80 protein-coding genes and 3 pseudogenes are annotated in these 90,686 nt (G+C 62.0%); 43 read left to right on the forward strand and 40 right to left on the reverse strand.

Annotated elements, in window-relative coordinates; genetic code table 11:
* The 6 genes and pseudogenes from adh to mqo all read left to right on the forward strand — a co-directional run.
* Positions 1–450: pseudogene (gene adh / locus BLT00_RS21240) on the forward strand (aldehyde dehydrogenase); the annotation flags it as partial.
* A 275-nt stretch (positions 451–725) separates the two neighbouring features.
* A complete protein-coding gene (gene pqqA, locus BLT00_RS21245) occupies positions 726–797 on the forward strand; it encodes a pyrroloquinoline quinone precursor peptide PqqA (protein WP_003253598.1) in 72 nt (23 codons plus the stop codon).
* Between the two features lie 132 nt (positions 798–929).
* Entirely contained in the window at positions 930–2,087 is a 1,158-nt protein-coding gene (gene ercA / locus BLT00_RS21250; protein ID WP_092142700.1) for an alcohol dehydrogenase-like regulatory protein ErcA, read from the forward strand.
* Complete coding sequence (locus BLT00_RS21255; protein ID WP_092141394.1) at positions 2,071–3,441, forward strand: hybrid sensor histidine kinase/response regulator; 1,371 nt, start codon at positions 2,071–2,073, stop codon at positions 3,439–3,441. The genes ercA and BLT00_RS21255 overlap by 17 nt, the downstream gene beginning before the upstream one ends.
* Before the next feature lie 174 nt (positions 3,442–3,615).
* On the forward strand, positions 3,616–4,821 hold the full coding sequence (locus BLT00_RS21260; RefSeq protein WP_092141391.1) for an acetyltransferase domain-containing protein: 1,206 nt from the start codon (positions 3,616–3,618) through the stop codon (positions 4,819–4,821).
* Positions 4,822–5,206: 385 nt separating this feature from the next.
* Positions 5,207–6,850, forward strand: coding sequence for a malate dehydrogenase (quinone) (mqo, locus tag BLT00_RS21265; RefSeq protein ID WP_092141388.1), 1,644 nt, complete (start codon positions 5,207–5,209; stop codon positions 6,848–6,850).
* 116 nt (positions 6,851–6,966) lie between these two features.
* Here the strand turns inward: mqo and BLT00_RS21270 are convergent, their stop codons facing one another.
* From BLT00_RS21270 to BLT00_RS21280, 3 genes and pseudogenes are all read right to left on the reverse strand, one after another.
* On the reverse strand, positions 6,967–7,818 hold the full coding sequence (locus tag BLT00_RS21270; protein WP_092141385.1) for a CAP domain-containing protein: 852 nt from the start codon (positions 7,816–7,818) through the stop codon (positions 6,967–6,969).
* Between the two features lie 194 nt (positions 7,819–8,012).
* Positions 8,013–8,786 (reverse strand): L-iditol 2-dehydrogenase, encoded by a 774-nt coding sequence (locus tag BLT00_RS21275; RefSeq protein WP_092141382.1) that lies wholly within the window; start codon positions 8,784–8,786, stop codon positions 8,013–8,015.
* Between the two features lie 157 nt (positions 8,787–8,943).
* Positions 8,944–9,126, reverse strand: a pseudogene (locus BLT00_RS21280) (sugar ABC transporter substrate-binding protein); the annotation flags it as partial.
* Positions 9,127–9,325: 199 nt separating this feature from the next.
* Here BLT00_RS21280 and BLT00_RS21285 point away from each other — a divergent pair.
* Positions 9,326–10,228, forward strand: coding sequence for an AraC family transcriptional regulator (locus BLT00_RS21285; protein WP_063321436.1), 903 nt, complete (start codon positions 9,326–9,328; stop codon positions 10,226–10,228).
* Between the two features lie 174 nt (positions 10,229–10,402).
* Here the strand turns inward: BLT00_RS21285 and BLT00_RS21290 are convergent, their stop codons facing one another.
* On the reverse strand, positions 10,403–12,178 hold the full coding sequence (locus tag BLT00_RS21290; protein ID WP_092141379.1) for a sigma-54-dependent Fis family transcriptional regulator: 1,776 nt from the start codon (positions 12,176–12,178) through the stop codon (positions 10,403–10,405).
* 282 nt (positions 12,179–12,460) lie between these two features.
* Between BLT00_RS21290 and BLT00_RS21295 the strand changes: the two genes are divergently transcribed.
* The 6 genes from BLT00_RS21295 to BLT00_RS21320 all read left to right on the forward strand — a co-directional run bounded on the left by BLT00_RS21295 (position 12,461) and on the right by BLT00_RS21320 (position 21,529).
* Positions 12,461–13,933 carry a benzaldehyde dehydrogenase gene (locus tag BLT00_RS21295; protein WP_092141376.1) on the forward strand — a complete coding sequence of 491 codons (1,473 nt, stop codon included), beginning with the start codon at positions 12,461–12,463 and terminating at the stop codon, positions 13,931–13,933.
* Between the two features lie 69 nt (positions 13,934–14,002).
* Positions 14,003–14,770 (forward strand): coniferyl-alcohol dehydrogenase, encoded by a 768-nt coding sequence (locus BLT00_RS21300; RefSeq protein WP_069970856.1) that lies wholly within the window; start codon positions 14,003–14,005, stop codon positions 14,768–14,770.
* 87 nt (positions 14,771–14,857) lie between these two features.
* Positions 14,858–16,507: a DUF1302 domain-containing protein gene (locus BLT00_RS21305; protein ID WP_092141373.1), complete on the forward strand. Its 1,650-nt coding sequence runs from the start codon at positions 14,858–14,860 to the stop codon at positions 16,505–16,507.
* Positions 16,508–16,522: 15 nt separating this feature from the next.
* Positions 16,523–17,884: a DUF1329 domain-containing protein gene (locus BLT00_RS21310; RefSeq protein WP_092141370.1), complete on the forward strand. Its 1,362-nt coding sequence runs from the start codon at positions 16,523–16,525 to the stop codon at positions 17,882–17,884.
* A gap of 68 nt (positions 17,885–17,952) precedes the next feature.
* Positions 17,953–19,056 carry a WD40/YVTN/BNR-like repeat-containing protein gene (locus BLT00_RS21315; protein ID WP_092141367.1) on the forward strand — a complete coding sequence of 368 codons (1,104 nt, stop codon included), beginning with the start codon at positions 17,953–17,955 and terminating at the stop codon, positions 19,054–19,056.
* Between the two features lie 52 nt (positions 19,057–19,108).
* Positions 19,109–21,529 carry an efflux RND transporter permease subunit gene (locus BLT00_RS21320; protein WP_092141364.1) on the forward strand — a complete coding sequence of 807 codons (2,421 nt, stop codon included), beginning with the start codon at positions 19,109–19,111 and terminating at the stop codon, positions 21,527–21,529.
* 246 nt (positions 21,530–21,775) lie between these two features.
* Here the strand turns inward: BLT00_RS21320 and BLT00_RS21325 are convergent, their stop codons facing one another.
* From BLT00_RS21325 to BLT00_RS21340, 4 genes are read right to left on the reverse strand one after another with little or no spacing between them, the layout of a single operon-like run.
* On the reverse strand, positions 21,776–23,143 hold the full coding sequence (locus tag BLT00_RS21325; RefSeq protein WP_092141361.1) for a 4Fe-4S binding protein: 1,368 nt from the start codon (positions 23,141–23,143) through the stop codon (positions 21,776–21,778).
* Positions 23,131–23,985, reverse strand: coding sequence for an FTR1 family iron permease (locus BLT00_RS21330; RefSeq protein WP_092141358.1), 855 nt, complete (start codon positions 23,983–23,985; stop codon positions 23,131–23,133). The genes BLT00_RS21325 and BLT00_RS21330 overlap by 13 nt, the downstream gene beginning before the upstream one ends.
* 22 nt (positions 23,986–24,007) lie before the next feature.
* On the reverse strand, positions 24,008–24,370 hold the full coding sequence (locus BLT00_RS21335; protein ID WP_063321428.1) for a cupredoxin domain-containing protein: 363 nt from the start codon (positions 24,368–24,370) through the stop codon (positions 24,008–24,010).
* Positions 24,371–24,372: 2 nt separating this feature from the next.
* Complete coding sequence (locus BLT00_RS21340; protein ID WP_063321427.1) at positions 24,373–24,903, reverse strand: iron transporter; 531 nt, start codon at positions 24,901–24,903, stop codon at positions 24,373–24,375.
* 205 nt (positions 24,904–25,108) lie between these two features.
* Between BLT00_RS21340 and BLT00_RS21345 the strand changes: the two genes are divergently transcribed.
* Complete coding sequence (locus BLT00_RS21345) at positions 25,109–25,336, forward strand: DUF3079 domain-containing protein (RefSeq protein ID WP_027911723.1); 228 nt, start codon at positions 25,109–25,111, stop codon at positions 25,334–25,336.
* Between the two features lie 172 nt (positions 25,337–25,508).
* Here the strand turns inward: BLT00_RS21345 and BLT00_RS21355 are convergent, their stop codons facing one another.
* The 3 genes from BLT00_RS21355 to BLT00_RS21370 all read right to left on the reverse strand — a co-directional run bounded on the left by BLT00_RS21355 (position 25,509) and on the right by BLT00_RS21370 (position 31,218).
* On the reverse strand, positions 25,509–27,248 hold the full coding sequence (locus BLT00_RS21355; protein WP_092141352.1) for a dipeptidase: 1,740 nt from the start codon (positions 27,246–27,248) through the stop codon (positions 25,509–25,511).
* A gap of 282 nt (positions 27,249–27,530) precedes the next feature.
* Complete coding sequence (locus BLT00_RS21365; protein WP_092141346.1) at positions 27,531–29,531, reverse strand: peptidase U32 family protein; 2,001 nt, start codon at positions 29,529–29,531, stop codon at positions 27,531–27,533.
* Between the two features lie 118 nt (positions 29,532–29,649).
* Positions 29,650–31,218, reverse strand: a complete 1,569-nt coding sequence (locus tag BLT00_RS21370) for a sensor domain-containing diguanylate cyclase (RefSeq protein ID WP_092141343.1) — start codon at positions 31,216–31,218, stop codon at positions 29,650–29,652.
* Between the two features lie 127 nt (positions 31,219–31,345).
* Here BLT00_RS21370 and BLT00_RS21375 point away from each other — a divergent pair, with 127 nt between their 5' ends.
* Positions 31,346–31,804 (forward strand): metallophosphoesterase family protein, encoded by a 459-nt coding sequence (locus BLT00_RS21375; RefSeq protein WP_092141340.1) that lies wholly within the window; start codon positions 31,346–31,348, stop codon positions 31,802–31,804.
* Positions 31,805–31,813: 9 nt separating this feature from the next.
* Here the strand turns inward: BLT00_RS21375 and BLT00_RS21380 are convergent, their stop codons facing one another.
* From BLT00_RS21380 to BLT00_RS21390, 3 genes are all read right to left on the reverse strand, one after another.
* Complete coding sequence (locus BLT00_RS21380) at positions 31,814–32,716, reverse strand: sugar phosphate isomerase/epimerase family protein (RefSeq protein WP_092141337.1); 903 nt, start codon at positions 32,714–32,716, stop codon at positions 31,814–31,816.
* Between the two features lie 147 nt (positions 32,717–32,863).
* On the reverse strand, positions 32,864–34,033 hold the full coding sequence (locus tag BLT00_RS21385; protein WP_092141334.1) for a Gfo/Idh/MocA family protein: 1,170 nt from the start codon (positions 34,031–34,033) through the stop codon (positions 32,864–32,866).
* An 18-nt stretch (positions 34,034–34,051) separates the two neighbouring features.
* Positions 34,052–34,975 (reverse strand): TIM barrel protein, encoded by a 924-nt coding sequence (locus tag BLT00_RS21390; RefSeq protein WP_092141331.1) that lies wholly within the window; start codon positions 34,973–34,975, stop codon positions 34,052–34,054.
* Between the two features lie 128 nt (positions 34,976–35,103).
* On the opposite strand from BLT00_RS21390, the gene BLT00_RS21395 reads away from it, so the two are divergent.
* Positions 35,104–36,159: a LacI family DNA-binding transcriptional regulator gene (locus BLT00_RS21395; protein WP_092141328.1), complete on the forward strand. Its 1,056-nt coding sequence runs from the start codon at positions 35,104–35,106 to the stop codon at positions 36,157–36,159.
* A gap of 62 nt (positions 36,160–36,221) precedes the next feature.
* On the opposite strand, the gene BLT00_RS21400 is transcribed toward BLT00_RS21395, so the two are convergent.
* Both BLT00_RS21400 and BLT00_RS21405 read right to left on the reverse strand, forming a co-directional pair.
* The gene (locus BLT00_RS21400) at positions 36,222–37,316 is read right to left on the reverse strand and encodes an alkene reductase (protein ID WP_092141325.1); all 1,095 of its coding nucleotides are present in this window, start codon (positions 37,314–37,316) and stop codon (positions 36,222–36,224) included.
* Positions 37,317–37,370: 54 nt separating this feature from the next.
* Complete coding sequence (locus BLT00_RS21405) at positions 37,371–38,210, reverse strand: pirin family protein (protein WP_092141322.1); 840 nt, start codon at positions 38,208–38,210, stop codon at positions 37,371–37,373.
* A 121-nt stretch (positions 38,211–38,331) separates the two neighbouring features.
* Here BLT00_RS21405 and BLT00_RS21410 point away from each other — a divergent pair, with 121 nt between their 5' ends.
* The 6 genes from BLT00_RS21410 to BLT00_RS21435 all read left to right on the forward strand — a co-directional run bounded on the left by BLT00_RS21410 (position 38,332) and on the right by BLT00_RS21435 (position 44,692).
* The gene (locus tag BLT00_RS21410) at positions 38,332–39,246 is read left to right on the forward strand and encodes a LysR family transcriptional regulator (protein WP_092141319.1); all 915 of its coding nucleotides are present in this window, start codon (positions 38,332–38,334) and stop codon (positions 39,244–39,246) included.
* A 641-nt stretch (positions 39,247–39,887) separates the two neighbouring features.
* The gene (locus BLT00_RS21415) at positions 39,888–41,213 is read left to right on the forward strand and encodes a flavin-containing monooxygenase (RefSeq protein WP_092141316.1); all 1,326 of its coding nucleotides are present in this window, start codon (positions 39,888–39,890) and stop codon (positions 41,211–41,213) included.
* Positions 41,213–41,623, forward strand: a complete 411-nt coding sequence (locus tag BLT00_RS21420; RefSeq protein ID WP_003201555.1) for a RidA family protein — start codon at positions 41,213–41,215, stop codon at positions 41,621–41,623. Before BLT00_RS21415 ends, BLT00_RS21420 begins: the two co-directional genes overlap by 1 nt.
* 10 nt (positions 41,624–41,633) lie before the next feature.
* The gene (locus BLT00_RS21425) at positions 41,634–42,308 is read left to right on the forward strand and encodes a DUF1028 domain-containing protein (protein WP_092141313.1); all 675 of its coding nucleotides are present in this window, start codon (positions 41,634–41,636) and stop codon (positions 42,306–42,308) included.
* A complete protein-coding gene (argE, locus tag BLT00_RS21430) occupies positions 42,301–43,470 on the forward strand; it encodes an acetylornithine deacetylase (protein ID WP_092141310.1) in 1,170 nt (389 codons plus the stop codon). The genes BLT00_RS21425 and argE overlap by 8 nt, the downstream gene beginning before the upstream one ends.
* 241 nt (positions 43,471–43,711) lie before the next feature.
* Complete coding sequence (locus BLT00_RS21435) at positions 43,712–44,692, forward strand: ABC transporter substrate-binding protein (protein WP_371856933.1); 981 nt, start codon at positions 43,712–43,714, stop codon at positions 44,690–44,692.
* Positions 44,693–44,891: 199 nt separating this feature from the next.
* Here BLT00_RS21435 and BLT00_RS21440 read toward each other — a convergent pair whose 3' ends face one another.
* The 3 genes from BLT00_RS21440 to BLT00_RS21450 form a co-directional block, all read right to left on the reverse strand.
* Positions 44,892–45,803 (reverse strand): LysR family transcriptional regulator, encoded by a 912-nt coding sequence (locus tag BLT00_RS21440; RefSeq protein ID WP_092141305.1) that lies wholly within the window; start codon positions 45,801–45,803, stop codon positions 44,892–44,894.
* A gap of 236 nt (positions 45,804–46,039) precedes the next feature.
* Positions 46,040–46,858 (reverse strand): helix-turn-helix transcriptional regulator, encoded by an 819-nt coding sequence (locus tag BLT00_RS21445; RefSeq protein ID WP_092141303.1) that lies wholly within the window; start codon positions 46,856–46,858, stop codon positions 46,040–46,042.
* Between the two features lie 5 nt (positions 46,859–46,863).
* A complete protein-coding gene (locus BLT00_RS21450) occupies positions 46,864–47,403 on the reverse strand; it encodes a kinase inhibitor (protein ID WP_092141300.1) in 540 nt (179 codons plus the stop codon).
* 395 nt (positions 47,404–47,798) lie between these two features.
* Here BLT00_RS21450 and BLT00_RS21455 point away from each other — a divergent pair, with 395 nt between their 5' ends.
* The 5 genes from BLT00_RS21455 (at position 47,799) to BLT00_RS21475 (ending at position 53,656) form a co-directional block, all read left to right on the forward strand.
* The gene (locus tag BLT00_RS21455) at positions 47,799–48,806 is read left to right on the forward strand and encodes an ABC transporter substrate-binding protein (RefSeq protein ID WP_092141298.1); all 1,008 of its coding nucleotides are present in this window, start codon (positions 47,799–47,801) and stop codon (positions 48,804–48,806) included.
* A gap of 111 nt (positions 48,807–48,917) precedes the next feature.
* Positions 48,918–49,910 (forward strand): helix-turn-helix domain-containing protein, encoded by a 993-nt coding sequence (locus BLT00_RS21460; protein WP_092141292.1) that lies wholly within the window; start codon positions 48,918–48,920, stop codon positions 49,908–49,910.
* 69 nt (positions 49,911–49,979) lie between these two features.
* Positions 49,980–50,912, forward strand: a complete 933-nt coding sequence (locus tag BLT00_RS21465; RefSeq protein WP_092141289.1) for a SphA family protein — start codon at positions 49,980–49,982, stop codon at positions 50,910–50,912.
* A gap of 12 nt (positions 50,913–50,924) precedes the next feature.
* Complete coding sequence (locus tag BLT00_RS21470) at positions 50,925–52,181, forward strand: MFS transporter (protein WP_092141286.1); 1,257 nt, start codon at positions 50,925–50,927, stop codon at positions 52,179–52,181.
* Between the two features lie 17 nt (positions 52,182–52,198).
* Positions 52,199–53,656: an amidase gene (locus tag BLT00_RS21475; RefSeq protein ID WP_092141283.1), complete on the forward strand. Its 1,458-nt coding sequence runs from the start codon at positions 52,199–52,201 to the stop codon at positions 53,654–53,656.
* Positions 53,657–53,801: 145 nt separating this feature from the next.
* Here the strand turns inward: BLT00_RS21475 and BLT00_RS21480 are convergent, their stop codons facing one another.
* On the reverse strand, positions 53,802–55,289 hold the full coding sequence (locus tag BLT00_RS21480) for an aldehyde dehydrogenase family protein (protein WP_092141280.1): 1,488 nt from the start codon (positions 55,287–55,289) through the stop codon (positions 53,802–53,804).
* Positions 55,290–55,497: 208 nt separating this feature from the next.
* Here BLT00_RS21480 and BLT00_RS32350 point away from each other — a divergent pair, with 208 nt between their 5' ends.
* A complete protein-coding gene (locus tag BLT00_RS32350) occupies positions 55,498–56,469 on the forward strand; it encodes a methyl-accepting chemotaxis protein (RefSeq protein WP_092141278.1) in 972 nt (323 codons plus the stop codon).
* Positions 56,470–56,521: 52 nt separating this feature from the next.
* Here BLT00_RS32350 and BLT00_RS21490 read toward each other — a convergent pair.
* Positions 56,522–57,123 (reverse strand): annotated as a pseudogene (locus tag BLT00_RS21490) (hypothetical protein); the annotation flags it as partial.
* A 293-nt stretch (positions 57,124–57,416) separates the two neighbouring features.
* Between BLT00_RS21490 and BLT00_RS21495 the strand changes: the two are divergent.
* From BLT00_RS21495 to feaR, 3 genes are all read left to right on the forward strand, one after another.
* Positions 57,417–58,916, forward strand: a complete 1,500-nt coding sequence (locus BLT00_RS21495) for an APC family permease (RefSeq protein ID WP_092141271.1) — start codon at positions 57,417–57,419, stop codon at positions 58,914–58,916.
* Positions 58,861–59,481: a DUF3156 family protein gene (locus BLT00_RS21500; protein ID WP_170867281.1), complete on the forward strand. Its 621-nt coding sequence runs from the start codon at positions 58,861–58,863 to the stop codon at positions 59,479–59,481. The genes BLT00_RS21495 and BLT00_RS21500 overlap by 56 nt, the downstream gene beginning before the upstream one ends.
* Before the next feature lie 123 nt (positions 59,482–59,604).
* Positions 59,605–60,567, forward strand: coding sequence for a transcriptional regulator FeaR (feaR, locus tag BLT00_RS21505; RefSeq protein ID WP_092141268.1), 963 nt, complete (start codon positions 59,605–59,607; stop codon positions 60,565–60,567).
* A gap of 98 nt (positions 60,568–60,665) precedes the next feature.
* Here the strand turns inward: feaR and BLT00_RS21510 are convergent, their stop codons facing one another.
* The 6 genes from BLT00_RS21510 to BLT00_RS21535 all read right to left on the reverse strand — a co-directional run bounded on the left by BLT00_RS21510 (position 60,666) and on the right by BLT00_RS21535 (position 65,675).
* Complete coding sequence (locus BLT00_RS21510; protein ID WP_092141266.1) at positions 60,666–61,433, reverse strand: SDR family oxidoreductase; 768 nt, start codon at positions 61,431–61,433, stop codon at positions 60,666–60,668.
* The gene (locus BLT00_RS21515) at positions 61,426–62,226 is read right to left on the reverse strand and encodes an SDR family NAD(P)-dependent oxidoreductase (RefSeq protein ID WP_092141263.1); all 801 of its coding nucleotides are present in this window, start codon (positions 62,224–62,226) and stop codon (positions 61,426–61,428) included. The genes BLT00_RS21510 and BLT00_RS21515 overlap by 8 nt, the downstream gene beginning before the upstream one ends.
* On the reverse strand, positions 62,219–63,040 hold the full coding sequence (locus tag BLT00_RS21520) for a molybdenum cofactor biosynthesis F family protein (protein ID WP_092141259.1): 822 nt from the start codon (positions 63,038–63,040) through the stop codon (positions 62,219–62,221). Before BLT00_RS21520 ends, BLT00_RS21515 begins: the two co-directional genes overlap by 8 nt.
* A gap of 78 nt (positions 63,041–63,118) precedes the next feature.
* Positions 63,119–63,778, reverse strand: coding sequence for a helix-turn-helix transcriptional regulator (locus tag BLT00_RS21525; protein ID WP_092141256.1), 660 nt, complete (start codon positions 63,776–63,778; stop codon positions 63,119–63,121).
* A gap of 51 nt (positions 63,779–63,829) precedes the next feature.
* Positions 63,830–64,195, reverse strand: a complete 366-nt coding sequence (locus BLT00_RS21530; protein ID WP_092141253.1) for a cupin domain-containing protein — start codon at positions 64,193–64,195, stop codon at positions 63,830–63,832.
* Positions 64,196–64,376: 181 nt separating this feature from the next.
* Entirely contained in the window at positions 64,377–65,675 is a 1,299-nt protein-coding gene (locus BLT00_RS21535) for an NAD(P)/FAD-dependent oxidoreductase (RefSeq protein WP_092141250.1), read from the reverse strand.
* 311 nt (positions 65,676–65,986) lie between these two features.
* Between BLT00_RS21535 and BLT00_RS21540 the strand changes: the two genes are divergently transcribed.
* The 3 genes from BLT00_RS21540 to hpaR (BLT00_RS21550) all read left to right on the forward strand — a co-directional run bounded on the left by BLT00_RS21540 (position 65,987) and on the right by hpaR (BLT00_RS21550) (position 68,857).
* The gene (locus tag BLT00_RS21540; RefSeq protein WP_092141247.1) at positions 65,987–67,156 is read left to right on the forward strand and encodes a p-hydroxyphenylacetate 3-hydroxylase oxygenase component; all 1,170 of its coding nucleotides are present in this window, start codon (positions 65,987–65,989) and stop codon (positions 67,154–67,156) included.
* 65 nt (positions 67,157–67,221) lie between these two features.
* Positions 67,222–68,163 carry a p-hydroxyphenylacetate 3-hydroxylase reductase component gene (locus tag BLT00_RS21545; RefSeq protein WP_092141244.1) on the forward strand — a complete coding sequence of 314 codons (942 nt, stop codon included), beginning with the start codon at positions 67,222–67,224 and terminating at the stop codon, positions 68,161–68,163.
* Positions 68,164–68,434: 271 nt separating this feature from the next.
* Positions 68,435–68,857 carry a homoprotocatechuate degradation operon regulator HpaR gene (gene hpaR / locus BLT00_RS21550; protein WP_092141241.1) on the forward strand — a complete coding sequence of 141 codons (423 nt, stop codon included), beginning with the start codon at positions 68,435–68,437 and terminating at the stop codon, positions 68,855–68,857.
* 145 nt (positions 68,858–69,002) lie between these two features.
* Here hpaR (BLT00_RS21550) and hpaI read toward each other — a convergent pair whose 3' ends face one another.
* The 8 genes from hpaI to BLT00_RS21590 form a co-directional block, all read right to left on the reverse strand.
* Positions 69,003–69,800 carry a 4-hydroxy-2-oxoheptanedioate aldolase gene (hpaI, locus tag BLT00_RS21555; RefSeq protein WP_063321382.1) on the reverse strand — a complete coding sequence of 266 codons (798 nt, stop codon included), beginning with the start codon at positions 69,798–69,800 and terminating at the stop codon, positions 69,003–69,005.
* 14 nt (positions 69,801–69,814) lie between these two features.
* Positions 69,815–70,618 (reverse strand): 2-oxo-hept-4-ene-1,7-dioate hydratase, encoded by an 804-nt coding sequence (gene hpaH, locus BLT00_RS21560; RefSeq protein ID WP_003201609.1) that lies wholly within the window; start codon positions 70,616–70,618, stop codon positions 69,815–69,817.
* Positions 70,619–70,630: 12 nt separating this feature from the next.
* Entirely contained in the window at positions 70,631–71,935 is a 1,305-nt protein-coding gene (locus BLT00_RS21565) for an MFS transporter (RefSeq protein ID WP_092141238.1), read from the reverse strand.
* A gap of 52 nt (positions 71,936–71,987) precedes the next feature.
* Positions 71,988–72,380: a tautomerase family protein gene (locus BLT00_RS21570; protein ID WP_092141235.1), complete on the reverse strand. Its 393-nt coding sequence runs from the start codon at positions 72,378–72,380 to the stop codon at positions 71,988–71,990.
* 91 nt (positions 72,381–72,471) lie between these two features.
* Positions 72,472–73,329 carry a 3,4-dihydroxyphenylacetate 2,3-dioxygenase gene (gene hpaD / locus BLT00_RS21575; RefSeq protein ID WP_092141232.1) on the reverse strand — a complete coding sequence of 286 codons (858 nt, stop codon included), beginning with the start codon at positions 73,327–73,329 and terminating at the stop codon, positions 72,472–72,474.
* Between the two features lie 187 nt (positions 73,330–73,516).
* Positions 73,517–74,977: a 5-carboxymethyl-2-hydroxymuconate semialdehyde dehydrogenase gene (gene hpaE, locus BLT00_RS21580; protein ID WP_092141229.1), complete on the reverse strand. Its 1,461-nt coding sequence runs from the start codon at positions 74,975–74,977 to the stop codon at positions 73,517–73,519.
* 5 nt (positions 74,978–74,982) lie between these two features.
* Complete coding sequence (locus BLT00_RS21585) at positions 74,983–75,753, reverse strand: fumarylacetoacetate hydrolase family protein (RefSeq protein WP_063321376.1); 771 nt, start codon at positions 75,751–75,753, stop codon at positions 74,983–74,985.
* Positions 75,750–76,427 (reverse strand): fumarylacetoacetate hydrolase family protein, encoded by a 678-nt coding sequence (locus BLT00_RS21590; RefSeq protein WP_092141226.1) that lies wholly within the window; start codon positions 76,425–76,427, stop codon positions 75,750–75,752. Before BLT00_RS21590 ends, BLT00_RS21585 begins: the two co-directional genes overlap by 4 nt.
* Positions 76,428–76,613: 186 nt before the next feature.
* On the opposite strand from BLT00_RS21590, the gene hpaA reads away from it, so the two are divergent.
* Both hpaA and hpaR (BLT00_RS21600) read left to right on the forward strand, forming a co-directional pair.
* A complete protein-coding gene (gene hpaA, locus BLT00_RS21595; RefSeq protein ID WP_018613304.1) occupies positions 76,614–77,519 on the forward strand; it encodes a 4-hydroxyphenylacetate catabolism regulatory protein HpaA in 906 nt (301 codons plus the stop codon).
* Positions 77,520–77,581: 62 nt separating this feature from the next.
* Entirely contained in the window at positions 77,582–78,004 is a 423-nt protein-coding gene (gene hpaR / locus BLT00_RS21600; protein ID WP_063321373.1) for a homoprotocatechuate degradation operon regulator HpaR, read from the forward strand.
* A gap of 171 nt (positions 78,005–78,175) precedes the next feature.
* Here the strand turns inward: hpaR (BLT00_RS21600) and BLT00_RS21605 are convergent, their stop codons facing one another.
* The gene (locus tag BLT00_RS21605; RefSeq protein WP_092141223.1) at positions 78,176–78,424 is read right to left on the reverse strand and encodes a phage infection protein; all 249 of its coding nucleotides are present in this window, start codon (positions 78,422–78,424) and stop codon (positions 78,176–78,178) included.
* 489 nt (positions 78,425–78,913) lie between these two features.
* Between BLT00_RS21605 and BLT00_RS21610 the strand changes: the two genes are divergently transcribed.
* Genes BLT00_RS21610 through BLT00_RS21620 form a run of 3 tightly spaced genes read left to right on the forward strand, consistent with a single transcriptional unit; the run spans position 78,914 to position 81,821 of the window.
* Complete coding sequence (locus tag BLT00_RS21610; protein ID WP_092141220.1) at positions 78,914–79,474, forward strand: TRAP transporter small permease; 561 nt, start codon at positions 78,914–78,916, stop codon at positions 79,472–79,474.
* Positions 79,471–80,751, forward strand: a complete 1,281-nt coding sequence (locus BLT00_RS21615; RefSeq protein ID WP_092141217.1) for a TRAP transporter large permease subunit — start codon at positions 79,471–79,473, stop codon at positions 80,749–80,751. The genes BLT00_RS21610 and BLT00_RS21615 overlap by 4 nt, the downstream gene beginning before the upstream one ends.
* Positions 80,752–80,801: 50 nt before the next feature.
* Positions 80,802–81,821, forward strand: coding sequence for a TRAP transporter substrate-binding protein (locus BLT00_RS21620; protein WP_092141214.1), 1,020 nt, complete (start codon positions 80,802–80,804; stop codon positions 81,819–81,821).
* A 150-nt stretch (positions 81,822–81,971) separates the two neighbouring features.
* Here the strand turns inward: BLT00_RS21620 and BLT00_RS21625 are convergent, their stop codons facing one another.
* Both BLT00_RS21625 and BLT00_RS21630 read right to left on the reverse strand, forming a co-directional pair.
* Positions 81,972–82,763 (reverse strand): transporter substrate-binding domain-containing protein, encoded by a 792-nt coding sequence (locus BLT00_RS21625; RefSeq protein ID WP_063321368.1) that lies wholly within the window; start codon positions 82,761–82,763, stop codon positions 81,972–81,974.
* Between the two features lie 108 nt (positions 82,764–82,871).
* A complete protein-coding gene (locus BLT00_RS21630; protein WP_092142694.1) occupies positions 82,872–83,507 on the reverse strand; it encodes a TetR/AcrR family transcriptional regulator in 636 nt (211 codons plus the stop codon).
* A gap of 141 nt (positions 83,508–83,648) precedes the next feature.
* Between BLT00_RS21630 and BLT00_RS21635 the strand changes: the two genes are divergently transcribed.
* Positions 83,649–84,878 carry an arabinose transporter gene (locus tag BLT00_RS21635; RefSeq protein ID WP_092141210.1) on the forward strand — a complete coding sequence of 410 codons (1,230 nt, stop codon included), beginning with the start codon at positions 83,649–83,651 and terminating at the stop codon, positions 84,876–84,878.
* A gap of 59 nt (positions 84,879–84,937) precedes the next feature.
* Entirely contained in the window at positions 84,938–85,807 is an 870-nt protein-coding gene (locus tag BLT00_RS21640; RefSeq protein ID WP_092141207.1) for an SDR family oxidoreductase, read from the forward strand.
* A gap of 46 nt (positions 85,808–85,853) precedes the next feature.
* Here the strand turns inward: BLT00_RS21640 and BLT00_RS21645 are convergent, their stop codons facing one another.
* Together BLT00_RS21645 and BLT00_RS21650 are read right to left on the reverse strand one after the other, a co-directional pair.
* Positions 85,854–86,486, reverse strand: coding sequence for a response regulator (locus tag BLT00_RS21645; RefSeq protein WP_063321366.1), 633 nt, complete (start codon positions 86,484–86,486; stop codon positions 85,854–85,856).
* A gap of 31 nt (positions 86,487–86,517) precedes the next feature.
* On the reverse strand, positions 86,518–87,879 hold the full coding sequence (locus tag BLT00_RS21650) for a cache domain-containing protein (RefSeq protein WP_013693309.1): 1,362 nt from the start codon (positions 87,877–87,879) through the stop codon (positions 86,518–86,520).
* Positions 87,880–88,193: 314 nt separating this feature from the next.
* Between BLT00_RS21650 and BLT00_RS21655 the strand changes: the two genes are divergently transcribed.
* Entirely contained in the window at positions 88,194–90,254 is a 2,061-nt protein-coding gene (locus tag BLT00_RS21655; protein ID WP_092152558.1) for a carbon starvation CstA family protein, read from the forward strand.
* Positions 90,255–90,269: 15 nt separating this feature from the next.
* Complete coding sequence (locus tag BLT00_RS21660; RefSeq protein WP_003201656.1) at positions 90,270–90,467, forward strand: YbdD/YjiX family protein; 198 nt, start codon at positions 90,270–90,272, stop codon at positions 90,465–90,467.
* Positions 90,468–90,686: the final 219 nt, after the last annotated feature.

Below are 90,686 nucleotides of genomic sequence, written 5' to 3' on the forward strand. Positions count from 1 at the left end.
ATTGCCCAGCAAGAGGGCGCCGAGCTGCTTACTGGCGGTGCTGCCGAGCGACTCGAGGGGGATTTGTCGAGCGGCTATTACATCCAGCCGACCCTGCTCAAGGGCCACAACAAAATGCGTGTGTTCCAGGAAGAGATCTTCGGCCCGGTAGTGGGCGTGACCACCTTCAAGGACGAAGCCGAAGCCCTGGCGATCGCCAACGACACCGAGTTCGGCCTCGGTGCCGGCCTGTGGACCCGCGACATCAACCGCGCCTACCGCATGGGCCGGGCGATCAAGGCCGGTCGCGTGTGGACCAACTGCTACCACCTGTACCCGGCGCACGCCGCGTTCGGTGGCTACAAGAAGTCCGGTGTCGGCCGTGAAACCCACAAGATGATGCTCGATCACTATCAGCAGACCAAGAACCTGCTGGTGAGCTACGACATCAATCCGTTGGGGTTCTTCTAACCCCCGACATCGAGTGAGTGAACACTGTGGCGAGGGAGCTTGCTCCCGCTGGGCCGCGCAGCGGCCCCAAAAGTAATCATCAAGCACTCAAATGCAGTGCCTTGAAGAAGGGGCGCTTCGCGCCCCAGCGGGAGCAAGCTCCCTCGCCACAGGTGCCCGCTCTGCAGTAGTACCAACGCACTCCCTCCACCGCTTCGAAAGTAGCATTCGAGCCTTGGGCGGGGTATGCATTAATGAATTGCCGGAATCGCCCGGTACAAGAAGAGGAAAGACCCATGTGGACTAAACCCGCGTTTACCGACCTGCGTATTGGCTTTGAAGTGACGATGTACTTCGCCAACCGATGAGTGCCGGCCCGGCCTGACGCGTTCAGGCCGGGCTACCCATTGGTCTGATTGCAATCGCGGTGGGATGCTTTAGGCTCAAGGTATCCCAAGACAATAACAACAGGCTTACCGATGAGCCACGTACCTGAAAAGATGAGCCTCAGCCCGCTGCGCAAGTTCGTTTCCCCTGAAATCATGTTCGGTGCCGGTTGTCGGCACAATGTCGGCAATTACGCCAAGACGTTCGGTGCACGCAAGGTGCTGATCGTCACCGATCCCGGGGTCATCGCCGCCGGTTGGGTGGCTGACGTCGAAGCCAGTCTCCAGGCCCAAGGCATCGACTACTGCATCTACAGCGCGGTTTCGCCCAATCCGCGGGTCGAGGAAGTGATGCTCGGTGCCGACCTTTACCGGGAAAACCATTGCGATGTCATCGTCGCGGTGGGCGGTGGCAGCCCGATGGATTGCGGCAAAGGCATCGGCATTGTCGTTGCCCACGGCCGCAACATCCTCGAGTTCGAAGGCGTCGATACCCTGCACGTGCCCAGCCCGCCACTGATCCTGATCCCCACTACGGCGGGGACGTCGGCGGACGTGTCGCAGTTCGTGATCATCTCCAACCAGCAAGAACGCATGAAATTCTCCATCGTCAGCAAGGCGGCGGTGCCGGACGTATCGTTGATCGACCCGGAAACCACCCTGAGCATGGACCCATTCCTGTCCGCCTGTACCGGCATCGACGCCCTGGTGCATGCCATCGAGGCCTTCGTATCCACCGGTCACGGGCCGTTGACCGACCCCCATGCCCTGGAAGCCATGCGCCTGATCAATGGCAACCTGGTGCAGATGATCGCCAACCCGGCGGACATCGCCCTGCGGGAAAAAATCATGCTGGGCAGCATGCAGGCCGGGCTGGCGTTTTCCAACGCAATCCTCGGCGCGGTGCACGCGATGTCCCACAGCCTGGGCGGTTTCCTCGATTTGCCCCATGGTTTGTGCAACGCGGTACTGGTGGAGCACGTGGTGGCGTTCAACTACAACTCGGCGCCGGAGCGTTTCAAGGTGATTGCCGAGACGCTGGGCATCGACTGCCGGGGGCTCAACCACCGGCAGATCCGCACTCGGCTGGTGGAACACCTGATTGCCCTCAAGCACACCATCGGTTTCCACGAGACGCTGGGCCTGCATGGCGTGAGCACCTCGGACATTCCGTTCTTGTCGCAGCATGCGATGCACGACCCGTGCATCCTCACCAACCCTCGGGAGTCGAGCCAGCGGGATGTCGAGGTCGTCTATGGCGAAGCCCTCTGACGAGCAGCAAAAAGCCCTGGCCGGGCTGTTGGGGCTGGGCAATCACTCAACGCGCAAGAGTCACTACCCGGAACTGGCGGCGCGCCTCGATGAACTGGAGCAGGCCCGGCAACACCTGCAACAGCTCAATGATCAACTGGAACAGCGGGTGGCCGAGCGCACCGACGCGTTGTTGGAGGCCAACCACAACCTGCAGCAGCAGATTGTCCAGCGCGAACTGATCGAGCAACAGTTGCGCGATGCCCGGGACGCCGCCCAGGCCGCCAACCGCAGCAAGGACAAATACCTGGCCGCTGCCAGCCATGACCTGTTGCAGCCACTCAACGCGGCCCGCCTGCTGATCGCCACGTTGCGTGAGCGCCAGTTGCCTACCGCCGAGCATGTGCTGGTGGAACGGACTCATCAGGCGCTCGAAGGGGCCGAAGACCTGCTCACCGACCTGCTGGACATTTCCCGGCTGGACCAGGCCGCCGTCAAGCCCGACCTGGCGCCGTATCGGCTGGATGAGTTGTTGGGGCCGCTGGTTTCCGAATTTCAATCGGTGGCCGGCGCCGCGGGGTTGGAATTGCGGGTGCGGTTTGGCGATGAAGCCGTGCTGACCGACCTGCGATTGATCAGCCGTATCCTGCGCAACCTGCTGAGCAATGCCTGCCGCTACACCACTCAGGGCGGTATTCTCCTGGCGGCCCGGCGCCGGGGAGGGCGCTTGAGCATCGAGGTCTGGGACACGGGGCGGGGCATCGCTGCCGATTGCCTGGAGTCGATTTTCCTCGAATTCAACCAACTCGATGTCGGCCGGGCGGCGGATCGCAAAGGCGTGGGCCTGGGATTGGCGATTGTCGAACGTATCGCCCACATCCTCGGTTACCGGGTCAAGGTGCGTTCTCGGCCGGGACGGGGCTCGGTGTTCAGTATCGAGGTGCCGCTGTCCAGCGAAAAACCCCTGCCAGTTTCCCAGGTTCCGGTACAGGCGGTCGCGGGCAACCCGCTACCGGGGCGGCGTTTGTTGGTGATCGACAATGAGTTGAGCATCTTGCAAAGCATGGCGGCGTTGTTGGGGCAGTGGGGCTGCGAAGTCTTGACCGCCACCGACGAAGCGGGCGCCCTGGATGTGCTGCAAGGCCGTGTGCCGGAGCTGATCCTGGCGGATTTTCACTTGGATCACGGGGTCGTGGGCTGTGAAGTGGTCAAGCACCTGCGCGAGCATTTCCACCAGGCGATCCCTGCGGTGATCATCACCGCCGACCGCAGCGACCAGTGCCGCCGCGCCTTGCGCAAACTGGGCGCGCCGCTGCTCAACAAACCGCTCAAGCCTGGCAAGTTGCGGGCGGTGTTGAGTCAGATGCTCGGGTAGGGGACCCGAGGCAGGCCTCACCTGGTGAGGTCCCCGAAACCGTCTCCACCACAATCCCCAGTGGCAGCGAGCCTGCGCGCGATAACAATTCAGTGTTATGTTATCCGTTTCCGTTTGGCAGGAATTCTCATTCCCTGCCTTGCACGGATCAACGACCTCCATCCGAGTAAAGCCATGAGCCTACCTTCAAGCATGACGAGCCCGTCCGGCGTCATCGCGCCTTTATTTGCAATAAGCGCCACCAAAACCCATGTGCGCATGCTCGCCATCGATGCCTTGCGAGGTTTCGTCATGCTGCTGATGCTGGTGGATCATGTTCGCGAGACATTCCTGCTGCACCGTCAGGTCACCGACCCCATCGATGCGCTGAGCGTGACCCCGGACCTGTATTTCACCCGCCTGCTCAGTACGCTCTGTGCCCCGGTCTTCATCTTCCTCACCGGTTTGTCGGCCTGGCTCTACAGCCAGAAACACACCGCCGGCCAGACCTCGTTGTTCCTGCTCAAGCGTGGCCTGTTCCTGGTTTTCCTGGAACTGACTTTCGTGTGTTTCGCCTGGAACGCCGAGTTCCCGCCCAAGACACTGTGGTTGCAAGTGATCTGGTGCATTGGCATTTGCATGATTGTCCTGGCTGCGTTGTTGCACCTCAAGCGCAGTTGGCTGATCCTCCTCGGCGTTGCCATCGTTGCTGGACACAATCTGTTGGACGGTGTGGTGCCAGGGCCTGACTCGCCGTTTTTCGTGCCGTGGTCGATTCTTCATCAACGGGCATTCATCGATATCACCGAGTTCACCCGGGCCCGTACCACGTATCCGGTGCTGCCGTGGATCGGCGTGATCCTGCTGGGCTGGGTCATCGGGCCGTGGTTTGGCAAGGATGTTGAACCCGCCGTGCGCCTGCGACGGTTGTTCAAGATGGGGCTGGGTCTGCTGCTGGCTTTTGTGCTTATCCGTTACCTGAACGTGTACGGCGACAAACCTTGGCTCCAGACCGGCGACGCGCTACGCACCTTCATGAGCTTCATGAGCGCGACGAAGTATCCGCCGTCGCTGATGTTCCTGATGCCGACCCTGGGAATAGGGCTGATGTTGCTGGCACTCTTTGAAAAAGCCCAGGATCGGGGAGCCATCGCGCTGTTGGCGATCTATGGCGGCGCACCGATGTTTTTCTACCTGCTGCACCTTTACGTGCTCAAGGCCCTGTACCTGACCGCCGTTGCCATCTGGGGCACCAACCAGGGTACCTATTTCGGATTCGATGATTTACCCATGGTGTGGTTGTGGAGTGTGTTGCTGGGTGTCGTGCTGTTTTTTCCGACACGTTGGTTTGCCGGGCTCAAGCAACGGCGGCGTGATATCGCGATCCTCAAGTATCTCTGACCCGCGGGGGCTCTGGTCGCGCGAACGGTGGCGATCAGGGCCATTAAAATGCCGTCATTTGGTCGGCGTTTTTGTCAGGAATGTAAAAAGACGTTTCGGTCTGTTTATTTCCTTATGTAAACTCCCCCCCGCTGCGACAATCGGACACGGCCGCGCCATGCCCGATGAACACCGTTCGCAGCGTCCCTCACCCCAGCTGAAGCCAAGACCTACAAGAAGTCAGCGCCGGAGAGATATAAACGAGAGGCCGACGTATTGCTCGGCCCTGTAGGTCCATCCTCCGGTCCTTCTCGATAGCCGCCCTGCTGGCGTTACCGGCCATGGACGTGGGCTATCCGTGATCAGGACAGGTGGACGGAATGGCGTTCATCCTAGGGATACACACATGTTGAAGAAAACACACACGGCGCTACTGGGCCTGGCGATGGCGATGGGTCTTGCGACCACGCATGCCGCCGAGCCAAAAAAAGTGGATGTCTTGCTCATTGGTGGGGGCATCATGAGCTCGACACTCGGCGTCTGGCTCAATGAGCTGGAGCCGGGCTGGACCATGGAAATGGTCGAGCGCCTGGACGGTGTTGCCGAAGAGAGCTCCAACGGCTGGAACAATGCCGGTACCGGTCACTCTGCGCTGGCCGAGCTGAACTACACGCCGGAAGACAAGAACGGCAAGGTCGATATCTCCAAGGCCATCGAAATCAACGAAGCCTTCCAGATCTCCCGTCAGTTCTGGTCCTGGCAGGTCAAGAACGGCGTGTTGAAGAACCCGCGTTCGTTCATTAACTCCACGCCGCACATGAGCTTTTTGTGGGGCGACGAGAACATCGCGTTCCTGAAGAAGCGCTACGAAGCCCTCCAGGCCAGCCCGTTGTTCGCCGGCATGCAGTATTCCGAAGATCGCGAGCAGATCAGCAAGTGGGTGCCGCTGATGATGCAAGGGCGTGACCCGAGCCAGAAAGTCGCGGCCACTTGGAGTCCACTGGGCACCGACGTGAACTTCGGCGAAATCACGCGTCAATTCGCGGCTTACCTGCAAACCAAGCCGAACTTCTCCCTCAAGCTGTCCAGCGAAGTGGAAGAGATCACCCGCAACGAAGACGGTACCTGGCGCGTTTCGTACAAGAACCTGAAAGACGGTACCGAAACCGAGACCGACGCCAAGTTCGTGTTCATCGGCGCCGGCGGTGGTGCCTTGCACCTGCTGCAGAAGTCCGACATCCCGGAAGCGCGTGAATACGCGGGTTTCCCGGTGGGTGGTTCGTTCCTGGTCACCGAAAACCCGACCGTCGCCCAGCTGCACCTGGCCAAGGCCTACGGCAAGGCTTCGGTGGGCGCACCGCCGATGTCGGTTCCGCACCTGGATACCCGTGTGCTCGATGGCAAGCGCGTGATCCTGTTTGGCCCGTTCGCAACCTTCTCCACCAAGTTCCTGAAGAACGGTTCGTACTTCGACCTGCTGACCAGCACCACCACCCACAACGTGTGGCCGATGACCAAGGTCGGTATCGAACAGTACCCACTGGTCGAGTACCTGGCCGGTCAACTGATGCTGTCGGATGAAGATCGCTTCAACGCCCTGAAAGAGTACTTCCCGGAGGCCAAGCAGGAAGACTGGCGCCTGTGGCAGGCTGGTCAGCGCGTGCAGATCATCAAGCGTGACGAAGAGAAGGGCGGTGTACTGAAACTCGGTACCGAAGTGGTCGCGTCCCAGGACGGCAGCATCGCCGGCCTGCTGGGTGCCTCGCCAGGCGCCTCGACCGCCGCACCGATCATGCTGACCGTGCTTGAGAAGGTCTTCAAGGACAAGGTCGCCAGCCCGGCCTGGCAGGAAAAACTGCACCAGATCGTGCCAAGCTACGGCACCAAGCTCAACGATAACCCTGAGCGTGTCGCCCAGGAATGGGCCTACACCAGCGAGGTCCTGCAACTGGATCCTCCGCCGGCGATCGGCAAGCCAGGCGCCACCGCGGCACCGGCCAAGCCGGCCGCTGCCCGTGAAGCCAACCCAGCGGCTGACATGGCGCTGTAAACCGGACGCCGTCTGGTGAGGTACAAAAACGCCGCTCATTGAGCGGCGTTTTTTTTGGGCTCGGTTAACCCTGTGGGAGCGAGCCTGCTCGCGATGGCGATGGCCCGGCCACCGCGCTATTGAGTGCCAAACATCGCCGTCCAATAGATCCCGGCATCGCTTTTCGGGTCGCTCGCGTACCCGGCGCCCAATTCGCGGAACTGCGGGTTCATCAGGTTGGCGCAGTGCCCCGGGCTGGCCAGCCAGCCGTCCACCACCTTGAGCGCGGTGTCCTGTCCGGCGGCGATGTTCTCGCCGATCAACTGGCCCAGATAGCCGGCCAGTTCGGCGCGGTCGCCCGGCATGCGGTTGTCGCGGTCCTTGTGGTCGAAGAAATTGTTGTTGGCCATGGCCCGGGTGTGGGTCACGGCGGCCAGGGCCAAGGTGGCGTTCCAGGCCAGCGGCGTGGTGGCGGCGAAGGTTTCGGTGCCACAGCGACGCGGCTGGGTGCGGGCACTGTTGATCAGTTTCAGCAGCTTCTGGCCCTCGGCTTGCCAATCACCCAGGCGCGCCGACAACAGTGGGCGCGCCAGCACGATGCGCCATTCGCGGTCCAGGCGGCTGACGCCGATGTCGATGAACTGCGGGTCGAGTACTACCTGGCAGAAGCTTTCCTGGACGGCTTTCATGGCTGATTGCGCGTCGCGCGGCCCGGACAGGCTGATGGCCTGCACGTTGACCATGGGATAGGCCGCCCGCGCCAGCGCCTGCTGCAGGTCGCCGATGCCATTGGCCGACAGGATCAGCCGGGAATCCATCGCCAGCGGTGGCAACTCCAGCGAGGCCTGGCCGGCACAGCTTTGGGACTGGCTGCGGTAAAGGTTGATGGATTCGACCAGTTGCGTCTCTTCGGTGGCCGTGGCACCGGTGGCGAACACCAGGCCCAGCGATAGCACGACAAGACCCATGACGGATGAAATGGCACGCATGTAAATCTCCCTTGAGCGGACGGCGCCTATGATGCGCAATTTTTGCCCCGCTGGGGCAACGGTATTCACGCTCTTTTGAAATCCCTTGGAACGGCACCGTTGGGTAGCGTTCGGGATGATCCTCAAAGAGTGGGATCAACTTTCAGGCGAATAAGTCCATTTCCGTCGTTTCAAGGCCATAAAATCGCAGATTATCAGCTCATCCAGTTCCCGCCATCGACGTTATAGGTCTGCGCGACCACGTATTCGCTCTCCGCCGAGGCGAGGAAAATCGCCATCCCGGTGAGGTCCTCGGCCGTGCCCATCCGGCCATAGGGCACCTGTTGCCCTACCTGGCGCTTCTTTTCCCCCAACGGCAGGTTTTCGTGGCGGGCGAACAGCGCATCCACGCCATCCCAATGCTCGCCATCCACTACGCCGGGGGCGATGGCGTTGACGTTGATCCGATGCTTGATCAGATCCAGCCCGGCGGACTGGGTCAGGCTGATCACCGCTGCCTTGGTGGCGCAATAGACACCGACCAGCGCTTCGCCACGCCGACCGGCCTGGCTGGCCATGTTGATGATCCGGCCGCCATGGCCCTGGCGGATCATCTGCCGCGCCGCCGCTTGCAGGGTGAACAGCGTGCCGGCGACATTGATGGAAAACAGCCGCTCGTAGCTCTGGCGGGTGATTTCCACGATGGGCGCCAGGTCGAACAGCGCGGCGTTGTTGATCAGGATATCCAGCTTGCCCACCCGGGCCACCACGGCGTCGATGGCCTGGTCGATCGACGCCTGGTCCGTCACATCCATTTTGACCGCGTAGGCGCTATCGCCCAGTTCGGCGGCGGTGGCCTGGGCTCGCTCCAGGTCGATATCGGCGATCGCCACTGTGGCGCCTTCGTTGATGTAGGCCTGGGCGAATGTCCTGCCGATACCGCGGGCGGCGCCGGTCACCAGGGCACTTTTTCCTTCCAGTCGTTTCATGGGTTGTCCTGTCTTCAGTCTAGGTGGTAGGCGGCGCACACAGCCGTGTGGCGAGGGAGCTTGCTCCCGCTCGAGTGCGTAGCACTCGCCGATGTGGGGCCGCTGCGCGACCCAGCGGGAGCAAGCTCCCTCGCCACAAAAAGGCCGGGGCCAATCGTTATAGCTTTGGATACCCAGCCCGCTTCATTTCCCGCTCGGTGCTCGATTGTGCCGAGGCCAGCGCCTGTTCCACCGTGACCTGTCCGGTGAGGGCGACGGTAAACAGCTGGCCGACGGAGGTGCCGATGGCTTGGAGCTCTGGAATCGTCACGTACTGGATGCCCACGTACGGCACCGGTTCGGCGCCAATGGCAAGCCGATTACAGCAGCGCCCGTGGAGGCCGACAAACGCAGGGAGGATCGTGCGTTGATACTTTTTTAACGCCCTTGAGTGCGACAGGTGCGGGTTAAAAAAGTATCAGTGACCGGTCAGGCCGAGGCTGGCGAAGCGCTGCGCACTCGGCGTAAGGTGCCCGCTATAACGATAAAAGAGGCGCGACATGCCTGATCCCCGAACGCCCCTGTTCGAGCAGCGACCAGCCGAACTGGAAGTCATCCTGCCTGAGCCCGAACACAGTTTTCGCTGGTACGAGCATGATTACCCGTACCCGATGGCGCGCTGGAACCATCACCCCGAATTTGAAATCCACCTGATCCGCCAGGGCAGCGGCAAGCTGTTGGCGGGCGACTACATCGGTCCGTTTGGCCCTGGCCACGTGGCGATGATTGGCCCGGACTTGCCCCACGATTGGATGGGCGACCTGGCGTCGGGCGAGCACCTGCCCGGGCGCGACGTGGTCTTGCAGTTCGACGGTGCCACGCTGCTGACCTTGCGCCGAACCCTGCCCGAACTGGGCGATCTGCAGGGCCTGTTCGAACGCGCCCGCCGCGGCCTGGCCTTCGGCGGCAACACCGCGCGGCAGGCTGCGCACCTGCTGGAAGCCATCGGGCCGGCCCAGGGACTGGCGCGGTTGGCGCTGTTCCTGGAACTGCTTCACACCCTCAACCAAGCCCCTGGCGACGAAGCCTTGAGCCTGGCGAGCCCTTGCTATGCGCCGACCCTCGATGCGCGCAGCTCCGAGCGCATCCACAAAGCCTTCGAATACTTGCAGGCCGAACTCACCGGCGACCTGCGCCTGTCGGTGATCGCCCGCCAATTGGACATGAGCGAGCCAGGCTTCTCGAGGTTCTTCAAGCGCATCACCGGGCACGGTTTCATTGACTTGATGCGCAAGCTGCGGGTCCAGCGTGCCTGTCGCTTGCTGTTGCAGAGTGAAATGCCCGTGACCGATATCTGTTTTGAAGTGGGCTACAACAACTTGTCCAACTTCAACCGGCATTTTCGGATAGAAATGAACCAGACCCCCAGCGAGTACCGGCGGGGCGCTTTTGCCCCTGCTTGACGGAGCCTGCCATGTTGACCGTCGTTGAGCAGCCAGTGTGGGAGCCGAGCTTGCTCCCGCAGGTAATGTTGTTCACTCAAGGCCGGCGATATACCCGTGGCGAGGGAGCTTGCTCCCGCTGGGGCGCGAAGCGGCCCCAAGACCTGCCTTCGCAGCATCTCCCAGGTTCGGTGTTCAGTCCGGTACACCTTTTTGATGCTTCTTCAACCGATACGCGAACTGTGCCCGGCTCAGCCCCAATGAGCGTGCGGCCGCTGCCAGGTTGCCGCTGCTCAGTTGCAGGGCTTCGTTGATCAGCCGTGACTCCAGCCCGTCAATGGAGAAGTCCGAGTCCAGTTGGCTGAGGGACTGGAGCAACGCCGGTTTTTCCGCGGGGTCGTTGGCGGCCATGCCCATTGGCGAGAGACCGCCGTGCAGGTCCACGGAATACGCATCCACCGGCAGTTGCTCATTGCGAAACAGATGGACCAGGTCAATCGCCTGGCCTTCTTCGCTGGCGATCAGGCCGCGCTCGATGAGGTTCTGCAATTCGCGCACGTTGCCCGGGAAGTCATAGCGCAGCAGGACCTTCAAGGCGCGCATGGTCAGGCCCATCGGGGTGCGGCCGTATTCCTGGCAAAAGCGCTTGAGGAAGGCATTGATCAGCAGCGGTATGTCATCGCGACGCTCGCGCAAGGGCGGCAAGGCGATGGGGTAGACGTTGAGCCGATAGAACAGGTCTTCACGGAACGCGCCGTCCGCCACGGCCTTGCGCAGGTCGATGTTGGTGGCCGCCACGACCCGTACATCGACCTTGATGCCGTGGCCACCACCGATCCGTTCGATTTCCCGCTCCTGCAAGGCGCGCAGCAACTTGCTTTGCCCGGCCAGGCTCAGGCAGGTGATCTCATCCAGGAACAACGTGCCGCCATGGGCTCGCTCGAAACGACCGGGACGTGAATGGGTGGCCCCGGTATAGGCACCGCGTTCGACGCCAAACAGTTCGGCTTCGATCAGGTTGTCGGGGATAGCCGCGCAGTTGAGGGCGATGAACGGACCATCGCGTCGGCGACTCAGTTGGTGCAGTTGGCGGGCGAACATCTCCTTGCCGACGCCGGATTCTCCGCTGACCAGCACGGTGGCGGGGGTCAAGGCCACCCGCTGCAAGGCTTGGGTCGCGGCGTTGAAGGCGGCGCTGGCACCGATCAGCGGCTGTTCGCTGTCCGGCAGCGGGGCGGTGCCGGCAACGCTGTCGGACTGGCTGTCGGTGCGCGCGACGACCGCTGGCGGTGAGGCGTTGAGGTAATTGAGGTCCTGCTCGACATCGCCCCATTGCTCGGCGGTCTTGCCGACGACTCGGCAGCGTTCGTGTCCCATGCCTCGGCATTCCACTTCGCGGAAGATCACCAGTTGCCCGAACAACCCGCTGACGAAACCGATGGCATAGCCCAGTTCGGTCCAGCACACCGGATCCTGCCCGGTGCCATAGGCGGCGACATGCTCGTCGGCCTCACAGGAGTGGTGCCAGAGAAATTCCCCTTCATAGAACCCGGAGTCGGCATCGAACTTGAAATGCAGCGGCTCGACCTTGGTCATGCCTTCAAGGGTGTGCAGATGCGTGCCGGCGCGAAATACCGCCGCGGCATCGGCGTGGGGCCAGCGTTCGCGAATCAGCCGGGCGTCCCGGGCGCCGGAGGAATAGCCGGTGCGGGTGAGCATCCCACGGGCCTGTTCCAGCCCCTGGCGTTCGATGATTTCCCGGCGCAACGCACCGAAGGATGAACTGTGCAGCAGCAACATGCGTTGGTCGTTGAGCCAGATACGGCCATCGTCGGGGGAGAAAAACAGACATGCGGTGAGTTCTGCCGTCGTGGGCGAGCTGTTGTCGGTCAGCTCGTTGCTGTCACCCCGTGGACGGAAGTGCTCGGTGGCGATCCGGTGATCCGGCAATTGGCAGTGGGGATTATTCATTGTTATGCCCCTGATGGCGGGTGATCGAAATGATCATCTGGCGAGATAGTTATTAAGCATAACTTTATCAAATGAACAAGTGGCAGCTGGCCAACGGCCACGTCGGCAGATGCGTCATCAGGCTTTCACTCGATGCAGAGCATTGATCCAGAGCCCTGCGCCAGGTTTATCAACGTCCGCAGGCGAAACCGGCACAGCGCTTGCTCAAGCACTTGCACGGCGTGCGTCGATACCTTCCAGGTGCGGCAAACGATGACAACAACAAAGAGCCGGGAGTGTTAAATGTCTGCATCCAAAAGCCACCTGTTGTCCCAGGTGATCGAGTCGGAATGTGTCTTCAACGGTGACTGGGTGCCTGCGTCGGGGCCGCTGCAATCGATCATTGAACCGGCCACCGGTGAGCGCTTGATGCGCTGTGCCACGGCCGACTCCGCCGACATTGCCAAGGCCAGCCGCGACGCAGCCCTGGCGCAGCCGGGTTGGGCGGCGCTGGGCCCGCGGCAGCGCGCGGCGATCTTTCGCAAGGCCGCCGAGGTGGCCGAGCATTCCTTCAACGAACTGGCACTGTACGTGGCTCGGGAGTCCGGCGCCGCGCTGTTCAAGGGTCAACACGAAGTGCGCGAAGCCATCGTGCTGTTGCATCAGGCCGCCGGCCTGCTATCCCAGGCCCATGGGGTGGTCCTGCCCAGCGAGGCGGGGCGCCTGTCCTATGCGCGGCGTCAGCCCCATGGTGTGGTCGGCGTGATTTCGCCCTTCAACTTTCCCCTGGTGCTGTCCATGCGCTCCGTTGCGCCAGCCCTGGCGGCGGGCAATGCGGTGGTGCTCAAGCCGGATCCGCAGACCCCGGTGAGCGGCGGTTTTCTCATCGCTCGTTTGTTCGAGGTGGCAGGGCTGCCCAAGGGCCTGTTGCAAGTGTTGCCCGGCGCGGCGGATGCCGGTGAGGCACTGTGCCGTGACCCTAACGTGCGCATGATCGCCTTTACCGGTTCCACGGGTGCCGGTCGCAAAGTCGCTGAAGTCGCCGGGCGCAACCTGAAAAAGGTCGCGCTGGAGTTGGGTGGCAAGAACCCGCTGATCATTCTTGAAGACGCCGACCTCGACCTCGCCGCCCGCAATGCGGCCTGGGGCGCCTGGCTGCATCAAGGGCAGATTTGCATGGCCACCGGGTTGATCCTCGCCCATGAATCCATCGCCGAAGAACTGACCCGCAAACTGGTGGAAAAGGCCCGGGCCTTGACGGTAGGCAACGCCGCCCAGGGCGAAGCCGCGTTGGGGCCGCTGATCAATCAGCGCCAACTGAAACGGGTGCACGACATCGTCAGCGACTCCGTGCGCGCCGGCGCCCGGCTGGAGGCAGGCGGCGAGCACGATCGACTGTTCTACCAGGCCACCGTGCTCAGCGGCGTGAAACCGGGCATGCGTGCCTTCGACGAGGAGATCTTCGGCCCCGTGGCAACGGTGGTCAGCTTCGCCACCGATGATGAAGCCGTCGAGTTGGCCAATCGCACCGAGTACGGTTTGGCGGCGGCGATTATTTCGTCGTCGGTGGGCCGGGCCATGGCCATCGGTGAGCGGTTGCAGTGCGGCATGTTGCACATCAATGACCAGACCGTCGCCGACGAGTGCATCAACCCGTTCGGCGGGCGCGGCGCCTCGGGCAATGGCGGCAGCGTCGGCGGCCCGGCGGACTGGGACGAATACACCCAATGGCAGTGGGTGACGGTCAAGGACAAGGCGCCGGTCTACCCCTTCTGATAGACAGGTTTACAGGGCCCGATGAGCTGAGGGCCCTGCGAGTACACAAAAATAATAAGAGGACTCAACATGAAACTCGACAACAAGATTGTGCTGGTCACCGGTGTCTCGTCAGGCATTGGTGCTGCCACGGCAAGCCTGCTGCGCACTCATGGCGCCCACGTGATTGGCGTCGACCTCAAGGCGCCGCACATGACCCTGGACGGTTTTGTGCAAGGCGATTTGAGTAGCGCCGAAAACATCGAACGGTTGCTGCCGCAGCTACCCGCACGGCTCGACAGCCTGTGCAACATCGCCGGGGTGCCGGGCACCGCAAACCCGCAACTGCTGGCGCGGGTCAACTACCTTGGGTTGCGCCACTTGAGCCGTGCGCTGCTGCCGCGCATCAACGCTGGCGGCAGCATCGTCAATATCGCCTCGATCCTCGGCGCCGAATGGCCGTTGCGCCTGGAACAGCACAAGGCGCTGGCGCGCATCGAGGATTTTACCGCCGCGCAAGCCTGGCTGGCCGACCACCGGGTGCCGGACCAGACCTGCTACCAGTACTTCAAGGAAGCCTTGATCGTCTGGACCTACCTGCAGGCCCAACCCTGGTTTCTTGAGCATTCGGTGCGCATGAACAGTGTTGCGCCAGGCCCAGTGTTCACGCCGATCCTCGACGACTTCGTGAGCATGCTCGGCGAGGCCCGGACCCAGGCCGATGCCCATCGCATGAAACGTCCTGCTTACGCCGATGAGGTGGCGGCGGTGATCGCTTTCCTGTGTGCCGACGAGTCGCGCTGGATCAACGGCGTCAACCTGCCGGTCGATGGTGGATTGGCCTCCACCTACATCTGAATGCGCATCCGTAGAACGGTGCAAGCCGCTACCCGAGCGTGTTGGCTGCAAAGCCATGCCCAAAAATAACAATAATGAGAAGCGTCCATGGATAACCTCAAAGATTGCTTTGGTTTCAAGCATTGCGCCCTGTTCCTGGCGTTATGCAGCACCGGTGTGATGGTCGAAAGGGTCCAGGCCATGCAAATGGACCTGGGTGACTCCGACTGGAAACTGCGCTGGGACAACACCATCAAGTACAGCCAGGCCTGGCGCCTGCGGGGGCAGGACAGCCGCCTGACCAACGCCTCGACCGCCAACGGTCTGTACCCTTCGATCCAGAGCCAGGGCGACAAGAATTTCAGTCGCGGCCTTGTCTCCAATCGCCTGGACCTGTTTTCCGAAATGGACCTGAGCCGGCAAAACTATGGTCTGCGCGTGAGCGGCGCAGCCTGGTACGACGATATCTACAACAAGGACACCGACAGCAGCGAGCAGCCCCACTTCCTCAGCGAAACCCGCAAGCTCCACGGCCGTGATGCGGAAATTCTCGACGCCTTCGTGTTCCTGCGCGGTGACCTTGGCGAAGACTCCCAGGGCGTGGTGCGCGTGGGCCGGCACAGTCTCATCTACGGTGAAAGCCTGTTCTACGGCGGCAACGGCATCGCCAATGCCCAGGGGCCGAGCGATGTGGTCAAGTTGCTCAGCGTGCCGGGGACCCAGTTCAAGGAGATCCTGCGGCCGGTCAATCAGATTTCCGGGCAGTTGCAGATCAACCCGCAGTTGTCGGTGGGGGCTTACTATCAGTTCGAGTGGGAGCGCTCCAACGTTCCCGGTGCCGGCAGCTACCTGAGCGATGTCGATGCCATTGGCTACGGTAGTGGTCCGTTGCGCGAAGTGTTTGGCAACGACACCGTCAATGCCGGTGACTTGAAGCCGCGCAATTCGGGGCAGGGCGGTATGCAGATCCGCTACAAGCCTGATGGGACCGAACTGGAGCTGGGTTTCTACGCCGCGCAGTACCACGACAAAGCCCCGAGTGGCCTGTACGCCTACCTCGACGGGCCCGCCTCGGCGGCCACTGGCTTGCCGATCCTGGGTTCCTATCGCCAGGTCTACGCCGAAGACATCAAGACCGCCGGCGTCAGTTTCTCCACCGCCCACGGGCCGTTCAACTTCGCCGGTGAAACCTCCGTGCGCTGGAACGCGCCGCTGGTCAGCAATCTGCAAGTGGTCGCGCCAGGCCTGGACGTCGATGGCGGTAACGATGAGCTGTTTGCCCGAGGCAAGACCGCCCACGCCAACCTGTCGGCGATTTACCTGTTGTCGCCCACCTCGTTCTGGGACGGCGGTTCCGCGCTGGCCGAACTGGCCTGGAACCGTACCTTGAGCGTCACCAAGAACGCGGCGGCCCTGGACTCCAATACCACCCGCGATGCCACGGCGTTGCGGGTACTGCTGGAGCCGGCGTACTTCCAGGTGATCGACGGCATCGACCTGACCGTGCCGATTGGCATGGGCGTGGTACTCGATGGGCGTTCGTCGGCCGTCAGCAAGGCAGGCTTCGGCAACACCCACTCCGGTGACTGGAGCGTCGGGGTCAAGGCAACCTACCTGCAGCGTTGGGACGTTGGCCTGAACTACGTGAACTTCTTCGGCGCACCGAAAGCCGGGCTGCGCGAGGACGGCAATTTCAGTTACGGACAGTCGTTGGCCGACCGCGACTTCGTCTCGCTCTACGTGAAAACCTCATTCTAATAAGGTGGATTCGCCATGCAGAACAACACATTGCTCAACACCTGCCTCCTGACGCTGGCCCTGGCCGGCGTGAGCCTGGCCCAGGCGGCGGTGTCGCCTGAACAGGTGGCACGCTTGAAGTCTGAACTCACGCCCCTCGGCGCCGAGCGCGCCGGTAACGCCGATGGCAGTATCCCGGCCTGGGATGGTGGCTACACCAAGGTCGTGGCCGGCTACAAACCGGGCGATAAGCGTCCCGATCCGTTTGCCGGCGACAAGCCGCTGTACTCGATCAAGGCTTCGAACATGGAGCAGTACGCCGGCCAACTGGCGGAAGGTACCAAGCTTCTGCTGAAGAAATACCCGGACTACCGACTGGACGTGTACCCCACTCATCGCTCGGCGGCGGCACCACAATGGGTGTATGACAACACCGCCAAGAATGCCGGCCGCGCCACGTTGGATGTCGAGACTGAGAAAGTCAGCGGTGCCTTCGGCGGCATTCCGTTCCCGATCCCGGACAACGGCACGCAGGTGTTGTGGAATTACCGCTTGTCCTGGCAGGGGGCCGAGACCATCAGTGCGCCGTTCGATACGTGGCTGATGACCGCTGGCGGCAAGAAAGTCCAGGCCACCCGTGCCCTGTTCAGCTACCAGTTTCCCTACTATTCCGAGAACGGTAGCCCGGAACAATTCGCTGGCAAGTACCAGGTCGGCAAGTTATTGACTGAGCTGCCGTCCTCCAAGGCCGGAGAAGGCCTGATGACTCATTGGGACCTGGACCCGGGCAACCGTGCGGCCTGGCAATACCTGGTCGGCCAGCGCCGAGTGCGGCGGGCGCCGAACATCGCCTATGACACGCCGGACTTCGTCACCTCTGGCGTTGGTCTGTTCGACGAAGCGTTCATGCTGTTCGGCCCCACCGACCGCTACGACCTGAAGCTGGCGGGCAAGAAAGAACTGATCGTTCCCTACAACAATAATCGCGCCGGCCTGGTCAAGAGCGACGAGCTGGTCAAGCCGAACTTCCTCAACCCTGACCTGGTGCGTTGGGAGAAGCATCGGGTCTGGGTGGTCGAGGCCACGCTCAAATCCGGCAAGCGCCATGTGGTGCCGCGTCGGACCTATTACATCGATGAGGATTCCTGGCAGATCCTGTTGGTCGACGGCTATGACGCCCAGGGCAAGCTGGGACGGCAGATGTATTCGCTGACGCTGTTGGCACCGGACATGCCGGTGCTCACTTCACAGGTCATGTGGGGCAGCTACAACCTCGATACCGGCGCCTATTTCCTCAACTCGTCGAGCAACGACCTGACGGTCCAGTACCAGAAGATCGCCACGCCTTCGGCGTCCTTCTACACCCCGGATGCCATGGCGAACGAAAACATGCGTTGAACCCTGGAGCACCGCGGCGGGTGAGAGGCTCGTCGCGGATGCTGGCGATTTTCGAAGTGGGATAAGACATGAACGTTGAACAATGCTTTGCTAGTTTTGCCCGGCGCTGGGGAGCCTGTGTCCTGGCGTCGTGCCTGTTGGCCAATAGTGCCATCGCGGCACCGGCCACGACGTTCGCCGCGCTCCAGCAATCGGCCTTACCGACGGCCAAGGCACCGCGTGCGGTGTTGCTTGGCTTGACCCGGGCCGGGGAGCGTCTGGTGGCGGTCGGTGAGCGCGGCATTGTGTTGCTCTCGGACGATTCCGGGACGACCTGGCGCCAGGCCCGCGTGCCGGTCAGTGTCAGCCTGACGGCGGTGCAATTCGTCGATGCCGAGCAGGGTTGGGCGGTCGGTCATCTGGGCGTGGTGTTGCACACCCAGGACGGCGGGGAAACCTGGCAAAAGCAACTCGACGGTCAGCGTGCCATCGCCTTGGCGGTGCAGTTCGCTGAGCGCGATGTCAATCAACCCGACGGTACCAGCCACTTGGCGCAGGCACGGCGCATGCTCGATGACGGACCGGATAAACCGTTTCTCGACCTGTACTTCAGTGACCGCCTGCACGGCTACGTCGTGGGTGCCTACAACCAGATCTTCCGTACCGACGACGGCGGGCGAAGCTGGCAGCCGTGGATGCGGCATGTGGACAATCCCCAGGGCTTGAACCTGTATGGCATCCGCGCCGTGGGCAACGATCTGTGGTTGGTGGGTGAGCGCGGTTTGCTGTTGCGTTCGACCGACGCAGGGCAGTCATTCCAGGCCTTGAAGTCGCCGTATGAGGGCAGCTTCTTCGGTCTGCTCGGCACCCGCGACGGGGCCTTGGTGGTCTATGGCCTGCGCGGCAACGCCTGGTGGTCCGGGGATCGTGGCAGCAGTTGGCGCCGCCTTGATACCGGTATCGAATCGACACTGGCGAGTGCCCTCCAACTGCGCGACGGCGGCCTGTTGTTGGCCAGCCAGAGTGGTGAGCTTTTATTCAGCCATGACCAGGGGCGAAGCTTTGACAAGCGGCAGAGCCGCAGCGGCGGTACCCTCGCTGCCGTGCAGCAGGCGGTCGACGGCAGCCTGACCAGTGTCGGCTTGACCGGCGTGGCCGCTGACCAGGATCCGCGGGCCGCAGGTCAACCTTGAAACTTCACGGTGTAGCGCTATCGGGCCACGGCTCGTGCAACAGGAGTCAAACTTGAAAGACGATAAAACTCAAACCGTGATCGGCCGCCAGGAAGACTTTGACCGGGCGTCTGGCAACTTCGCTGAGCGAGCGATCTTCAACCATCGACCGCTGGTGATCCTGCTGTGCCTGCTGGTGACGCTGGTGCTCGGTTGGCAAGCCACGCGCATCGGCATCAATGCCAGCTACGAGAAGACCATTCCCACGGGGCATCCCTATGTCGCCAATTTCCTGGAGAATCGCAAGGAACTGAGCGGCCTGGGCAACTCGCTGCGCATCGCCGTGGAGGTCAGGCAGGGGAGCATTTTTACCAAGGACTACCTCGACACCCTGGCCAGGCTCAACGACGAGCTCTATCTGCTGCCGGGCGTCGACCGCCCCTACATGAAATCCTTATGGACCCCGACCACGCGCTGGACCGCCGTGACCGAAGACGGGCTCGACGGCGGCACGGTGATCCCTGACGACTACGATGGCTCGGCCACCAGCCTCGAGCAGGTGCGGACCAACGTGGCCCGTTCCGGGGAAGTCGGTCAATTGGTCGCCGGCAACTTCAAGTCCAGCGTGATTTTCGTGCCGTTGCTGGAAATCAATCCGCAGACGGGCAAGGCGCTGGACTATGGCGAGTTTTCCCGGCAACTGGAGGCGCTGCGAGACAAGTACCAGACCGATGACCTGCGGATTCATGTCACCGGCTTTACCAAGATCGTCGGCGACCTGATCGAGGGCATGACCCAGGTACTGCTGTTTTTCGTGGTGGCGGTGCTGGTGACGGTCTTGGTGCTGTTTGGCTACACCCGTTGCGTGCGAAGCACCTTGGTGGTGGTGATCTGTTCACTGGCGGCGGTGCTTTGGCAACTGGGGCTGCTGGCGCTGCTCGGTTATGAACTGGACCCTTACTCGGCCTTGGTGCCGTTCCTGGTGTTCGCCATTGGCATGAGCCATGGCGCGCAGAAGATGAACGGCATCATGCAGGACATCGGCCGTGGCACCCACCGGGTGGTTGCCGCGCGCTATACCTTCCGCCGACTGTTCGCCGCTGGCATCACCGCTTTGCTCTGCGATGCGGTGGGCTTCGCGGTGTTGCTGCTGATCAACATTCGGGTGATCCAGGACCTGGCAATCACCGCCAGCCTCGGGGTGGCGGTGCTGATTTTCACCAACCTGATCCTGCTGCCGATCCTGCTCAGCTATATCGGCGTCAGCCCGGCGGCAGCGCAACGCAGCCTGAGTGCGGAAACCACCGAGCAACAGGCGCAGATCAAGCATCCCCTGTGGCGTGTGCTTGATCTGTTCACCCAGCGGCGCTGGGCCACGGGCGCCATGTTGACTGGCTTGCTGTTGGCCGCGTCTGGTTTTGCCGTGAGCCTGCACCTGAAAATCGGCGACTTGGACCCTGGCGCTCCAGAGTTGCGTGCCGACTCGCGCTACAACCGCGATGCGTTGTTCATGACCCAGAACTATGCGGCCAGCTCGGATATTTTCGTGGTCATGATCAAGACCCCCGAGGATCAATGCACCCGTTACGCCAGCCTGTCCGCGGTAGATGCGCTGGCCTGGCAACTGGAGCAATTGCCCGGCGTGGAATCGACCACCTCGATGGCCGCGCTGAGCAAGATCGCCACGGTCGGTTACAACGAAGGCAACTTCAAATGGTATGAACTGATCCCCAATGACGGCGCACTGGGGGCCGTGCAAACCCGTGCCCCGCGAGAACTGTTCAATCAGGGCTGCTCGATGCTGTCGCTGTACGTTTACCTGGCCGATCACAAGGCTGACACCTTGAACCGGGTGGTGGAGGCCAGTGAGCAGTTTATCGCCGGGCACCAGATGCCGGAGGTCAAGTTCATGCTCGCGGCCGGCAGTGCGGGGATCGAAGCGGCGACCAATATCGTGGTGAAGAAGTCCATGCGCGAGATGCTGTTCTGGGTCTATGGCGCGGTCAGCCTGCTATGCCTGGTGACCTTCCGCAGCTGGCGCGCAACCCTGTGCGCGATGCTGCCGCTGATGCTCACCTCGATCCTGTGCGAGGCGCTGATGGTGGGGCTGGGCATGGGGGTGAAAGTCGCGACGCTGCCGGTCATTGCACTGGGCGTGGGCATCGGGGTCGATTATGCGCTCTATGTGTTGAGCGTGATCCTGGCGCGAATGCGGGCCGGTGACACCTTGGCCCAGGCGTATTACCAGGCGCTTCTGTTCACCGGCAAAGTGGTGTTGTTGACGGGCATGACTTTGGCTGTGGCGGTGTCGACCTGGGCGTTCTCGCCGATCAAGTTTCAAGCTGATATGGGGATTTTGCTGGCCTTCATGTTCTTGGTGAACATGCTCGGGGCCTTGATCTTGCTGCCGGCGTTGGCTTGGTTGCTGTTGCCGCAGAGGGTGTTTTTAAAAAAGCCTGAGTTGAGTCGGCAGGGGCGGTGGGTTAGAGGGTGATGGGGGGATATGGCACTGCGCAATACCTGCGTTAAGCCAGCGTGGTTAATGGGCCGCCGAGATCAACGCCCGCCGCGAGGTGGCCTGATAGCCGACCTGGTTCTTTGGTGATCGCGTTTCCTCTGTGGGAACGAGCTTGCTCGCGATGACGGTGGTTCAGTCACATGCATGTCGGGCTTGCCGGCCTCATCGCGAGCAAGCTCGCTCCCACAGGGTTTTGTATCGAATCTAGATGTTGTGAACACATCACCATCCCCAGAACTGCAGCCACCAGCCATAACCCACCAGGCTGCTGGCCAAGACCAGGCAGGCCATGGCTGGCCATCGTCGGATCGGTGGAGTCTGCGCCTGCTGCAGGCGTTTGCAGCCCAGCCATAAACTCCAGGCTATCGCCGCTATCAGCAATACGGCCCGAGCCGGTTGTACCCATTCCAGCAGTAGGCCTTCATAGCGCAGCAGCTTGACCGTGGTGGCCGACAAGCCGAGGAACAACCCTGCACCGCCAAGGGGCGTCAGGGTGATGGCTAAGGGCGGATATTGTGTGCTGTCACCCGAGAGGCGTGCCGCCAGGCGCATCAGCAGCATCAGCGAAGTGCCTATCAGTAGCGCACTCATGCCCAGGTACGCGACGATGCAAAAACCATCGAGCCAACTGAAACTGTCATTGAGTTGCGGATAGTGCGTCAACAGCCACCAGGGCGCGTTGTCCTGGAGTGCCCAGAGCCAATCATGACTGACCAGCCATTGGGCCAGGCTTTGCTTGAGGTCGATGAACCATGGGCTGACAGTCCACTGGAAGGCGCCCATGGCCAGGCCGATGACACCGAACAACAGCAAGCGAACATCCCAGGGCGAGAGGGTGTTAGCCGTCGAGTGCAGGATTTCCTCGCTGCTGGAGCGGGCAATCAGGCGCACCGCATCGCGCTGGCCGCTGCAGCGACCACAGGCGTGGCAATCGGCGGCGCCACGCATGCGGCGGATGTCCAGCAAGGGCGCGCAGTTGGGAGGAGGGCGACGCGGTGCGGGGTTTTCCAGCCAGCGTTGTTCGTCCACCTGAAAGTGCACCGGCGCCAAGCGAGCGAGCAGGGAAAAGACGCCGCTGACCGGGCACAGGTAACGGCACCACACCCGCTTGCCCCGGGCGAACAACAGGCCGACGATCACCGCAGCGACGGTCGAGCCGCCCAGGATCAGCAACGCCGCCTGGGCGTAGTCGTAGACGCTGATCAGTTGACCGTAGAGGGTCGTCAGGCAGAACGCCAAGGTCGGCCAGCCAGCCCAGCGCAATCCGCGCGGCACCCCTAAGCCCTTGCCGTACTGGCTGGCCCATTCGCTCAAGGCGCCTTCCGGGCACAGCACGCCACACCAGAGCCGCCCGAACAACACGATCGACAGCAACACGAACGGCCACCACAGGCCCCAGAACAGAAACTGCGCCAGCAGCGTGAGATTGTCGAACAGGCGTGCCTGGCCGCTGGGCAATGGCAGCAGGGCCGGCACCACCAGCAGCACCGCGTAGAACAGCACTACCACCCATTGCACGGCACGAATGGTTGCACCGTGGCGCCGCATGCCGTCGCCCAGGCGTTGGAGCCAGGGGTTCAGGTCGGGCATGGCAGGTTTTCCGCCTTGCGTGGCCGCAGCCAGCCCGCGACGACGCCCCAATAGCCCAGCCACACCAGCAGCGTCATCGCACTCGGGCTGGCCCGATACCCGGTGAAGTCCGCCAGGAACCCGCCGAAACCATGGCCGTCATCGAGTATCGCGCTGCTATCCCACAGCGCGTCGCCAATGGCGCGATACATCGGCTCGGGCCAATCCATCGCGAGCAGTTGCCCGCCGACGCGCTCGATACCGCTGACCAGCAACGCCGCCCCCAACAGCAGCAGGATCGCTTCGCTGATGGCAAAGAAACGCGGCCATGAGATGAATCGGCGGCTGCTGTGCAGCAACGAGACGGTCAGCAGCGACAGCACCAGCCCGGCCAGCGCGCCCACAGCGAACAAGCCCAGTTGCGGCCCTTGCAGGCGCCCACCGGCACCATACAAGAACACCACGGTTTCACTGCCTTCGCGACTGACCGCCAGCAGGGCCAGCACCAACAGGCCCAGGCCGCCCTGGCGGCTCAGGCGCTGGTCGGCGTGGCGCGCCAGGTCATGCTTGAGCGTCCTTGCGTTTCGGTGCATCCAGCCGACCATTTGCACGATCAGCAGGCTGGCGACCAGTGCCAGCGACGCTTGGAACCATTCATTGGCCGTCCCGCTCATGGCCTCGCCGGCCAGCAGGATCAGGCCGGCCAGCACGCCCGAAAGCAACAGGCCCAGCGCCGCGCCGGTCCATACATAGCGCAACAGCTGGCTGGCCTGGTGTTGCCGGCTGACCCAGGCCTGGAGAATCCCGATCACCAACAACGCCTCGACGCTTTCGCGCCATACAATGAACATCGATTGAGTCATGCAAATGTCTCCTGCAGACCAACTACTGAGCGAGAATCCCGCCCTCGGGCAGTTGCGGATTGAATTCGTCGAAAAACGGATAGTGCCCCGGGCGCAGTGGGTGGATGACCACGAAGGTCGTGACACCGGGCGAGAGCACTTTCTCGACGCGCAAAGGCGTGCTTTCGAACTCCGCCGGGCCTTGGCCGATGTTCTTGAGCACGATCTTGAAGCGTTGCCCAGCCGGTACTTCCAGTTGCGACGGCGTGAAATGCCCGTCGCGTATGCTCAGCTCGTAGGTTGGCAGTTCGGCATGGGCGATCGAGGGCAGCAGCAAACCGGCCAGCGTCAACCAGGCCAGGCGTCGATGAGGCGCGACGTGCCGTGGGCAGGATGAGTGGCGCATGCTCAGTACCCGCCTTTTTTACCGATCCCGGCGTAGACGAATTCGTAATGCAGTTCGCAACGTTCGAACCATGGCGCCACGCCGGTTTCCTTGTCGGTATGACGGCCGAGGGAGCCATGGCCGCCAGGTGGCAGGAGGGTGAACGTCAGTTGATATTTGCCAGGGCCGAGCAGCTTGACGTTGTCGCCATAGTGCGGCCCGTCGTTGGCGACCATGGCGTGGAAGTCACCCTTGAGTTCGGTGTCGTTGCCTTGTTTCTTCAGTTGGAACGACACATTGAGGTAGGGCACGAAACTACCTTCCTGGAAGCCCTGCTTATTGTCCGCCGTGGCGCGGATGTCGGCTTCCAGGTGCACGTCGGAATCGGCAGTGGCGCGCATCATCCCGGCCGGGGCCATTTCAATCGGCTGCAAATACACCGCACCGACCTCCAGTCCCGGGCACAGTTGCGGTTCGCCGATGGGGTATTCCTTGGCCTGGGCCAGCGGTGCGAGAAACAGCAGGGCCAGAGGCAGAGTTGCAAGTGTGCGCATGATGACTTCCTGGTTGGCTAAATGATGGCGCCGAGTCTAGGAAGCTTTGCTGCGAATAATAATGATTCTTGTCAATTTTTCAGCGCGAATTTTCCAACAACGAGTGACGACTCGTTCCTGCGCGGTTGTTCTTGATCGCGATCAAGGGGCACGGTGCCCCGACGCGGTAGGGTGCGGGTACACCCATCCGTTATACGGGGTCGTCATGGCAAAGCCATTTCCCATCAGTCCCAAACATCCCGAGCGCATTTGCTGGGGGTGTGATCGCTACTGTCCGACCAGTGCGCTGGCCTGCGGCAACGGTGCCGATCGAACGATGCATCCGGCTGAGATGATTGGGGAGGATTGGTATCTGCACGGGGATTGGGGGTTGGAGCTGGTCGATATCACCGCCAAGGTCATCGATCCAAGCGCCACTCACCCGAAGGAATGAAATAACCTGTAGTGAGGGGCCCCCTGTGGCGAGGGAGCTTGCTCCCGCTCGGCTGCGAAGCAGTCGTAAACCGGCGGGTGGGGGGTGTCTGATACTGCGCATTTGGCAGGTTAGGGGCCGCTTCGCAGCCCAGCGGGAGCAAGCTCCCTCGCCACAATGGATCATACGCACCTTAGAGCTTCGGCAACTGCCCGATCCGCCCCATCATCTCGGTCACGATCTGCAAGTCCAACAGGAACTGCTCGACCGTCTTGAACTCGTTGTCGTTGTGACCGGTGTACTTGACGTCGGGCATGGCCAGGCCGAATTGCACGCCATTGGGCAAGTCATGAACCGAAGTGGCGCCGGCAGAGGTGCCGTATTTGTGTTCCATGCCCAGGTTTTCACTTGCCACGGCCAGCAGTGCCTTGACCCATTCCCCCTCGGGGTTGCGGTACATCGGCTCGTCAATGGAATAGTCGAAGGCCACCGCGACGTGGGACTTCTTGCTCCAGGCGGCCAGTTTGTCGGCGATTTCAGTCTTGAGGGCTGCTGTGGTCTTGCCCACTGGCACTCGCAGGTTGACCGCCAACTTGAAGGTCTTCTCGTCCATGCCGACGTAGGTCAGGGACGCGGTCAGCGGGCCCATGAAAGCATCGGAAAAACCAATTCCCAGTTTGCTGCCCAGATAGTCCAGGCCCCAGTTGTCGGCGGCATAGCGGGCGGCGTCGGTGATGTGGTTGCGTTTGAGCGCGACCTTGCCGTCCAGGCTATTGATGAAGTCCAGCATCCTTGCCACCGGGTTGACGCCTGACTCGGGTTCGGAGGAGTGGGCGGACACGCCAGTGAAGGTCAGTTGGACGTCCTTGCCGACAACCTGGCTGGCCACCTCGAAGTGACCGCCATTGCGCTTGGCATAGTCGGTACCGGCCTTGAGCAGGCTGGTAGCCAATTCGGCGGGCTTGTCGCTGGCGAAGGTGGCAACGGACGTCGACGGAATCTGATTGGTCGCCAAGCCGCCCGTCAGCGCGGTAATTTCTGCCCCCTTGCCCTGTGCAGCGCGTCGGGTAAAGTTCGCCATGATGGTGCCATAGCCTTTCTCGGCGATCACTACGGGGTAGCCGCCATCCAGCGCCAGGTTGTAGTTGGGCGTCGGGTTGCGTTCAAAGTAATAGGGGATGGCGTCGCCAGTGGTTTCCTCGGTGGTGTCGACCAGCAGCTTGAAGTTGCGCGCCAGCGGCAGTTTCTCTTCCTTGATGATTTTCATGGCATAGAGCGCGACCACGATGCCGTTCTTGTCGTCCTCGGTACCGCGGCCATACATGCGGTCGCCCACCAGGGTGACCTTGAACGGGTCGAGGCGGGTGCCATCTTTCAACACCCAGTTTTCCGGCGTTACCGGCACCACGTCGGCATGGGCGTGAATGCCGACGACTTCGTCACCGCCGCCTTCGAGGGAAATCTCATAGACGCGGTTGTCGACATTGCGGAAGTTGAGGTTGAACGCTTCGGCCAGGCTTTTGATCTTGTCGGCGATCTTGAGAAATTCCGGGTTCTCGTGCTGGGCGACGCCGTCCTTGCGAAAAGTCGGGATGGCGACCAGTTCCTTCAGGGTCTCGGTGGCCGCTTGGCCGTATTTCACTCGGGCATAGAGACCTAACAGGCGATGGATTTCATTCTGCTGTTCAACTGAAAGGGTTTTGTTGCCTTGGAACGCGCTGATGGCCGAGCCGAGGTTCGCGGCTTTGCCCGGGTCGCTCTTGGCCACGTCGGCCAGGAACTGCCTGAAATCGGTGGCTGAGGTGTTGGAGAAGGTTTTGACGATGGCTGCGCCCTGTTGGGCGGTGATGTTGGCGAGTGCTGGTGTGGTGATCGAAGCGAGGCTGGACAGCAGCAGGGTGGTCACTGCCAGATGTTTGAGCGAGAAGTCCATTGCTGGGCATTCCTTTGCAGGCGGTAGGAGACAAGTGTCTGATTTGATGACACAAACGCTTGCAACCTAACACCGCGAGGAAAGGGTGGGGGAGTCCTGCAGGAAAATCTGTCGCACAGCGAAGCAAAAACGGCGCAGAAATGAAAAATGGCGCAGGGCCATCAAACACCCGAAAACCCATGTGGCAGCGAGCTTGCTCGCGAAGGCGGCGATACATTCAGCCTCAATGCAAGCAGGCCCACCGCTATCGCGAGCAAGCTCGCTGCCATAGGTGCGCATTGCTTAATGCGGTGCGCGGGGGATGGTCTTGAGCAGGTCTTCAGGGCTGATGTGGCCGACCACGGGCTGCGCCGTGCTGCCAGGTAACGGCAGGTCGAGGATGTGTCCCTTGATCTTGCCGACCACATGCATTTCGCAGGGTTTGCAATCGAACTTCAACGTCAGCACTTCATCACCGTGTATCAGCTGCATCGGCGCCACCTTGGTGCGCACGCCAGTGACCCCCTTGGCCTGCTTGGGGCAGAGGTTGAACGAGAAGCGCAGGCAGTGCTTGGTGATCATCACCGGCACTTCTCCCGTTTCCTCGTGGGCCTCGAACGCCGCGTCGATCAGCATGACGCCGTGACGATGATAGAAGTCCCGGGCCTTCTGGTTGTAGACGTTGGCCAGGAACGACAGGTGCGATTCCGGGTACACCGGCGGCGGGTTGGTCTCGGCCTTGCGGCCACCGCGTGGGTGGGCTTTGATGCGGGCGCTGGTCAGGGCCTCGATGGCTTCGCGGCGCAAGGCCTTGAGCTGCGAGTTGGGGACGAAGAACGCCTGGGGCGCATCCAGCTCGATCGCGGTGGCGTGGTATTCGGTGGTGCCCAGTTGGCCGAGCAGGTCGTGCAATTGCTCCAGGGCCTGTTCCGGCTTGTTGGCCTGGCCGAACGGTCCGTCCAGGGCGACGCTGGCGCTGATGCCTTCTTCGCTGGTGGCGGTCAGTTCCAGGCGCTCTTCGCGCAGGCGCGCAACCCAGGCCAGGCCGACGCGGCGTTCGGAGGAGGTCTTGAGCAACGCTTGCTGCCAGTTGTGGTCCAGGTTGCGGCTCAACGGGTGGTTGGGGCGCAACTGGTACATGCCGGCCGGCATCTCGTTGGGTTCGACACGGTAGCGGTAACGCTTCTGGCCGTCCTCTTCGAACTCACCCTTGGGCTCGGCGATGTTGGCGCGGAAACCGACGACTTCGCGCTTGACCAGCACATTGAGGCCGTCGCCGTTGGACAGCGGATCGAAGGTCACCACTTGCAGGTCACGTTTGCCGACTTTTTCCACCACGCCCACCGGCACGCCCGTAAAGGTCGGCGAATCGAAGGCGCCGATGTCGATCTTGCGTTCGCTGACGAAATAGTCGGTGCTGCCACGGTGGAAGGTCTTGTCCGGGTCGGGGACGAAGAAGTGCGCGGTGCGGCCGCTGGACGCGCGGGCCAGGTCCGGACGGTCTTCGAGGACATCGTCCAGGCGCTGGCGGTAATAGGCGGTGATGTTCTTCACATAACCCATGTCCTTGTAGCGGCCTTCGATCTTGAATGAACGCACGCCGGCTTCGACCAGGGCGCGGATGTTGGCGCTCTGGTTGTTGTCTTTCATCGACAGCAGGTGTTTTTCGTAGGCGACCACCCGGCCCTGGTCGTCCTTGAGGGTGTAGGGCAGGCGGCAGGCCTGGGAGCAGTCGCCACGGTTGGCGCTGCGGCCGTTCTGGGCGTGGGAGATGTTGCACTGGCCGGAAAACGCCACGCACAGCGCGCCGTGGATGAAGAACTCGATGGCTGCCTCGGTCTCGTCGGCGATGGCGCGGATTTCCTGCAGGTTCAGCTCACGGGCCAAGACCAGTTGCGAGAAACCAGCCTGGTCGAGGAACTTCGCTCGGGCCAGGGTACGGATGTCGGTCTGGGTGCTGGCGTGCAGCTCGATGGGTGGAATATCCAGCTCCATTACCCCCAGGTCCTGGACGATCAGCGCATCGACGCCGGCATCGTACAACTGGTGGATCAGTTGTCGGGCTGGCTCCAACTCGTTGTCGTGCAGGATGGTGTTGATGGTCGTGAACACACGGGCGTGGTAGCGATGGGCGAACTCCACCAGCCGGGCAATATCGCCCACTTCGTTGCAGGCGTTGTGACGTGCGCCGAAACTCGGGCCACCGATGTACACGGCGTCGGCGCCATGCAGGATGGCCTCGCGGGCGATGGTCACGTCGCGGGCGGGGCTGAGCAATTCCAGATGATGTTTGGGCAAGGACATTTGTTTTTAGTCAGGCTGGTCACGGTCGAAGCGAGCATTGTAGCCGCCAGGCGCCTTGCAGGCACCTGTGGACTTGGGTTAGCACGACCTTGACCGATACGCGGCGGTCCTGCTGGGGTCACCCAGGCGTCGAGCCGGCGCTGCACCAGCGGTTGCGCCCGGTGTTCTTGGCCAGGTACAGGAAGGCGTCCGCGGCCCTGATCAGCATGGCCGGGGTGACGTCCTCGCCGCTCGGCTGGCAGGTGGTGACGCCCGCGCTGATGGTCACGATGCCCAAGGGATGGTCGCCATGTTCAATGTTCAAGGCCCTGACCGCTTCGAGGATTTGCTGCACGACCCTGGTGGCGCCGGCGCTGTCGGTGTTTGGCAGCAGCACGGTGAACTCTTCACCGCCGTAGCGGACAGCCAGGTCGCCCGGCCGCTTGATGGTCTGCCTGAGCGCGGCTGCAATCGCCCGCAGGCAATCGTCCCCGGCGGCATGGCCGTATCTGTCGTTGAAACGCTTGAAGTAATCGACGTCGAGCATGATCAGGGCCAGGGACGAACCCTGGCGCCTGGCCAGGCGGATCTCATCGGCCAGGGCGATGTCCAGCCGCCTGCGGTTGCCCAGCCCGGTCAGGCTGTCGGTCAGCGCCATGTCGCGCATGGCCTGGTGGGCGCTGCGAATCTGCTTCTCCATGGCCATGCGGTAGCGCAGTTGGCTCAACACGATGAGCCCGAAGCCCACCAGTATCGCGATCAGGAAAATCAGCACCAGACCGGTCTTGAACAGGTCGCGGCGCCAGGGCGCGATGATCGATTCGCGGGACAAGCCGGCTTCCACCACCAGCGGGTAAGTGGTCAGCGCCCGGTAGCCGTATAGGCGCTCGGTGTCGTCGACGACGGCCTTGGCTTCGGCAACCCCTTGGTTGGAGGTGGGTAAATGTTCTCTGAAAATCACGCTGTTAACCAGGCTCTTGCCAATCACCGAAGCGACGAAGGGACGTCGGACCAGGATCGTTCCGCTGCGCTTGGCCAGGACCAGCGCGCCTTTGCCATCGATTTTGAAGTCGCCGTAGTAGTCGACGAAATAGCTCACCTTAACTGTTCCCAGCAATACGCCGGCAAACGAGCCATCGGGGTTGTTCAGGCGGCGGGAAATGGGAATGATCAGGTCATTGGTGGAACGGCTCTTGACGACGTCACCGATGCGCACGCCTTGATCCTTGTGGGTGCGGTGGTATTGGAAGTAGTCGCGGTCGGCGTTGTTCGCCATTTCCGGGATCGTCTCCTTGTCCGTCGCCAGCCATTGGCCGTCCGGGCCATAGATAAACAACCCGTGCAGTTGCGGCATGATGGCGGCCTGCTGCACCAATAGTTTATGGATGCGTGGGATATCCATGTTCTGCAGGCCATCGCCCTCCACTCGTTCGGCGAGGGCGGCGGTGACCACATCCACTTGTCGAATGGTGTCTTCAGCGTGCTGGGCCGTCGCCCGCGCCAGGTTCGTCACTGAATCCCGGGCAGATGCAAAAGCGGCGCGGTAGTCGCGCCAGGTCCGCCAGCCTTCGACGGCCAGGAAGGCCACAACCACCACCAGCATGAAGCTCACGGTGAGCCGCAACGCCGCTCCGGCCTGGGCGCTCTGGGGAGAAAAGACCTCATCAGTGTTTTCAATCTTTGGCTCTGGCCGTTTGCGTCCGAGCATCAACATTTCCTTTTACGACGGGTCTGCACACTATTGATGCGCAGCCTATCTTATTCGATTTCAGCACGTTAGCTTGCTACGACGAGGCAGGTACAACCGGCGACACACGATTGGGGAGAGAGGTTTCATGAAAGTTGGCGTCATTTCCGACACCCATGGTCTGCTCCGCCCGCAAGCGCTGGCAGCATTGCAGGGGTGTGAGCGTATCATCCATGCCGGTGACATCGGCAGCCCCGAGATCCTGGATCAATTGGCGTCGATTGCGCCATTGCACATGGTGCGCGGCAATAACGACCTGGGGGCCGATTGGGCCGGGCCGCTTGCTGACCGCCTGCAATTCGACCTGTGTGGATGGCAGGTCTTGCTGGTTCACGACATTGCCGATGTACAGGACTCGCTCGACCCGGGCGTGAACTGGGTGATCAGCGGCCATTCCCACAAGCCGGGCATCGAATGGCGTGGCGACCGGCTGTACCTGAACCCTGGCAGCGCCGGCCGGCGGCGGTTTACGCTGCCGGTGACGCTGGCGTTGGTCGAGGTGAGCGCTGGCGCGATCGAGCCGCGGCTGGTCCAGTTGCTGGAGTGATGGACACGCTTACTTGAAGTATTTGTCGACGTAGGACTGGATTTCCTTGCGCATGAAGCGCCCGGATTCATCCGCCCGCTCTTCCCAGCCGAACACGCACGCGGTGACGATGCCGTCGAAGCCGGTCTTGGCCAGCTCACTGAAGAACAGGTCCCAGTCGATCTCGCCCTGGTGCATGTCCATATGCTGGTGGACGGTGACCTTGGCGCCGGGCGGGTTGACGATGTAGCGCAGGCCGGACGAGGCCTTGTGATTGTAGGTGTCGGCGATGTGGACATGGGCGATCATCGACCCGGCCTCGGTGATCATGGCTTTCATGTCATCGCCGAAATAGAAGGTGTGCGGCGTGCAATAGAGGAACTTGACGTTGTTCGAACCGAGGGTCTTGAGCATGTCGAGGGCCGGGTGCAGTGTCTCGCACCAGTCCTCCGGGTGAGGTTCGACGTTCAGCGTGACGCCTTCTGCCTCCAGGACAGGCACCAGTTCTTCCATCGAACGCCACCAGGCCGCTTCGCTCGATTCGTGGCTGTGCACACCACCGCAGCAACTGACTTTATGCCCGCGATCAGGCGACGGCCCACGGCCGAACTCCGAGTTCATCGTCGTGCAACCCATTTCCACGGCGATCTGGATGGCCTCCTTCCAGTAGTTCACCGCTGCCCGGCGTTCGTCTTCGTGGGGGCTGGCCCAGCGATACATCGGCAGCAGCGAGGCCAGTTGCAGATCGTGATCGCGCAGGGCTTTCTTGAACTCGGCGATGCGTTCCTTGTGGGCGCGGGGGCGTACCCACCAGGGCAGGAAATCTTCCCGTGGCGACAGTTCGAGGTATTCGAAACCGAGCTCGGCAGTCTTGCGGCACAGGTCCGGCAGGCTCAGGTGGCGATGCATGTAGGGGTCGAGGGCGATTTTCATTGTTGTTCTCCTTAGGAACGCTCATTACCCGTGGCGAGGGAGCTTGCTCCCGCTGGACTGCGCAGCAGTCCCAAGACGGGGCCGCTTCGCAGCCCAGCGGGAGCAAGCTCCCTCGCCACAGGGTTATTTTGACTGACGGGTGTCGGGTCAATAGGCGACCCACGCAGCATCCTGGTTGGCCGATTCCACGCAGCGTTCGATCCAACGCACGCCTTCCACGCCGACGTCGATGTCGGGGTAGCGCAGGGCGGCCAGCACCTCGCTGTCACCGCGGTTCGCTGCATCCATGGCCAGGGCGAAGCGGCGATAGAGATTGGACCAGGCTTCGAACAGCCCTTCGGGGTGGCCACCACCGATGCGGTCGTCCTGCAGCGCGTCGGCGTGCAGGTAGCCCATGCCGCGTTCCAGGGTCTGCGCAGGTTGGCCCTGGATCTCGAAGCTCAACTGGTTGGGCCGCTCGTCCCACCATTCAAGGCTGGCCCGGGAGCCGATCACGCGGATTTTCTGCCCGTGCATGGAGCCGGCATTCACAGCGCTGGACCAGACCATGCCCATGGCGCCGCCTTCGTACTCCATCAAGGTGTAGGCGTTGTCTTCCAGCGGTGCGCGACTGGCGACGAAGCTTTGCCGGCTGCACATCAAGCGTTTGATCTTGAGATCGGGCAACATCACCTTGGACAAATACAGCGGGTGCGTACCGACATCCCCCAGTACATAGCTGGGCCCGGCCTGGCGCGGGTCGACGCGCCACTGGGTGGCCTGGTTCTGCGCCTCCACCGGGGCGCAGTGAAAACCATGGGCAAACTGCATGTGCACCATGCGGATCTCGCCCAGTGCCTGCGCCGCGATCATCGCCCGGGCCTGCTCGATCAACTGGTGCCCGGCATAGCCGTAGGTCAAGCCAACGATGCGTCCCTTGGCGTGCGCCAGGGTGCGCAGTGCCTCGGCCTGCTCGAGGGTAAAGCACAGCGGCTTTTCGCAGACCACATGCAGCCCTGCTTCCAGGGCGGCGCGGGTGATGGCGTAGTGGGTGCCGTTGGGCGTGGCGATTGACACCGCTTCAATCCCGTCGGGACGTTGTGCTTCCAGCTCGAACAGGCTGAGGTAGTCCGGATAGCAACGCTGGGGGTCGATACCCAGTTGCTCGCCAAAGGCTCGGCCACGGGCTGGATCGATATCCAGCGCCGCGGCAACCAACTCGAAATTCCGGTCGCGCAGGGCGGCCGAGCGATGGATGTAGCCGATCTGGCTGTGCTCGCCGCCACCGACCATGGCCCAACGGATGGGCCGCGTGATTGTTTTGCTGCCGTTGATCATGACGTTGTCCTTGTGTGATCAGAAACCGATGCGGGCCAGGTAGGCGCGGCTGGCGGCCACGTCGTCGAGGCTGCTCCCGGCGTTGCGTGGGTCACGCTCCTGTTCGACGGTGATGCAACCCACATAACCCAGTTCATGCACGAGGCTGTGCAGCGCCGGGTAATCGATGACGCCCCGCCCGATGGGGCACATCACGCCCCGGGCGCAAGCGTCGAAGAAGCGGATGCGTTCGTTCAGCACCTGGTCGAACACCGCCGGGTCGATGTCCTTGAAGTGCAGGTAGTCCAGGCGATGGGCGTAGGTGCGCAGCGACGCGACCGGGTCCATGCCCGCGTAATAGAGATGCCCGGTGTCCAGGCACAACCCGGCGACTTCATCGGGAATGTCGTCCACCAGGCGCGCCAACTCGTCGGCGAACTCGATGTAGCCACCGGCGTGGGGATGGATGACGGCGCGGATGCCGTATTGATGCCAGGTGATGTCAGCAATGGCGCGGATGTGCGCCATCATCGTATTCCAGCGAGCGTCGTCCAGGCGCGGGGCGCGGTCCGAGTGACCGGCTGCGTAGTCGCGCGCCTCGTGGCCCCAGTCGATGATCACCAGATACGGCCCGGCGAAGCGTTGGCCGAGCTGTTTTTCCATGGGGGGCAACTGCCTGAGCAACGTGCAGATGTCGTGGGCCTGGCGCAGCAGTCCAGGCAGGTTGGCGGGGTTGACCAAGTCGTCGAAGATCGTCCCGGCAACCACGTGCAGGCCGTGTTCGGACAAGGCCGCGCCTACGCCTTCGGCGTCCAGGGGCAAGTAACCATAAGGCCCCAGCTCAATGCCGCGATAACCGGCCTCGGCGGCTTCGCCAAGTACCCGGCGCCACGGTGGCAGGAACGGGTTCTTGACGTCATCGACGCCCCAACAGCAGGGTGCTGTACAGATGTGAATGGCCATGGAAGCTCTCCGGCTGTGTTTATTGTTATGGGCTGGACTTGATGCTATTGCGTTGCTGGGGAGGGGGCCATGGGGTGTTGGCTTAATCTGTCAAAACCCCTCATGATGCCGGGCAGAGGTGTCAAAACATGTCAGAAAAGCCACGCCGAATGCTTCGCCCCACCATGGCTGATGTCGCCCGGGAGGCCGGGGTCAGCTTGTCTACCGTCGACCGGGTGTTGAACCTGCGCGCCGATGTGCGCGCCGATACCGCCCAACGTATTGCCGCGGCGGCCGCGCGGTTGGGGTTTCATGCCAAGGGCGTTATCGAGCAGCGGGTGCTCAACGACCGCCCGACCTTGCGGCTTGGCTTTCTGTTGCAGAAAAGCGGCGTACCTTTTTACCAGGGGCTGGCCCATGCGTTGTCGAACGCTGCCGCGACCTGCACGCGAGCACGGATTCGCGTGGTCATCGGCTACTTGGACGACCTCGATCCGGTCATCGTGGCGCAACGTATCCTGGCCCTGCGCGATCAAGTGGACGGCCTGGGCGTGGTGGCGGTGGATCATCCCCGGGTCCGGGAGGCGGTTGCGCAATTGCGCGAGACAGGGGTTTCGGCGGTAGCGCTGCTGTCGGAGCTGTCCAGCGCCAGCGGCACGGGGTACGTCGGGTTGGACAATCGACTCACGGGCCGCACGGCAGGTTGGTTCATCAGCCGTCTGGCGAGTCGACCCGGGGCGGCGGCCGTCATGCTCAGCAGCCAGCGTTTCCAGTGCCAGGAATTGTGCGAGCTGAGCTTTCACAGTTATCTGGCCGAGCACTCCAGCGAATGGGAGCTGCTCGCGTCGCGCCTGACGCTGGAGGACGATGAGTTCGCGTATGGCAACACGCTGGATTTGCTCACCGCAGAGCCTGACCTGGTAGGGCTTTATGTGGCCGGTGGTGGCATCGCCGGCGTATTGCGGGCCTTGCGCAGCCTCCAGAAACAGAAGATTCGCTTGCCTGTGGTGGTGTGCCATGACCTGACGCCGTTGACACGCGAGGCGTTGAAGACGGGGCTGGTCCAGGCGGTGCTGTCTCATCCCGTCGTGACCATGGCCGAACAGGCAGTCGAAGCCCTGGTCGAGGCAGCGACTGCCACCTCGCCAGGCTCGGCGCCGAGGCGGGTGGTGCCGCTTCAGATCGATGTGCCGGAAAGCACCTGAATGTTTGATGCATTCTCAGCCGCCGCTTTCGCGAACAGGCTGGTTCCGTCGGCTCCTGGGTATTAAGCCTCTTGGCCTGCTTGAGCCTCTGTCAGGGTCGGATAGTCCGTATAACCCCGCTCGTCGCCCTGGTAGAACGTCGATGCGTCAGGGGCGTTCAGCGCCTGGCCCCGTTTGAAACGCTCCACCAGGTCCGGGTTCGCCAGAAACGGCGTGCCGAATGCCACCAGGTCGGCTTCTCCACGGCTGATGGCAGTGGCCGCGCGTTCGGCGCTGTAGCCGCCATTGGCGATGTACGGCCCGCCAAAGCGGCGCTTGAGTTCCAGGAAGTCGAACGGGCCTTCGCCCAACTCCACAATGTGCAGGTAAGCCAGGCCATAGCGGCTGAGCATTCTGGCGGTGTAGTCGAAGGTCGCTTGCGGGTTGCTGTCGCTCATCGAGAAGTAACTGAAGATCGGCGACAGGCGAACACCGACACGGCTGGCGCCGAAGACTTCAATCACCGACTCGACCACCTCCTTGAGGAAACGGGCACGGTTCTCGATCGAGCCGCCGTAGGCATCGGTCCGTTGGTTGGTGCCATCACGCAGGAACTGGTCGATCAGGTAGCCGTTGGCGCCATGAATTTCCACGCCGTCGAAGCCGGCCAGCTTCGCGTTGGCCGCGGCCTGGCGGAAGTCGGCGACCACACCGGGGATTTCATCGAGCTCCAGGGCCCGTGGCAGCTCATAGGGCTTGAGACCTTCGGCGGTGTAGATCTCGCCATCGGCCTTGATTGCCGAAGGGGCTACGGGTTGGGCGCCGTTGACCTGCACCAGCGGATGAGAAAGACGGCCTACGTGCCAGAGCTGCAGAAAGATCTGTCCGCCCTCGGCATGAACTGCGTCGGTCACCTGTTTCCAGCCGGTGATTTGCTCAGGGGTAAAGATCCCTGGCGTTCTCAGGTAACCCTTGCCCTGGGCCGACACCTGGGAACCTTCGCTGACGATCAGGCCGGCGCTGGCCCGTTGGCTGTAGTACTCGGCCATCAGGGGCGTGGCGGCGTCACCGGCACCTGCCCGGCTGCGGGTCATGGGGGCCATGATCATGCGGTTTTTCAGGGACAGCTTGCCGACCTGGGCGCGGGACAGCAGCAGGTCGAGACCGATGTTGGTCATGATGTTCACCTCTATGGGATTCGGACAGTGGATCAGGGTTGAGTCGAGGAGCGGCTAGGCCAGCCGACCCTCTTGCTGCAAAACGGTGCCGATGCGCTGGATTTCCTTCTCGCCTTTTTCCAGTGCGGCTTTGCTGGTGTGCACGGAGTAGTAGCCCATCACCAGGTCGTGGGGATGCTTGACTGCGGAGCCGAGCACGAAGGACGTTGCGCCTTGGGCAACCATGTCGATGGCCCCGCCGGATTCATCGAAGACCACCATTTCCCCGGCATTGACGGTGTCGCCAGCATCGAGACTGCCGTCGTTGACCGCCAGCCAGGCGACGGTGTGCCCGGCCGGTGGCGTGTAGCGCCAGTGCTCGTTGTCTTGCAACTGCACGGCGAGGTAATTCATGCCTGCTGGCGCCGCGACACTGCTGCGGGCGCTGCCGTATTGGCCGAGCAACACCAGCGCCGGACCTTCACGGGGGATCTCGGAGGGCGCCAGGTAGACGCTGCGGGCCGGGGCATTTTCTTCTGCCGCCGGCAGCGCAACCCAGAGCTGGAAGCCTTGGTTCGGCAAACCTGCGACGGGGCGGGCGGTGTGCCATACGCCGTTACCGGCTTGCATCCACTCCATGCCGCCGCTGGGCAGCGTGCCTGACTGGCCCGTGGTGTCTTCGTAGATCACCTGGCCCTCGATCATGTAGGTCAGCGTGGCAATACCGGAATGCGGGTGCATGCCGAAACCTCTGTGCAGGGCGTCGGCGTTGAAGGCGAAGTGATCGAGAAACACGAATGGCTTGCAGAGCTGGCCCAGGTCACCGGGACTCATGAGCCGGGTGATCGGCCCATGGCGGTTGCCGGAGGTGCGATGGACGATGGCGCGGGGCGGTGCTGCGACGATGCTGTTCATGGGGTGTCTCCAAGTCTTGGGCGTTGGGCCTCGATGCGAGAAGGATAAGTGCCTGCCAATAGATTGATTAGCCGATACAATCGGATTGAACTCATCCATAAAACGAAGGAATGTCAGTGCCATGCTCGATCTCAACGATGTTGCGCTGTTCGTTCAGGTGGTCCGCAGCGGCAGCTTCGCCGAAGCCGCCAGACGCTTGGGCATGCCTTCCAATACCGTCAGCCGACGGGTTCAGCAGTTGGAGGCCCAGCTTGAATCGCGACTTTTGCAGCGCTCGACCCGCAAACTCACGCTGACTCATGCGGGCCAGGGGTTTTATGAGCGCTGCGTGGATGCGGTGGACGGCCTGATGGATGCCGGACAGGCGCTGATGATGGGCAGCGAGGAACCCAGCGGCCTGGTGCGCATCGCGGCGATGGCGGATTTTTTCGATTTCTTCCCGATGCAATGGGTGGCCGACTTTTTAGCCGCGCATCCGCGAGTGCAACTTGATTTCGTGCTCAGCGACGCCCGGGTCGATCTGATTGCCGACCGCATCGACGTTGCCTTTCGCGGCGGTCCCTTGCAGGACTCGGGGTATGTCGGTCGCCAACTGCTCAAGAACGACGGTGACGGCATGGTCGCCAGCCCCGCGTACATTGCCGCGCGCGGCGCACCGCTTTCGTTGCAGGATCTGGCTCACCACGACGGCGTGAGTTTCGCTCATCCCGGCGGCATGACCCATTGGCGATTCGTTGGCCCGGACGGCATCGAGGAACAGGTGCAGATCGCCAGCCGATTCCACGCCAACACCGCCCAGGCGTTGCGCAGGGCGACCGTCGCAGGCCTTGGCATCGCCGTGTTGCCCGGGGCGCTGAGCAGCCTCGACCTGGAAGCCGGAAGGCTGGTGCGTGTCCTGCCACAATACCAACGCGTCGGCTTCGGTCTGAATGTGCTCTATCCGAGCCGGCGGCAGTTGCCGCTGGCGGTTTCGGCTTTCATCGGGTTGGTGATGGAGAAACTTGAGCTCAAGGCGTTTCCGGCGCGGATGCAGTGAGTGAGCCATCCAGGCCGGTGTCGTGGCGGGATAAGCCCGCTGTGCCGCACCTCAATACCGTGGCGAGGGAGCTTGCTCCCGCTGGCTGCGCAGCAGCCTACAAGCTGAACGCAATCAGCCTGACAGACCTTGGCGACGGGTTTGGGGCCGCTGCGCAACCCAGCGGGAGCAAGCTCCCTCGCCACAAAGGCATTCCCTCTCCAAGATGTGGATGTCAGGGGTGGCGCTACCGCGTGCATCGACCTTCTTGCCACACCGCTAAACCGCTCTTGTGGCGAGGGAGCTTGCTCCCGCTGGCTGCGCAGCAGCCTAAAAACTGGACGCAGTCCGCCTGACAGACCTTGGTGATAGGTTTGGGGCCGCTGCGCAGCCCAGCGGGAGCAAGCTCCCTCGCCACAGGTTCCGTGTGTCTCAGCTGCAAACAAGACTCGCCTTGTTCCTTTGGGTATCACGCCCGGGCAGTAGCCCATTTTTTTCCTTCCCAGCAACGATAAAAACCCTCGTTTCGCAAATTCCCGCCTGCCAACACAATCGCCTCGACACCTCATCTCGATAGCCGCAACCGCAGAACAACAAGAAAGCCGAACCCGAGGCGGCGCCATGCCCGCCTGAATCAAACCTATTGTCGGAAGTGCACAGACATGCCTGTTGAACCCCTACACATCGATACGCTCGTCATAGGCGCCGGCCAAGCCGGCATAGCCATGAGTGAGCACTTGAGCCGGCAAGGCGTACCGCATCTCGTGGTGGAGCGAAGCGGCATTGCCGAAGCTTGGCGCACATCACGTTGGGATTCGCTGGTCGCCAATGGCCCGGCCTGGCATGACCGTTTTCCGGGGTTGGAATTCGAGGGACTCGGTCCTGATGACTTCGCGACAAAGGACCAGGTGGCCGATTATTTCGAAGCCTATGCCAACAAGTTCAACGCACCGATCCGTACCGGCGTGGAGGTCAGGAAAGTCGAGCGCAATGTCGGCCGTCCGGGGTTCACCGTTGAAACCTCTGAAGGCTTGATCGAGGCGATCCATGTCGTCGTCGCCACCGGGCCCTTCCAGCGACCGGTGATTCCACCGATTGCACCCGATATGGCGACGGTTACCCAGTTGCACTCGGCCCAGTACCGCAATCCCCGGCAATTGCCCGAGGGGGCTGTGTTGGTGGTGGGCGCCGGGTCGTCGGGGGTGCAGATCGCCGATGAACTGCAGCGCGCCGGCAAACAGGTCTATCTCTCGGTGGGCGCCCACGATCGTCCGCCCCGGGCCTATCGCAACCGCGACTTCTGCTGGTGGCTAGGCGTGCTGGGCGAGTGGGACGCGGAGGCGGTCCAGCCGGGCAAGGAGCACGTCACTATCGCGGTGAGCGGTGCCCGTGGTGGCCATACCGTGGATTTTCGCCGGCTGGCCCAGGAGGGCATCACCCTGGTGGGGCTGACGAAATCGTTCAATGGCAGCGTGGTGACCTTTGAGCCGAATCTGGCCGAAAACATCGCCCGCGGCGACGAAAACTACCTGGCGCTGCTGGATGCCGCCGACGCCTACATCGCCCGCAACGGCCTGGACCTGCCGCTCGAACCTGAAGCTCGTCACCGGCTGCCTGATCCGCAATGCCTGACCCGGCCAATCCTGGAACTGGACCTGGTCGCCGCCGGCGTGACCAGTGTCATCTGGGCCACCGGCTACTCGGTGGATTACAGCTGGCTGAAGGTCGACGCCCTCGGCGCCAATGGCAAGCCTCGGCATCAGCGTGGCGTTTCCAGGGAACCGGGCCTGTATTTCGTCGGCTTGCCCTGGCTGTCGCGACGGGGCTCGGCGTTCATCTGGGGCGTCTGGCATGACGCCCGGCATATTGCCGACCACATCGTGAAGCAACGCATTTATCTCGCCTATCAGGATGCTGCCCAGCGCCAGGCGTCGGCACTCGACAGCGATTCACAGCGTTCGAAAACCAGTCTCACGGGAGTTCGTTGATGCCTACTCACACGCGTATTCGCATGTTCAATACCAAGGACACCTACCCGAACCAGACGCTGGACAACGATCTGTGCCAGGCCGTGCGCGCCGGCAACACCGTCTACGTGCGTGGTCAGGTCGGTACCGATTTCAATGGCCAACTGGTGGGCCTCGGCGATCCTCGCGCCCAGGCCGAACAGGCCATGCGCAACGTCAAGCAATTGCTGGAAGAGGCCGGCAGTGACCTGAGCCACATCGTCAAGACCACGACGTACCTGATCGACCCGCGTTATCGCGAGCCGGTGTACCAGGAGGTCGGCAAGTGGCTCAAGGGCGTGTTTCCGATCTCCACCGGCCTGGTGGTCAGTGCCCTGGGCCAGCCGCAGTGGCTGATGGAAATCGACGTGATTGCGGTGATCCCCGAATAAGGAGTGCGGCATGACTTTTTCCATCGTCGGGCGCTGCGCCGAAACTGGCCAGTTAGGCATCGCCATCAGCTCCTCGAGCATTGCCGTGGGTGCCCGTTGTCCCTGGTTGCGAGCCGGCGTCGGCGCGGTGTCGAGCCAGAACATTACGCTGCCGGCCCTGGGCCCGCAGGTTCTCGATGAATTGGCCAGCGGCCTGACCGCGCAAGCGGCGCTGGAGCGGACCCTGGCGCGCAACGGCTACGGCCAATACCGGCAGGTGGCGGTGATCGATGCCGAGGGCCGCACGGCGATTTTCAGCGGCGAGCATACCCTGGGCACCCACAACGCCGTGGCCGGTGAGCAATGCGTGGCGGCTGGCAATCTGTTGGCCAACGCTGCGGTGATCGAGGCCATGGTCACGACCTTCGAGCGGGGCGGTGGTTGTCTCGCGTCACGCCTGCTGAGCGCGCTGCAGGCCGGGCAGGCGGCCGGTGGCGAAGCCGGGGCGGTGCACTCGGCGGCGTTGTCGGTGGTGGATGACCTGACCTGGCCCATCGTCGATCTGCGGGTGGATTGGGCCGAGGAAAATCCCATCGGCGAGCTGGAGAAACTCTGGCTGGCCTATCAGCCACAACTGCTGGATTACCTGACCCGTGCCCTGGACCCGACAGCGGCGCCCAGCTATGGCGTGCCGGGCGATGAATGAGCTGCGCAGCCGGGAAATGCTCGCCAGCCTGGTGGGCTTTGCCACGGTCAGTCGCGATTCGAACCTGGCGCTGATCGAGTTCGTTCGCGATTACCTGCAAGGCTTGGGTGTGGCCTGCGAGCTGATTTACAACCCAGAGCGGACCAAGGCCAACCTGTTGGCGAGTATCGGTCCGGCGGTGTCCGGTGGCGTGGTCTTGTCCGGGCATACCGACGTGGTGCCGGTGGATGGCCAAGCCTGGACGGTCGATCCGTTTTGCCTGAGCGAGTTGGACGGCAAGCTGTTCGGGCGCGGCACGGCGGACATGAAGGGCTATCTGGCATCAGTGCTGGCAGCGGTGCCGACATTCCTCGCCAGCCCGCTTCGGCGACCGGTGCACCTGGCGTTTTCCTATGACGAAGAGGTGGGTTGCCTGGGCGTTCACAGCTTGCTGGAGGTGTTGGTTCGGCGAGTTCCGCAACCGGCCCTGTGCCTGATTGGCGAACCCACCCAACTCCGACCGGTGCTGGGGCACAAAGGCAAGCTGGCGATGCGTTGTCATGTGCGAGGGGCGGCCTGCCATTCGGCCTACGCCCCTTACGGGGTCAACGCCATCGAACAGGCGGCGCGCCTGATCGGGCGGTTGGGCGAGATCGGCGCGCAACTGGCCGAACCCTCGCGGCACGACCCGCGCTTCGACCCGGCGTTTTCCACGGTGCAGGTCGGGGTGGTCCACGGCGGCACGGCGCTGAACATCGTCCCGGCGGACTGTCGCTTCGATTTCGAGGTGCGCGCCTTGCCGGATTTCGATCCCCTCGTGGTGGTCGAGCAATTGCAAGGTTATGCCGAGCAGACCCTGCTGCCGGCCATGCAGGCGGTGGCGGGGGATACCGCAATCCGCTTCGAACCGTTGTCGGCCTACCCGGGCCTCGCCACTTCGCCGGACAGCGCGGCCGCCCGACTGGTTGCGCAACTGTGCGGCAGCGACGCGTTCGGCACCGTCGCCTTTGGCACCGAAGGCGGCCTGTTCCATCAGGCCGGGGTGCCGACGGTGGTCTGTGGCCCCGGCAGCATGGACCAGGGGCACAAGCCCGACGAATACGTGAGCGTTGAACAAATGGCCGCCTGCGACCGCTTGATGGATCGGCTGGCGAGCCATCTCTGTGAACCCAATGATTGCTGACCGCAAGGTGCCTGAGGAGGACGATTTCAAGGGAAGGAGATTCCTCGCGGTCAGCCAGGCGACACCCATGAACAGGCCGACAAGAGCCTTTGCTGTAGACCTTGCCGCCCGTATTTACGGTCACTTTTGAGTCCCGTCACCGGCTCGTGCGGGCGAGCCGGTATTTTCGAGGAACCGCTTCATGTCCAGATCCTTGCGTTGCAATATCGCGTGTGCATTGGCGTTGTTGAGTTCAAGCGTCATGGCCGCGCCCCAGAGCTTGACCGTGATTTCCTTCGGCGGCGCCACCAAGCAGGCCCAGGACAAGGCCTACTTCCAACCTTTCAACGCCAGCGGCGCGGGAAACATCGTGGCTGGCGAATACAACGGTGAATTGTCGAAGATCAAGGCCATGGTCGCCGCCGGCCACACCAGCTGGGACGTCGTCGAAGTGGAGAGCCCAGAGCTGTTGCGTGGTTGCGAGGAGGGGCTGTTCGAGAAGCTTGACCTGGGGCGCCTGGGCGACCCGGCGAACTATGTGCCGGGAGCACTCAATGAATGTGGGGTCGCCACCTACGTCTGGTCGATGGTCCTGGCTTATGACCAGAGCAAGCTCGCCAAGGCACCCAAGTCCTGGGCGGATTTCTGGAACGTTGCCGAGTACCCAGGCAAGCGCGGCCTGCGCAAGGGCGCCAAGTACACTTTGGAAATCGCCTTGCTGGCCGACGGGGTCAAGGCGCACGACGTGTACAAGGTGCTGAACACCCCGGAAGGCGTGTCCCGGGCATTCGCCAAGCTCGACCAGATCAAGCCGAACATCCAATGGTGGGAAGCCGGCGCGCAACCGGCGCAGTGGTTGGTGGCGGGGGACGTGGCGATGAGTGCGGCCTACAACGGACGCATCGCGTCGGCGCAGAAAGAAGGCATGAAGCTGAGCATCGTCTGGCCGCAGAGCCTCTACGACCCGGAGTACTGGGCCGTGGTCAAGGGCACGCCGAACAAGGCCCTGGCCGAGCAGTTCATTGCCTTTGCCAGCCAGCCGCAGACCCAGAAGGTGTTTTCGGAAAACATCCCTTATGGGCCGGTGCACCGCAAGACACTGGCGCTGTTGCCGACGGCGGTACAGGAACAGTTGCCCACCGCCGAGGCCAACCTGGCTGAAGCCCAAGCCGTGGACGCGGAGTTCTGGGTCGACCATGGCGAGGAACTGGAGCAACGCTTCAACGCCTGGGCCGCTCGCTAGAAACATCCCTTGTGGCGAGGGAGCTTGCTCCCGCTGGGCTGCGCAGCAGCCCCAACACCAGGCGCCTCGGTGTATCAGCCTGACCGCGTTCGGCTTGCATGGGGTCGCTGCGCAACCCAGCGGGAGCAAGCTCCCTCGCTACGGGGTTGGTGTTTTACTTACAGGCCGGGGCGGGCAGTTGTGCCTGGCCTGTCGTGGCTCAAGGCAGCCATTGCCTGAACTGTTCCTTGCAATAGTCGACAAACAACTGCGCCGGCTTGGTAAGGTGCGCGCGCTTGAGCCAGCCTGCCACCAGTGCCGAACCGGTCACGTCCTCGGCGATGTCGACGCACACCAGGTATTGCCCATCGTAGGTGCAGGTGGAGTGCGGGCGGGTCACCAGTACGGCAAAACCAAAGGACTGGCCGACCATGCCCCGCACCATCTCGATGGACGGCGAGCTGAAGACAATGTTGGGCGTCAGGCCCAGCTCCTCGAAGATGCTCACGAAATAAGTGCGACTGGGCTGCACATCCAGCAGGATCATCGGTTCGAGGGCCAGGTCGCGCAGCGATACCTGGGCCTGGTCGGCGAAGCGATGCCCCACCGGCAACAACGCGTAAGGGCGTTGCGGCGCCGTCAGTGCTTCGGTCTCGATGGTACTGTCGAGGTCGTGTTCATAAAAAATCGCCAGGTCGAAACGCCCCCCTGTGAGGCCTTGCACCAGCTCCTGTTGCTCGCCATCCTGCACGCGGATTTCCACCCCCGGGAAGCGCTCGCGAAAGCCCGCGATCAGCCGTGGCAGGTAGAGCGGAGCGACGGTTTCGAAGCAGCCGATGTCGATCTGCCCGCTGACCACATCGTTATCGGCCAGCGCGTTCTGCTCGAACTCCCGGGCCATGCGCAGCAGTTCCTGGGCCTTGCGATAGAAGCGCGCGCCGCCGGGCGTCAGCGATACTCCCTGGGCGTGATGACGAATGAGCAATTGCACACCGAAACTGTCTTCCAAGCCCTTGATGGCGGAGGCGATCGACGGTTGGGCGATGTACAGCTTGCGAGAGGCTTCGGCGACGCTGCCACATTCGACGGTGGTGACGAAGTACTTCAGCTGACGTAGGGAATAGGACGCCACGGCGCACCTCGATCCGGATGATTCTGCCTACCTTACCTTGTGCACGGAGGACGATGGGCGGGCATTGATGCGGATTTTGCTGGGCAGTGACGATATTCAGGCTGGCTTGGGGACGAGCGCCGGAAAAAACGCCTGCCCAAGGATCGTTGGCAGGCGTCGGGAAAGACCGGCGAAGACCCGAAGGATATCGACGGTGTGCCAGGTTATGTCGAACGGAGGGAACCTCACCGGAATGCTTAAATCGTTGCCCGCAATTCACGTGGCGACAGGCCATAGCGTGAGCGAAAGCGCACCGCAAAACGTGAGGCCGAGGCGTAACCGCAGGCTCCGGCAATTTCACCGATGGGACGAGACGTTGTTTGCAACCATTGCAACGCCGTCGCCAGTCGAACGCCTTCCAGGATGCTCCTGAAACTGTCCCCCTCATTCGCCAGTTGGCGGCGCAATGTCGACTCACCCAGGTTAAGTTGCTGTGCAACGCTCGCCACCGTCCAGTCTCTCTCCGGGCTGCCCATCACCATCTGCTGCACACGTTCGCAAATGGGATCGTTGCGCCCCATCAGCAAAGGTCCGATCTGGCCACCAAGGCACAGGCTCAGAAGAACCGCTTCCCCATAGAGCGTGCGTAATGCGTCCGGGGCGTTCGCATTGATGGAGGCCAACAGCTGATTCCATGCCTGTGTCGTGTGCCTGTCCAGAGGGACGCACAGATCGGTCTTCAGTGCACCGCGACGGCTCATGATCTGTTGGCTATATTGGCTGCTGAAGTTACGCAGTGTCGAGAGGGGAAAGGTGACCGCATCGGCGATGTAGTGACCGTGAGGGCCGGGGAAGTTCGAGATACCAAGCTCGCGTCCGGCCGGCATCAGAATCAGATGTTGCGGCCCCGCGCGCATCTCCCGGTCATCCCATTGCAACAGTTTTTCCCCCTGCCGCACTCGACACAGAGTGGTCGCGAACACCGGTACCCTTGACAAGCTAAGGGGCTGTCGCGCCTGTATGACACACGCATCGATAATGTTTTCCCGGTGCTGTATGCCGTCACAAGCGCGCATCGTTTTTAACGTCCGTAAGTTGAAGTGATCGTCGCTTTGGCCAGGACGTTGGCATTGAGCATGTATCCAACCAAGGCGCCACTGGCCTCACCGTCGAGGGGTAGCTTATCGACTTTCAATGCCCATACGGTGAATTGATAGCGATGGGGCTTATCCCCTACAGGTGGGCAAGCCCCGCCGAATCCTGGCTGGCCATAATCGGTTCGCCCTTGTACGGCACCGGCAGGCAGGTTCGCTCCCACTCCTCTTGGCAAGCTATTGGTAGAGGCGGGTAGGTTGACCACCGTCCAATGCCACCAACCGCTACCCGTCGGCGCATCGGGATCATAGACCGTGATCGCGTAACTTTTGGTCCCCGCGGGGGCGTTTGTCCAGGAAAGCTCAGGAGACGTGTTGCCACCTTCGCAACCGAAGCCCTGGAACACTTCGCGACTGGTCAGCGGACGGTTGTCAGCAATATCCCGGCTGGTCAGTGAGAAGTCGGCAGCGTATCCACTGAATGCTACGGCCATGGTGAGTGCAGGCAGGAGTGACCTGATTTTCATCGTGATTCCATCTGGGGCTTAAAAGTGAAGCTCGAGTCTAGGATGAACAAAGAGTGGTTACTGTGCCGAAACGCTCGGCCAAAGTGCCGAAATGCTCGATTGACTACTGACCTGTGTTAACCAGGCGCCATTCCAGCACCTGGGCCATTTGAAAGCGGACTCGGTGGCGATGCCGATATCCAGGGACATCTCGTTCATATTCGCTTCGCGCCGGGTGTTCGTGAGGGGAGGTCTGCAAGGTTATCAAGTGATCGTGCCCGTGGGTGCGGCTTCATGGGCTCGGATACCGAATATTTAGGTGCTATTGATATGCCATTAAGGTATTTAAATTAATATTCTTATAGCTTTAAAGTCGTTATCTTCAGTCTTTCACCTACTGTGAGGTTCACCAGACCATGGCTTTCAAGCGTCCTGCGCTCACCTTGTTGGTTTCCCTGGCGGCCACTGCGCTGCTCAATCCCTTGGCCCACGCCGAGGGCAAGATCAGCATCGCCCAGCAATTCGGTATCGGCTACCTGATCCTGGATGTGGTGCGTGACCAGCAGCTCATCGAGAAGCATGGCAAGGCCCAGGGCCTGGATATCAAAGTGGACTGGAACAGCATTTCCGGCGCGACGGCGATGAACGAGGCCTTGCTGACCGGCGCTCTGGATGTGGTGTCGGCAGGCGTTCCACCGATGCTGACGATCTGGGATCGGACCCGCGGCAAGCAGAACGTCAAGGCCATCGCCTCGCTGGGATCGATGCCCAACTACCTGTTGACCAACAACCCGAACGTGAAGAGCCTCAAGGACTTCACCGACAAGGACCGGATCGCTGTCCCGGCCGCAGGGGTCGGATTCCAGTCGCGCACGTTGCAGATCGAAACCGCCAAGGTGTTCGGCAACGATCACTTCAAGAAATTCGACGACATCTCGGTCAGCCTTCCGCACCCGGATGCGACGGCGGCGCTGATCGCCGGCCAGTCGGAGATCAATTCACACTTCTCCAGCCCACCGTTCCAGTACCAGGCACTGCAAAGCCCCAATGTGCACAAGGTGCTCAGTTCCTATGATGTGCTGGGCGGGCCCGCGACGTTCAACGTGCTCTACACCACGGAAAAATTCCACGACGAAAACCCCAAGACCTACAAGGCGTTCTACGATGCCCTGGTGGAGGCGCAAGGCATCATCAAGGCCGACAAGCCGGCCGCTGCCCAGACCTACATCCGCGTTGAACAGTCCAAGTTGCCGCTGGCGCTGGTGGAGAAAATCGTCACCGACCCCGAAATCGACTTCACCGTCGTTCCGCAACGCACCTACATCTATGCCGAAAAACTGCATGAACTGGGCGTGTTGAAAAACAAGGCTGACAGCTGGAAGGACTATTTCTTCGAAGAGGCCCATGCCGACGCCGGCAGCTGAATCCGGGCCGATTATCCGTTTTCGGCACAATTGCCCGACCGGCCCACGGGGCGGAATGGAACTTGCCTGAGCTTTGACCCGTAAGCCCTGGAATCATCAAAGGTCGGGTCAATGAACAACTCCAACATGGCGCAGCCAGCGGTCTCGTGGGACCTGTTGCCGACGCTGCCGATCAATCGGTTCCGCACCGCTGACATCGATGAGCACGCCCGCAACATGGGGGGTTGGCAGGTCTGCTATGACCAGTTGACCCCCGGGCGTTTCGACGGTGAGTTGATCGAGTTCCGCTCGGACTGGATGCAACTGGTGCGCGACCGCTCTAATCAGGCCATGACCAAGCAAGGCATGGCCTGGGAGGGCGCCATCACCTTCAGCGTGCCGCTGAGTGCCGATGGACCGGTCTTTTGCTCCGGGCACCCGATTGTCGAACCCAGCCTGTTGGTCGCCCGCGGCCAAAACCTGCCCGAGCTGCGCACCCCCCAGCATCTGGATCTGCTCGGTGTCGCCATCGACGAGCAGGCGTTGGAACATGTGCTGGAGCGCCAAGGCAGTCGCTTTCGAATTACCGATCTTCCCAAGTGTTACCGTCTTGGCAATTCGACGCTGCCCGCCGAGCTTGCGGCGTTGTTCGATGAGCTTGAAGGGGGCGAGCAGGGGCGTGATTCGTTGCTGGGGTACGAGTCGATTCGCCGGGGCCTGCGGGACACGGTGACGTTGCACATATTGGAACTGGTGGCGCCTGACGAAGCGCCGCCGCTCAGTCCCACGGCGCGCAAACGCATGGTCGACCGCGCCCGGGAATATGCCTTGACCCATGTCGATGAGCCGCTGTCGATCCTCGACCTGTGCAATCACATCGGTGCCAGCCGACGCAAACTGCAGTATTGCTTCCAGGAGACCCTGGGCATCAATCCGGTGGCTTATCTGCGGGCGTTGCGCCTCAATGCGGTGCGCCGTGAGCTGCGCAATGGCGATCAGGCGCTGGGTGTGCAGGAGGTGGCAGCGCGCTGGGGGTTCTGGCATTTGAGTCGGTTTTCCAGTGATTACCGGACCCTGTTCGGCGAAACCCCATCACACACGTTGCGCCGCACGCATCTGTGCTGAAAACGGATAACGGCTGACCGGCCGGCTCCCTAGGATGACCCCGACACCACATGGTCGGAGGGGCATTCGATGTACCAAAACAAAAAAACAAACACCTGGCACTGTACGTGGTTAACCCTGGGGCTGATCGGTGCCTGCACCGCTGCCCATGGCACCGAAAACGGCGCACCGACCACGGCGGTCGGGGTCTATGATTTCGGCGCGGGCATGATGCCGCCGGCCACGCCCTTTGGCACTGTCGGCCTGCGTACCGCGTTCTATTCGGCCAACGTACAGAAAGATCGCCACGGCAAGTCCGTGGACAACCATTTCTCCCTGGATGTCTTGTCCATCGGCCTCGCCTACATGCGCATGACCGATTACACCGTGCTGGGCGCCAAGTATGGTTTCGGCGCCGTCGTGCCGTTTTTCCAGATGGACGCTTCGCTACAGGTGCAGACCCCTGTCGGCCCGCTGGACCTGGAAGCCGATCCGTTTCGCATGGCCGACATGCAGGTGTTGCCGGTGATTTTGCAGTGGACCCTGTCGCCGAACCTGTTCGTCAATGCCCAGTTCCAGATCCAGGCCCCCACCGGCGACTACGACAAGGATCGCTTGATCTCGCCGGGCCTCAACCACTGGACCTTCTCGCCGATCCTCAACGCCACCTACATCTCCGACAGCGGCTTCGAGGTGTCTTCGAGCTTTGAGGCCGACATCAACACCCGCAACCACGCCACCGACTACAAGAACGGCGTCGAATACCGCCACGAGTTCGCCGTGGGTCAACACGTTGGCCCTTGGACGGTGGGCGTGGGCGGCTATTACTACCGGCAATTCACCGATGACGATGCGCCGGGCCTGGAGGCGGGCAATCGCGCCCGGGTGTTGGCGGTCGGGCCGGCGGTGAGCTACTTCAAGCCTGGCATTCCACCGGTGTGGCTGCATGTCTACAAGGAGCTCGATGCGCGCAATCGCGCCGAGGGCTATACCGCGGCGCTGCGTATTTCCCACAGTTTCTAGAAGGGGCTCGTCATGAACCAATCAAGTTCCGTTTCAACGGCGGCCACCCCGTCGCGCCAGGCCAGTTGGCGCGAAGGCGCAGTGCTGATGCTGGGCAGCAGCCTGACGATCATGGGCGCGGTGATGGTCACGCCGATCCTGCCCCGGTTGGGTGCCGAATTCGGTCCCTTGGAACCGCGCGCCGATCTGCTGGTGCCGTTGGCGATCACCGGTCCCGCCCTGGCGATTGCCGTGTGCGCGCCGTTGGCTGGCTGGTTGGCCGACCGGGTTGGACGCAAGGCGTTGCTGGTGATTGCCACGGTGCTCTACGCCTTGCTCGGTGCATTACCGGCCCTGCTCGATAGCCTGACTTCGATTGTCGGTGTGCGGCTGTTGTTCGGGTGCACGGAGGCGGCGGTGATGACCTGCTGCGCGACGCTGATCGCCGACTATTGGCAGGGCGAGGAGCGGTTGCGTTACGTCAACCGGCAGGTGGTGACCATTGGCCTGGTGGGGGCGCTGTTTTTCGTGGTGGGCGGTGTGCTCGGCGAGCACTCGTGGCGTGCGCCATTCCTGTTGTATCTGCTGCCACTGCTGCTGGTGCCGGCCATGATGAAAATCCTCTGGGAACCGCCGGTGACGAAGCAGCAGAAGGTCGAGCAGCGCGTCGATGAGTCGGCTCCGGCCAAGGTCGCCGTGCTGCCACTGCTGGTCGGCTACCTGATGATTCTGGGCGGCATGGTCTTGACATTCATCATGCCTATCCAGGCGCCGACGTTGTTGGTCAGCCTGGGCGTCACCTCCAGCACGCTGATCGGCCTGGCGGCGGGGCTGAGCCTGTTGGCGACCTTGGGCGGTTCGCTGATGTGGCCGTTGCTGCGCCGTCGCTTCGGCATCGCCGGTTGCAACGCATTGTTGCTCGGCTTGATGGGCCTGGGGCTGTGGTTGCTGATGCGCGGGCAAAGCTACAACGCTGTGCTGGTGGCGGTGTTCATCCAGGGCCTGGGGGCCGGGTTGCTGGTGCCCAATGTGATGGCGCCGGTGATGAATGCCTTGACCGCCAACACCCGCGGCCGGGGTTTGGGCGGGTTTACCTCGTGCCTGTACATCGGCCAATTCGTCAGTCCGCTGGTGGTGGCGTCGGTGGTTGTCTTCGCCGGTGACCTGCGTCACGCCATCCAGTGGCTGGCCCTGGCCAGTTTTACCTTGGCATTGCTCTGGGTCATTGCCGGTCTGCGTGCACGGGGCCAGGGGCAGGCGAGCACCGTCGGATCACATCAATCGTCGTGACATAAGGAATCTGAAACATGGGTATGCAAGACATCCACCATTTGATGGACAGTGAAGACGCCACGGCGCTGGCCGAGTGGGTCAGGCGTGGCGAAGTCCAGCCCGGCGAACTGCTGGAAACCGCCATCGAGCGCCTGGAGCGGGTCGAGCCGCAGCTCAATGCGGTGGCCGAGCGTTTGTACGATTCGGCCCGGCAAGCCGTGCGCACGCCACAGGTTGGCCAAGGCTTGCTGGCCGGTGTGCCAACCTTGATCAAAGACCTGTTTTCGCCGGTCCACGGCGCGGCGATGACTAACGGCTCACGCGCACTGGGCGACTTCCGGGCGGATTTCGAATCGGAAGTCGTGACGCGTCTGCGTCGTGCCGGATGTCAAGTGATGGGCACCAGCACTTCGCCGGAGTTCGGCACCTCGTACTCCACCGAGTCCGCGCGCTTCGGCGCCACCCGCAACCCCTGGAGCACCGACCACAGCGCCGGTGGCTCCAGCGGTGGCGCGGCGGCGTTGGTGGCGGCCCGGGTGGTGCCGTTCGCCCATGGCAACGACGGCGGTGGTTCATTGCGGGTGCCGGCGTCTTGCTGCGGTGTGTTCGGGTTCAAGCCCAGCCGTGGCCTTATGCCGTCGGGGCCGATAGTGGGCGAGGGCTGGGCGGGGATGGGCACGCCCCATGCGATTACCTTGTCGGTGCGCGACAGTGCGGCGCTGCTGGACGCCACCGCCGGGAGGGACCTGGGGGCGCCCTATGCCGCGCCGGTCCAGGCGTTGCCGTATGTGATGGCGGTGCAGGCTGATCCCAAGCCGTTGCGCATTGCCCTGATCGAGCAACTCGAGCCTTGGCCTACGTCACCCCAGAGCCTTCAGGCGGTGGGCGAGGCCGCGCGGTTGTGCGAGTCCCTGGGGCACCGTGTCGAACCGGTGAGCCTGCCGGTGGGATTGCTGGAGTTTCTCGACCACGTGTTCACCATCATTGGCGCCAGCTCTCGTCACTATGTCGACCTGCTGGGCCAGATGCGTGGGTTTGCCGTGCAGGCCGAAGAGCTGGAGGTGCGCACCCGGATCATCTTGCGGGACAAGGGCAACGTCAGCGGCGCCCAATATGCCGCGGCGGTGGAATGGATTCATGCCCTTGGCCGGCAGTTGGCGGTGTTCATGCAGGATTATGACGTGATCCTGAGCCCAGTCCTGACCCGTGAACCGGTGCTGATTGGCGAGCTGGATCTGCAGGATGTGTGCATGAGCCTGGATCAATTGATCGAGCGCTACCACAGCTATTCGCCATTCACTGCACTGTTCAATGCCAGCGGCCAGCCGGCGATGTCCGTGCCGTTGTCCTGGAGCGCCAATGGCCTGCCGATGGGGGCGCATTTTGCCGGTCGCTTTGGCGAGGAAAACACTTTGCTGGCCCTGGCCGCCCAACTGGAACGCGCCCAGCCCTGGCGCGGCCGAGTTCCACGGGTCAACGCCTGCCGGCGATGAAACTGTGGGAGCGAGCCTGCTCGCGAAGGCGTTGGGTCAGTCGGCATCATGGTTGACTGAATAGTCCGCTTTCGCGAGCAAACCCGCTCCCACAAGCGGGATTTTTGCTGATAGGGCTCTGGGGTTGTCACAGAGCCCTTGAAGGTCAGTAGCGGATCATCACCGACTTCAGTTCGGTGTAATCATCAATGAATGCACTGCCGAATTCACGGCCTATCCCTGAAGATTTACTGCCGCCAAAAGGCACCGCCGGGTCGAGCAGGGTGTGCATGTTTACCCAGACCGTGCCAGCTTCGATGGCGGGAACCATGCGCAGGGCTTTGCCCAGGTCGTTGGTCCAGAGACTGGCGCTCAGGCCGTAGGGCGTGTCGTTCATCAGCTCCAGCAGTTCCTCTTCACTGTCGTAAGGGAAGAACGTGGCGATCGGGCCGAAGGTTTCTTCGTTGAGCAGGCTGTCGTCGCGGCGATTGGCGAGGATGATGGTCGGCTCCACATAGCAACCGGGTCCATCGATCAGCTTGCCGCCGTGGACGATGGTGTTGTTCTGTGCGCGGGCCTTGGCGAAGAATTCCGCGAGTTTGCGCTGGTGCTGGCGGTTGGTCACCGGGCCGAATTCGGTGCGTTCGTCCAAGGGCGAGCCGATGGTGAGTTTGCTCAGGCGCTGGGCCAGTTTGTCCATGATCGACTCGATCTGCGAGCGATGAACAAAGAACCGTTCCGCTGCTGCACAGATCTGTCCCGAATGCAGAAAGCCGGCCTCGATGATGCCGTTGACCGCCACCTCGGGATCGATATCACGCAGGAACCCCGCCGCATTCTTCCCGCCCAGTTCCAAGGTTGCACGGGTCAACCCGGCGCCCATGGCCGCTTGGCCCACCGCCAGGCCGGTGGGCACGGAACCGGTGAATGAGACCTTGTTGGTGCCTGGGTGTTCGATCAGCCCTTTGCCCACTTGGCCGCCGCCGGTCAACACATTCAGGGCACCGGCCGGAAGGCCGGCCTCGATGGCCAGTTCAGCGATGCGCAGGATGGTCAGCGGGGTGAACTCGCTGGGCTTGATGATGATGCTGCAACCGGTCACCAGGGCTGAGGCCAATTTCCAGATGGCGATCATGGTGGAAAAATTCCACGGTACGATACCGACCACCACTCCGACCGGTTCGCGCAAGGTGAATGCGGTATAGCGTTCGCCAGCGAAGGAGGGCAGTGATGGGGTGATCGTCTCGCCGTTGATCTTGGTCGCCCAGCCAGCGTAGTAGCGCAGGAAATGTGCGGCCTGGTCGACTTCGAAGGCCCGGGAGACGTGGATGATCTTCCCCGACTGGCAGGTCTCGATCTGCGCCAGCTCTTCGCGGTTGCGTTCCAGCAGGTCTGCCAACTTGAGCAGCACATGGCCGCGGACCGCGGGTGCCGTTTGGGACCACTGCTTGAAGCCGCGGCGGGACGACTCCACCGCCACATCAATGTCGCCGGAAGTGGCGTCGCTGACCTGGGCGATGACTTGGCCGTTGGCAGGATTGACGACGTCAAGTGTCTGGCTGCTCTGGCTTTCGACGTAGCCACCGTCGATGAACAGGGCGTGATGTTTGCCGAGGAAGGCTTCGACCGGAGGCAGCAGGGCAATATCGCTCATGAGGGTTTCCTGATCACGAATAGGGAAAGCCCCGAGGGTAATCCCGGCAGGATCATCCAGCTTGACTGTGCCTGCCGCGCCGTATGTCTGTGGCTGCCAGCCTGGGTGGTTGGCAGCCAGGAGCAAGGCCTCGTGCAGGCAGGGACAAGCCAGCCAGGCCGGTTTGCGATCAGATTCGGGTTTCGACTTGATGGCATAGGGGCGGGCGATGTTTCTCCAGACCAACAAACAGAGACTGGCGTTGACTGCGCAGGTGCAACGCGTGCTGACCGGCGAAACGGAGGACACGCCACAGCTCGACGCGTATCCGCAACTGCGCACCGTCCTTGAGCAGCATGCACGGCAGGTGGCGAGCGCGACTGCACATCTGCATCAGGTCGAAGCACAAGTGCAGGCGCAAACCCTGCAATGGCAGCACTGCGAGCGTGAGATGCACAGGGTTCGCCAGCAATTGGAGCAAGCCCTTGAGCGCGAGCAGGCGCTTGAAGTTCGTCTGGGCGAACACAGCCAGCATCTACAGCAACAACGCCAGGATGCGCAGATCTGGGAGTTGCTGCAATCGACCTTGACTGAAGGCTGCTGGGATATCACGGTCGTCAACGGTGACCTCCAGCACCCGGCCAGTGGCATGCGCTTTTCCAGTCAGTTCCGTTCGCTGCTGGGGTATGGGCCGGATGACTTGCCCGATGGCTGGGATGCCCAGGTCGGCATCACCCACCCGGACGACTTGCCCAAGATCATGGCCATTTTCGATCAGGAAATCCTTGGCTCCCAGGGCAGCGGTGAATACGTCTTCGAATACCGGATGCGCCACAAGACCCGGGATTACATCTGGTGTCGTGAACGCGGTCGGGCGGTACGCGACTCGCATGGGCAACTGGTGCGGGTCATTGGTGCGGTGCGTGATATCAGCGATGAGCGCTCGGCCCAGTCCACCCATCAGCGCATGCTCGAACAGAACCAGGTGACCTACGCCCAGATTGCCACGGTGGTGGGGGTGATCAAGGGCATTGCCGACCAGACCAATCTGCTCGCCTTGAACGCCGCGATTGAAGCCGCCAGGGCCGGAGATGTCGGGCGCGGTTTCTCAGTCGTGGCCGATGAGGTGCGCAAGCTGGCGCAGAGCACCCGGCAGGCGACCCATCAGATCCAGACCATGTTGCATCAGCACAAACAGTAAGCCGAGCGGGAGCTGCCGTCGGGGCAGCTCCCGCCACGTTCAGAACGCAACCGCCACGGTTCTGGCCGTTGAACATCGAGTCCCAGTCCTTGGAGTAACGGCTGTAGCGATAGGTCAGGTCCGGTGTCCAGGGCAGGTCGGCGAAGGTGTAGCCGGCTTCGCCGTACCAGGCTTTCTCCGGGCCCGCGTCCTTGTCCTGCCAGGCGTACTCGAAGGAGAAGTGGGCGTTTTCGATGCCAGCATTGCCGGCGCCGCGCAGGCTGTAGATGTCCATGCCTTCGTGCTGTTTCTGGAAGTTGCTGGCGTAGCGGTCATCGACATCGATGCCATGGATATAGGCCAGCCCCAGGGTGCCAGGCGCGGCGGTGTATTCCAGGGTTGGCCGTCCCGTAGAAACTGCCCAGGTTGCCGAGTGTCTGGTCGATACTCAGGCCATACTTAATGAAGTCTTCGCGCCAGCTTGAACCACCGGTGGAGCCGTCGTAGTTCTTGCGGCTGTTGAACAGCCCGTAGACCGCCAGGAAGTTGCCGATGACGGTGGTATCTTCGTCGGAATAAAGCTCATAAGCCTGGGCCGGTGAATCGGCGACCAGCAGGGCGATGCCCAAGCCGATGGGCATTGCGCAGCAGAGGTGTACGGCGTGTGTGCCCCATGGTGGAATTCCCCAGTGCGATTGGACAGTAGAGCGCGCATTAAGGGGAGAGGTACCCAGGGAAGTCTTTCACCTGCCTGCCATGGAGTTGATCCAGGCCGCCAGCGCGGCGGTGTTGGCAGGCAGCAACAAAACCGGCGGCAGACATGGGCAAGACGCCCGGCGCGGTGCGGCGCAGAGTAAGGCTGCACGCAACGCCGTTTCGATCAGGGACTGGTTGGGGAAGGCATGATCGCCGGTTCCTGGACGGCTGTGGCATCCATACTAAAAATACGCTTTCGAGGACCTTGCACCATGTCGATCAATGACAGGCTCACCGAGCACTTGAACCGGGGTTCGGTGGGCTTTCCCACCGCGTTGGCCAGCACCATTGGCTTGATCATGGCAAGTCCCGTGATTCTCACCGCGACCATGGGCTTTGGCATTGGCGGCAGCGCCTTTGCCGTGGCGATGCTGATCGCCGTGGTAATGATGCTGGCCCAGGCGACGACGTTTGCCGAGGCGGCGTCGATTCTCCCGACCACCGGCTCGGTCTATGACTATATCAACTGTGGCATGGGACGTTTCTTCGCGATTACTGGCACCTTGTCGGCCTATCTGATTGTCCATGTGTTCGCCGGAACCGCCGAGACCATCCTGGCCGGCGTCATGGCCCTGGTGAACTTCGAACACCTCAACACCCTGGCCGAATCGGCAGGTGGCTCCTGGTTGCTGGGCGTGGGGTTCGTGGTGGTCTTTGGCGTGCTCAACGCGTTCGGCGTCAGCGCCTTTGGCCGGGCCGAAATCATCCTGACGTTCGGCATGTGGACCACCCTGATGGTGTTCGGCGTGCTGGGCCTGATCGCCGCTCCGGCAGTGGAGTTGGAGGGCTGGTTCGGCGCGTCCGTGGTGGGCACCGATATGGTCACGGTGCTGTCGCTGGTGGGCATGGCCATGTTCATGTTTGTCGGCTGCGAATTCGTCACGCCGCTGGCACCGGACCTGCGCCAGTCCGCTCGGACCATGCCCCGGGCCATGATGCTGGGCTTGTTCAGCGTCGCCACCTGCATGTTCATCTACGGTGCGGCGATGAAGCGCCAAGTGGAAAACGTGCTGCTCGATGCCACCAGCGGCGTGCATCTGCTGGACACCCCCATGGCGATTCCACGCTTCGCCGAACAGGTCATGGGCGATATCGGCCCGATGTGGCTGGGCATTGGCTTTCTGTTTGCCGGTGCGGCGACCATCAACACCCTGATGGCCGGCGTACCGCGGATTCTCTACGGCATGGCGGTGGACGGTGCGTTGCCGAAAATCTTCACCTATCTGCACCCGCGCTTCAAGACGCCGTTACTGTGCATCCTGGTGGCGATGCTGATTCCGTGCCTGCACGCGTGGTGGCTGGGTGGCAATACCGACAACATCATGCACCTGGTGCTGGCCGCGGTGTGCGCCTGGAGTTTTGCCTACCTGCTGGTGACCGTGTCGGTGGTCAGCCTGCGGATTCGTCGTCCCGATCTGCCGCGGGCCTATCGCTCGCCGTGGTTCCCGTTGCCACAGATCCTGTCCAGTGTCGGCATTATGCTGGGCATGTGGTTCATCACACCGCCCGGCATGAACCCGGCAGACATCTACGTGCCCTTCGCGGTGATGCTCGGTGGCACGGCAGCGTACGCCTTGTTCTGGACCCTGGTGGTACAGAGGGTCAATCCATTCAAGCCAGCGTCGGTAGAAGACGTGCTGGCCAAGGAGTTCTCCCATGAACCAGGGCAACTTGCGGGCGAGTTTGTCGACCCTGCTGCAAAAACTGTCTGAGTTGTTCAGCGCCCAGCACACCCCGGCCGGGTATCGGCCCGGGGTGACCCTGGAACACCTGCGGCGCAACCTGGCGCTGGCGCAATTCGAGGTGACGGGCCTGACCACGGCGACGGCAGCCACCGACGATGGCAGCTTGCAGTTGGAGATCGTCGAACGCACCGAGTCGCAGTTGTTGATGCACCTGGTGATGACCGAGTTCGTCCTGCGCGTGCCTGCCTCCCGAGAGGGCACGGCGCGCCTGGAGCTGCACCACGGCGGGGCTGTTCGGCGCAGTGGTATTCGCTGCCGGCAGCGGGACGGGCGCAGTGACCTGGCGGACCGGTTGCAGGCGGCGGTGGAGCAGGATCTTGTGCTGTATCAGGCCCTCATGCCCCTGGATTTCAAACGGCTGCGCATCGATTTGCAGGGACGCCAGTGGTGCGTGCGCCTGGAACACATGGGCGGTAGCGAAGTGGTCAATCGCATGCCGGCCTTTCGTCGGTATATCCCGTTGAGCCGCGAGCAGCGCTGCGTCTTGCTGGCAACCTTGAGCGGTCTGCAGCGGGTACTGGCAACGCTCTGATTCTGTTGTGCTGCCCTGGCATCATTCCTGCTACTGCTCTGGCGATCAGGTACTTGTTGCGTGCATATAGATAACATGTTAACTATTGCCGCACAAAAACAAAAAGCCACTGCGGAGAATGCCATGAGCATGCAACAGGTTGGGCAGGACGGTCTGGACACCTGGAACCGGGATCTGCGGGCGACTTGCGGCCACTTCGATACCGAGCTGGCCTTCAATCGTTCCCTGTTTATTGGTGAAGTGTCGAATTTCCATCGGGGTGGCCTTGCCCTCGCGAACCTGCGCACCAACGCCGGTAGCATCAAGCGTCACCTACCCAACGCGGATCACGACGATGACCAGGATTGCTTCCTGGTCAGCCAGCGCAGCGGCTACTGCCGCATTACCCAGAACGGCTTGAGCATTCAGCTGGCACCCGGTGAACTGCTGCTGATGGATTCCGTGGGGGCGCTTGAGATCAGCCCGTTCGGCCTGATCGAGCACGCGGTGCTGTCCTTGTCTCGCCAGGACGTGTCGCGACAACTGGGCGGGGAGACCAAGACTTTCGGCAAGGTTTCGTCCAGCAAGGCGTGTGGGCGGATGCTGCATGTCTTGATGGACCAGCTGTGCAGGGACACACCCGACGGCGAGGGCGCCGCGGGCGAGGGTGAAGCGTTGCAGAGTGCCTTCGTTTCGCTGTTGGGCTCGGCCTTGGAGCACAGTAGCGATGCCCGTGATGAGGGGGTTGCGTTGCAGGGCAGCCATCTGCGCAGCTATGTACAGAAGGTCATCGACGAGTCACTGACCCAGCCCGGCCTCAGCCCGGTGGGCCTGGCCAATCGACTGAATATTTCGGTGCGGCATCTGTATCGATTGTTCGAAGAGCAGGATGACAGCGTTTGCCGCTATATCCAGCGGGCCCGGCTCAAGCGCAGCGCTGATGACCTGACCAATCCGTTCCTGCGGGACGAGTCCATTACCTCGATTGCCTACAAATGGGGCTTTACCGATTCGGCGCATTTCAGCCGTTCGTTCAAGAAGCAGTTCGAGCTGTCGCCCAAGGAGTTTCGTTCCAGCCGTTTGCAGGAGGGGCAAGGGATGGCTTGAATGAGGTCGTCGTTGACTGGATGATCGCTATCGCGAGCTTGCTCGCGATGACGGTGGTCCATCCACCCTCACCGCAAGCTGACTCCCCCCACTCAGGTTCAGACCTCCGGCAACGTCGAACCCCCGTCGACCACCAAAGTCTGCCCGGTCACATAACTGGCCAGGCTCGATGCCAGGTACAGCATGGCGCCGGCGATGTCACTCGGTTGGCCCAATCGACCCAGCGGCACTCGGCGGGCAATGTCCTGGTTGACTTCATCGTCGCCCAGGTTGGCCATGGCCGGTGTCGCGATCATGCCCGGCTCGACCCCATTAACGCGGACATTCTCGGCCGCCAGTTCCAGCGCGGCATTGCGAATGAAACCATTGACCCCGGCCTTGGAGGCCGCGTAGTGGCTGAGCCCTGGATACGCCACCCGCGGGCCGGTGACCGAAGAGGTCACCAGCACGCAGCCTCGGCCCTGGCGTCGGAACATCGGTAGCGCGGCCTGGGTCAGCCAGAACAGCGCCGACAGGTTCACCGCCAGCGTACGCTCGAGCATCGACGGGGTGATCTCGGCGAACGGTGTCAGCGGAAAATACCCGGCGTTGTGCACCAGGGTATCCAGCCTCCCCAAGCGCTGCTCCAGCTCGGCCATCATCCCGAAGACCGCCGTTGCGTCGGCCAGGTCAACCCCCACCGCTTGTACCTGACAGCCCTCGGCAGTCAATTCGTCGGCCACCGCTTCGGCGCGCGCCAGGCCAAGGTCGGCGATGACCACGCGAGCCCCACGCAGGGCAAACGCTTCAACGATGGCCCGGCCAATGCCCTGGGCGCCGCCCGTGACCAATACGGTCTGGCCGCTGAAATCCAGATCCTCAGACATCGCTGGCCTCCATCCGGCTGAAGGCCAGTGTCGGTACATCGACAATGTTGGAGCCGCCATCGGCCACCAGCGTCGCCCCGGTGATGATCGACGCATCAGGGGAGGCCAGGAAGCGGCAGACGTTGGCGATTTCCTCCGCGCTGGCCGGCCTGCGCAACGGCAAGTCGGCGCAGACCCGGTCATAGGCCTGTTGCAACGTTTCGCCATGGAACTGCATCAGTGCCTGCATTTCTTCATCGGCCATGGGGGTGCGGACCCAACCTGGGCAGATTGCATTGACCCGTACGCCGTGAGGCCCGTAATCCCTTGCCAGGGAGCGGTTGAGGCCTAACAGCGCATGCTTGGCTGTGGTGTAGCCGCACACGTGGGGGCCTGCCGCCAACGAAGCGATGGAGGCAATCAGCACAATGTTGCCGGCGCTTTCCTGCAGCAGTGGCAGGCACGCCCGGGCGCTGTAGAAGGCGCTGTCGAGGTTGCTGCGCAGGGCCGCTTCCCAGGCCGATGGCTGAGTCTCAGTGGCGCTGCCCATGCCCAAACCACCGGCACAGGCGAGCAGCACGTCGAGTCGGCCATGGCGCGTGAAAATCTGCTCGATGAAGCCGTCCCAGGTGTTCGGACAGGCCGCATCGCCCACCAGCACCAGGCCGCCGATGTCCTCGGCGAGTGCTTCCAGGGGCTCGCGACGGCGGCCGATCAGCACCAGGTTGGCGCCTTCGGCGGCATACAGGCGGGCGCAGGCGGCGCCGATGCCGGTACCGGCACCGGTGATCACCACGGTACGTGATTCAGGCATCGGGATACTCCGTCTGATTGAGTACCTGGCAGTAGGAACTGACCGGGAAATTGGAGAACTCATCGAACGACGCACCGGCGTAGCCGAAGATCTTGCCGTCGCTGCGGTGCTGTTGCAGGTCGATCAGCACCAGGCCCAGGGTCGGGATGATTTTTTCCCGCCAGACGAACAGGTACAACTGATCGGCGATCTTGTAGGTGTCGCAGCGATCGGTGTCGCACAGGCCTTGCTCAACGCCCTTGAGGCACTGCCAGGAGTAGAACTGGTCGTTGAGGTAAATGTGTTCGTAGACCTCGCTCGGGCTGTAGCGATACAAGTTGCGCAGCCCCACCAATTCGGTAGTCGGTGTGTGCGGGCACAGGCCAGGCTGCCAGGGACGATCGAGGCTGCCGTGCAGGAACTGCGCTTGAACCGAGGTCAGGGGCTTGCCGGCCAGCGCCCGACTGTAGAGGCCTTCGCCGGTTTCCGGCTGGCTCGGCATGCGGCCGATCACGGCGGTGAAGGCGGCGCTGGCGGTATCGAGCACCAGGCTTACCGACAGCGTCAGCTCGCCTTCGCGCTTGATGAAGTCCACCAGGTACAGGCCCGGGCGTACGGATGTGGCCCGGTAGGTCGCGCTGCCGTTGGAGTGCCCATCGGCGGCGTTCCAGGTCAGGGTGTCCTGCTCGAAGCGGTGCTCGATCTGCCAGCCATTGGCGAAATGCAGGGTGAAGGTCTTGCTGTCCAGGTCGGCCAGGTTTGGCAGGATGAAAGCTTCGGGGGCAAAGCCATCGGCCAGGGCGCCGACGGTGATCCAGTCTGAAGATGTGCTCATTACAAGGCTCCGGTGGTTGAATTAGCCACACGGATCATGCGGTGCCGGGTAACGGCGGCCTATCAACCAAATGGTTGATCAGAGGAACAGTGCGCTGACCAACTCGGTACGGCTGCTCACACCTACCTTGCGAAACAGGTGGATCAGGTGAGTCTTGATGGTCGGCAAGCCCACCTCCAGCTCCCGGGCCAATTGCTTGTTGCTGACGCCTTGGCGCAGCAGCCAGGCAATCTGGCGCTCCTTGGGCGTCAAGTCGCCCAGTGGGTCCTCATGGCTAGGCAAATGGGCCGCGGCCAGTTGCAGCAAGGCCTGCAACGCGCTGAGCTGGCTTAGATGCTGACTGGTGAAGATGCCTTGCTCGGCGGTGCGCAACAACGAAATCGCGGCTTGGGGCTGACCGTCCCGATGGGCGAAGACTTCCACCACGTCGACCACGCCGTAGCGCTGTAGGAAGTCGTGATAACGATGGTTGTCACGTCGCGGTTGGCGGGTCATCGCCAGGCTCAACGGCACCACGGCCAACTCGCTGGACACGCAGTGGCGCGGATGCAGCGGATCAAATTGGCGATAGTTGTCCAGATAGTCGCGGTGCATCTCGCCGCTCATCCTGTGCAGACTGAAGTCGTGGACCTGCAGTTGCCGATCAACGCAGTAGAACGCCGCCCGGCTGACGGGAACGAGCTGGGTAAATGCGTGCAGGCACTGGCTGGCGATGTCCTGGGTGGGGATGAGGTTCATGGTCGCACCTTCGCCGAGAGGGCTGCCGGTCGGGCCGGCAGCCAAGTCCGATCAGGCTACCGCGAAGTAGTGCTTGACGAAACTCTCGCTGACCACTTCCCACAGCACCGGTGTGCCCTTGGTCACGAACCAGCTGTCGCCGGCCTTGTAGCGGGTGCTCTGGCCGGTGGCCTCGTCGGTGAGCACCACTTCACCGGTGACCACGGTGGCGTGTTCGGCGAAGGGATAGACCATCCGGAACTTGCCTTGGGTGGTACCGAAGTAGGCGCTGCTGACGGGGTCGGTTGGTGCGCCGAAGGTCATCTTGCCGAAGGCTTTGACTTCGCCTTCGAGAATCTGCGAACCGAGATCGGCGACGGTGCCCCAGGCGTCCAGGTCGGACAGCTGGATGTCTTTTTTGACGGTGATAAGGGGCATGGCAGTGACTCCTGATGATTAAAAAATAGCGAAGTTGGAAGGGGGGCTTGTGGTGAGGGATTTATCCCCGCTGGGCGCGCAGCGACCCCTGAAAAAACCTGCATCTGTGCTGCTTATGGGGCTGCTTCGCAGCCAGCGGGGATAAATCCCTCGCCACAGGGTGTATGTTCAGCCACTCATCTCAGCGACGGCCGTTCCAGTAGCCCGACAGCTGATGCCAGGACTTGCCGGCGGTCAGCAGCAATGGACGAATGGCGTCTTTGCCGATGATGGTCGGGCGCCGGATCGAGCTGACCAGGTCGTAGCGCGCCGAGCCTTCGCTCATGCCTTCGGCCAGCACCTTGCAGATGATGTGGCTCGGCGTGACGCCAAAGCCTGAGTAACCCTGGACGAAAAACGCGTTGCTGCGCCCGGGCAGGGTACCGATCTGCGGGAACAGGTTCGGGCTGCACGCCATCGGGCCACCCCAGGCCAGGTCGATCTTCACGTCCTTGAGGTACGGGAAGATCTTCAGCATCAGGCGCCGGTTCCAGGCCTTGAGATCCTGGGGGATGTGCTCCACCAACGGCGTCGCAGCACCGAACAGCAGGCGGTTTTCGTTGGTGACGCGGTAGTAGTCGATCACCGGGCGAATGTCACTGTAGGCACCGCGAATCGGGCTGATGCGCTGGATCAGTTCGTCCGACAACGGCTCGGTCATCATCTGGAAGGCGTAGGTGTTGATGGTCGAGCGATGCAGCTCCGGTTCCAGCTTGTTGAGGAAACTGTCGCAGGCCCACAGCAGCTTGCTGGCCCTGACCGAGCCGCGCCCGGTACGCACGGTGATGCGCTCGCCATAACTGACTTCCAACGCCGGGCTGTTCTCGAAAATCCGTACGCCGTGGCTGACCAGGGCCTTGGCCTCACCCAATAACAGGTTCAGTGAGTGCACATGCCCGCCGCCCATGTGCAGCAAGGCGCTGCCGTAGGCCTTGGAACCGATGATCTGCTGCACCTCGGAGCCGCCGAGAAACCGGATCTCGTGTTTGCTATTGACTGACTTGAAGTCTTTTTCCCAGGCCCGCAAGGTTTTCTCCTGGCGCGCGTTGAAGCCCATGTAGCCGTAGCCGTGGCAGAAGTCGGCATCGATGGCGTACTTGGCGATACGGTCCTTGATGATGTCGGCGCCCAGGTCGCTGATCTCGAAGATCTGGCGCAGGCCGTCTTCACCCACGTCCTTCTTGATCTTTTCCAGGTCATGACCGATGCCGGCCATAATCTGCCCGCCATTGCGCCCAGTGCCGCCGAACCCCAGGTAACGCGCCTCCAGCACCACGATGTTGGTGATGCCTTTTTCGGCGAGCTCCAGCGCGGTATTGATCCCGGAGAAACCGCCGCCAATGACCACAACATCGGCGTCCACGTCCTGTTCCAACGTGGGGAAGCTGAGGTTGTATTTCTTGGTGGCCGTGTAATAGGTGGGCGTTTCGATATTGATCATGACGCAACCTGACAAAGTGAAAGGAAACTCCGTTGCCACGCCTTCGCAAGGCATTGCAGGGGATGGCCCTATTAAGAGCCTTGGCAGGGCGCTTGTCTTGATCATCCGTGCCGGGGGATTTGACCGAGCGCGCCATGGCGCCGAAAGCTGCCCCATGAAAAGTACAATCTTGGATCTGGAAGGTGCATTTTTCACCCGCCTGTGATTGCCCATACTGGACCGGCCTTAATCACTGATCCCGCTGTTTGCGCAACCTCAGGTTGCCGGGCAGAGACGGGATTGGCAGATGCCAATAATAAAAGAGCCTGTCCATGAAAAAGCCAAACCCGCTGCTCGAAGACCTCAAGCCCCTCCTGCCGGTCATTGCCGCCAATGCCTTCCAGGCGGAGAAAGACCGTAGCGTCCCTGCCGAAAATATAGCCTTGCTCAAAAGCATTGGCATGCACCGGGCCTTCCAGCCGAGACCCTACGGTGGCCTGGAGATTTCCCTGCCGCAGTTCGCCGATTGCATCGCGCTGCTGGCCGGTGCCTGTGCCAGCACGGCCTGGGCCATGAGCCTGTTGTGCACTCACAGCCATCAGTTGGCAATGTTCCCGGCCAAGGCCCAGCAGGAAATCTGGGGCGATGATCCCGATGCCACTGCCAGCAGCAGTATCGCGCCGTTTGGCCGCACCGAGGAAGTCGAGGGCGGTGTGACGTTCAGCGGTGAAATGGGCTGGAGCAGCGGCTGCGATCATGCCGAATGGGCGATCGTTGGGTTTCGCCGTAAAAACGCCGAAGGCGCCCAGGACTATTGCTTTGCGGTGCTGCCGCGCAGCGACTATGAGATTCGCGATGACTGGTTCGCGGTAGGCATGCGCGGCAGTGGCAGCAAGACGTTGATCATCGACAACGCTTTCGTGCCGGAACACCGGATCCAGAAAGCCAAGGACATGATGGAGGGCAAGTCCGGCGGATTCGGCCTGTACCCCGATAGCAAGATTTTCTACTCGCCATACCGCCCTTACTTCGCCAGTGGTTTTTCCACGGTCAGCCTGGGCGTGGCCGAACGCATGCTGGAGGTCTTTCGCGAGAAGACCCGCAACCGCGTGCGGGCCTACACCGGTGCGGCAGTCGGTGCCGCTACCCCGGCGTTGATGCGTCTGGCCGAGTCGACTCATCAGGTGGCCGCGGCCCGTGCCTTTCTGGAGAAAACCTGGCAGGAGCACGCCGAATACGGTGAGCGCCACGAATACCCCAGCCAGGAAACCCTGGCGTTCTGGCGGACCAACCAGGGCTATGCCACCAAAATGTGCATACAGGCTGTCGACCGCTTGATGGAGGCGGCTGGCGGCGGTGCCTGGTTCGAAAGCAACGAGTTGCAACGACTGTTCCGCGACGCCCACCTGACCGGCGCCCATGCCTATACCGACTACGACGTTTGTGCGCAGATTCTCGGTCGTGAGTTGATGGGCCTTGAGCCTGATCCTTCCATGGTTTGACCGCCTGTTCGTTGAACCCTAGAACAATAATCGAGGCCGTCCCTTGAGGCGGCCGGGAGTCTTGCATGTCCAGTCTTTGTGATACCGCTTTCGATACCCGCGCGTTCCGCCGGGCCCTGGGTAACTTCGCCACTGGCGTGACCGTGGTCACCGCTGCCACTGAAGATGGCCGCAAGGTCGGTGTGACAGCCAACAGTTTCAACTCGGTGTCCCTGGACCCGCCATTGATCCTGTGGAGCATCGACAAGCGTTCGAGCAGCCATGGCGTGTTCGAAGCCGCCAGTCACTTTGCGGTGAACGTGCTGGCCGCCGACCAGATCGACCTGTCGAACAACTTCGCACGACCCAAGGAGGACCGCTTCGCTGAAATCGAATTCGAAACCGGCGAAGGCGGTGCCCCGGTGTTTGTCGATTGCTCGGCGCGTTTTCACTGTGAAAAATTCCAGCAGGTCGATGGCGGCGATCACTGGATCATGATCGGCAAGGTCGTGGCGTTTGATGATTTCGGACGCTCTCCATTGCTCTATCACCAGGGCGCCTACTCGATGGTGCTGCCCCACACTCGCATGACCAGACGGGAAGAGGGCCAGTCCCCCAGCAGTCACTTCCAGGGGCGCTTGAGTCACAATCTGTATTACCTGATGACTCAGGCGCTGCGGGCTTACCAGGCCAGCTACCAGCCGCGTCAGTTGTCTACCGGCTTGCGCACCAGTGAGGCACGAATGCTGATGGTGCTCGAGAACGATGCCGGGCTGAACCTGTGTGACTTGCAGCGGGAAGTGGCGATGCCGGCGCGCGAGATCGAAGAAGCCGTGGCCAACCTCAAGCGCAAGGGCCTGGTGACCGATGAAGGCGAGCGGGTACGCCTGACTGCCAAGGGCATGGATGAGACCGAAGGGCTCTGGGCCATCGCCAAGGAACAGCAGGACAAGGTGTTCGGCCAGTTCGGCGAGGCCCAGGTGGAGCATTTCAAAGCGGTGCTCAAGGGTGTGATCAAGGGCGCTTGAGCTGAAACATGCATCAAGGCTTGGCACCAACCCCTGTGGCGAGGGAGCTTGCTCCCGCTGGGCCGCGAAGCGGCCCCAACACTCCAAGCTCAGATTGCCTGACACTCCGCTGCGACTGATCCAAGGGCTGCTGCGCAGCCCAGCGGGAGCAAGCTCCCTCGCCACAGAGGCCTCGCTTGATCCAGATTCTGTGAACGGATGGTCCGACATGGGTTGGAAGCTGTTAAGATTTAGTTAACTCATTAACTAACTCTTCTCGCGAACCCCATCCATGCCCAAGCCGCGCCAATCCTTGACCCTGACCCTGCTCCAGGCCCGTGAAGCGGCCATGGGCTTTTTCCGGCCTTCCCTCAATCAACATGGCTTGACCGAGCAGCAATGGCGAGTCATCCGCATTCTTAGCCAGCACGATGAGCTGGAGATCAATCGCTTGGCCGAATTGGCCTGCATCCTCAAGCCCAGCATGACCGGCGTGCTGGTGCGAATGGAGGCGGCAGGCATGGTGGTGCGGCGCAAGGCTGAACAGGATCAGCGGCGAGTGCTGGTGCGCCTGGCGCCGCAAGGGCAGGCGAGCTTCGATTCGATGAGCCAGAGCATGGAAGCGAACTATCAGCGTCTGCAGGACAAGTTAGGGGAGGAAAAATTGCAGACGCTGCTGGGGTTGCTCAATGACCTGAAGGCGATCAGGCGCTGAGGCTGGTCTGCTTTTGTGGTGAGGGAGCTTGCTCCCGCTGGACTGCGCAGCAGGCCCAAAAGTCTTGAATTCACTGTCGGATTCAAGGGGGCCGCTTCGCGACCCAGCGGGAGCAAGCTCCCTCGCCACGGGGTTTGTGGTGCTGTCAGTACACACCGCCAGCCGCAGGCTTTGGTGTGTCCTTGAACGTCGCCGCCAATGTCTGCAAGCCCCGCATCAACACCGTCGTATCCACGCCCACCGCGACAAACGCCGCGCCGAGTTCGATATAGCGCCGGGCCAGTTTTTCATCGGCACTGAGAATCCCGGCTGCCTTGCCGGCCTGACGGATGCGGGCGATGGCGTCTTCGATGGCCGCTTGTACCTGCGGGTGGCCGGGGTTGCCGCGAAAACCCATGGAGGCGCTCAGGTCCGCCGGGCCGATAAAGACCCCATCGACACCGTCCACCGCGGCAATGGCGTCCAGGTTGGCCAGGCCCTCGCGGCTTTCGATCTGCACCAGCAAACACATCTGCTCGTCGGCTTTGTCGAGGTAACCGGGGATGCTGTTCCAGCGTGACGCCCGGGCCAGTGCGCTGCCGACACCGCGTACGCCATGGGGCGGGTAGTGGATGGCGCGCACCAGTTCGCGCGCCTGGTCGGCGCTTTCCACCATCGGCACCAGCAGGGTCTGCACGCCAATATCGAGCACTTGCTTGATCAGCGCCGTGTCACCGATCACTGGGCGTATCACCGGCTGGCTGGGGTAGGGGGCCACGGCCTGGAGCTGGCCGAGCAAGGTGCGCAAGTCGTTGGGCGCGTGTTCACCGTCGATCAGCAGCCAGTCGAAGCCGGCGTTGGCCGCCAGTTCCGCACAGTAGGCATCGGCTAACCCCAGCCACAGGCCGATCTGCGCCTCGCCGCTGCGCAGGCGTTGCTTGAAGGTATTGATGGGCATGTCCATGAAACGGTCTCCGATCAGACGAAACGGCAGGCGATAGAGCCGAGCATGTCGTAGTCGACATGGAAGGTATCGCCGGGGTTGGCTGCCACGGGGCGGGTGAAGGAACCACCGAGGATGATCTGTCCCGGTTGCAGGGTGACGTCATAGGCCGCCAGCTTGTTCGCCAGCCAGGCCACCCCTTTGGCCGGGTGATTGAGCACCGCCGCCGAGACGCCGGACTCTTCGATCACGCCGTTGCGGTACAGCACCGCCGGCACCTTGCGCAGGTCGATCTCGGTCGGGCGTACGGCGCGACCGCCCATGACCACGCCGGCATTGGCGGCGTTGTCGGAAATGGTGTCGAACACCTTGCGGGTCGCCTTGGTCTGCGGGTCGATCTGCTGGATGCGCGCATCGATGATTTCCAGCGCCGGAATCACCCATTCGGTGGCGTCGAGCACGTCGAACACCGTCACATTCGGGCCTTTCAAGGGCTTGCCGAGGATGAACGCCAGCTCCACTTCCACCCGCGGCACGATGAAACGCTCGAACGGGATGTCGGTGCCTTCGTCAAAGAACATGTCGTCCAGCAGCGCGCCGTAGTCCGGCTCGGTGATGTTCGACGACACCTGCATGGCCCGGGAGGTCAGGCCGATCTTGTGGCCGACCAGCTTGCGGCCGTCCTTGATTTTCTGCGCGACCCAGGCGCGCTGAATGGCGTAGGCATCCTCGATCGTGATGTCCGGGTGATCGAGGGAAAACTGCCGCACCTGCTCGCGGGAGCGTTCGGCATGGTCGAGGCGGGCGGCGGCTTGTTGGATGAGGTTCTGGTCAAGCATGGCAAGGGTCTCTTATTGAGGGTTGACGATGGCGGCCTGTGTGCGCAGCACCAGCAAGCCACCAAGGGCGATGAGCAGGGCCAGCACATACAAGGCGAGGCTGGCGCTCTGGGTGGTGTCGCGCATCCAGCCGATCAGGTAGGGCGCGAAGAATGAGGCGATGCTGCCGAAGGAGCTGATCAGCGCGATACCGGCGGCCTGGGTGCCGTTGGACAGGAAGGCTGGCGGCAGCTGCCAGAACATCGGCAACGCCGCACTGGCGCCCATGCCGGCGACAATCAGGCCGCTGAGCACCAGGATTGGATTGCCGGGTGAGAACCCGGTGACCGCAATGCCCAGCGCGGCCATCAACAGCGGTACGCACAGGTGCCAGCGACGTTCGCGATGGCGGTCGGAGGAGCGCCCGCAGCCGATCATGAAGAAACAGCCGGCCAGGTAGGGCACCGCGCTGAGCAGCCCGACCTTGCCGTCGCTGCCGATGCCGGCGCCATGGATCAGGGTGGGCATCCAGAAGGCCAGGGTATTCACCGCCAACATCACGGCAAAGTACACCGCCACCAACAACCAGACCTGCGGATTGTTGAGAATCGCCGAAAACGAGGTGATGGATTTGCGCTGTTCTTCAAGGCTCAGTTGTTCGCGCAGCTGCTGCTTGGCGTGCGGTGTGAGCCACTTGACCGTCTCGAAATCGTCCGGCAGGCATTTGAGCACAACAAGGCCGAGCAGGATCACCGGCAGCCCTTCGATGACGAACATCCACTGCCAGCCACGCAAACCGCCAACATCATGGAAGTGCTCGAGAATGCCGCCGGACAAAGGCCCGCCAATCACCCCGGCCATCGGCACGGCGATGGCGAACAACGCGGTCACCTGGGCCCGGCGCCGGGCCGGATACCAACGGTTGAGAAAGACCAGGATGCCAGGAAAGAAACCGGCCTCGGCCACGCCCAGCAGAAAGCGCAACACGTAGAAACCGGCGGCGCTGTCGATAAGGAACATGCCGGTGGACAAAGCGCCCCAGACCACCATCAGCGTGGCGATCCAGCGCCGCGGACCGACCCGGTCCAGGGCCATGTTGCTGGGCACCCCAAACAGCGCATAGGCGATGAAGAACAGCCCTGCGCCGAAGCCGTAGACCGTGTCGCTGAACTGCAGGTCGGCGCTCATCTGCATCTTCGCGAAGCCGATGTTGATGCGATCAAGGTGGGCAAAGAGGTAACAGACCAGCAGCAGCGGCATCAGCCGCCAGGTGATGGTGGCATGGGTGCGGTCGTGCGCGACGGTGCCGGCGGTGTTGGCGGTATGGGCTGTGCTCATGATCTTGTACTTTTTGTCAGAGAGGCCGATGGGGAACGCGAGGCAGACGGATTCAGGTGGCCTGGCCCTTGAGGAAGGCGTGGACGTTGTTGGCCTTGAAATTGAGCTGTTCGTGCAGCTCGATCATCTCGAACGACAGGGCCAGCAGGCGCTGGGCCTGGAGCTCGGCAAAGTGCGCGGTGATCACCTCGAAGAGTTTTTCCGCGACTTTCTGGCGCGTGGCCAGGTCGCGGCCGTGGCCGACTTTCAAGGTCATGTGTACGAAGGCGTAGTCGTGCTTGCCGTCGGCCATGCGCCAGGTGTCGAGGCGCACGCCCCGGCTGCGGATGCCGCCCAGGGGGAACACGCCGCTGTCGCCCAGCAAGGTGTGGACCTTTTCAAACAGGTCGGGCAGGTCGGCTTGTTGTTCGATGTTGTCGGTGTATTCAGCGATGAAATGCGGCATGGGGGCCTCATGCGTCGGCAGCTTTGAGTGGTGAGCTACAAGCGGCAAGTTGCAAGCGATCAGCTTTTAGCTTGCGGCTTGCAGCTGCTGTTCAGACTGGAAAAATGGCGTTGATCTGTCCGGTGCCGGAGCTGCCAAAAGGCTCGGTGATGATTTCGGCAGGCTTGTCGTAGTCCGGCCCGCCGAGCAACCCCAGCAGCATCGCCGTGTCATGCATCTTGCCTTCGCCGAAGCAGTGTTCGGCATAGTCCGGGAGCATCGCGCAGAACTCTTTCCAGCGGCCCTGGCGCCACATCTCGACGACGTGCAGGTCGACCTGCTTGTCGAACTCCCGCGTCCAGTTGTGGATGTTGGCTTCAGCGTTGCGATCGTCGGAGAAACGGTGCGACAGCGAGCCGGACGCGAGCACCAGGACCTTGCGGTCGCTTTTTTCGATGGCCCGGCGCACGGCGGCGCCGAAGGTGAAGCTGTCTTGCAGGCGGTGCCAGGCGCACCAGGCAGCAATCGATACGACGTCGAATTTCTGTTCCTGAGGGACGTCCATGTGCATGTAGCGCATCGGCACCAGCGTGCCGTATTCCAGTTCAAGGCTTGGGATGTTGTGGGCCAGGGTGCGCACATCGGCGGCATTGGCCTCGGCGGCGATCAGCTCGCCCAGTTCCGGGGCGCCTGAGTATTCGTACTCCATGTTCTTGATGAAGTGCGGCAGCTCGTTGCTGGTGTAGATGCCCTTGAAGTGCGCGCCGCTGTTGACGTGATAGGCGCTGTTGACCAGCCAGTGCACGTCGAACACCACGGCGGCGTCGGCCCCCAGCTCACGGGCGCGACGGCCGATTTCCTTGTGGCCGGCAATCGCGGCGGCGCGGCAACCGTGGTGCTTGCCGGGCAGCTCCGACAGGTACATCGAGGGAACGTGGCAGATTTTCGCAGCCAGGACGACTTCGCCCATGATGATTCTCCTGAAAAGATTGTTCTTGTTGGATCTTGGATAATCGGTGAATCGGGTGTTGATGATGAGTTGTGGCGAGGGAGCTTGCTCCCGCTCGATTGCGCAGCAATCGTCAGGAAAAGCGGGGCTGCTTCGCAGCCCAGCGGGAGCAAGCTCCCTCGCCACAGGGTTCATCACTTACCTTGGGTTAAACACCCCATCGCGGTATGTGATGACTGCCCATGGAGATGCAAACGTTCTTGATCTCGGCAAACACTTCAAAGCTGTACTGTCCGCCTTCGCGGCCGGTTCCGGAACCCTTCACGCCGCCGAAAGGCTGGCGCAGGTCGCGCACGTTCTGGCTGTTGATGAACACCATGCCGGCCTCGATGCCATGGGCCAGGCGATGGGCCTTGCCAATGTCCTGGGTCCAGATGTACGAAGCCAGGCCATATTCGGTGTCGTTGGCCAGTTGCAGGGCCTCGGCTTCATCCTTGAACGGGATCAGGCACACCACCGGGCCGAAGATTTCTTCCTGGGCGATGCGCATCTTGTTGTTGACGTCGGCGAACACCGTCGGCTGGATGAACTGGCCACGGCTCAGGTGGGCAGGCAAATTGGCCGGACGCTCCAGGCCACCGGCCAGGAGGGTGGCGCCCTCTTCGAGGCCGATCTTGATGTAGCCGGTGACCTTGTCGTAATGGGCCTGGGTGATCATCGAACCGACCTGGGTCTTCGGGTCCTGCGGATCACCGACGATCAGGCGTTTGGCGCGGGCGGCAAACTCGGCCACGAATTGCGGGTAGACGCTTTCCTGGATGAAGATCCGGCTGCCGGCGGTGCAGCGTTCGCCATTGAGGGAAAAAATGGTGAACAGCGCGGCGTCGAGGGCGCGTTCCAGGTCGGCGTCTTCGAAAATCAGTACCGGCGACTTGCCGCCCAGTTCCATCGAGTACTTTTTCAACCCGGCGGTCTGCATGATTTTCTTGCCGGTGGCGGTGCCCCCGGTGAAGGAGATCGCCCGTACATCCGGGTGGCGCACCAGCGCGTCGCCGGCGGTGGCGCCGTAGCCTTGGATCACGTTCAATACGCCATTGGGAATGCCGGCCTCGACGGCCAGGCGCCCCAACTCGTTGGCGGTCAGCGGCGACAGCTCGGACATCTTCAGCACGGCCGTGTTGCCCAGGGCCAGGCACGGCGCCGTTTTCCAGGTCGCGGTCATGAACGGCACGTTCCAGGGCGATACCAGCGCGCAGACACCCACCGGTTGGTACAGGGTGTAGTTGAGCATCTGGTCGTCGACCGGATAGGTGTGACCGTCCATTCGCGTGCAGACTTCGGCAAAGAAATCGAAGTTGTGGGAGGCCCGCGGGATCAGCACGTTCTTGGTCTGGTGGATCGGCAAGCCCGTGTCGAGGGTTTCCAGTTCGGCCAGTTGCGGCACGTTCTGCTCGATCAGTTCACCGAGCTTGCGCATCAGCCGGGCGCGTTCCTTGGCCGGGGTATTGGCCCATTTCGGAAACGCTTCCTTGGCTGCCGCGACCGCTTGGGCCACTTCCTCGGCGCCGCCGCTGGCGACTTCGCCGATGGCCTCGCCGGTGGCGGGATTGTAGTTGACGAAGACGTCCTTGCTTTCGACCTCACGGCCGTCGATCCAGTGTTTGATCATGCTGCTCAAGCCTCTTTACGGGATGCGAAGAACTCGGCTTCGCTGACAATTCGATTGACCAGGCGACCGACGCCTTCCACTTCCACCACCACTTCATCACCGGGCACCACGTCCGCCAGGCCTTCCGGCGTGCCAGTGGCGATCATGTCGCCGGGCTGTAAGGTCATGAAGCTGGACAGGTATTCGATCAGGTACGGGATATCGAAAATCATGTCCTTCGTGCTGCCTTCCTGGCGCAACTGGCCGTTGATCCAGGTGCGCAGCTTCAGGTTGCTCGGGTCCGGCACATCGGCCACGTCGACAATCCATGGGCCGACGGGCGTTGTCGCGTCACGGTTCTTCACCCGCAGGTTGGGGCGGTAGTAGTTTTCCAGGTAATCGCGGATCGCGTAGTCGTTGCACACGGTGTAGCCGGCCAGGTATTCCAACGCATCCTCGCGCTTGACGTTGCGCGCCGCTTTGCCGATGACCGCCACGAGCTCGCACTCGTAGTGCATGTAGGCGACGTTGTCGGGACGCCAGGTCGCCTGGTTGTGGCCGGTGTAGGTGCCGGGGGACTTGATGAATGCCAGGGGCTCGGTCGGCGGCTTGAACGCCAGCTCGGCGGCGTGATCGGCATAATTCAGGCCCAGGGCGAACATGCTGCCGGTGGCCGGTGGCAGCCACTGGACCTGGTCCTCGGCCAGCAGGCGACCGTCCGCCAGGCGTACAGCGTTGTGAGCTTCAACGGTGACGGCTTGATCCTGGCCTTCAAAACGAATGCGCGCGTGTTTCATGAACCTGCTCCTGTTTCCTCGGCCACGATGATATTGACCAGACGCCCCAGGCCGCTGATGTCTACTTCGACACGGTCACCGGGCAGTACGTCGACCCGGCCTTCAGGCGTGCCGGTGATCAGCACGTCGCCAGCATGCAAGGTCATGAACTCGCTGATCTCGGCGATCAGTTGGGGGATGTTGCGAACGAAGTTGGCGGTGCTGTTCTGCTGGCGAACCTCGCCGTTGACGTACAGCGTGATCGCCAGGCTGTGAGGGTCGGACACCTGAGTGGTGGGCACCAGTTCCGGGCCCATGGCGCAGAAGCCGTCCCGGCACTTGGCCTTGACGGCGGGGCGGTAATAGCTGTCTTCCGGGAGGCTGAATTCATTGATGAGGGTGTAGCCGGCCACGTAGTCCAGGGCTTCGGCGGCGCTGACGCGACTGGCTGACTTGCCCATGACCACGCCAAGCGCCGGCCCTGGTTGCAGTGTTTCGCTGCGACCGGGGTGAACCACCTCGGCACCGTGCCAGTTGCGGGTGTTGGGGGTCTTGATGAACAGCACGGGCTTGAGCGGCGGTTTTTGGTAGGGCGGTTGCTCGAACTCGGCGAGGCGCTGTTTCAGCAGCCCCTGGTAGTTCAGCGCGACCCCGAACAGGGTGCCGGTCGCGACGTCATGCAGGGCTCGGCTCATGCTTGTCTCCTGGCGATGCAGAGGGTGAGGGCTCTGCGGTTATTGTTAATGTGTTAACAGTTATAATTAAGATGTTAACTATCGTCAAGCGTGACAGAATGAGCGGGCACTGGTTGCCTTGCCGGATTCGGTGCAGGATGAATGCGGCAGGTATCTGGACCAGAATAAGAAAATGAGTACTGCGTGATGACTGACCGTCAGCCGATCCCCAACATCAACATTGGTCAGGTGTACGACCAGCGCTACAGCGATGCCGAAGTGCATTACGACCGACTCGCCAACCTGGCGGATTTTTTCGGTCGCAACATGCCGGTTCATCGTCACGACCGGTTCTTCCAGGTGCACTACGTCAAGAGCGGCACCGTGCGCGTATATCTCGATGACCAGCAGTACGTCGAATCCGGGCCGATGTTCTTCCTCACGCCACCGACCATTCCCCATTCCTTCGTGACCGAGGCCGACAGTGACGGCCATGTGCTGACGGTGCGCCAGCAATTGGTGTGGCAGTTGATCGACGCCGACCCGAGCCTGGCGCCGGCGGGCGTGCAAATGCCGGCGGCCTGCGTAGCGCTGGCGCAACTGGGGCCTGGGCAGGCGGGGGAGGTGCGGCGGTTGGAGTACCTGTTCGAGGAGTTGAGTGAGGAGGTGACGGCCGGGCGCCCGGGGCGCAGCGCAACACTGGACGCATTGACGCGGCTGATCATGATCAGCCTGCTGCGGTTATGTTCCAACTCCCTGGAGGCCAGGCCGGCCCGGCATGAAGACCTGAAGATCTTTCACCGCTTCAACGAGTTGATCGAGGCCCACTACCTTCAGCATTGGCCGTTATCGCGCTACGCCGAAGGCATCGGCGTGACCGAGGCGCGCCTCAATGACGTGTGCCGACGCATCGCCGACCTGCCTTCCAAGCGCCTGATCATGGAGCGGCTGATGCAGGAGGCCAAGCGCCTGTTGCTGTTCACCGGCAGCTCGGCCAATGAAATCTGCTACCAGCTCGGGTTCAAGGACCCGGCGTATTTCAGTCGGTTTTTCCAGCGTTACGCTCAACTCACGCCGGGGGAGTATCGCCAGCGGCAATCAGGGTTGCGCTGAGCGCTTGCAGCCCTGTGATAGCGACACTAAGCTGCCGACTCGCCCATCCACACAGTTCGAACATGGCCAACCCCAGACCCTCATTGACCCTGACGCTGTTGCAAGCCCGCGAAGCGGCGATGGCTTTTTTTCGACCGGCGCTGAACCAGCATGACCTCACGGAACAACAATGGCGGGTGATCCGCATCCTGCATCAGCAAGGGGAGCTGGAAAGCCATCAGCTCGCCCACCAGGCGTGCATCCTCAAACCGAGCATGACCGGTGTACTCAGTCGCCTGGAGCGTGACGGTCTGGTGCGGCGGCAGAAGTCCAGCCAGGATCAGCGGCGGGTCTTTGTCGGGCTGACCGAGCGCGGCCAGCAGTGCTTCGTGTCCATGAGCGAGGGCATGGAAGGCAACTATCGACGGATCGAAGAGCAGTTTGGCGAGGAAAAGATGGAGCAGTTGCTCGGGTTGCTCAATGAGCTGAAGAACATCAAGCCCTGAGGTTTGAGCCACAAGCCATGAGTAGCCATCCGCTTTTGTGGCTAGGGAGCTTGCTCCCGTTCGACTGCGAAGTAGTCGCAAAACCAGCCGACCGGTGACTGAACGAGTGGGAGGGGGCAGGGGGCTGCTACGCAGCCCAACGGGAGCAAGCTCCCTCGCCACAAAATCGCTTCACACCGCGCTACGTTCACGCAACTCCTGCAACCGATCAGCCCCGCCTTCAGCCACGCGATTCTCGATCAAGCGATCGGAGCCGCCCTCGGCCACGCGATTCTGGATCAAACGATCAGACCCGCCTTCAGCCAGTTGATGCGCAGCCTGGGCCGGGGCGCTTTTTGCCGAGGCTGCGTTCGACAGGCCGACGCCGCCAACCAGTGTCAGGGCGATTGCAAGAGACGAAAGTTTCGAGAAGTTGAACATGGTGATTCTCCTTGCGCTTGATTGAGTGGGCCGGTGGCAACGAACGTGTTGCTGTCCGGTGATCACAGTTAAACGCGCAGATGTATCGACGATGTGTGCCAAGAAGGGACGAAATCCATCATTTCGTATCAGGCCGCGTTTCCTATACAAACCGATACAAATCTTGTTGGTGTGGCAGCTCAATGCGATGAAAAACGCCAATTGTCTGGTCGATAATCGCACGCTTTGCAGTGTGCGCCTGCCTGGGATATTGACCAAACTAACCGGGTGGTACATTTTAGCGACAGCTGTCTCGCCCGACGAGGCAAAGACCATAATAAAAATAGAGGAATACCCATGCCTACCCGAGCACCGCAAGCTTTCTCCTTGATCTGTCTTTGCAGCGCATCTTCCAGTCTCCCAGGTTCGATCCTATAGCGACCCCATGCTGTTGCGGTTTTATCGCGCCAGTAGGGTGTGGGCGCTCGACAAGCCTCTGAGGCCTTCAAGATGACAAAAGTGGTGAATCTGTATTTCAAGCTGCTCAAGCTGCTGATCGTGCTATGCATGCTCGCGATGATCTTGCTGGTGTTCGGCAATGTGGTGCTGCGCTATGCCTTCAACTCGGGCATCAGTGTGTCGGAGGAGCTGTCGCGCTGGTTCTTCGTCTGGATGATTTTTCTCGGTGCCCTGGTGGCGCTCAAGGACCGTGCTCACCTGGGCATGGACAGCCTGGTCAAGCGCTTGCCGCCGGCAGGCAAGCGTATCTGCCTGGTCATCAGTCATCTTTTGATGTTGTACATCTGCTGGCTGATTTTCAGTGGCAGCTGGCAACAGGCTGCGATCAACCTGAATGTCGTTGCTCCGGCGTCAGGATTGTCCATGGCGCTGTTTTATGGTGCCGGCCTGGTGTTTGGCGCCAGTGCCGCAGCGATCCTGCTTTACGAGCTCTACCTGGCGCTGTTCGGCAAGCTGGGGGATGACGAGTTGGTGATGGTCAAGGACAACGATGCCGAGGTGCTCACCCATGACCCCATTGCCCATAACCCTACAAAGAGTACCCGCCCATGACGCTGGTTATTTTCCTCGGGTCTCTGGTGGGCAGCATGGCACTGGGCATGCCCATCGCGTTTGCCTTGCTGGTGGTCAGTGTGGCGTTGATGTTCTACCTGGATCTGTTCGACGCGCAAATCATCGCCCAGAACCTGCTCAACGGCGCGGACAGCTTCCCGCTGATGGCCGTGCCGTTCTTCATGTTGGCCGGCGAAATCATGAACGTCGGCGGCCTGTCCAAACGCATCGTCAATATTGCCATGGCGCTGGTGGGGCATAAGCGCGGAGGCCTGGGGTACGTGGCGATCATCGCTTCCTGCCTGTTGGCTTCGCTCTCCGGTTCGGCCGTGGCCGATGCGGCGGCACTGGCGGCTTTGTTGGTGCCGATGATGGTGCTGGCCGGGCACAACCGGGGGCGCTCGGCCGGGCTGATCGCCGCCGGTAGCATCATCGCACCGGTCATTCCGCCGAGCATCGGTTTCATCGTCTTTGGCGTGGCGTCCGGGGTGTCGATTTCCAAGCTGTTCCTGGCCGGTATTGTGCCGGGCCTGATGCTGGGGGCTTCGCTGGCTGTTGCCTGGTGGTACATCTCCCGCAGCGAGAACGTCGAGACACCGCCCAAGCGTTCCCGTGCCGAAGTGCTGCGCACGTTGCTCGACGGCAGTTGGGCGATGGGCCTGCCCTTGATCATCATCCTGGGCCTCAAGTTCGGCATCTTCACCCCCACGGAAGCCGCCGTGGTCGCGGCGGTCTATTCGCTGTTCGTGTCCTTGGTGATCTACCGGGAAATGAAAGTCAGCCAGTTGTACGAAGTGATTCTGTCCTCCGCCAAGACCACCTCGGTGGTGATGCTGCTGGTGGCGGCGGCCATGGTTTCATCGTGGTTGGTGACCATCGCCGATCTGCCGGGCCAGTTGGCGGAAATGCTGGCGCCCTTCATGGACAACCAGACCCTTCTGTTGCTGGTGATGATGGCGCTGATCATCCTGGTGGGGACGGTGATGGACATGACCCCGACCATCCTCATCCTCACCCCGGTGCTGATGCCGGCGGTCATCCAGGCGGGGATCGACCCGGTGTACTTCGGCGTGCTGTTCCTGATCAACACAGCCATCGGCCTGATCACGCCTCCCGTGGGCACGGTGCTCAACGTGGTCTGCGGGGTGGCGAAGCTGGACTTCGAGGAAATCGTGCGTGGGGTGTGGCCGTTCATGTTTGCGCAGTTTGTGGTGCTGTTCTTGTTGGTCCTGTTTCCGCAATTGGTCCTGGGACCGTTGAAATTCTTCACCGGATAACACCGGTGCTGGCTAGCTCGACCTTAAAACAATAATGATCGGAGAGTGACATGGGACAACTGATGAAAACCCTGTTGGCCGGGGCGTGCGCAACGGGACTGCTGCTGGGTAGCGTGGTCAGTCACGCAGATGAAATCCGCGAACGCACCTTGCGATTCGCCTTCCAGAACGTCAAGGAGCATCCGCAAGGCCAGGGCGCGCAGAAGTTCGCCGACCTGCTCAGCGAGAAGAGTGGTGGCAAGATCAAGGTCCGCCTGTTCCCAGGCGGTACGCTGGGCGGTGATGTGCAAACGGTGTCGGCGTTGCAGGGCGGCACGCTGGACATCACCGTGCTCAACTCCGGCATCCTGGCCGCCCAGGCACCGGATTATGCCATGCTCGATTTCCCGTTCCTGTTCAACAACGTCGAGGAAGCCCATGCGGTCATCGATGGCCCGGTCGGACAGAAACTGGCCGCGCAACTGGACAGCAAAGGGCTGGTCGCGCTGGGTTATTGGGACCTGGGTTTTCGTAACCTGACCAACAGCAAGCATCCGGTGACCAAGCTTGAAGACATGCAGGGCTTGAAGATTCGCGTGATCCAGTCGCCGATCTACCTGGAGACCTTCTCCGCCCTGGGTGCCAACCCGGTGCCGATGGCGTTCCCCGAGGTCTACACGGGCCTTGAGCAGCACACCATCGACGGTCAGGAAAACCCGTTCACCGTGATTGAGGGCAACAAGTTCTACGAGGTGCAGAAGTATCTCTCCGTCACGGGCCACATCTTCAACCCGCAGTCGTTGATCATCAGCCAGAAAACCTGGAACCGTCTCAACGACGATGAGAAGGCGATGATTCGCTCGGCTGCCACTGAGGCACAGAAGTTCCAGCGTGAAGTCACGGCGGCGAGCATGGACAAGGCCAAAGTGACGCTGGCCGGTGCCATGACCGTGAACGAAGTCACCCCGGCGGAGAAAGATCGCTTTCGTGAGCGGGTGAAACCGGTAGTCGACAAGTTCGCCAAATCCTTGGATGCCGACCTGGTGAAGACGATGTACGAGGAAATCGCCAAGGTGCGCGCGGCACAGTGAGGCGAATGGGCCTGTCCGGAGCAGACCCCGTCACAGGTCCCTTATGGGAGCGAGCTTGCTCGCGATTGCAGTGTGTCAGTCGACATCAATGCGGCTGACCTGACGCCATCGCGAGCGAGCTCCCACAGGGCTTTGTTTCTCAGCGAACGATCATTGGGCGGCGGGAACGGCCAACCACTGCCCAATCACTTTCTGGTAGCTGCCATTGGCCTTGCTCAAGTGCAGCCACTGATCGACGTACATCTTCCAGGTGTTGTCATCCCGAGGCAGCAGGTAGGCCTTCTCGCCATATTGCAGGTAGCGGGTCGGGTTGACCGCGCACAGGCCGGGCTTGAGTTTTTGCTGGTAGAGCGCTTCTGACGCGTCGGTAATCATCACGTCGGCCTTCTTGTCCAGCAGTTGCTGGAAGATGGTCACGTTGTCGTGGAAGTTCAACTGGCCGTTGGGCAGGAACGCCCGGACGAAGGCTTCGTTGGTGCCGCCGGCCGGTTCGACAAGACGCACCGAAGGCTGGTTCATCTGTTCGAGGGTCTGGTAGCGCTCCTTGTCTTCGCAACGCACCAGCGGGATCTTGCCATCCACGTCCAGGGTGTCACTGAAATAGGCTTTCTTCTGGCGCTCCAGCGTCACCGAAATCCCACCCATGCCGATGTCGCATTGACCGGCAACCATATCCGGCATCAGGGTTTTCCAGGTGGTTTGTACCCATTGCACCTTGACGCCCAGGCTGGCGGCCAGCGAGCGCGCCATGTCGATGTCGATGCCTTCGTATTCGCCGGTTGCGGTTTTAAAGGTATAGGGCTTGTAGTCGCCGGTGGTGCACACCTTCAGTTCGCCGCGTTGCAGGACCTGGTCCAGTAGCGAAGGTGTCGGTTCGGCCAAGGCGCCGCAAGAGAGCGCCAACAGGCCACAGAACGTCATCGAACTTGTTATGGTTTTCATCGTGAGGGGACGTCTCGTAGCGGAGGGAAACAAGATCAGGGAGTGTAGTAAAAGTGTTGGCAGGCTGTCACTGGAGCATGGCTGACGAACCGTCAGCAGGCAGCGGTCTCAACGGGGGCGCTGCAAGCTTGCAAGGTAGGCGCAGAACATATCGGCCATGGCATCGCTGTAGATGGCAACGTCCGCAGGAGAGCGGGGCGCTGATGAGAAGCGCTTACCCACGGCACTGAGCGTGCTGATGATCAGGTCACCTGCCAGGGTACGGGTTTGTGCCGGTGCGTCTGGCAATGCTTGCAGCATGAAAGCATCCACCGACTGCTGCACCGACATCCGCGCGGCCTGGTGCTCGGGAGCGTCGCGGTAGAGCGGGGCGGCGTCGTTGAGGGCGACGCGTATCTGGGCTTCGTCACATTCGGACTGGATGAACGCCTGCACCAGGGTACGCAGGCGCTCGAAGGGCGGCTTGAGGTTGTCTTCAAGGATCTCGCGCAGCATATCGCTGGTTTGCCGCCATTCATCACTTTGCAGGCGGAACAGGATCGCCGCTTTGTTCGGGAAGTACTGGTACACCGAGCCGACGCTCACGCCAGCTCGCTCGGCAACCCGGGCCACCGTGAAACGTGCCGCGCCCTGGGTCGCCAGAACCTGAACAGCCGCTTCCAGAACCGCGGCGACGAGCTCGGTGGAGCGTGCCTGTTGCGGCTGTTTACGCGAGGAAATCTGCGGGCTTGAGCGTTCGGACATGTGGGCATGAACCTCGGCAGGGAATGCGAATAGGAAATGCGACGGATTGTTCGTATCTTGAATGCGACGAATTGATCGCATTCTAGTCGGCTCCACCGGCAGCGTTCAACGTCATATCGCATCCTTTCCGTGGGTAGGGTTATGACACAAGACAATATTCATCTCGGCGCTTCTTCGGCGCCTAAGGCAGCCGTCGAGGCCAATCCGACACTCAAGCTGTCGCCGCTCACTCTGACCGTATTCATCGGTTTCCTCACGATCGGCATGCAACTGCCTGTCTTGCCCCTCCATCTGCACGACGCGCTGGGCATGGGCACGCTGGTGATTGGCCTGGTGGTCGGGGCACAGTTCGCCGCTGCGCTGTTGTCACGGGCCTGGGCCGGCAATTTTGCCGACATGCGCGGTGGGAAACGCGCCGTCATGACCGGGCTGGTGACAGCCGCGGTTTCAGGGCTGGTCTATCTGCTTTCCCTGGCGTTCGTTGCTGCGCCAGTCACGTCGGTCTGGCTTTTGTCTGGCGGTCGGGTGCTGCTGGCAATTGGCGAAAGCCTTATTGTCACAGGTGCGCTGGGGTGGGGCATCGGCCTGGTGGGGGCACAGCATGCCGGCAAGGTCATGGCCTGGAATGGCATCGCCATGTACGGCGCCTATGCCCTGGGCGCTCCGCTTGGCGTGGCGTTGAATGGCGGCTGGGGATTCACGGGCATTGCCATGGCCTCGATGTTCATTCCTCTGTTGGCCTTGGCGATTGTCGCGGGCGTGCGCGCTGTCGCCCCTACGGCAACCCGGCGTACACCGTTCTACACGATGCTCGGTGCTGTATGGGTTCCCGGCATGGGGTTGGCGTTCTGCAGCGTCGGCTTTGGTGTCGTCACGGCGTTCATTGCCCTGTTATTCGCGGCCAGGGATTGGGGCAACGCTTCCTTGGCGTTCACGGCGTTCGGTGTGGCTTTCATCGCTGCTCGCCTGCTTTTCGGGCACCTTCCGGACAAGATTGGCGGCGCTCGCGTCGCGCTGGTCTGCGTATTGATCGAAACCGTTGGGTTGCTGCTGATCTGGAGCGCCGACACCGCGACCATGGCTTATTTGGGGGCGGCTTTCACTGGCTTCGGTTATTCCCTGGCGTTTCCCGGCTTCGGCGTGGAAGCGGTACGGCGTGCGCCACCGCAGGCACGCGGTCTCGCCATGGGGGCCTACGTCGCGTTTCTTGATATTTCCCTGGGCATCACCAGTCCGCTGGCCGGTTTGTTGGCGAGTGGCTGGGGTATTGGTGCGGTTTACCTGGGCGGCGCCATTGCCGTTGGGCTGTCTTTCGGGGTGGCCCTGATGTTGCTGAGAGGACGGCAAGCACAAGTTCAATACAAATTCTGAGTCTTCGATGGGTTATAGAAGATTTTCGGTTCGGTTTTTTTAGAACAGGAGCGTTGCATATGCACGTATTCGTTACCGGTGCCACGGGCTGGGTTGGGGCGTCCGTGGTACAGGATCTGATCGCCGCCGGGCATCGGGTCACGGGCCTGGCCCGATGCGAAGAAAAAGGCGCGACACTGGCTGCGACAGGCGCGAAGGTGGTTTCAGGCACTTTGGATGATCTCGAGATCTTGCACGGCGCAGCCTCGGCGGCGGACGCGGTGATTCACACGGCGTTCAATCATGATTTCTCGCGATTTGCCGAAAATGCCCAGCAGGACCGCCGCGCCATCGAAACGTTGGGCGACGCGTTACGAGGCTCCGACCGGCCGTTGCTGGTGACATCGGGCCTGTTTGGATTGACGCGGGGTGCGAGTGAACTGGAAGTGGTGAGCCCGGCCTCGCCCCGCAAGTCCGAAGCCGCCGCCCGGGACCTGGCCGAGCGTGGGGTGCGTGTGGCGACGGTGCGACTGGCGCCCTCGGTCCATGGCCTCGGCGACCATGGGTTCGTGCCGATCCTGATTCGCCTGGCCCGGGAGACGGGCGTTTCGGCCTATCTCGGTGACGGCGTCCATTGCTGGTCGGGCGTGCATCGACTGGACGCCGCACGGGTCTATCGGTTGGCGCTGGAACAGGGCGTGACGCAATCCGTCTACCACGCCGTCGCCGACGAGGCCGTGCCGTTCAAGGACATTGCCCAGGCGATCGGTCGTGGCCTGGGGTTGCCGGTGGAATCCCGCGAGCGCGAGCATTTCGGCTGGTTCGCCCACATGGCGGGCGCGAACATGGCAGTGTCCAGCGCGTACACCCGTGCCTTGCTGGGCTGGATGCCAAGCGGCCCGGGGTTGTTGGATGATCTTGACCAACCAGGCTATTACCACGCCGATTGAAATGAACGATCTGTGGCGAGGGAGCAAGCTCCCTCGCCACAAAGGCCTAGCGCGAAATGATCCCGTGGTCGATCGCGTATTTCACCAGGGCTGCGGGCTTGTCGATGTTCAGCTTGCGGCGAATGCTCAGGCGATGGGTTTCGACGGTGCGTACGCTGATGTCCAGTTCACGGGCCATTTCCTTGTTGTTCAGGCCCTGGACCATTTTGGACAACACCTGGCTCTCGCGCGGCGTCAGCTCGTTATCGGTGTGCGGGTCGGTGGCGAGCCGCTGGGCGATCTCCGCACTGTAGAATGTGCCGCCGCTGATGATAGCTTCGATGGCCGCGACGATTTCCCGCGACGGCGCGTTCTTGAGTACGTAGCCGCTGGCGCCGGAGCGCACGGATTCGCTCACGTACTCGTAATTGTCATACATGCTGAGGATGAGGATCTTGAGGCTGGGGTATTGCTTGCCCAGCAGCCGGGTCAACTCGAGCCCGTTCATGTCCTTGAGGCTGATGTCCATCAGCAGCAGGTCCGGTTGACTGCGACCGACCATTTCGATCGCTTGCGCGCCGTTCTCGGCTTCGCCCACCACGTCCAGTCGGGGCATTACGGACAGCAGCGCCTTGATGCCGTCGCGGACCAGGGAATGATCATCGACCAGCGCGACACGAATCACTGGAGGCAGGTTCATCGGCAGGTGCTCTTGTTGGAAGGGGTGCGCATCAGTTTTCCGTTACCGAGAGGTTCATGGGCAGCAGGATATCCAGTTCGCTTCGTCCCGGTGCCGAGGTCACTTCCAGGCGTCCGCCGAAATGCTCGACCCGTTCCCGGATATTGCGCAGGCCGATGCCGGCGTGGCCGCGTTCTACTTGCGGGACGTTGAAGCCCATCCCGTCATCCACGACCGTCAGACGCAAGGACTGGCTGGAGCCGAACAGGGTGATGCCGACACTTTTCGCCCCGGCATGGCGCTCGATATTGGTCAGGGCTTCCTGGGCAATGCGGAACAGCGAGACAGGGGCGCCATTTTCCAGGCGGCAATCGAATTCGTTGCTTCGGTAGGACACCTCAAGCCCGCTGCGCTGTTGGAACTCGGTCGCGAGCTGGCCGATGGCGGCGGGCAGGCCCAGGGTGTCGAGCAGGGACGAGCGCAAGTCGTGGGAGATGCTACGGATCTCGCCGATGGCTTCGCCCAGCCGGTCGGTCGCATTCTTGAGGATGCCCAGGCCGTTTTCCTGGCCGTTTTCCAACACATGGCTGGCCAGTTCGAACTGGAATTTTATCGACACCAGCAGTTGGCTGATGCCGTCGTGCAGCTCGCGCGAGACCCGCGAGCGTTCTTCTTCCTGCAAGCTGACGATACGCTGGTTCAGCCGCTGCAGCTTTTTATCGGCCAGGCGATGTTCGCTGACGTTGAGGGTCATGCCGCCGGCAAATACCAGCAGGACCGCCACCAAGGCGATCGCGGCGATGGCTTGCATGGTGCTGTGGATGCCATGGGCAACTTCGTCGCGGGCTTGCTGGGTGGCGCGTTCGACATCCTCCAGGTAAATCCCGGTACCGAGCATCCAGCCCCATTGATCGAGCATCACGACATAGGCCAACTTGTCGGTCACCTGGCCGGAGGAGGGCTTGTTCCAGGCGTAGCGCTGGAACCCTTCGCCTGACTCGGCACTCTTGAGCAATGCCTGGATGACCGGCAGGCCGTGGGGATCCTTCATGTCCCAGAGGTATTGCCCCACCAGTTCCGACTGGCGGGCATGCATGAGGCTGCGGCCCTGGCGGTCGTACACGAAAAAATAACCGTTTATGCCGAAGCTGAGCTTGCGCAGTTCTTCCAGGACCTGCTGTTGCGCGCGCTCGTCTCCCCGGCCGTTGTCATACAGCGGGGCGATCAGGCTCTGCGCCATCTCGACATAATTCTTCAGCTCAGCGCGCTTGCTCGCCAGGATGCTGTCTTCGATCAGTTGCGCCTGTTGATCGCCCAACTGGCGATTGAGCGAGATCACCAGGGCACAGATGACCGCGATGGCCAGGACCAGCGGCAAAATCCCAAGGGCGACGATTTTGTGTTTGAGCAGCATCTGTACTCCTGTCCGGACTCGGCGGGGAGGCGAATGGCGGCATCATATGCCAAACCCATGGATGAGGCATAAAACCTGTGGCGCAAGACATGTGGGAGCAAAGCTTGCTCGCGACGCTGGCGCCGCGGTGTATGAAAGACCGTATTGACTCTCTCGCGGGCAAGCCTTGCTCCCACAGGGGGAATTGGGGTTCTACGTAGTACTACGGATTTATTTATTGACCCGTTGCAGGGATATTGGGCCGGCTCCGAATAGCCGGGGCACACTATAAAAACAATCGCCGCAATCCACTGGATATCGGCAGGAGACACGCAATGACAACCCGTCTGGTTAAACACCTCGCCTGGTTTGCCGTCGCCGTTCTGGGGGCCTGTGCGTTGAGTGTCGTGGCCTTGCGCCGCGGCGAACCCATCAACGCCCTCTGGATCGTCGTCGCAGCCGTGGCCATCTACTTGGTCGCCTACCGCTACTACAGCCTCTTCATCGCCAACAACGTGATGCAACTCGATGCGCGCCGGGCCACCCCCGCCGTGCTCAACAACGATGGCCTGGACTACGTCCCGACCAACAAACACATTCTCTTCGGCCACCACTTCGCGGCCATTGCCGGCGCGGGGCCGCTGGTCGGGCCGGTGCTGGCGGCGCAGATGGGCTACCTGCCCGGCACGCTCTGGCTGATCGCCGGCGTGGTGCTGGCCGGTGCGGTGCAGGACTTCATGGTCCTGTTCCTGTCCACCCGCCGCAACGGTCGGTCCCTGGGTGACATGGTCCGGGAAGAAATGGGCCGTGTCCCTGGCACCATCGCTCTGTTCGGCTGCTTCCTGATCATGATCATCATCCTCGCGGTGTTGGCGCTGATCGTGGTCAAGGCCCTGGCCGAGAGCCCGTGGGGCATCTTCACGGTAATGGCGACCATCCCGATCGCGATGTTCATGGGCATCTACATGCGCTACATCCGCCCGGGTCGCATCGGTGAAATCTCGGTGATTGGCGTGCTGTTGCTGCTGGGCTCGATCTGGCTGGGCGGGCAGATCGCTGCCGATCCGGTCTGGGCCAAGGCCTTTACCTTCACCGGAATCCAGATCACCTGGATGCTGATTGGCTACGGTTTTGTCGCGGCGGTGCTGCCGGTGTGGCTGATCCTGGCACCGCGGGACTACCTGTCGACCTTTCTCAAGATCGGCACCATCGTCGCCCTGGCGATCGGCATCCTGGTTACCATGCCCGAGCTGAAAATGCCGGCGCTGACCCAGTTCACCGACGGCACGGGACCGGTGTGGAAGGGCGGGCTGTTCCCGTTCCTGTTCATCACCATCGCCTGCGGCGCGGTCTCGGGTTTCCATGCGCTGATCTCCTCGGGCACCACGCCCAAGTTGCTGGATAACGAAACCAACGCTCGCTACATCGGTTACGGCGGCATGCTGATGGAGTCCTTCGTGGCGATCATGGCCATGGTCGCGGCGTCGGTGATCGAGCCGGGCGTGTACTTCGCCATGAACAGCCCGGCGGCGATCGTCGGCGGTGACGTGGTGGCCGTGGCGCAAACCGTCAGCAGCTGGGGTTTTGCAATCACCCCCGAGGCCCTGCAAGCGGTGGCCAAGGACATCGGCGAGACCACCGTGCTGGCCCGTGCCGGCGGTGCGCCGACCCTGGCGGTCGGTATCGCGCAGATCCTGCACTCGGTGCTGCCGGGTGAGAACACCATGGCGTTCTGGTACCACTTCGCGATCCTGTTCGAAGCGCTGTTCATCCTCACTGCGGTGGACGCCGGGACCCGTGCCGGGCGCTTCATGCTGCAGGACTTGCTCGGCTCGTTCGTGCCGTCGCTCAAGCGCACCGAATCCTGGCCGGCCAACCTGATCGCCACCGCCGGCTGCGTGGCACTGTGGGGTTACCTGCTGTACCAGGGCGTGATCGATCCGCTGGGTGGCATCAACACCTTGTGGCCGCTGTTCGGCATCTCCAACCAGATGCTGGCCGGTATCGCCCTGATGCTCGCCACCGTGGTACTGATCAAGATGAAGCGCCAGCGCTACGTCTGGGTCACGCTGCTGCCGGCGACCTGGCTGCTGATCTGCACCACCACCGCGGGCCTGATCAAGCTGTTCGACGCCAACCCGGCGATCGGCTTTTTGGCCCTGGCGCGCAAATACAACGATGCCCTGGCCGCCGGCCAGGTCCTGGCCCCGGCCAAGAGCATCGAGCAGATGCAGCACGTGGTGTTCAACGCCTACACCAACGCAACGCTGACGGTGTTATTCCTGTTCGTGGTCTTCAGCATCCTGTTCTACGCGCTCAAGGTCGGCATCGCCGCCTGGGGCACCAAGGAACGCACGGATAAAGAAGCGCCATTCCAGGCCGTGCCGGACGCATGATAGAGGATTGCAACGATGTTCAATGACTTGAGTCGCCTCGGTAAATACCTCGGTCAGGCCGCGCGCCTGATGGTCGGCATGCCCGACTACGACAACTACGTCGAGCACATGCAAACCAAGCACCCGGACAAACCGTTGATGGACTACGAGGCGTTCTTCCGCGAACGCCAGGAGGCCCGTTACGGTGGCAAGGGCGGGCCCAAGTGCTGTTGAGTTGAGCTAAACCCAACCCCCATGTGGGAGCGGGCTTGCTCGCGAAAGCGTCGGGTCAGTCGCCGTTGATGTGGCTGACACACCGTTTTCGCGAGCAAGCCCGCTCCCACAGTTTGTTTTGGGTGTTCTCAAGATTTGCATGCGCCACAAATCCCTTGTGGCGAGGGAGCTTGCTCCCGCTGGCGTGCGAAGCAGGCCCCGGCGGTTCTTCAGGCCGAC

Origin of the sequence: Pseudomonas sp. NFACC51 (assembly GCF_900103575.1) — a bacterium.
Lineage (GTDB): Bacteria > Pseudomonadota > Gammaproteobacteria > Pseudomonadales > Pseudomonadaceae > Aquipseudomonas > Aquipseudomonas fluorescens_Q.

Coding starts and splice junctions, on each gene's coding strand:
- ercA (WP_092142700.1), top strand. CDS start 930: ATGAGCCTCAGCCCGCTGCGCAAGTTCGTTTCCCCTGAAATCATGTTC.
- BLT00_RS21255 (WP_092141394.1), top strand. CDS start 2,071: ATGGCGAAGCCCTCTGACGAGCAGCAAAAAGCCCTGGCCGGGCTGTTG.
- BLT00_RS21260 (WP_092141391.1), top strand. CDS start 3,616: ATGAGCCTACCTTCAAGCATGACGAGCCCGTCCGGCGTCATCGCGCCT.
- mqo (WP_092141388.1), top strand. CDS start 5,207: ATGTTGAAGAAAACACACACGGCGCTACTGGGCCTGGCGATGGCGATG.
- BLT00_RS21270 (WP_092141385.1), bottom strand. CDS start 7,818: ATGCGTGCCATTTCATCCGTCATGGGTCTTGTCGTGCTATCGCTGGGC.
- BLT00_RS21275 (WP_092141382.1), bottom strand. CDS start 8,786: ATGAAACGACTGGAAGGAAAAAGTGCCCTGGTGACCGGCGCCGCCCGC.
- BLT00_RS21285 (WP_063321436.1), top strand. CDS start 9,326: ATGCCTGATCCCCGAACGCCCCTGTTCGAGCAGCGACCAGCCGAACTG.
- BLT00_RS21290 (WP_092141379.1), bottom strand. CDS start 12,178: ATGAATAATCCCCACTGCCAATTGCCGGATCACCGGATCGCCACCGAG.
- BLT00_RS21295 (WP_092141376.1), top strand. CDS start 12,461: ATGTCTGCATCCAAAAGCCACCTGTTGTCCCAGGTGATCGAGTCGGAA.
- BLT00_RS21300 (WP_069970856.1), top strand. CDS start 14,003: ATGAAACTCGACAACAAGATTGTGCTGGTCACCGGTGTCTCGTCAGGC.
- BLT00_RS21305 (WP_092141373.1), top strand. CDS start 14,858: ATGGATAACCTCAAAGATTGCTTTGGTTTCAAGCATTGCGCCCTGTTC.
- BLT00_RS21310 (WP_092141370.1), top strand. CDS start 16,523: ATGCAGAACAACACATTGCTCAACACCTGCCTCCTGACGCTGGCCCTG.
- BLT00_RS21315 (WP_092141367.1), top strand. CDS start 17,953: ATGAACGTTGAACAATGCTTTGCTAGTTTTGCCCGGCGCTGGGGAGCC.
- BLT00_RS21325 (WP_092141361.1), bottom strand. CDS start 23,143: ATGCCCGACCTGAACCCCTGGCTCCAACGCCTGGGCGACGGCATGCGG.
- BLT00_RS21330 (WP_092141358.1), bottom strand. CDS start 23,985: ATGACTCAATCGATGTTCATTGTATGGCGCGAAAGCGTCGAGGCGTTG.
- BLT00_RS21335 (WP_063321428.1), bottom strand. CDS start 24,370: ATGCGCCACTCATCCTGCCCACGGCACGTCGCGCCTCATCGACGCCTG.
- BLT00_RS21340 (WP_063321427.1), bottom strand. CDS start 24,903: ATGCGCACACTTGCAACTCTGCCTCTGGCCCTGCTGTTTCTCGCACCG.
- BLT00_RS21345 (WP_027911723.1), top strand. CDS start 25,109: ATGGCAAAGCCATTTCCCATCAGTCCCAAACATCCCGAGCGCATTTGC.
- BLT00_RS21355 (WP_092141352.1), bottom strand. CDS start 27,248: ATGGACTTCTCGCTCAAACATCTGGCAGTGACCACCCTGCTGCTGTCC.
- BLT00_RS21365 (WP_092141346.1), bottom strand. CDS start 29,531: ATGTCCTTGCCCAAACATCATCTGGAATTGCTCAGCCCCGCCCGCGAC.
- BLT00_RS21370 (WP_092141343.1), bottom strand. CDS start 31,218: ATGCTCGGACGCAAACGGCCAGAGCCAAAGATTGAAAACACTGATGAG.
- BLT00_RS21375 (WP_092141340.1), top strand. CDS start 31,346: ATGAAAGTTGGCGTCATTTCCGACACCCATGGTCTGCTCCGCCCGCAA.
- BLT00_RS21380 (WP_092141337.1), bottom strand. CDS start 32,716: ATGAAAATCGCCCTCGACCCCTACATGCATCGCCACCTGAGCCTGCCG.
- BLT00_RS21385 (WP_092141334.1), bottom strand. CDS start 34,033: ATGATCAACGGCAGCAAAACAATCACGCGGCCCATCCGTTGGGCCATG.
- BLT00_RS21390 (WP_092141331.1), bottom strand. CDS start 34,975: ATGGCCATTCACATCTGTACAGCACCCTGCTGTTGGGGCGTCGATGAC.
- BLT00_RS21395 (WP_092141328.1), top strand. CDS start 35,104: ATGTCAGAAAAGCCACGCCGAATGCTTCGCCCCACCATGGCTGATGTC.
- BLT00_RS21400 (WP_092141325.1), bottom strand. CDS start 37,316: ATGACCAACATCGGTCTCGACCTGCTGCTGTCCCGCGCCCAGGTCGGC.
- BLT00_RS21405 (WP_092141322.1), bottom strand. CDS start 38,210: ATGAACAGCATCGTCGCAGCACCGCCCCGCGCCATCGTCCATCGCACC.
- BLT00_RS21410 (WP_092141319.1), top strand. CDS start 38,332: ATGCTCGATCTCAACGATGTTGCGCTGTTCGTTCAGGTGGTCCGCAGC.
- BLT00_RS21415 (WP_092141316.1), top strand. CDS start 39,888: ATGCCTGTTGAACCCCTACACATCGATACGCTCGTCATAGGCGCCGGC.
- BLT00_RS21420 (WP_003201555.1), top strand. CDS start 41,213: ATGCCTACTCACACGCGTATTCGCATGTTCAATACCAAGGACACCTAC.
- BLT00_RS21425 (WP_092141313.1), top strand. CDS start 41,634: ATGACTTTTTCCATCGTCGGGCGCTGCGCCGAAACTGGCCAGTTAGGC.
- argE (WP_092141310.1), top strand. CDS start 42,301: ATGAATGAGCTGCGCAGCCGGGAAATGCTCGCCAGCCTGGTGGGCTTT.
- BLT00_RS21435 (WP_371856933.1), top strand. CDS start 43,712: ATGGCCGCGCCCCAGAGCTTGACCGTGATTTCCTTCGGCGGCGCCACC.
- BLT00_RS21445 (WP_092141303.1), bottom strand. CDS start 46,858: ATGCGCGCTTGTGACGGCATACAGCACCGGGAAAACATTATCGATGCG.
- BLT00_RS21450 (WP_092141300.1), bottom strand. CDS start 47,403: ATGAAAATCAGGTCACTCCTGCCTGCACTCACCATGGCCGTAGCATTC.
- BLT00_RS21455 (WP_092141298.1), top strand. CDS start 47,799: ATGGCTTTCAAGCGTCCTGCGCTCACCTTGTTGGTTTCCCTGGCGGCC.
- BLT00_RS21460 (WP_092141292.1), top strand. CDS start 48,918: ATGAACAACTCCAACATGGCGCAGCCAGCGGTCTCGTGGGACCTGTTG.
- BLT00_RS21465 (WP_092141289.1), top strand. CDS start 49,980: ATGTACCAAAACAAAAAAACAAACACCTGGCACTGTACGTGGTTAACC.
- BLT00_RS21470 (WP_092141286.1), top strand. CDS start 50,925: ATGAACCAATCAAGTTCCGTTTCAACGGCGGCCACCCCGTCGCGCCAG.
- BLT00_RS21475 (WP_092141283.1), top strand. CDS start 52,199: ATGGGTATGCAAGACATCCACCATTTGATGGACAGTGAAGACGCCACG.
- BLT00_RS21480 (WP_092141280.1), bottom strand. CDS start 55,289: ATGAGCGATATTGCCCTGCTGCCTCCGGTCGAAGCCTTCCTCGGCAAA.
- BLT00_RS32350 (WP_092141278.1), top strand. CDS start 55,498: ATGTTTCTCCAGACCAACAAACAGAGACTGGCGTTGACTGCGCAGGTG.
- BLT00_RS21495 (WP_092141271.1), top strand. CDS start 57,417: ATGTCGATCAATGACAGGCTCACCGAGCACTTGAACCGGGGTTCGGTG.
- BLT00_RS21500 (WP_170867281.1), top strand. CDS start 58,861: ATGAACCAGGGCAACTTGCGGGCGAGTTTGTCGACCCTGCTGCAAAAA.
- feaR (WP_092141268.1), top strand. CDS start 59,605: ATGAGCATGCAACAGGTTGGGCAGGACGGTCTGGACACCTGGAACCGG.
- BLT00_RS21510 (WP_092141266.1), bottom strand. CDS start 61,433: ATGTCTGAGGATCTGGATTTCAGCGGCCAGACCGTATTGGTCACGGGC.
- BLT00_RS21515 (WP_092141263.1), bottom strand. CDS start 62,226: ATGCCTGAATCACGTACCGTGGTGATCACCGGTGCCGGTACCGGCATC.
- BLT00_RS21520 (WP_092141259.1), bottom strand. CDS start 63,040: ATGAGCACATCTTCAGACTGGATCACCGTCGGCGCCCTGGCCGATGGC.
- BLT00_RS21525 (WP_092141256.1), bottom strand. CDS start 63,778: ATGAACCTCATCCCCACCCAGGACATCGCCAGCCAGTGCCTGCACGCA.
- BLT00_RS21530 (WP_092141253.1), bottom strand. CDS start 64,195: ATGCCCCTTATCACCGTCAAAAAAGACATCCAGCTGTCCGACCTGGAC.
- BLT00_RS21535 (WP_092141250.1), bottom strand. CDS start 65,675: ATGATCAATATCGAAACGCCCACCTATTACACGGCCACCAAGAAATAC.
- BLT00_RS21540 (WP_092141247.1), top strand. CDS start 65,987: ATGAAAAAGCCAAACCCGCTGCTCGAAGACCTCAAGCCCCTCCTGCCG.
- BLT00_RS21545 (WP_092141244.1), top strand. CDS start 67,222: ATGTCCAGTCTTTGTGATACCGCTTTCGATACCCGCGCGTTCCGCCGG.
- hpaR (WP_092141241.1), top strand. CDS start 68,435: ATGCCCAAGCCGCGCCAATCCTTGACCCTGACCCTGCTCCAGGCCCGT.
- hpaI (WP_063321382.1), bottom strand. CDS start 69,800: ATGGACATGCCCATCAATACCTTCAAGCAACGCCTGCGCAGCGGCGAG.
- hpaH (WP_003201609.1), bottom strand. CDS start 70,618: ATGCTTGACCAGAACCTCATCCAACAAGCCGCCGCCCGCCTCGACCAT.
- BLT00_RS21565 (WP_092141238.1), bottom strand. CDS start 71,935: ATGAGCACAGCCCATACCGCCAACACCGCCGGCACCGTCGCGCACGAC.
- BLT00_RS21570 (WP_092141235.1), bottom strand. CDS start 72,380: ATGCCGCATTTCATCGCTGAATACACCGACAACATCGAACAACAAGCC.
- hpaD (WP_092141232.1), bottom strand. CDS start 73,329: ATGGGCGAAGTCGTCCTGGCTGCGAAAATCTGCCACGTTCCCTCGATG.
- hpaE (WP_092141229.1), bottom strand. CDS start 74,977: ATGATCAAACACTGGATCGACGGCCGTGAGGTCGAAAGCAAGGACGTC.
- BLT00_RS21585 (WP_063321376.1), bottom strand. CDS start 75,753: ATGAAACACGCGCGCATTCGTTTTGAAGGCCAGGATCAAGCCGTCACC.
- BLT00_RS21590 (WP_092141226.1), bottom strand. CDS start 76,427: ATGAGCCGAGCCCTGCATGACGTCGCGACCGGCACCCTGTTCGGGGTC.
- hpaA (WP_018613304.1), top strand. CDS start 76,614: ATGACTGACCGTCAGCCGATCCCCAACATCAACATTGGTCAGGTGTAC.
- hpaR (WP_063321373.1), top strand. CDS start 77,582: ATGGCCAACCCCAGACCCTCATTGACCCTGACGCTGTTGCAAGCCCGC.
- BLT00_RS21605 (WP_092141223.1), bottom strand. CDS start 78,424: ATGTTCAACTTCTCGAAACTTTCGTCTCTTGCAATCGCCCTGACACTG.
- BLT00_RS21610 (WP_092141220.1), top strand. CDS start 78,914: ATGACAAAAGTGGTGAATCTGTATTTCAAGCTGCTCAAGCTGCTGATC.
- BLT00_RS21615 (WP_092141217.1), top strand. CDS start 79,471: ATGACGCTGGTTATTTTCCTCGGGTCTCTGGTGGGCAGCATGGCACTG.
- BLT00_RS21620 (WP_092141214.1), top strand. CDS start 80,802: ATGGGACAACTGATGAAAACCCTGTTGGCCGGGGCGTGCGCAACGGGA.
- BLT00_RS21625 (WP_063321368.1), bottom strand. CDS start 82,763: ATGAAAACCATAACAAGTTCGATGACGTTCTGTGGCCTGTTGGCGCTC.
- BLT00_RS21630 (WP_092142694.1), bottom strand. CDS start 83,507: ATGTCCGAACGCTCAAGCCCGCAGATTTCCTCGCGTAAACAGCCGCAA.
- BLT00_RS21635 (WP_092141210.1), top strand. CDS start 83,649: ATGACACAAGACAATATTCATCTCGGCGCTTCTTCGGCGCCTAAGGCA.
- BLT00_RS21640 (WP_092141207.1), top strand. CDS start 84,938: ATGCACGTATTCGTTACCGGTGCCACGGGCTGGGTTGGGGCGTCCGTG.
- BLT00_RS21645 (WP_063321366.1), bottom strand. CDS start 86,486: ATGAACCTGCCTCCAGTGATTCGTGTCGCGCTGGTCGATGATCATTCC.
- BLT00_RS21650 (WP_013693309.1), bottom strand. CDS start 87,879: ATGCTGCTCAAACACAAAATCGTCGCCCTTGGGATTTTGCCGCTGGTC.
- BLT00_RS21655 (WP_092152558.1), top strand. CDS start 88,194: ATGACAACCCGTCTGGTTAAACACCTCGCCTGGTTTGCCGTCGCCGTT.
- BLT00_RS21660 (WP_003201656.1), top strand. CDS start 90,270: ATGTTCAATGACTTGAGTCGCCTCGGTAAATACCTCGGTCAGGCCGCG.